Consider the following 115,343-nt stretch of genomic DNA (forward strand, 5'->3'; position numbering starts at 1 on the left):
CGCCACTACCGGCCGACCTCGACCACGCGCTACGCCGATTGAAACTGGCCTCGATCCGCCGCACCGCACCCGAGGTGCTGCTCACCGCGAAAACTCAGCGGTGGACACCCGAAGAAGTACTGCGGACCCTGGTCGAAGCCGAGATCGCCGCTCGTGATGCCTCCAACATCCGCAACCGACTCAAAGCTGCCGGGTTCCCGCTCACCAAAACCCTGGAATCGTTCGACGTGGCCGCATCGTCCATCCCGGCCAACACCTTCGAATACCTGTCCTCGCTGGAATGGGTTCGGGCCCAACACAACCTGGCCTTGATCGGCCCAGCCGGGACTGGCAAGAGTCACACCCTGATCGGGCTGGGGATCGCCGCAGTGCACGCCGGACACAAAGTGCGGTACTTCACCGCCGCCGACCTCGTGGAGACCCTGTATCGCGGGCTGGCCGACAACACCGTCGGCAAAACCATCGACACCCTGCTGCGCCAAGATCTGCTCATCCTCGACGAGATCGGATTCGCCCCGCTCGACGACACCGGCACCCAACTGCTATTCAGGCTCGTCGCCGGCGCCTACGAACGCCGCTCTCTCGCGATCGCCAGTCACTGGCCCTTCGAACAATGGGGACGCTTCCTGCCCGAACACACCACCGCCGCCAGCATCCTCGACCGACTCCTACACCACGCCACCATCGTCATCACCGACGGCGACTCCTACCGCATGACACACCGAACGGAGGTACCACCCACCTAAAACATCCCGCACAGGGTGGGGACTTTTACCTGGCCACCAGCGGGGACATCAAACTGGCCGTTGACAATCGCCCCATGGCATGGGTCTACCTCCTCGAGTGCTCTGACGGCTCGTACTACGTGGGCAGCACCCGCGATCTCGCGAAACGACTTCGCGAGCACAGCACCACTCAGACCGGGTACACGTCGCAACGACGACCTTTTCGCCTGGCCTGGTCCGCGGAACTCGACCTCGCCGACGCCTACCGAATCGAGCGACGGATTATGGCTGGTCCCGCGCGAAGAAAAGGGCGTTGATCGACGGCGAGATCGACCATCTGAAGGTGCTGGCGAAGCGACCGGGTGTGCAGAAACGCCGCGCCTCTGGTGGTGCCACCTGATCCTGGGGTGACGGCGCGGAGTCGAGGTCGCCACCCCTTCGTGGCTCGTCGCTAACTGTAAGACCCGGGCAGGTTGTGAACGTGTAGGCGTTCGATCGGGGTGAGTCCGCCGATGCCGGTGTGGGCTCGGTGGTGATTGTAGTGGTGTAGCCAGTCGTCGTAGGTGGCTGCGCGGGCGGTTTCTGAGCTGTAGAACTCGGCGTAGGCCCATTCCGAGGCCAGGGTGCGGTTGAATCGTTCGACCTTGCCGTTGGTTTGCGGGCGGTAGGGACGGGTCTTCTTGTGCTTGATCTCGGCGCCGAGGGATTCTGCGAAAACCTTTGAGCGGTAACAGGCGCCGTTGTCGGTCATCACTCGTCTCACAGTGATCCCATGTTGGCTGAAGAAGGCGTTGGCGCGGTCCCAGAACTGCGCGGCGGTCTCTTTGCGTTCGTCGGTGAGGATCTCGGAGTATGCCAGCCGGGAATGGTCATCGACGGCGTGGTGCAGATATGCGTACCCCGGGCGGTGTTTCTTGTTGTGCCGGTTGCCGATCGTGCGCCCGAGTTTGCGGTGGCCGCCGCCTTCGGGGATGCGGCCGAGTTTCTTGATGTCGATGTGGATCAGGTCGCCGGGAGCGTCGTGTTCGTAGCGTCGTGGCGGTGTCCGGCGTACCGGAAGCCCGGTGGCCTGGTCGAGGTGACGCAACAGCGGCATCCGATACCGGCGCAACACCGCCTCGACGGTCGATTTTGCTAGCCGCAGGTGCGCAGCGATTCGTGCAGCGCCCCAGCGACGCAGGAACCGCAACTTGATGATTCGACGTTCCCGGCGCACAGGGAGCTGATGGGGTGACCGGTAGGGGCGGCTGGACCGATCTGCCATGCCGGCCTCACCGGTCTGCCGGTAGCGGTCGGCCCACTTCTTGGCCGTGGCCGGTGAGCAGTTGAACCGTTCGGCGGCCCGTCGTAGAGGCCAGTTCTTATCGACGACGCACTGAGCCAGGGCCAGACGGCCACGTTCGGTGAGGAAGGCATTACGGTGGGTCATGAGGGCCTCTTGGTGATCGGCGTGTGTGTGGTAACCACATCGATACCGGAGGCCCTCACCTGTTGACCGGCACCACGCCGTTCACAACCTCCCCAAGAGTTACAGCTAACGCTCCTCACACCTCAGGGAGCAAGGCCGGCTCGTCGCTCACGCTCCTCACACCTCAGGGAGCAAGGTCGGCTCGTCGCTCACGATCCTCACACCTGAAGTACCCGCGGCCGGTGAACCGGCCGTCGTGAGGGTCGAAAGGGTCCGCTCCCTGAGAAGCGCCCGGATCCCGACTGCCGAACCTCAACTCGACCGGCAGACGTCGATCGAAGTCTGCCGGTCGGGTTGAAGTCGACCGGTAGTTAGGTGGGCGACGGTGTCTCACCAGGCCTTCGCGGCTCGTCGACTTCGATACGCTCCTCCGTCGCTACTCAGCCCGGCGGCTTGTGCTCCTCGCACCTCAGGCATCGGACCTGGGTGCGTCACGCTCTTTCGGATCAGGGAGCAAGGTCGGCTCATCGCGCACGCTCCGCCCAAGCCGCCCTCAGAGCCAGACGACGATATCGCCGCCGCGTGCCTCGACGCGGTACACCGTCACCGACCCGATGCCCTCCGACGTGCACGCGCCGTCGGCGAAGTCGAAGGCGTTTTGGTGGAGCGGGCAGACGATCTTGGAGGCGTCGAACTGACCGTCGGCCAACGGCCCTCCCCGATGCGGGCAGACGGCTCCCGTTGCACGCAACGTGCCGTCGGTCATGCGGAACACGGCGATCTGCCTGCCGTCGACGGCGTAGGCGCGGCTCTCGCCCAGCGCGAGGTCGGCGACGGCCCCGATGACAACTCCGGGTTCGGCGATGCTGGTCATCGCACCGGCACCTGCGGCAACGGGAGCAAGGGCAGAGCAGGAGTGAACTGCGCCGGCGACTTCGGTTCAGCGCGGTCGAGCCAGGGGTCGACGTAGGCGGCGACCGCCTCGTCGATGCGCTCCTGCAACCCCGCGACCAGACCGTCACGGTCGTCGACGACGATTGCGCGCAGTTCCTCGATTCCGATGCGCGGTACGAACGCGTACGTCCGCTCGAGCCATTTGCCCTGTTCGCGGTAGTACTGGATGAAGATGCCGCACAGCCGGATCACCTCGTCGGGCGAATCCACGGTCGCGAGCAGGTCGCCCTTGCGGATGTGCGCTCCGGCGGCTCCGCCAACGTAGATCTCCCACTTGCCGTCGCCGATCGCGACCACACCGAAGTCCTTGCACAGCGCCTCGGCACAGTTGCGCGGGCAACCGGTCACGGCGAGTTTGAGTTTCGCCGGCGACTCCAAACCCTGGTAACGGGTCTCGATGTCGATACCGAGCTGCGTCGAGTCGCCGAGACCGAAACGGCAGTAATCGGTTCCGACGCAGGTTTTCACGGTGCGGAAGGACTTGCCGTAGGCGTACCCCGACGGCATGCCGAGGTCCTCCCACACCTTGGGGAGGTCTTCCTTCTTGACGCCGAGGAGGTCGAGTCGCTGGCCGCCGGTCGCCTTGATCATCGGGATCGAGTACTTCTCCGCGACGTCGGCGATCTTGCGCAACTGCTCCGGTGAGGTCACCCCGCCCTTCATCTGCGGCACCACCGAGAACGTGCCGTCGCGCTGGATGTTAGCGTGCACACGGTCGTTGACGAACAACGCACCGGGCTCACGCTTCCAGTCCGATCCCCAGATGATCCGCAGCAGCGAGGCCAGCGGCATCTTCGCGGTCGCGTCCTCCCCTTCTGGGGCCAGCTTTTCGAAGACCTCGCTGACCGACCGCAGGTTCTGCCGCCGGATCGCGTCGATGAGTTCGGGTTTGGTGAGCGGGATCGCCGGAACGTACCAGTCGGCCGAGGCGTCAGAAGTCAGTGCATCGCCGGCGGCGTACTCGACGATGTCGGCGACGAGACCCTTGCACGACCCACATCCCCTTCCCGCCCGGGTCTTCGCGCACACCTCGCCGACGCTCGTGCAGCCCGACGCCACGCAACTCATGATGTCGCCCTTGGTGACTCCGTTGCAGTTGCAGACCTGGACGTCGTCGGCGAGTTCGGCCGCACCGGTCTCCGCGCTCGGCGTCCCCAGGTCGAACAGCATCGAGATGCGCTCGTCCGGCAACGGCACCTTCTCGTCGAAGGCCTGGGTGAGGAAGTTGGCCTTGGAGATGTCGCCGAGCAGCATCGCGCCGATCAGCTTGTTGTCGCGGACCACCACGCTCTTGTAGATGCCGCTACGCGGTTCGTAGAACTGGACGAACTCGTCGTCGTCGCGCTCCGGACCCTTGACGCCCATCGCCGCGACGTCGACCCCGGCGACCTTGAGCTTCGTGGTCAACCGCGAACCGTGGTACTCGGCTCGAGGATTCGCGCCGGTCAGCACGTCGGCGAGGACCACTGCCTGCTCCCACAGCGGCGCAACGAGTCCGTACACCTCGCTGCGATGTTGGGCACACTCCCCCACCGCATAGATGAATGCCTCGTCCTCACAACGCATCTGATCGTCGACGACGATCCCGCGTTCGACGACGAGCCCGGCTCCGCGCGCGATCTCTACGTTCGGCCGGATGCCGGCGGTCACCACGATCATGTCGGCGGGCAGCGAATCACCGTCGGTGAAGCCGACTCCCGCGACAGTCCCGTCGTCGTTGCGCAGCACCGACGTCGTCCGCTTGCCGGTGTGGACACCCACGCCCAGAGACTCGATCTTGTTGCGCAGCACGCGCCCACCGCGCTCGTCGAGCTGCTGGTTCATCAGGTGCCCGGGCGAGTGCACGACGTCGACGGCCACTCCCTGCGTCTGCAGGCCGTAAGCGGCCTCGAGACCGAGCAGGCCGCCGCCGATCACGACGGCGCGCATGTGATCACGCGAGGTCGCCATCTGCAGCATGCCGTTGGTGTCCTCGATGGTCCGGAAGCCGAACACACCGCGGGCGAGCTTGCCGTCGGGTTCGCGCAGGCCATCCATGTTCGGGAAGAACGTGTGGGAGCCGGTCGCGATGACGAGGACGTCGAAGTCGATGGACCGGCCCGACGCGCATGTCACCGTCTTGGCGAACCGGTCGATGGATTCGGCACGGTCGCCGGCGTACAGGGTGACGCCGTGCTCGCGGTACCAGGCCATCGGGTTCAGCATCAGGTCGTCGTCGTCGACCGTGGCCTCACCGGCCAGCACATGGCTGAGCATGATGCGGTTGTAGTTGCCGTACGGCTCGTCGCCGACCATCGTGACGTCGAACTGGTCAGCGCCACCGCGTTCGAGGATCTCCTCGACCGTGCGCGCGCCGGCCATACCGTTTCCGACGACAACCAGGCGTCGTCGTTCCTGCAGGTCCTGAGAGCCCGCCATCAGAAGACGACCATCCCGAAGTCGACCACGACCTCGCCGCTCGCGCCCTCGGGGGCCGCGATCACGAGTTCGAGTGTCGTGTCGGGGTCGACGTCCTCGACCACCCGCAGCGGTACGTTGACCGCCGACCGCGCCCCCATCGGGAACATCCGCATCGGCGTCCCGTCGCGCATCAGCGTCACGCAGACCAACTCGCCGGAACTGTTACCCCCGCGAAAGTACAACGGCTGGGCCGTCATTCCCGACGGCACCACGAACGTCAACGACGGGTCGATGGGCCCGGACTTGGACAGGCCTGCTCCCGCGAACGGAAAGACGCCCTGCAGGAAGTGCGGAGTACTCGACATGCCGCCACTATCCGCGCGGCGCGTGAAATGCGACTTGCCTCGGTGTTACGGCGACGTTGTCTGGTTCTCACGCCGAATCCGGGGCGCGGAGAGCAGCCCCGGAGGGGGATTCAGCGCCGCAGTGCCCGTTCGCGGGCGAGGAAGAAGAACGGGATCGCCGTCGCGATACCGACCCCGAAGGTGAGGACCACCGACGCGAACCACCAGGGCATGATGCGCAATCGCCTGGCCTCGCCGAACGCCCACAGATGGAAGGCGATCACCACGAAGAGCAGGTCGACCATCGCGAAGCGGCCCGGGGTGGTCTTCATGATGTCGCCGACGAAGAAGTCCTTCACCGACTCCGGCCCGTTCCGCTGAACGTACGGGATCGCGATCGCGTTCTGGGTGACCAGCGCGGTCACGAACACGGCGAACAGCGAACGCTCCCGCCACTTCTGGTTCATACCCTCGTACGCCATTGCGCCTCCTCCGAATGTGTGTCGTATGCCCTGATGGTGACACGAAGAGGGAACGGCGCTCAGGCCTTTCGCCAGCCGGCAGCACCGACCATGTCGGCGACCTGGGTGAACTTCACGCGAGGACGACCCTGCTCGACGCCGCGCCGGCGTTCACGGCGGTCGATGGCGCGCATGCCGCGGTAACCGATGACGGTCCGCACGCGCTTGCGCACCAAGGCGGTGAACTCACCCGTGCTGCGCTGGGTGCGCTGCAGACGACCCGACGCGGCGTCGGCGATGAAGTCCTCCACGGTTTCGGTGGCGCACTTCTTGTTTGCGCCGATCCCGCCACTCGGTCCGCGCTTGGCCCAGCCCAGCACGTAACCACCGGGGACGACCTCGCCCGACTCGTCGACGAGTCGTCCGTCGGCGTTGCGGAAGATGCCGCGCTCGTCGTCGAAGGCCAGACCCGGGATCGCGGTCGAGCGGTAACCGATGGAGCGCACGACGAGGTCGGCGGCGACGTGGTGCCGGCCCTCGCCGGTCCGGACGGTCACCGCCTGCACCTGCGGGTTGCCGACGATCTCCTCCGGTGTGCTGTGGAACAGGAAAACGATTCGACGTCGCGACCGGTCGGCGGGTTCACCCAACGACGGAACCTGTCCGTCGGCGCCGTCGAACACCTCGACCTCGACACCCGGGATCTCCGACAGCGCACGGTATTCCGCTGCGGTGTACGCCGCGGCGGCCTGGTCGCGACGACCGAGCAGCACCACCTCGTGGACGTTCTGTTCGCGCAAGATCTCGAGCGCACGATCGGCGATGTCGGTGGTGGCCAGCAACTCCGGCGGCGACACGAGGATGCGTGCGACGTCGAGCGCGACATTACCCGTGCCGACGACGACCGCGCGCCCGGTTGCCGGATCGTCGGCGGTTCCCCGGCGCAACGGCGGCCCCTCGTCGACACCGGGCACGCCGTTGTACCAGGCCACCAGATCAGTGGCCGACGTCGAACCAGGCAGATCCTCGCCCGGAATACCCAGGCGACGAGACTCGCTGGCGCCCACGGCGTAGAACACGGCGTCGAAATGCTCGGCCAGTTCGGCCGGGGTGATCTCGTCCGGGCCGTCACCGACCGACACATTGGTCAGCATGGTGACGCGTGGGTCGCGGTAGAGGAGGTCGAATCCGCGGAGCACACCCTTGGTGCCGGGGTGATCCGGTGCCACACCGGCGCGGACCAGTCCGCCCGGAGTCGGCAGCTTGTCGATGACGGTGACGGTCGCCTCGGTCCGGTCGAGCAGTGTCCGTAGCGCGTAGCCGCCCGACGGCCCGGTCCCGACCAGCGCAACCCGTAGGCCGGCAGGCAGTTTCGGGATGTGCGGGTAGGTGACGCCCGCCGACTCGTCGTCGGTCGGTGGGACCCATCCGGACCGGACGTCGGGGTTGCGCTTGTAGTAGTCGGCGTTGATGTCGATGAACACCTTGTCGCGCGTGCCGAGCTTGTCCGCGGGATAGATCGCGTCGACAGGACACGCATCGGCGCAGGCGCCGCAGTCGACGCAGGCCTCCGGATCGATGTGCAGGATGTCGGAGCTGCCGAAGCCGCGTTCCTCAGGGGTGGGGTGGATGCAGTTCACCGGGCACACGGACACGCATGCCGCGTCGCTGCAACATGATTGGGTGATGACGAACATCAGAGCATGTGCGCTTTCCGGTAGTACCGCATGGCGGGCTTGGTGAGCAGTCCGACCTCGTCGAGGAACTCCATGAGGTGGACGCAGCTCGAGCGGATCATCGAGTGGAAGTGCGAGTTCGAGCGCATCTCGCGGACCGCACGGTCGGCGTCGAGGCCGGCGTCGGCAAAGGCCTTGCGCTGAACCAGACTCGTGACGATGTAGTACGCGCCGATGGAGACCGCCAGAGCGCTGAACTGGCGTCGTGCCCAGCTCACGCCCTCCAGCGAGTCCCTCACCTCTTCACGCGCGAACTTCATGTGGCGCGATTCCTCGAGGACGTGGATCTCGTTGACCGTGCGGATGAAGTCGAGCACGCGGTCGTCGCGCATGCAGCCGCGCTGGAAGACGTCCAGGACTTCTTCGGCGACAAGGATTCCGGCGTAGGAGACCTCGTTCTTCGCGGTCTGCATGAAGATCTTGCCGAGGCGGGCGACCTTCTTCGACGGCCGGTAGGAGGTACCGACCATCTTCTCCGAGGCCTTGGCGAACATCAGCGAGTGCCGGCATTCGTCGGCGACCTCGGTGAGTGCGAACTGGAACTCGGAGCCGTGGTAGTCGCCGAGGTACTGATCGCGGATGACCATTTCCTGCAGGATCATCTCGAACCAGATCCCGATGTTCATGATCGAGGCGAACTCGTGGCGGGTGACCGAGATCCGCTGCTCCTCGGTCAGTTCGTCCCAGTAGTCGGTGCCGTACAGCGACGACCACTCGGGGCTGCACCCGTACTTCGTCGGGTCCATCGGCTGGGACCAGTCGATCTCGGTCATCGCATTCCGGGACAGACGGGCAGCCGACGCCAGGAGACGTGCGGAAACCTCCTCGGTGCCCTGGTCACGCATGCTGATGACGTTCTCGGTTCGTTCCATCGCGGCAGTCATGCGAACTCGCCTTCCGGTCGTCGACCATGACAATGATCGATGTAATGACAATGTGTGTTGTCAAGATAGCACCGCGGCGTGACCCAGTAAACGAATCGATGAATATACTGACGAGTAAGTTCGGCGCCTGAAACGGTTGTCGCAGGTCAGCGCCGTCGATGCCGTCACGATCAACCATGGGGGTTCGCATGTCATCCATCTTCATCACCGGCGGGGCGGCCGGGATCGGCCTCGCCACCGCCGAACGCTTCGACCGCGAGGGCTGGACGGTCGGCGTATACGACGTCGATGTCGACGCCCTCGCGAAGGTGAAGGCCGACCACCCCGACTGGATCACCGGCACCCTCGACGTCCGCGAACCGGAACAGTGGGCCGACGCTCTCGCTGAGTTCACCTCCCACACCGGTGGCAAGCTCGACGTCCTCGACAACAACGCCGGAATCCTGCACGAGGGCAAGATCGACGCCATCACGCCCGAGCAGATCAAGCGCCAGATCGACATCGACGCACTCGGCGTCGCCTCGGCGCGCAGGCCGCCTACCCGTACCTGAAGAAGACCCCGGGTGCACACCTGGTGAACATCGCATCGGCGTCGGCGATCTACGGCCAGCCGGGCATCGCCGTCTACTCGGCCACCAAGTTCTTCGTCGGCGGATTCACCGAGGCCCTGGAACTCGAGTGGGAGCACGACGACATCCGCGCCGTCAGCATCTGGCCTCTGTGGGCCAAGACCGCCCTGGCCACCGGCGGCTCCAAGTCCAACAAACCCTTGGCATCCGTATCACCCCCGAGCAGGTCGCCGACAAGGTCTGGGAGTCCGTGCACCCCACCCGCCAGGACAAGCTCCTGCACCGCACCAGCTACTCCGTCGGCGCGCAGACCCTCTTCCTCGGCAACGCCGCGAAGTTCATCCCGAACTTCCTGAACCGAACCGTCAACAAGTTCATCGCGCAGTAGCCGCCCTGCAAACCCACCCCTTTTCCGTAAACCCACCCGGCGCGGTCTGGGCGCGTTTACGGAAAAGGGGTGGCTTTGTCGGAGGGTGGGTCCGCAGCGTGCGCTCGTGCGTCTGATTGGTATGGACCTGCCCACCGATCGACACGGCCTGATCCTTCGCAGAGAAACCGTCGGCACCCACATCACCGACGAACAGTTGCAGCGCAGGGTCGAAGGCAAAGCCCTCTACCGCCTCTGGCCGGGTGCGATGGCCGACTTCGCAACGGTCGACGATCTCGACGCCGTCGAGAAGCACCGGCTGACCGTCATCGCCGCCGCGAACGCGGGACGCCCGGGCCGTCTGTTCAGCCACGTCTCCGCCGCTGCCATGCACAGGTTGCCGATGCTCTGGCCGGATCTGTCGCAGGTTCATGTGACATCGCCGAAGGTCGGGAAACGAACCAAGAGCATCGTCAAGCATCAGGCCGCCGTCGAGCCGCAGGACGTCGGGGTCGTCGACGGGGCCACCGTGACGAGCATCGAGCGCACAGCGTGCGACGTCGCCAGACTCGGAACCAGCCGCCAGGCGCTCGTCGTCCTCGACGCCGCACTGCGACGTGACGCCGACGTCGAACGGATGCACCGAATCCTCGATTCGTGTCGAGGGTTCAAGGGCGTCGAGATGTTGCGCCGCATGTTGCCGCAGGCGAACGCACTGTCCGAGAGTGTCGGCGAGTCCCTCAGTCGCGCAGTGATGCTCGAGTCACCCGACCTACCTGTGCCGCGGCAGCAGGTCGAACTCTTCGACGACCGCGGCACGTTGATCGCGCGCGTCGACTTCCTGCTGGCCGACAGGGTCGTCGGCGAGTTCGACGGCATGGTCAAGTACAACGGCACGATCGGCGACAAGCCCGCGTGGAAGACGGTCGTCGACGAGAAGATCCGTGAGGACCGTTTGCGTGCAGAGGGTTACACCGTCATTCGGTGGACGTGGCAGGATCTGGCCGACAAATCCCGTTTCCACGCGATGCTCAAGAAGGCACTGCCCTCGCCTGACGCCGACAGCCCCACCCCTATTCCGTAAACCCACCCGTCGCGGATCGGGCGCGTTTACGGAAAAGGGGTGGGTTTGCGGGCGGTGTCAGCGGCGCGCGGTCGGGAGTCGCCAGCCGAACTTCAGGCCGAGCAGACGCAACCCGGTGGCGAGGATCGATCCGACGATCAGCCAGACCCAGTCCGGGACCGGAGTGTGGTACGACCCGACGGCGACCACCGTGGCACCCAACAGTGCGGGAACCGCGTAGAGGTCGGCGGGCTGGAGGAGGAGCGGGATCTCGTTGGAGATCACATCACGCAGGACGCCTCCGCCGACCGCGGTCAGCAGCCCGACTGCGGTGGCGGCGAACGCACTGGCACCCACTTCGACGGCGATCGACGCCCCGGTCGCGGCGAACAGACCCATGCCGAAGGCGTCGAGTACGAGGATCGACCGGCGGAGCTTGGTGAAGGCGGGATGAAAGGCGAAGACGAGCAGGCTGGCGATCGTGCCGGTCAGCGCATTGCCGAAGTTCTCGATCGACGAGGGTGGGGTGATGCCGAGCAGCACGTCCCGCAGAACGCCGCCTCCGGCGCCGGTGAGCACCCCGACGGTCACGATGCCCCACATGTCGAAGTCCTTGCGGACACCGACCATCGCACCCGACGCCGCGAACACCGCGACACCCGCGAAGTTCAAGATGTCGAGAAGCACCTTCCACTCCTGTCACGACGGGGACGACCAGGGCGGCCGGACCACACACGAATGGCCGCCCCCGGTAAACGGGGACGGCCGTCCATGTGAAATTCGCGGTGCCGAGGCGGCAACCGGAAAAGGCTAGCGACGATCCAGATCGATGATGCCCGCGCGAGCGGCCTTCACGAGTCGACGCGGAATCCGCACGGGGACGCCGTTGACCTTTTCTTCCTGCAGTGCCGGGTTTTCCGCCTTCCACTGCGAACGACGGCTACGGGTGTTCGCCCGCGACATCCGGCGCTTCGGTACAGCCATGGTTGAGCCCTTCTCCTACTGTGGTCTGCGTGGCCGCTGGCAACGCAGAGCGTCACCGATCGACCCGAGTCAGTGCGCCAATCGGCCCCCGCGGGCGCGGCACACAACCCGACCAGACTACCTGGCGAGACCGCCCAGCTCCAAAATGGTGGTCGACGCCAACAGCTCGCAGGTCCGCGTCAGAAGTATGACCAGGGACTTTCGACGCCGGTGAGCAGCACCACCAGCCAGTACGCCACCCAGACGACGATGATGAACAGGCCGATGATGATGGCCGTCAGCGCGAGTCCGTCGCCGGTCTGCTTGCCGCCCGACGCCGCGATCTGCTTGCGCGCCACCAGGCCGAGTACGAGTCCGATCAGGCCGCCGATGCCGATGCACACCAGACCGAGCAGTGAGGCGACCAGCGCCGCCACCGCGAGGGTGTTGGTCTTCGGGGTCTCGTCGGCCTGACTCTCACCGTGGAAATTGTCGACGGCGTGCTGGTCGCCCGCCGGCGACTGCCCGTGTGCCTGCTGGGCGTGTGATTGCTGCCCGTACGACTGGTAACCCGGCGGCGGACCGTATCCAGGCCGGCCCTCCGGTCCGGGTGCCGGCTGCCCCGGCTGTCCGAAGCCCGGCTGCCCATACCCCGACGGACCAGGCCCGCCGTACCCGGGCGGCGGGCCGGGTTGTCCGTGACCCTGCTGGGCATATCCCGGCGGTGGGCCGTACCCCGGCTGCGGGGGGCCACCTGGTCCGGCAGGTCCACCACCGGGCCCGACAGGCCCACCCGGCGGCCGCGTCGAGATGACGCGCGTCGAGTCGTACCCCGACGGCGCCGGGCCGGGCGGGGCCTGCGGCGAGTTGGACGCGGGCGGAGCCGGAGGCACGGGCGGAGGCGTCTGGCCCGGTGCCCCCGCGGTACTGATGACGCGGGTGACACCGTCGGCCGGGCTGTGCGACTGCGCGACCTCGGTGCCCTCCGGACCGGCGCCCGGGGTGGAGGTCAACGGCGTGGTCGTGCCCGGGGTCGACTGCACCGGCTCGGTGGTCTCCCCCGAACCGGTGTCGTCGTCGGCCTGACCGAGGAGTTCCGCCCGCGACACCTTCTGCGTCGGCTCGTACGGAGACTGGTTCGGATCGGGTGCCGAACCCGGCGGCACCTGATCCGACTGGGACTGGGGTGTGGAGGACGGATCCTGTGGATCCCCGCCTCCGGTCGGGTTCGACATCAGATGCCTTTCACAAGCCGTGCGTCGTCGCGGCGCGAGGATCGTTCGTGCGCGGCGCCATGCCTGCGCAGGTCACAGAGTAGTGAGAAAGACCCTCGAACTGGGCAGAAGTCGACGATCGCAGGCTCAGATCGGCCCGAAATTCGTTCAGTAGTAGTAGACCGAGTCCATCGAGTTGCCGGCTGCGATCAGGATGATGATCAGCACGGTGGCGATGACCGCACCCAGGATTCCCAACCCGCCGGTGATGATCCCGGCCAGACCCATGCCCGTGCCGGTCTGGTTACCTGCCGACTGCTCGACCTCGCGTCGAGCCATGAACCCGAGGACGACGCCGGCAATGCCGAGCGGCAACGCCAGCGGGAAGCAGGCGGCGAGCATCACCAGAGCGACGATGCCGCAGATCAGCGCGCCGATCGCCTTGCCGTTGGTGGACGTCTGCGGAGCCCCGTAGCCGTACCCGCCGTAAGGCGCAGCGCCATAAGGATTCTGGGTGCCGTAGGCGGCCGACCCGTAAGCGGGTGCCTGGCCGGCCTGGTACGGATCGCCGTACTGGCCGTAGTTCGCGCCCGGCGGCTGACCGTACGGATTCGGGTTGTACGGGTCCTGCCCCTGGGGCTGGCCGTACGGGTTCTGCTCATACGGGTTCTGACCATAGGGGTTCTGTCCGTAAGGATTCTGCCCCTGGGGATCAGATGAGGGTCCCGGCTGGTAGGTCTGCGCGAACTCGGTCGGCGCATAGTCCGGGGAGCTCTGCCCCTGATCACCCTTGCTGAGGTTCGGACCCGATCCCCCGGACTGCGGTCCTCCCGAGGAACCGGAGCTCGGCACCGTCCCCCAGTCGTCCTGGCCCTGGCCCGATCCCTGTCCTGGTGGATATGACATCCGTAACCCCCTCGTTCGATCCGATAAATCCGTTCATCACCCTAATGAATAGACTCGAGCGGTGTCTGGCGTCATCTCCGGCTTCACGGTGATCTTCATAGTAGTCGGGGTCGGTTATCTGCTCGGTCGGACGCACGTGCTCGGCGACCACGCGCATGAGGTCCTGTCCCGCCTGGTGTTCTTCGTCTTCACTCCGGCACTGCTGTTCCATTCGCTGGTCACCTCGGACCTGTCGGTGATCTTCTCCTCGACGCTGGTCATCGCCGGCGGCAGCGCGTTTCTCATGGCGGGCGTCCATCTCGTCATCGCCAAACTGTGGCTACGACGCCCCGTGCCAGAACTCGTCATCGGGTCGCTCGCGGCGTCGTATGTGAACAGCGTCAACCTCGGCCTGCCGATCGCGATCTTCGTCCTCGACGACGCGTCGTTCATCGCGCCGCTGCTGATGTTCCAGATCCTCATCCTGTCGCCGATCGCATTGGTGACACTCGACCTCACCGCCCTCGAGCCCACTGCCGGCCGTTCCCTCGTCCGCAATTCCCTGATCGCTCCGATGACCAACCCGATCGTCGTCGGCGGGATCGCCGGACTGATCGTGTCGGTGCTCGGGCTGATGCCACCGGCGGCCGTGATGTCGCCGCTGAAGATGCTCGGCGACGCGTCGGTGCCGGCGGCGCTGCTGGCCTTCGGTATGTCGCTCACCGGCGTCCAGGTGTTCAAGAAGGGCGAGAGTCCGCGCCGCGACATCGCGCTCGCCGCGGTGTTGAAGATGGTCGCGATGCCGCTGACCGTGTACGTGATCGCGCGCTGGGGGTTCGGTCAGACCGGTCAGGCGCTGTTCGCCCAGGTCGTGATCGCCGCGCTTCCCACGGCCCAGAACGTCCTCGTCTACGCCACCCGCTACCGGCGGGGACAGATCATCGCCCGGGACACCGCTCTGATCACCACGCTCGCCTCGATCCCGACGATCGCCGTCATCGCACTGCTGCTGGCCTGAGCCCGGCGGCGCGCCGGCCGGGCACCGTCACTCGTCCGGGTGCTCGCGCGGAACGACCTTCACCTCGACGCCGCCCATCAGTGCGAACCCGGTCACGCGCACGACAGGTGCGCCCGGGCGCGGCGACTTCTGCGATTTGCCGCCGAAACCGCCCATGATCCCCAGTCCGCCGACCTCGACGGTCACCCCCTCGGGCACCTTGATCTCGACGCCACCCATGATCACGACGCACTCGACGGTGAGAACGGGTGCGGTGAACTCGACCTCGCGCAGGTCGATCTCGACACCGCCCATGATCGCGGTGGCGGTGAGGGCGTCGGCGACCACCGCCGTCCCCGACAGCTCGCTGCCGGACATGATCGCCAGTCGATGTCGCACCGCGGCGTCGGAGCTCCCGCCGGTCACCCGCGGGCCGGGTGACATCGTCGCCGCCGGCATCGCCACGCCGAGCTGCGCGACCGGGAGGTCGTCGGTCAACTCGTCCAGGTCACCGAAGGTCTTGGCCCTCACCGCTTTTCCCGCACGCTCCTCGTACTCGACGAGCGAGAGGCTGCCGTGGGCCATGGCTGCGGACAGGATTTCGTGTACCAGTTCCCGATCGGCGTCGGCGGCACGCAGACGCGCCCGTCGATCGTCGGGTACGGGCAGATCGCCGGAGGAGGTCACATCTGGAAACCCTAGTGGCCACTCCGCAGTCCGACCACCCTGATTTCCACCCTGAGTCGACCCCGACGATCAGCCCACCGACCGACGCGCGGAGGGGCATAATCCATTCACCCCTACCCCCTGGAGGCGACCCATGGGCCAGCCCTACGATCCCGGCCAGTACGGCCCTGGCAACCCCTATCAGTCGGGCCCATACGGCGCGCCCGGCGGCTATCCACCGCCCACACCGCCCAAGGACCGCAGCGGAATGCGGCTCTGGGGCAAGATCCTCACCGCCGTCGGCATCGTCGTCCTCGTGGCCTCGCTGGCGATCGGCATCGCACTCGCCGTCGGCGGGATCAGCCAGGTGGTCGACCAGGCGGAACAGGCCTTCGTCGTCGACCCGACCGGCGAGCAGAACTACGCCGCCGGAGACACCTTCGCGCTCTTCACCCCGGAGTCGTCGGCCGGCGACCCCTCCTGCGAGATCACCGGTCCCGCGGCCCTGGAGCGCGAATCGGGGGTGACCACCGAGTTCACCTACGACGGCACCCAGGTGAGGTCCTTCGAGTCCTTCGGGGTGAAGGAGTCCGGGACATACTCCTTCACCTGCAGCGACCGCGTGGTGGTCGCATCCATCGACCTCGGCGGGATCTTCAGCGGCGTAGGCGGAGTTCTCCTCGCCGTCTTCGGCGGCGGCTTCGGCGCAGTCCTGCTGTTGATCGGAATCGTGTTGTGGGCCATCGCCGGACGGAAGCCGCGCACCGTCTGATCCGGCGCTCGACTCTTCAGCCGCGTCGACGACCCTTCCGCGACTTCAGGTAGTCACCGACCACCGCGGCACCGAGGCCGTCGACATCGGGGGCGACCACGCGACCACCGATCCGGCGGGCGATCTGATCCATGAAGTGGGCCAGGCCGGGGTCCTCACCGAGACGGAAGAAGGTGACCTGTGCGCCGAGCCGGGCCACATGGTCGAGTTCGCGCACCGTCAATGCGATCGTCTGCGGGTGCGGCGGATAGAAGAAGAACGGTTCGCCGCTGGGGTCGAGGTGGGCGGTGGGTTCGCCGTCGGTGACCACCAAGACCACCGGCTGTGCGTTCGGGAAGCGACGCAGGTGTCGCTGTGCGAGCAGCAGCGCGTGGTGCAGGTTGGTGCCCTGCTCCATGCGCGGTTGCAGTCCGGTCAGTTCGGCGATGTCGATGGACCGCGCGTAGCGACCGAAGGCGATGAGATGGAGTTCGTCGCTGCGGAACCGGGTGGAGATCAGGTGGTTCAACGCGATCGCAGTGCGTTTCATCGGCGTCCAGCGACCCTCCATCTCCATGGAGAACGACGTGTCGACGAGGAGTACGACCGCCGCCTGGGTGCGGCTCTCCGTCTCGGCCACCTCGACGTCGCGCACATCGATCCGCACACCTGAGCGCGCCATCTCCGACGTCGCCAGCGACGGTTCGGTGGTCTCGGAGACGGTGCGCAACACCGCATTCGACACCGTGCGGGTGACGTCCCACGGGTCGGTGTCGCCGAACTCCCATTCGCGGCTGGCCCCGGTGGGTTCGCCGAGGAGCCCGGTCTGCCGGGTCTGGCGGTCGCCACGACGCCCGGACAGTTGCTCGGCGATGTCGCGGAAGATCGACTGCCCGAGCTGACGCATCGCTTTGGGACTCAGCCGGAGCTGACCGTCGGCGGTGCGATCGAAGAACCCCTGCTCCGACAACGCCTTCTCGAGCTCGGCGAGCATCCGGGCGTCGACGGCCGCCTCGTCGCCGAGTTGGCGGGCAAGTGCATCGAGGTCGATGTCGTCCATCTGGGCCCCGGCGTACTGCTGGGACAACTGCTCGGACAACGCTTCGAGTTCCGAGATGTCGCGGAGCGCCGCGGCGCCCTCCCCGAGTCCCATCGGCTGGTCACCCGAGAACGACTGCGCGTCGTCCCAGTCGAGCCCCGGTCGCGCCGCACGCAATTGCGAATCCATCTGCGCGAGTTGACTCATCAGGTCCGGCGAACCGAAGGCCTGCTGTGCCAGCTGATCCAGTTCGGCCCGCTGCTCCGGGGTCAGCGAGTTGTAGAACTGCTGGGCGGCCGCGGCGCGTTGCGCCAGTGAGTCGATGAGTTCCTCGGTGTTGCGCGGGTTCTCCGGGAAGAAGTCCCCGTGGGAGTCCATGAACTCGTCGAACTTGTCCGAGGTGTCCTCGCCACGGTTGTGCGCCTCGAGCAACTCGTTGAGGTCTTTGAGCATGTCCGAGACCCGTTGCCGGTCGGCCTCGGTGGCACCTTCGAGGGCCTCCTTCATGCCGGCGAACCGCTGGTCCAACAGCTCGCGGCCGAGGAGGTCTTTGATCTTCTCGTAGTCCTCGCGGGCCTGCGGGCTGCGCCAGTTGTACTCCGACAGCTCTTCGACGGCCTGCGCGGTCGACGGCGGCAGGCTGCCGATCTGCATCTCCGCGAAGCGCGCGTCGTCGTCGAGGTCGCGGGCGAGTTGCTTGCGCTCTTCGAGGACGGCGCGGTCGAGCAGTTCGCGGATCTCGGCGAACGTGCCGTCGAGGTTGCGCTTCTTCAGCAGTTCCTGCCGACGCCGGTTGACCTGTTCCCGGAGCTTGTCGAGGCCGCGCATGTTCGGGGTGCCACGACGCAGCAACTCCCGGAGGGCACGCTGCGGCGACGCACCGGCCATGACGTCGTCGCCGATCGTCTCCAGCGCCTCACGCAGATCCACCGGCGGGGCGAGCGGATCGGGACCGCCGGTGTACCGCTGGTAGCGCGAACGATGGAAGCTCTTGCGCGCCAATGTGTTCTCCCTCAGCCGTAGATGGTCTGGCCGGCCTCGTCGGCTTCCTTGCCGATCCGACGCGCCAGGAACAGACCCTCGAGTGCCAGTTCGACGGCACTCGCCCGCTCGCCCTCGATGTCTGCGTCGAGACGCTCCGCGATCGCGTCGAGCACGGCGCCGGTGGTCTCCGGCGACGGGATCGAGTCCAGGAAGTCGCCGGCCCGGACACGGTCGCCGGTCACGACCGGTTCACCGTTTTCCAGCGCCTCGACGAGCGCTGCCATGTCGATCCCGCCGAGATGTGCCCGCACGGTGTCGGCGACGGACTTGCGCATGAGGTGCTCGAGGATCTCCAGCTCGCGTCCCTCCTCGCCGGACTCGAACTCGATCTTGCCGCGCAACACCTCGACCACCGACTCGAGATCGACGACCCGCGCGACCGCCTGGTCCTCACCGGTGACCGCGGCGCGGTGAAGTGCCGCGGCGGCAACGGTTTCGGCGGCGGCGATCGAGAAGCGTGCGGAGACGCCCGACCGCTGGTCGATGGACGGATGGTCGCGGGCGTAGCGGGTGAAGCGTGCCAGGATCTCGGTGATGAAGGTCGGGACACTCGCGGTGAGGTCGGCCTCCTGCTCGATGACGGCAACCTCGTCGTCGAGTTCGAGCGGGTAGTGCGTGCGGATCTCGGCGCCGAAGCGGTCCTTCAGCGGGGTGATGATGCGACCGCGGTTGGTGTAGTCCTCCGGGTTCGCGCTCGCCATCACGAGCACGTCGAGCGGCAGCCGCAGCGTGTAACCGCGGACCTGGATGTCACGCTCCTCCATGACGTTGAGCATCGACACCTGAATGCGCTCGGCGAGATCCGGGAGCTCGTTGATCGCGACGATGCCGCGATGCGCGCGCGGGATGAGTCCGAAGTGGATGGTTTCCGGATCGCCGAGGCTGCGCCCCTCGGCCACCTTCATCGGATCGATGTCGCCGACGAGGTCGGCCACCGATGTGTCGGGGGTGGCCAGCTTCTCGCTGTACCGCTGCGAACGGTGACGCCACTCGATGGGCAGATCGTCGAGCAGGTTGGCGGCCTTGCGGATCGACGCCGGGATGATCGGCTCGTACGGGTGCTCCCCCAGTTCCGATCCGGCGATCACCGGCGTCCACTCGTCGAGGAGTCCGACGAGGGTGCGCAGGATGCGGGTCTTGCCCTGGCCGCGCTCGCCGAGCATCACGACGTCGTGGCCGGCGATGAGTGCGCGTTCGAGCTGCGGGATGACGGTGGCCTCGAAGCCGACGATCCCCGGCCAGGGGTCGCGGCCCTCGCGGAGGGCGGTCAGCAGGTTGTTGCGGATCTCGTCGCGCACGCTGCGCTGCACGTGGCCGCTGGCACGCAGTTCACCCAGGGTGCGGGGTGACGGGTGGCGGGTTTCGGTCGACTGAGAACCATGGGTGGTGAAATTGTCCTCTGGCACGTGATCCACGCTACTCCGAGTTGTGATGTGCGTGCGTGCCGTAGGGGTTCAGGCAGTACCCGGCGACCAGGCCGGGTCGCGGCCGACAAAGCCCATCAGGCGGCTGACGGCGTCGGCGTCGGCCGGCACCTCGACCGCGGGCCCGTACTGTCCCGAGCTCCGCAGCAGCTCGTCGATGGGGATCATCCCCTCGAGCAACACCCTGGCGTAGTCGGGATCGAGGCCCGGGGTGACGCCCTGCGACCGGGCGAGATCCCAGGAGTGCATGTACACGTCCGCGGTGTAGAACCGGTCGACCGCGTCGGCGAGGCGGTGCTCCCCCGCCATCGGATGGGTGAAGGTCTCCTGCGCCGACGGGCCGTCGAGCAGGTCCTGCACGGCTGCCGCATGCGCCGACCACGCTCTCGCAGGATCGTCCGCAACTCCGGGCCCACCCGGCAACCGCACGCCGCCGGCGTCGAGGAATCCGGTGAACCAGTCGACGAGGTGGGCGACGACATCACGTGCGGCCCACCCGTCGACCGGTGTGGGGGCGTCCCAGTCGGCGACGACGGCGATCGCGTCGGCGAATCCGGCCGCGACCTCCCGATGCCGGGCGGCGGGGTCGAGTTCGGTGAGGCTCATCGGCCTACAGCTCCCCGGATGCGAGCAGCTTGTCGATGCCGGCGTACCCCTCGTTGACGCCGACCTCCATGCCCGACGACAACCAGCCGTCGCGTGCTTCGAAGCTGTTGCATAGGGATTCGGCGTGCAGGCGCGTCGTTCCGTCACCCAGGTCCTCGAACCAGAGTGTCTCCAGCGACACCTGGTCGGGCATTCCCAGCCAGGTGAAGGTCTGCACGATCTTGTCCTCGCCCACGGTGTGGAAGCAGCCGCGGAATCCATGCTCCTGCCCCTCATGCGTGGAGATGTAGTGCCAGCTGCCGCCGTCGCGGACGTCCCATTCGACGATGCGGTTGGCGACAGAGTCCGGACCGTTCCAGCGGACGAACAGTTCGGGATCGGTGTGCGCTTTCATGAGTTGGGCGGGCGTGCCACGGAAGTCTCGGGTGATCCGGATGGCCGGGACTTCCCTGTCGGCCTCGATGGCGGCTTCGGGATAACGGGTTGCGGTGGTGCTCATGATGCCTTTCCTCTCCTTGTGGTGTTGTCGTTCTCGACTCGGGGACGTTCCGCCTCGGGGCCGTCGTTCATCTCCGCGAGCAGTGCGTCGAGGCGCTGGTAACGCTCCTCCGCCCGCTGCCGGTATCGCTCGATCCACTTGGTCATGAGGTCGAACACCTCTGCTTCCAGATGGACCGGACGTGTCTGGGCCTCCCGGGTTCGGGACACCAGACCGGCGTCCTCGAGCACCTTCAGATGCTTGGAGACCGCCTGGATGCTGACGTCGTACGGCTTCGCGAGCTGGGTGACCGTCGCGTCGGACACCGCCAGTCGCGCGACCATGTCGCGTCGGGTGGGGTCCGCGAGTGCGGCGAACACCTTGGTCAGCTCGTCGGCCATTCCGCACCCTCCTAAACCGTTTGGTTGAATACGACGATGCGCCTGGCCGCGCGCTTTGTCAACCCCTTGGTTGAATACACGGCTGAAGAAGATCCGTATGACGTTGCGCCCGGCTACCGGGCACAACGTCATACGGATCTCGGGTCGTGTCGGCTCAGGCAGGCCCGACCGGCGCGTCACCGCGCAGCGTGATGCGGTGCATGACCCGGCGGTTGACGCCATAGTCGCGGTTGGCGTAGTGCAGGGTGTTGCGGTTGTCCCACAGCACCAGGTCGCCGAGGCGCCAGCGGTGGCGCACGATGTGCTCGGGCTTGGTGATGTGCGCGTAGAGCAGGTCGAGGATGCCGCGGCTCTCGGCCTCCGACACTCCCTCGATGTGCGAGGTGAAGCCCGGGTTGACGAACAGCGACTTGCGGCCGGTTTCGGGATGCACCCGCACCACCGGATGGCTGACCGGCACGAGTTCGGTGACTTCCCTGCCGTCCCAGTTGTTTCCGCGTCCGTTGCGACGCTGCTTGAGGTAGTAGCCGAACTCGCGGCTGCCGTCGTGCACGGCGGTCAGCCCGTCGACGAGGCGTCGGATCGGCTCGGACAGCGACTGATACGCGAGTTCGGCGTCGGCCCAGTTGGTGTCACCGCCGTTGCGCGGCAACACGACCGGGCGCAGGATCGAACCCATCGGCGGACGCGGCATGAACGTCACGTCGGTGTGCCACACATCGGCGAATCCGTTGTCGGCACTGTCGAGTTCATAGACCTCGTCCGGCACGTCCCCGCTGTCCCACACCGGATGCCCGAAGGTGAGGTCGCCCAGCCGATTTCCGAACTCGATGTGCGACGCGTCGTCGAGCTGCTGATTCCGCAGCACGATGACCTTGTAGTCGATCAGCGCCTGACGGACGGCCCGCACCTCGTCGTCCGACGCGGTGGCGACGTCGAGACCGCGGATCTCGGCACCGAAGCTGGGCCCGAACTCGTCGACGTCGAGTTCGACGCCCCGGGAGACGATGCCGGCAGCGGGAGCAGTGGTGCGGCGGACGTCAGAAGCGGGATGGGAGATGGTCATGACGGTTCCTTCTCGAAGATGACTGGTGGTCGCGAGGGGCAACAGCCGCCGGCGGGGATCCGTGGTGGGATCCGTCGGACCAGTTCATCGAGTGGACCGTCATCAAACGCATCGACTCCGTTCCGTCCGCCGGCCCGGTACACGACATGCTCGACGAGCAGTCGTGGTGCGGGGCGGACTGTTCGACAACGGACACCCGTACTTTCTAATCCCCCGTCACCCGCTCGGACAGGGTTCGGCCCAGGGTGAGGAAAACACCCCGCGGCACCGACACGATCCTCAGCCGACCGCGAGCCACACCGCGAGGCCGAGACCACACAACCCGACGACGATCCGCAGCGGGCCGGCGGGCAGGCGTTTGACCACCGGCGGGCCGCACCAGCCGCCGAGCAGGCACCCGATCGCCATCGCGAGGGCCGCCCACCAGTCGACCGGGCCGAAGATCATGAAGCCGACCGCGGCGACCGCGTTGGCGACTCCGAGGAACACCGACCGACAGTGCAGCGCGCCAGAGCGGCTCGCTGGTGACCACCAGCATCAGAGCCAGGATCATGATGCCTGCGCCGGCGCCGAAATAGCCGCCGTAGATGCAGATCAGCGTCAGGCCGACGACGAAGATCCAGGGACGCTCGGCATGCGAGGTCGCCCATCGTCGCAGAACCGGTTGTACGAGAAGCGCTATGGCCGCGATGGCCACCAGGAACGGGACCAACGCCTCGAAGGCCTCGGCCGGCGTCAGGAGAAGCAGTACCGCACCGAGGGTCCCGCCGATCAGGGCGGCGATCAGCCCGATGACGAGGCGACGACGGTCGCCGTCGAGCAAGGCCTTTCCCGACTGGGCGGTGCTGCCCACCCCGACCGCGACGAGTGCGACCGTGTTGGTCACGTTCGCCGCGATCGGGGTGAGACCGACCGCGAGAAGTGCGGGATAGCTGACGATGGACGCCAGCCCGGTGATGTATCCGATCAGGCCCGCGCCGAAACCGGCGACGACCAGTAGTGCGAGATCAGTGAGCGAAATGGCGTGCCCCGGTGAGGTAGAGCGTCACGCCCGCCTCGTCGGCCGCCTCGATGACCTCGTTGTCGCGGATCGAACCGCCCGGCTGCACGACCGCCTTGACGCCCGCGGACAGCAGCACCTGCAGACCGTCCGGGAACGGGAAGAAGGCATCCGACGCCCCGACGGACCCGGCCGCGCGATCGCCGGCACGCTGGACGGCGAGGTGAGCGGAGTCGACACGGTTGACCTGGCCCATGCCGACGCCGACCGAGGCGCCGTCGGAGGCGAGCAGGATGGCGTTCGACTTCACCGAACGGCAGGCGCGCCAGGCGAATTCGAGGTCCGCGAGGGTCTGGGCGTCGGCCGGCGGGCCGGCGACGAGATTCCAGTTGTCCGGGTTGTCGCCCTCGGCGTCGATGACGTCGCGCTGCTGGATCAGCAGACCACCCGAGACCGGCTTGGTCTCGACCCCGGTGGCCGACGGCGGTGTCGCGACCAGCACGCGGATGTTCTTCTTGCGGGTGAGGACCGAGAGGGCGCCGTCGGCGAAGCCCGGCGCGACGACGACCTCGGTGAAGATCTCGGCGACCTGCTCGGCCATCTCGACGGTGAGCTCGCGGTTCGCGGCGATCACGCCACCGTAGGCGCTGACCGGGTCGCAGGCGTGGGCCTTGCGGTGCGCCTCGGCGATGTCGGCGCCGACCGCGATGCCACACGGGTTGGCGTGCTTGATGATCGCGACCGCCGGGGCCTCGAAGTCGTAGGCGGCGCGCCAGGCGGCGTCGGCATCGGTGTAGTTGTTGTAGCTCATCTCCTTGCCGTGCAACTGCTCGGCGGTGGCGAGGCCACCTTCCCCGGCGTTGCCGACGTAGAGAGCGGCCGCCTGGTGCGGGTTCTCGCCGTAACGCAGGACGGCCGAACGGTTCCAGGTGGCACCGGCCCAGATCGGGAACTGCGAATCGTCCTCGGGTGCGACGACACTCGACATCCACGAGGCGACGGCCACGTCGTAGTCGGCGGTGTGGCGGAATGCCTTGGCGGCCAGCTTCTTCCGGTCGGCGAGGGTGAACCCGCCGGCCGAGATCGCCTCGGTCACCTGTCCGTAGTCACCGGGGCTCGTCACGACGGCCACCGACGGGTGGTTCTTCGCCGCGCCGCGCACCATCGACGGGCCACCGATGTCGATCTGCTCGATGCACTCGTCGGGGGTCGCGCCCGAGGCGACGGTCGCGGTGAACGGGTAGAGGTTCACGACGACGAGATCGAATGCGGCGACGCCCAATTCGGCGAGCTGCGCGACATGGTCGTCCTTGCGGGTGTCGGCGAGGATGCCGGCGTGCACCTTGGGGTGGAGGGTCTTGACCCGGCCGTCGAGGCACTCGGGGAAGCCGGTCAGCGTCGACACCTCCACGACCGGGACACCGGCGTCGGCGATGGTCTTGGCGGTCGATCCCGTCGAGACGATCTCCACACCGGCGGCCTGGAGTGCGGTCGCGAGATCGGCCAGGCCGCTCTTGTCGTAGACACTCACCAGCGCGCGCCGGATGGGTCGGCGGGCGCTGTCAGCGGGCTGTGCGTTCACGGGATGCGGGCCTTTCGTCCATCGATGACTACTCCACGGGTGACCAGTGCGGTCACCACTTCGGCGAGCAACACGCGCTCGACCGTCTTGATGCGTTCGTGCAAGGTGTCGACGGTGTCGTCGTCGTCGACCGTGACCACCTGCTGCGCCAGGATCGGCCCGGTGTCGACGCCTTCGTCCACGAGGTGGACGGTCGCACCGGTGACCTTGACGCCGTAGTCGAGTGCCTCGGGCACACCGTGCGCGCCGGGGAATGCCGGCAGCAGCGCGGGGTGGCTGTTGACGATCCGTCCACCGAAGCGTTCGAGGAATGCGGGACCCAGGATCTTCATGAAGCCCGCGGTGACCACCCAGCCGGGATCGACGGCGGCGACCGCCTCGGTGAGCGCGGAGTCCCACGCGGCACGATCGGCGTGGTCGGCGACGCGGCAGGTGATCAGCGGGATCTCGTTGCGATGCGCGATCTCCTGGGCCCGGCAGACGCGATCGACCACGATGGCCGCGACCGCGAACGGGGCGTCGTCGGCGGCGGCGCGGGCGAGCAGCGACTCGAGCAGAGAACCGGTACCCGACGCCATCACCACGACGGGTGTTCGTACGGGCGCGGTCTCCGATGTCACGCTTGGGAGCCTAATAGCAGCACGTCGAGCGGGAATCGGCGGGTCTCAGCGCCGACGGCCGGCACCGGGTGTTCCCGGGTAGAGGTCGTAGTCGGCGTCGTCGACGAGATCGCTGTCGTCGACGTCCTCGGCCGGGATCCGGTTGGCCGAGGGCACGGTGTCGTCGCCGGCGGCAGGCACGAACCCGTCGGCCTCGTACCCCGCGTCTTCGTACCCCGCGTCTTCGTAGTCGGCTTCCTCGTAGACGGCCTCTTCGTACTCGCCGTCCTCGTAGACCGCGTCGTCGTACGCGCCCTCGAATTCACCCTCCGCGTCGGTGTACTCGACGTACTCGTCGTCCTCGTCGAGGTCGGCGACGATGACGTATTCGTCTTCGAAGCCGAGGTCACCCGGGTCGTCGAAGTACTCATCCCCCACCGCGGCGCGGGCGGCCCGAGTCGACGGCAGGAAGGCGTAGACGATCGCGAGGAGGATGCCGATGATCGCGATCCAGCCGAGCGTGAACACGCCGGCGGCGGATACGGTGACCGCGACGTCGCCGAACTCGCCCAGCGTGCCGCCGGCGGCCGCGGTCAGGATCGCCATGGCCGAGGCGGCGACGGCGGCGGCAACGCCGATCGAGCGCACGTGCGCGACCGGATTCAGGTCGCGACAGCGCCAGCCCACGAAGGCCGCGACGGCGGCGGGGGCGATCAGGCCGAGGAAGCCCCAGCTGCCCGCACCGGTTCCCTCGGGCAGGACCGCGAGGGCGGGTACGGGCGGGACCGCTCCACCGCGGACGGTGAACAGGTCGACGGTCATCGCACCGATCTGGACATCGGACCCGACGAGGATCGCGGTCGCGCCGATCATCAGGTTCGGCAGATACATCAGGGACAGCAGGCTGAGCCCGAGGAAGCCGTCGAAGTCGTAACCGGTGTCGATCAGCTCACCGATCTCGGTGTGCCGCATCAGCATGCGCAGGCACACCAGGACCGCGCCGGCGACCACCAGGGCCAGCACGGCGACGAGGCCGTAGCGGAAGCCGCGGCGGTCGGCGTAGGACATCCCCCACCGGGCCGCGAAGTCGTGTCGTCGGACCCACGTGACACCGGCCAGCGCGGCACCGCCGTGGATGCCGATCGTGTAGGCGAAGGCGATCAGCGCATTGGGTGTCTGCACCGGCAGCACCGATCCGCCGTCCATCACGATGGCCAGCGACATCGCGGTGATCAGGAGTGGGCCCACGATCGCCGAGCACACCACCGCCCCGACGTCGAACAGATCGTGCGCGGATCGTTGCGTGGGGCCGCTGCCGCCGATCGCGCGGGCCGTGAGGCGGGCGGTGCCGATCGCGACGACCAGGGTCGGCAGCAGCGGCAGGACACCGATCGTGACCCCGCTGATGGTGACCGGCACCTGGTGGATCGCCAGCCAGCTCGAGGCGATCGCACTGGGCAGGCCGGTGAGTCCGCTGCCCGCGAGCAGCAGCACCGTCAGCATCACGACGATGAGCGTGACCAGGGCGAGAGCGGGGACGGTGAACGCGACCACGGCCAGCTGCCGGGCCGACCCCTCGACGTCGTTGCGCTGGGCACGACGGGATCGTCGCAGTGCACGCAGCTGCGACGCCAGGTTCTCCGCGGTCGAGTCGGGCCTGAAGGTGGGCATCGTCATGAGCGTGGCATGGTCGGCCGCCGGGCCGTCGGAGACGCGCCGCGATGAGACGGAAAGCGTCTCACGTCACCGGGGACACGCATTGCCCCAGAGACGACAGGGCCCCGCCGACGCGTGTCGACGGGGCCCTGTCGGTGTCTGGATCAGCTACCGCTGCTGGTGGGCGGTTCGGGCTTCTGGAAGACCGTGGTCGAGTGATCGGCGGCCGGGCCGGCCTCGGACTCACTCGCGGAGGCGCCACCCGACTGCGCAGCACCGGACGACGCACCGGAGGCGCCTGCCGAGTACTGCCCCGGGGTGTAACCGCCGTAGCCGGACTCACCCGGTGCCGATGCCTGGCCGGACTGGGCGCTCGAGTAGCTCTGACCGGTGCCGGACGTCTGCGAGTACGCGGACGGGTCGTAGTTCGCCGAGGACTGCTGGCCGTACTGCGACTGTCCGCTGCCTGCGCCATAGGCGGTGGCCTGGGCGTCGCCGTGGGCCTGGCCCTGTCCGGCGGCCTGCTGGCCCGCCGAGGCCTCGGTGCCCGACGTCGCGGCCGTGATCGGTCCCGTGGCCGATGACGGGGCCGCGAGCGCGGGCGCCACCTTGACGACGTCGGCTTCGACGAGCAGCCACACGATCGCGAGGAGCGCCGACAGCAGCGAGAAGATCAGCAGGACGATGGCGCCGGAGGCGTTGTTGTCCACGCTGAGGAACAGGAACAGCGTGATCAGGAAGGCCGGAATGGTCAGCGCTGCGACGATCGGAGCCGCCGCGACCTTGACGCCCGGGATCAACGAGATGAGCGCCAGGACACCGGCGACGGCGACGAGCGCGTACGGGGCGTTGAACGGCGTCTGGAACAGCTCCACCGAGAAGTCATAGGCCCGTGCGGCGGCGAGGAACCCGGAGAACAGCACGACGAGACCGAACAGACCGATGACACCGGCCAGGATCGTCGGGGTGATCGCGGGCAGACCCTGGCTCGGCGGTTTCACCGGCTGCTGCTGGCCGTAGCCGTACTGTCCGTAGCCCTGCTGCGGATTCTGGCCGTACTGCTGCTGGCCGTAGCCCTGCTGCTGTCCGTACTGCTGGCCGTAACCCTGCTGCGGATTCTGACCGTACTGCTGTCCGTAGCCCTGCTGGGGGCCCTGCCCGTAACTCTGCTGACCGCTCTGCGGGTACTGCTGGCCGTACTGGCCGTGGGACTGTCCGGACTCGGGCTGCTGCCCGTAGCCCCCCGTTGGATACGTCATTGGCGATCTCCTGGTCGGCTCGTCTGGGTTATCTGGCTCAGGTCGCGCGCCGGTGATGACAGCATCGGCCGTCACCGCCCCGACGGGCACAACACCCGGCCCACGGTAGTACATGTGACCGGCGGGTCACATGGACCGTTCGGCGCCTGCCGTCGACGACACCGTCCACGCTAGGTCATGCGCGACGATGCCGTGGTGCGGCCGTGCACAGCCGTCACCAGCGATGAGCTCGGCCCTGTTCGGCGTACCAGTCGACGAGCGAATAATCGTCCACCGACTTCGGATCGATGTTGACCTCCGACCGGCCGGCCAGAATCGCCGTGACCGGAACCTCGAGCTTCTTCCCGGTGCGCGTGTGCGGGATACCCGGGGCCTCGATCACCTCATCGGGCACATGGCGTTTCGACAACCGGTCGCGGACCGCTGCGGCGATCCGCGCGGTGAGGGCGTCGTCGAGGACGGCACCGGGGACGAGGGTGACGAACAGCGGCATCCAGTAGGCGCCGTCGGGTCCGTCCACGCCGAGGACGAAGGCCTCCGCGATCTCGTCGAGCGCCTCCACGACCTCGTAGATGTCGGCTGATCCCATGCGGATTCCGTGACGGTTCAACGTCGCATCGCTGCGGCCGTGGATGACCAGGGAACCGCGTTCGGTCACGGTCACCCAGTCGCCGTGACGCCACACCGGCCCGTCGGGATGCGCTGTCGGCCTTTCCCACTCGTGGTCGAAGTAGGCGGAACGGTAACGCACGCCGTCCCGATCGTCCCAGAAGTGCACCGGCATCGACGGCATCGGCGCGGTGACGACCAGCTCGCCGACCTCGCCGACGAGGGGCGTACCGTCCGGCGCCCAACTCTCCAGCGCGACACCGAGATAGCGCACCGACAGCTCACCGGGTACCACCGGCACCCCGACCGATCCGCCGGCGAAGGCCGACACGATGTCGGTGCCGCCGCTGATCGACGAGATCGGCAGTCCCTGCTTCACGTGGTCGTCGACCCAGGTGAACAGGTCGGCGGCGAGCGAGGAACCCGTACTGCCCAGGGCGCGAAGCGGAGCGAGGTCGTGGTCGCGGCCCGGTTCGAGCCCGGCCTTCCGCGAGGCCTGCAGTTGCCCGGGCGAGGTGCCGAAGTAGGTGACCTTCTCGTCGGCGACGATCTGCCAGAGCTTGTCGGCGTCGGGGTAGAGCGGCGAACCGCTGTAACAGACGATCCGCGCCCCGCAGAGGAGACCGGCGACCTGGTAGTTCCACATCATCCAGCTGAGTGCGGTCTGCCAGAAGAAGACATCGTCCGACGACAGGTCACCGTGCAACGCACCGGCTTTGAGGTGTTCGACGACGACGCCGCCGTGCCCGTGGACGATGCCCTTCGGGCGGCCGGTCGTCCCCGAGCTGAACAACACCCAGAGGGGATGGTCGAAGTCCACGAGCACCGGTTCCGCGTCGCCGGCTTCCGCAGTGAGCGCGTCGGCGTAGTCGATCCGGGTCGGGCCCTGCCCCGACGGGCCGCCCGCGTCGTCGCCGATCGTGATGTGCGCGAGGAGTTCCGGCAGCAGACTCGCGAGTTCGGCGCTGTCCGCACGCTTGTCGATGTCCTTGCCGCCGTACCGGTATCCCGCGGCGCTGAACAGGATCTTCGGCCGGAGCTGACCGAGCCGACTGGCGGCACCCTGCGGCGCATAGTCCTGCCCGCACCCCGACCAGATGGCGCCGAGACTCGCGGTGGCGAGGAAGGCGACGACCGCCTCGGGGATGTCCGGCAGGTAGGCGGCCACGACATCGCCGGTCCCGATCCCCTGTGCCCGCAGTGTCGCGGCCAGGGCGGCAACCATTCCGGGAAGATCCGACCAGGCGATCTCGGAGCGTTCCCCGGCCTCGTCGATTCCGACGACGGCGGCACCCGGCAGGTCGGCGTGGCGCAGGATCTGGCTGACGTAGTTCAGCCGGACGCCCGGGAACCATCGGGCGCCGGGCATCCGCGCGTCGGCGAGAACGGCGGCGTCGCCCTCCGCGAGGGGTTCGGCGGCCAGGGCGTCGAGGTCGAAGAACTCCCACAGCGCGCGCCAGAACTGTGCCGGCTGCTGAACCGACCAGGACCACAACCGGTCGTAATCCGCGGCGTCCGCGCCGAACCGGCTCTCCGCGTGCCGACTGAACCGCTCGATCGCGGCACCGGTCATCGCAGGTCCTCCAGGATGTGGGTGGCCTCTTCGCGCATCGCGACCTTGCGCACCTTTCCGGTGACGGTCATCGGGAATTCCTTGACCACGTGGACGTATCGGGGGATCTTGTGCCGGGCGATCTTGCCGTCGGCGAAGGCCCGGACGTCCTCGGCCGTGAGATCGGTGGCGTGGTCGCGGAGGCGGACCCACGCCATCAGTTCTTCGCCGTACTTCTCGTCGGGGACACCGATGACCTGGGCGTCGAGAATGTCGGGATGAGTGTAGAGGAATTCCTCGATCTCGCGCGGGTAGATGTTCTCGCCGCCCCGGATCACCATGTCCTTGATCCGGCCGGTGATGCGGACGTAGCCGGCCTCGTCCATCTCGGCGAGGTCGCCGGTGTGCATCCACCCGTCGGCGTCGATGGCCTCGGCGGTCTTCTCCGGATCGTTCCAGTAGCCGGTCATCACCGAGTAGCCGCGCGTGCACAGCTCGCCGGTCTCGTTGCGGCCGAGCGTCTCCCCCGTGCCGGGCGCGACGATCTTGATCTCGAGATGCGGACCGACCTGGCCCACGGTGGTGACACGGAGTTCGAGGGGATCGTCGACCCTGGTCTGGGTGGACACCGGCGACGTCTCGGTCATGCCGTAGCAGATGGACACCTCGCTCATGTGCATCCGATCGACCACCTGGCGCATCACCTGCTCCGGACACGGCGAGCCGGCCATGATCCCGGTGCGCAGCGACGACAGGTCGGGTGCATAACCGTCCGGGGCGGCGTCGAGGAGAGCGAGTTCGGCGATGAACATCGTCGGCACGCCGTAGAGGCTGGTGCAGCGATGCTCGGCGACCGCGTCGAGCGTGGCCTTCGGGTCGAAGGCTGGGCCCGGGATCACCATGGCCGCACCGTGACTGGTGGCGGCGAGATTGCCCATCACCATGCCGAAGCAGTGGTAGAACGGCACCGGTAGGCAGATGCGGTCGTCGGCGGTGTAGTCGAGGAGCTCACCGACGAGGTAGCCGTTGTTCCCGATGTTGCGATGTGACAGCGTCGCGCCCTTGGGGAATCCCGTTGTGCCCGAGGTGTACTGGATGTTGATCGGGTCGTCGGCGGACAGCGACGCGGCGATCTCGGCAACCCGTGCCAGCTCCTCGTCGGTGGGGGTGGCGGTCAGTTCGGTCCATGCGGCGGACTCGAACGTCACCACCTCCCGCAGGTCCGGGCAGTGCGGATGCGCCTCCGCCAGCATCGACGCATATCCGGAGTCCTTGAACCGTTCGGCCGCGAGGACGACGCTCGTGCCGGATTGCCTGAGGGCGTACTCGACCTCGTTCTGCCGGTAGGCAGGGTTGAGGTTGACCAGGATCGCGCCGATCTCGGCGGTGGCGTACTGGACGAGCACCCACTCGAACCGGTTGGGCGCCCACAGTCCGACCCGATCCCCCCGCTTCACGCCCAGCCGCAGGAGGCCCGCGGCCAATGCCCGCACGTCACGGTGGAATTCGGTGTAGGTCCACTGCCGACCGGCACCGGCGTCGATGAGCGCGACGTGGCCGGCATACTTCTCGACGGTCCGCGCCAGGGTCACGCCGATGGTGTCCGTCAGCAGAGCCGGGCTCTGCGGCCCGTGGGTGTGTGCGAGGTTCTGGGCGTGAGCGTCATTGCTCATGAGCGGGCTCCGGTCTCTCGGTTGTCTCGGGAAACGAAACGAGGGGTGTCGAAAAACGTGTCAGTGCAGGGCGATCAGGCGTCGGCGGTGTCGGTGGGTCGTCCGGCCACGCGGGACAGCACGACCTCCGCCTGCCGGAGCACCGGACCGTCGATCATCTGCCCGTCGAGGCTGAAGACCCCGCCACCGTGTTCGGCGGAGCCGTCGATGACCTTGCGCGCCCACGCGATCGACTCCTCGGACGGCTGGTAGCCGGCGCGGATGTGCTCGACCTGCGACGGGTGGATGCACGCGGTCGCGGTGTAGCCGAGTGCCACCGCGTCGCGTACCTCGGCGACCAGGCCGTCGACGTCGTCGATGTCGAGATGCACCGAGTCGACGGCGAACTTCCCGTGCGCCGCGGCCGCGATGCGGACCATCGACCGGACCCAGGCGGCCACATCCCGGTACTCGCCGGGCCGCGGTTCGTCGGGCCCGAAGCGGCTCGACGTCCCGCCGAGTCCGGCGACCAGGTCCTCGGCACCCCACATGAGTCCGATGCAGTTCGACGTGGCGGCGATGTCGTTGGCGCGGGTCGCACCGAGCGGCGTCTCGATCAGCGCGATCGTCTGGAACGCGGTGTCCAGGATCGACGCCACGTCCTCCGACTTGGCCTGCATGACGACGCGGTAGTTCGTCTCGGAGACCGCGGCCAGGTCACGGCGGTAGTCGCCGGTCCCGGCCGGGTTGATCCGCACGATGGTCCGGTCCGGATCGATCGGGTTGGCGATCAACGCTTCCCGCGCGGCGGCGCGATTCTCCGGCGAGACCGCGTCCTCGAGGTCGAGGATCACGACGTCGGCACGGTCGAGTGCCTTCTGGTAGCGCTCGGGCCGGTCTGCGGGGCAGAACAGCAGTGCGGGCCCGGCGGGCAGCCAGGCGTTGTTCAGCTGGGAATCGCCCAGATTCGCGCCGCTCACGAGCGAGTTGTCGGCGGGTCCGTCGAAGAACATCGTCGTCACTCCGTAGGTTTCTTGCGCACCAACGTGGCCCGCGCGGCTCGCGCGACGACTTCGCCGTGCTGATTGCGTCCGATGTGGGTCAAGTTCACCACGCCCTCCCCCGGCCTCGACCGGGATTCGCGTTTACCGGTGCACAGGGTCTCGGCGTAGAGGGTGTCACCGGCGAACAGCGGCGCGGGGAACGCGACCTCGGAAAAACCGAGGTTGGCCACCAGTGTGCCCTGTGTCAGCTGGCTGACCGAGAGGCCCACGATCGTCGACAGCGTGAACATGGAGTTGATCAGGCGCTGCCCACCGAAGCCGGGCTGCTGCGCCGACCAGGCGGCGTCGAGGTGCAGGGCCTGGGTGTTCATGGTGAGCGTCGTGAACAGCACGTTGTCGGCCTCGGTGACGGTGCGTCCGGGACGGTGCTCGTAGAGGGTGTCCTCGGTGAACTCCTCGAACCACAGGCCGCGCTGGACGACGCGGTTCACGGGGGGCTGGTCGTTGCCGCTCATGCGAAACCCAGCTCTCGGGCGATGAGCATGAGCTGCACCTCGGTGGTGCCCTCACCGATCTCGAGGATCTTCGAGTCGCGGTAGTGACGGGCGACGGGGTAGTCGTTCATGAAACCGTAGCCGCCGTGGATCTGGGTGGCGATGCGCGCATTGTCCATGGCCGCCTCGCTGGCCACCAGCTTGGCGATCGACGCTTCCTTCTTGAAGGGCTTGCCCGCCAGCATCTTCGCCGCCGCGTCGTAGTAGGCGGTGCGGGCCACATGGGCTCGCGCCTCCATCCGGGCGATGGCGAAGGACACCGACTGGTACTCCCCGATCGGCTTGCCGAACGACTGACGCTCCTTGGCGTACTTGACGCTCTCGTCGACGCAACCCTGCGCGGCACCGGTCGCGAGCGCCGCGATCGCGATGCGGCCCTCGTCGAGGATCGACAGGAAGTTGGCGTAGCCGCGGCCGCGCTCGCCGAGCAGGTTCTCCTTGGGCACGCGCACATCGGTGAACGTGAGCGGGTGGGTGTCCGAGGCGTTCCAGCCGACCTTGTTGTAGGCCGGTTCGGCGGTGAAGCCGGAGGTTCCCGACGGCACGATGATCGTCGAGATCTCCTTCTTGCCGTTCTCCTTCACGCCGGTGACCGCGGTGACGGTGACCAGTGAGGTGATGTCGGTGCCCGAGTTGGTGATGAACTGCTTGCCGCCGTTGATGATCCACGAGTCACCGTCGTCGCGGGCGGTGGTCGCGGTGGCACCGGCGTCGGAGCCGGCCCCGGGCTCGGTGAGGCCGAAGCCGGCGAGCGCGGTACCGGCGGTGAGGTCGGGCAGGTACTGCTGCTTCTGCTCCTCGGTGCCGAAACGGTAGATCGGCATCGCGCCCAGGCTCACCCCGGCTTCGAGCGTGATGGCGACCGACTGGTCGACCTTGCCGAGCTCCTCGAGTGCGAGGGCCAGCGCGAAGTAGTCGCCGCCCATCCCGCCGTACTTCTCGTCGAAGGGCAGACCGAAGAGGCCCATCTTGCCCATCTGGGCGACGACCTCGTACGGGAAGGTGTGGTCGGCATCGTGTTTCGCGGCCACCGGCGCCACCACGGTCTGCGCGAAGTCGCGCACCGTCTCGATGAGGTCGGTGTACTCCTGCGTGAGTTCCATGAGAGTCCTGTTCACTCTTGTCGTTCGGTTCGGTTCATTACGAGCACTTCGAGGCTCAGGGGGCAGTGCCTCAGGGGGCGGGAACGGGCTCCCGGCTCTCCGCCGGCGTGACCACGGCGAGGATCTGTCCGGCATCCACCTTGTCACCCACCTTCACCGTGACGTCGACGGTTCCGTCGACGGGTGCGGTCAACGCGTGTTCCATCTTCATCGCCTCGACGACAACGACGGCCGCGCCGCTGCTCACCTCGTCACCGGAGGTGGCCCCGACGGCGACCACGGTGCCGGGCATCGGGCTGGCGATCTCGCCTGCGCGATCGTCGGCGGCCTCGTCGAGCAGCGGACGGGCGAGATCGAGGACCCAGGCGCCGGACGGTCCGGACACCCACCAGGATTCGCCGATCAGCGTCGACGACCAGGACTGGCTGACCCCGTCGACGATGAGGCGGTCGGAATCACGACCGTCGCCCGACTGTGCGGGGAGGTAGACGACGCCGGCGGTCCACGACTCGCCCTCGGCCCCGTCGACGCCCTCGTCGACCACGGTCGCCGACCCCGAGATCGAGTGCGTATCGGTGTGTTCGACGCGGATCGACACGGTGGAGTGGTGTCCGCCGCTCACGAGCCTGGTGATCACCGGCGCCGGTTCGCCGACGCGCCAGCCGACCGCCGACGACCAGACGTCCCCACGGTCCCGGGTCCCGATGCGGGCGAGGCCGACGAGGACCTGCGCCTCCGGCGATGGTTGCGGCACTGCGTAATCGGCGACGAGTCGGTCGAGCAGTTCGGTGTCGAGCTCGGCGTCGACGACGGCCTGCTGCCGGAGGACGAAGCGGCAGAAGTCGATGTTGGTGACGACACCGAGGACGCGGGTGTGCGCCAGCGCCTGGTCGAGGCGTTCGAGCGCCTCCTCGCGGTCGCTGCCGTGCGCGATGATCTTGGCGAGCATCGGGTCGTAGTCGCTGCCGACGCGCAGCCCTTCGAGCATGGCGGAGTCGACGCGGATGCCGCTGCCCGACGCGGTGTCCGGGTGGACGAGGTGTTCGATGGTGCCGCCGGTGGGGAGGAAACCGCGGGCGGGATCCTCGGCGTACACGCGGGCCTCGATGGCGTGGCCGGTGAGGGTGATGTCGCCCTGGGCGAAGCCGAGGACCTCGCCGCGGGCCACGCGGATCTGCTGCTCCACCAGGTCGATTCCGGTGACCAGTTCGGTGACCGGGTGCTCGACCTGCAGGCGGGTGTTCATCTCCATGAAGAAGAACTCGTCCGGCTTGTGGGCCGAGACGATGAACTCGACGGTGCCGGCGCCGGTGTAGCCGACGCTGCGGGCGGCGTCGCAGGCCGCCTCACCGATCCGGGCACGGGTGTCGGCGTCGAGCAGCGCCGACGGCGCCTCCTCGATGACCTTCTGGTGGCGGCGCTGCAGGGAGCATTCGCGTTCGCCGAGATGGATCACGTTGCCGTGCGTGTCGGCGAGGACCTGTACCTCGATGTGGCGCGGGGTGTCCACGAAGTGTTCGAGGAACAGTGCGTCGTCGCCGAACGCGGCGCCCGCCTCGCGTCGTGCGCGCTGGAGTGCCGCGGGCAGGTCGGCTGGGTCGGCGACGCGGTGCATGCCCTTGCCGCCGCCGCCGGCGCTCGGCTTGATGAGGACCGGGAAGCCGATGTCGGGGGCGGCCGCGATCAGGTCCTCGTCGGTGAGGCCGGGACGCGAGAGACCCGGCACCACCGGCACGTCGCGCGCGGTGACCGCGGCACGCGCGGTGATCTTGTCGCCCATCGTCGCGATGGCCTCGACCGGCGGACCGATGAAGACGATGCCCGCCTCCGCCAGCGCGGCGGCGAATTTCTGGTTCTCCGAGAGGAATCCGTAACCGGGGTGGACGGCATCGGCACCGGTCTTGCGGGCCGCGTCGACCACGGCGTCGATGTCGAGATAGCTCTGGGCCGCCGCGGCCGGTCCGATGCGGACCGCGACGTCGGCCTCGCGGACATGGCGTGCTTGCGCATCGGCGTCGGAGTAGACGGCGATACTGCGGATTCCCAGGCGGCGCAGCGTGTCGATCACCCGGCAGGCGATCTCACCGCGGTTCGCCACCAGGACGCTGCGAATGGGTCTGGTGCTCACGGTCTCGGTCTTCTCCTCGGTCGTGGGTGAACTCGGGGATGGCATGTCGGTCTCCGCTCTCACATCCGGAAGACGCCGTAGCGCGGGTCGGCCAGCGGGGCGTACCGCGCCGTCTCGAGCGCGAGGCCGAGCAGCGTGCGGGTCTGGGCCGGATCGACGATCCCGTCGTCCCACAGTCGGGCCGTCGAGTAGTAGGCGTCGGACTGCCGCTCGAACTGTTCGCGGATGGGCGCCTTGAAGGCCTCTTCGTCCTCGGCGGCCCAGGAGTCCCCGGACCGCTCGATCTGGTTGCGGCGCACCGTGCCCAGGGTGTCCGCGGCCTGCGGGCCACCCATCACGGAGATGCGGGCGTTGGGCCACATCCACAGGAACCGCGGCGAGTAGGCCCGGCCGCACATCGAGTAGTTGCCGGCGCCGAACGAGCCGCCGACCATGACAGTGAACTTCGGGACACGCGCACACGCGACCGCATTGACCATCTTGGCGCCGTTCTTGGCGATGCCACCCTGCTCGTAGGCCTTGCCGACCATGAACCCGGTGATGTTCTGCAGGAAGATCAACGGGATTCGACGCTGGTCGCAGAGCTCGATGAAATGCGCTCCCTTGAGCGCGGATTCGCTGAAGAGCACACCGTTGTTGGCGATGATGCCCACCGGGTGTCCGTGGATGTGCGCGAAGGCGGTGACCAGGGTCGTGCCGTAGTTGGCCTTGAACTCGGTGTATTCACCGGCGTCGCAGATGATCTCGATGACCTCGCGCACGTCGTACGGGGTCCGCGAGTCGGTGGGCACCACGTCGTAGATGTCGGTCTGCGGACGGAGCGGCTCCCGCGACGGGATGGTCTCCCACTGCGGCGCCTCACGCGGACCGAGGGTTGCGACGATCTCACGGACCTTCGCGAGTGCCTGCTGGTCGTTGTCCACGAGGTGGTCGGTGACGCCGGAGACCGACGAGTGCATCGCGCCGCCGCCGAGGTCCTCGGCCGAGACGTCCTCGCCGGTCGCGGCTTTCACCAGCGGCGGACCTGCCAGGAAGATGGTGCCCTGGTTGCGGACGATGACCGTCTCGTCGCTCATCGCCGGGACGTAGGCGCCGCCGGCGGTCGAGGAACCGAGGACGGCGGCGATCTGCGGGATGCCCGCGGCGCTCATCGTGGCCTGGTTGTAGAAGATGCGACCGAAGTGGTCGCGGTCCGGGAAGACCTCGTCCTGCTGCAGCAGCATCGCGCCGCCGGAGTCGACGAGGTAGATGCAGGGCAGCCGGTTGGCGGCCGCGATCTCCTGCGCGCGCAGGTGCTTCTTCACCGTCACCGGGTAGTAGGTGCCACCGGAGACCGTGGCGTCGTTGGCGACGATCATGCACTCCCGGCCGGCCACGCGGCCGACGCCGGCGATGACACCGGCGGCCGGTGCCTTGTCGTCGTACATCCCGAACGCGGCGAGCGGGGCGACCTCGATGAACGGCGAGCCGACGTCCAGGAGTCCGTCGACGCGGTCGCGCGGCAGCAACTTCCCGCGTGAGACGTGGCGCTCACGCGCCTTGGCCCCGCCGCCGGCGGCGACCGTCGTCAGGCGCTGGTGGAGCAGGTCGAGATTCTGCTGGTGCGTGGCCCGGAAGCCGTCGAGCGTGCTGGTCACCGTCGACCCTTCAGTTAGTTGGGATTAACTGAACGGAATAGTACGCCATCGAGTGGCGCGTGTCACGTCCGCGCCTCGCAATCGGACCGCGTGACGCGCGTCACGTCATCTCGTACTGTGGTGGCAGGCCCACCACCCCCGGGCCCCCACAACCGATGCGTCGATCCCCGGCACGACCGGAGAAGGCCACCGCACATAGAAGGCCAGGTAACCCCATGACCCTCGCAGACGACCGCGCACGCTTCCAGCAGGTGCCGTCCACCGAAACACGCACGTCAGAGCCCCGTACGGACGGCTTCTCGCTCGACGACCGGTACGCCCGCGAGTCGGGCACGATCTACCTCTCCGGCATCGCGGCCCTGGTCCGCATGGTTCGCGACCGCGCTCGCGTCGACCGCCGCCAGAACCTGAACACCGCCTCGTTCATCTCCGGCTACGAAGGCTCTCCCCTCGCCGGCTACGACCTCGAACTCGCTCGACGCCGCGCCCTCCTCGCGCCCTACGACATCACCCACCGTCCCGGCCTGAACGAGGAGATCGCCGCCACCTCGGTGATGGGCTCGCAGGTCGCCGCCCAGGTCGCCGACCTCGCTCCCACCGCCGACGGCTCGCCCCGCGACGGCGTCGTCGGCTACTGGTACGGCAAGGCCCCCGGCCTCGACCGCGCCACCGACGCGATCCGGCACGCCAACCTCGTCGGTACGCATCCGTCCGGAGGCGCCGTCGCGCTCGTCGGCGACGACCCCGGTGCGAAGTCCTCGACGGTGCCGTGCGCGTCGGAGATGGCCCTGGCCGACCTCTACATCCCGATCCTCTACCCGGCCGACTCGCAAGACATCCTCGACCTCGGCGTGCACGCGGCGGTCATGAGCCGCGTCAGCGGGCTGTGGACGTCGCTGAAGATCTCGGCCCACGTCGCCGACGGCGCGTCGACCGCCCACGTCGATCCCGACCGGATCATCCCCACCTACGGCGATCTCGGACGGAGCCCGCACGTACCGAGCGGACGGCTTCTGGGCGCCAATCTGATGGAGCTCGAACAGAATCAGCTCACCACGCGCATCCCTCGCGCCCTGGAGTATGCGCGGCTCAACGGGATCAACAAGATCGTGGTGTCGACCCCCGACGATCGAATCGGCATCGTCGCCGCGGGCAAGACCTACCTCGATCTCCGAGAGGCGTTGCGCCTGCTGAACATCAGCGACGACGACCTGCACCGTCTGGGCATCCGCATCCTCAAGCTGGGGATGGTCTACCCGATCGAGCGGGACATCCTCGACCGCTTCATGTTCGGCACTGCGCGCGGTGATCTCGACGAGGTCATCGTCATCGAGGAGAAGCGCGACTTCATCGAGACGATGATGCGCGACATCCTGTTCCGTCATCCGCGTGCACCGCGCATCGTCGGCAAGGTCCACGAGGACGGGTCGACACTGTTCTCCCGCTTCGGCGAGCTCGACGTCGACGCCGTCACCCGCGGCCTCGCGGATCGTCTCGCACTTCATCACGTCGACGCCGCGCAGGCGTGGATCGACAAGAAGTCGCGGCGTCGTACCCGCATCGAACTCCCTCTCGCCGTGCGCACGCCGTACTTCTGCTCCGGATGCCCGCACAACAGCTCGACCAAGGTATCCGAGGACACCCTCGTCGGCGCCGGAATCGGTTGTCACGCGATGGTTCTCCTGATGGACCCGCGCCAGGTCGGCGATGTCGCCGGCGTGACGCAGATGGGTGGCGAGGGTGCGCAGTGGATCGGCATGGCGCCGTTCGTCTCCGCCGGGCACTTCGTGCAGAACGTCGGCGACGGCACGTTCATGCACTCGGGATCGCTGGCGCTGCGGGCCGCGGTCGCGTCGGGCGAGAACATCACCTACAAGTTGCTCTACAACGGCACCGTCGCCATGACCGGCGGCCAGGATCCGGTCGGCGAGATGGGCCTGCCGCGGCTGACCTCCCTTCTGATCGACGAGGGCGTCAGCAAGATCGTCGTGACCTCCGACGATCCGAAACGCACTCGCGCGCTGGGCCTCCCGAAGAGTGTGGAGGTTCGCCATCGCGACGACCTGCTCGACGTGCAGACCGAACTCGCCGGCGTGTCCGGCGTGACCGTCCTCGTCCACGATCAGCACTGCGCCGCGGAGAAGCGCCGGAAGCGCAAGCGCGGCACCATGTCCACCCCCACCACGCGGGTGATGATCAACGAACGCATCTGTGAGGGCTGCGGCGACTGCGGCGAGAAGTCGAACTGCCTGTCCGTGCATCCGGTGCAGACCGAGTTCGGGCGCAAGACGCAGATCGACCAGAGTTCGTGCAACCTCGACTACTCGTGCCTGAAGGGCGACTGCCCGTCGTTCGTCACCGTGACCCCGGGGACTACGCGGACGAGGGCCCGCGCCACCGACATCCCCGAGACACTGCTGCCGCAACCGACGCTGCCCGCCGTGCGGGACACGTTCTCGCTGCGGGTCACCGGTATCGGCGGAACCGGTGTGGTGACGGTGTCGCAGGTGCTGGCGACGGCCGCGGTCCTCGACGGTCACGCCGCGCGCACCGTCGACATGACGGGCCTGGCGCAGAAGGGCGGTGCCGTCGTCAGCGACATCAAGGTCGCGCCGCACGACGTCGAACAGGCCGCCAAGGTCGCCTCCGACGACTGCGACCTCTACCTCGTCTGCGACCCTCTGGTCGGCACCGATCCGGTCAACCTGAAAGTCGCAGCGCCGGAGAAGACCGTCGCCGTGGTGTCCACGACGCAGGTGCCCACCGGTCTCATGGTCATCGACACCTCGGTCGGCTTCCCCGCGGAGACCGCGATCCACTCGGCGATCGACGCGAAGGTCACCCGCGGCCTGTACCTCGACTCGGGGGCGCTGTCGACGGCACTCTTCGGTGACGAGCAGTTCGCCAACATGCTCATGGTCGGCGCCGCGTATCAGGCGGGCGCACTGGCCATCTCGGCCTCGTCGATCGAGCGGGCGATCGAACTGAACGGCGTCGCGGTCGACGCCAACGTGCAGGCCTTCCGGCGAGGACGTCAGGCGGTGGCCGACGCCGATGCCGTGTCCGCGACCATCGCCTCGCTGCACGGCACCGCGACCACGGAACCGGAGCCGTCCGACCACGCGATGCGCGTGGTCCGCACGAGCGGTTTCGGCGACGAGCTGACGCGCACCGTGGCCCTTCGCTACGACGAACTGATCGCCTACGCCGACGAACGCTATGCGCGTGAGTATCTCGACGTCGTCGAGCGGGTGCACGGTGACGCGGACAACGACGCGCTGACCGACGCGGTCGCACGCAACCTGTACAAGCTGATGGCCTACAAGGACGAGTACGAGGTGGCCCGCTTGACGCAGGACGCCGCGTTCGCGGCGAAGGTCGCCGATCAGTTCGGTGCGGACGCCGAGGTCGCGATCCGGCTGCATCCGCCGGCACTGCGCCAGATGGGCATGCGGGAGAAGATGTCCCTCGGGGCTTGGGCGAACCGTCCGATGGGCGCGCTCGCGAAGATGAAGAGACTTCGCGGGACACCACTCGACCCGTTCGGCCGCAACGAGATCCGTCGCACCGAACGGGCGCTGATCGTCGAGTACCGGGAGATCGTCGACCAACTGCTCGCCGCCGTGCAGGGCGGACGCGTCGGTGACGCCGAGATGCCGGCCGTGGTGGAACTCGCCGGCCTCCCCGACATGGTGCGCGGCTACGAGAGCGTGAAGATGCGCAATGTCGAGAAGTATCGGGCGGAGGTCAGCCGGCTGCGGGGCGCTCTCGGAATCTGACACCCCGGCCCGGCAGCCACCGGCGGAAGCGGGCGACCACGGTCTGACCGTCGTCGCCTGCCACGGCGTCGATGTCGAACGCGCGGCGTCCGTCACCGGCCGCGACGGCGTCGAACTGGGCGACGTTCATCTCGATGAGCAGGGTGCCGGTGTCGGAGAGCCACGTCTGCGCGGCGTCGACGAGTGTGTCGACGTGATCGAGTCCGTCCACTCCCCCGGTGAGGGCGCGTCGGGGTTCGTGGTCGCGTGCTTCCGGAGCGAGCAGTCCGAAGGCGTGATCGGGGACGTACGGCGGGACGGCGGCGATCACGTCGACGTGGCCCGCGAGTGACTCGGGCACCGCGTCGAAGCCGGTTCCGTGATGGATCTGCGCGTCGTCGGGCAGGTTTCGCCGGGCGTGCACGAGCGCATCGGCGGCGATGTCGGCGGCATGCACCCGCGCGCCGCTGACGGAAGCGGCCACGACCGACGCGATCGGAGCCACCCCGCAGAACGCCTCGAGGACAACGGGATCGGTACGCTCCCCCGCGGCCCGGACTGCTTCCTGCGCCAGGAGCAGAGACCGCTGTCGCGGTACGAACACACCCGGCCCGACGCGGAGCCGCAGATCCCCGAACTCCACCCAGCCCAGCAGGTGTTCGAGTGGTTCACCCGCGATCCGACGCTCCACCAGCTCGTCGAGTTCGTCTGCAACGGAGGCATGTTGCCGGAGTAGCGCGGCCTCGTCCTCGGCGAACACACAGCCCGCACGACGAAGAGCATCCGCCAGCGGGTCTCCGAGAAGTCCGGCCGGCTGCACATGTACGTCAGGAGATTGCGGCGTCATCCTTCTTGAGACCGTACAAGAACGATGCGGTCATCAGGAGCGCCACCTGCACGAATCCGAAGATCAGCCCGAGAATGGCGCCGGCCCCGAGTTCGACGGACGGCGGCATGATCAACGCCGAGGCGAACAGTGCCAGCCACCCGGCGAGCGCGATCACGGCGAGGAAGGGCAGGGCCTTTCGATACCGGGGAACCAGCATGAACGTCGTCGCGACCCCGACAACACCGAGCACGACGAAGAACTTGCCGGGGTTCAGCACGATGTCGTCGGAGAAGAACCCGGGGATACTGTCCCGCCCTTCTATGAAATCGCGTTCCCACGAATCGATCCCCTGCTGCGCCCCGGGCAACGCGGTGATCCAGCTGACGAAGCCCATGCAGTAGGTGACGATCCCGGCGACCGCCGCACCGAGGGCAAAGATCACCGACCGATCGGGAACCCCGCCGGTGGGCGGGCCGCCCTGGAACTGCGCAGTCTGACCCTGATTGCCAGGGAATCCACCGGTCTGCGGTTGCCCTGGTGGGGTCGGCGACCAGTGGCCGCCCTGCTGCTCGTCGGCATCGCCTGGATTCACGGCACACTCCTCGTCGTCGCGACCTGCGGGTCAGGGTAGGCCGGTCGTGACGATGTCGAGGCAGTTTGCGCCGGTGAGCGGCGCAAACTGCCTCAACCTTTCATCCCGTGGTCACCGCCGCAGCTCCGACTTGGCGATCGTGCGGAGATGCACCTCGTCCGGACCGTCGAAGATGCGCATCGCGCGGTGCCATCCGTACATCGCGGCCAGCGGCACGTCGTCACTGACGCCGGCGCCGCCGTGGACCTGGATCGCCCGGTCGATGACCTCGAGCGCCACGCGCGGTACCGACACCTTGGCGGCCGAGACATACGGCGCGGCGGCCTTGTTGCCGAGCTCGTCGATCGTCTTCGAGGCCAGCTGACACAGCAGGCGGGCCTGGTCGATCGCGATGCGCGACTCGGCGATCTGCTGCTGGACGACGCCCTGCTCGGCCAGCGGCTTGCCGAAGGCGACGCGCCCCTTCGACCGCTGGACCAGGAGGTGCAGAGCCCGTTCGGCAGCGCCGAGCGCACGCATGCAGTGGTGGATGCGGCCGGGGCCGAGGCGCGCCTGCGCCATCGCGAATCCGCCGCCTTCCTCACCGAGCAGGTTCTCGACGGGCACCCGGACGTTGTCGTAGACGATCTCGACGTGGCCGTGCTGGTCGTGACGACCGAACACCGGTACGTCGCGGACCACGGTGACACCCGGGGTGTCGATCGGGACCAGCACCATCGACTGCTGCCGATGGGTCGCCGCCCCGGGATCGGTCTTGCCCATCACGATGAGCAACTTGCAACGCGGGTCGGCTGCGCCGCTCGTCCACCACTTCCGGCCGTTGATCACATAGGAATCGCGGTCGCGTTCGATGCTGGTCTCGATGTTCGTCGCATCCGAACTCGCGACGTCCTTCTCGGTCATCGAGAACGCCGACCGGATTCGGCCGTCGAGCAACGGCTCCAGCCAGGTCTGCTTCTGCTCGTCGGTGCCGAACAGGTGCAGCAGCTCCATGTTCCCGGTGTCGGGCGCCGCACCGTTGACGGCTTCGGGCGCCAGATGCAGGCTCCACCCGGTGATCTCGGCCAGACCGGCGTAGTCCAGCTGGCTGATCCCGGATTCGGACGGCAGGAAGAGATTCCACAGGCCGCGGGCGCGGGCCCGCTTCTTCAGCTCCTCCACGACCGCCGGCACATCGTGATCGTCGGGACCGGCGAAGCCGCGCTCCTCTTCGTAGCGCTGCTCCGCCGGGACGACGTCGTCGTGCATGAACGCGGTGAGCTTCTCGCGCAGCTCGAGTGCCTTCGCCGACGGCCGGAGATCGAGTGTCTCGGCCGGGGTGCGAACGGTCAGATCCGGCTGCATCACTGTGCCACCGTCCGCAGTTCACGACGCAACAGCTTGCCGGTGGCGGTCTTGGGGATGTCGCTCATCACCACGACCTCACGCGGGTACTTGTAAGCCGCCATCCGCGTCTTGCAGTGGTCGATCAGTTCCTCCGGCGTCGCGTCGGTTCCCGGTCGCAGACTCACGAACGCCTTCACGGTCTCGCCGCGGTAGGAGTCGGGCACGCCGACGACAGCCGCCTCCCGGACCGAAGGATGTTCGTACAGAACGTCTTCGACCTCGCGTGGCCACACCTTGAAACCGCTGGTGTTGATCTGATCCTTCTTGCGGTCGACGATGTAGAACCATCCGTCGGCGTCCATGTAGCCGACGTCGCCGGTGTGGAGCACGCCGTTCGGGATGCCCTTCGCGGTCGCCTCCGGCTTGTTCCAGTAGCCGGCGACCACCTGCGGGCCGGCCGTGACCAGCTCGCCGACCTCGCCCGCCGGCAGGTCGTTGCCTTGCTCGTCGACGATCCGGACGACCGTGTCGTACACCGGGATTCCCACCGAGGTGGCCCCGGTCTCCTCGTCGGCCGGGGCCGTCACGCCGAACGGCACCGCATGCGACGGCGAGGTGGTCTCGGTCAGACCGTAGACGTTGTGGATGTAGTGACCGAACCGCTCCTGGAACTCGGCGATCGTGCTCGGCGGGATCGGCGCCCCACCGGAGTAGATCTTCGACAGGCTCGCCAGCGACGCCGGGTCGATGTCCGGCACGTTCATCAGGGCGATGAACACCGTGATCGATCCGACCGTGAACGTCGCCTTCTCCCGAGCGATCGTCGCGACGGTGTCCGCCGGGTCCATCCGGTACATCAGGACCAGTGGCGCACCCGTGAGTTCGGCGAGTGCGATGTGCGCGATGAGACCGGTGATGTGGAACAGCGGTGCCACGCCGAGGATCACGTCGTCACTGTCGACACCGACCCAGTCGCGGTAGGTCTGCGCATTGAACACGACGTTGCGGTGGGTGGTCATCGCACCCTTGGGCGGTCCGGTGGTTCCCGACGTGTAGGTCAGGAAGGCGACGCTGTCCCCGGTGAGATCGACCTTGGGCGGGCGCTGACCGCGGTACTTCGCGAGCATCGTCGCCAGGTCGACGGTGTCGGGGCAGTCGATCTTCTCGACGCCGGCCAGGGTTCCGCTGTTCGCGGTCTGGAACTCCAGCTCCGAGGTGGTGATCACCGTCCGCACCGCGGTCGTGTTGTCGCGCAGCGTCTCCTGCACGACGTCGCGGTACAGCGACTGCATCGCGACCAGTACCGTGGCGCCGGAGTCGACGAGGATCTCGGCGAGTTCACGGCTGCGGTACATCGGGTTGGCCGAGACGGCGATACCGCCGGCCTTCCAGATACCCAACTGTGCGATGACGAACTGGGGGATGTTCTGGGCGTAGACCACCGCGCGGTCGCCCGGGGTGAAGCCCAGGTCCAGGATGCCGACCGCGAACGCGTCGGTCAGTTCGTCGAGCTCACCGGCCGTGACCGATCCGTCGAAGTAACGGATCAGGTCGGCGTCCGGGCTGCGCGCGGCGGTGGCCGCGAACATGTCCAGCGCGGTGTCGAATTCGATGTTCCGCGGCGCGAGATCCTGCTCGCGGTAGTGGCTGCGCCACACCTTGTCGTCGTAGACGCTCATGTCTGACGTACCTCTTTCGGCGAATGACTCAGGGATGAGTCAGCGGATGACGACGGGGTTCACCGGCGCACCGGTGCCGCTGACGACCTTGAGTGGGGCCGCGACGTACAGGAAGCTCCAGCGGTTGTCGGCGGCACACGCCTCGGCCAGCTCCTCGAGCCAGACGATCTCGGTGAACACGACACCCAGGTTGCGCATGAGCGCGTTGTGAAGCGGTAGCGCGACACCGGATTCCGGGTCGGTGGTGACCTCGTTCGCGATGGTGTCGGTGACGAGGTTCGGGATCTCTTTGTCCTGGAACCATTGCACGAGTTCACGTGAGTAGGTCAGGCCGGGCTCGCAGAAGCCGTCGTAGAACTGCTCCGGGTTGTTCAGCTCGTACCAGTAGGTCAGCCAGCCGGTGCGGATGATGAGGATGTCGTGGGGCTCGATGGTGACACCCTGTGCGGCAGCGGCGGCTTCGAGGTCGTTGTGGTCGAAGGTCTCACCCTTCTCCAGGTACTTCTTGCCGCGGTGGCGGGCCATGTCGATCAGCACGCCGCGGCCGACGACGCCCTTCTCGGCGATCGGCAGGACCGACGCCTTGTCGAGCGCGTCGACGGTGCTGCGGGCGTCGTAGCCGTTGTAGAGTTTGCCGTCGTACCAGACGTGGCCGAGTGCGTCGTACTGCGTGGAGCCCTGCAGGAAGATGTTCGCGGTGTCGTCGGCGTAGTGCAGACCACCGGGGAACTGCGGTGCACCTTCGCCGTCCCACGACGACTCGTCGAGGATGTTCTTCCGGTTGATGCCCTCGCGACCCGGCCACAGCGGGTCGCCGGGGCTCTCCTTGCGACCCATCTCGATCTGCAGGGTGAAGGTCTCGCCCGACTTGATGTGACCGACACCGCGCAGGACCTCGCTCGCGTCCAGGTAGTTCAGGGCGCCCACCTCGTCGTCGGGTCCCCACTTGCCCCAGTTCGACGGGGTGTCGGCACCCAACAGGTCACCCATGGACGGCGCAGTGGTCTCGATCTCGGTCATCTCATCTCCTTTGATTCGATCCAGAGCGGAACCGACGGTTCCGGGTCGCACACTGAACGGTGCGAACTGAATTTCTCGACTGAACTTGGTGAGCGCTCGCTCGGTAAGTTCATTGTGACGAGCATCGCACTCGTTCGCAGCGCCGTCAAGAGGCGAAATCGGTGATGTCTCAGCCTTTGTCAGCAAGAGAAGGGAAAGCCCAGTACACACGGCAGGTTCAGCAAAGCTGAACTTCCCCTGTCCAGGGGTAGGCCGCCCGGACGCGCCGAAGGTCGGGGGGGCCTAGCGGTCGGCCCGGAAACCCACCATGCCGAGAGCGAGATTCGCGTACTCGCGAGCGATGCGACGCCCCTGAGCGGCGTCGGAGTCATCGGTCCAGGTCGGGACGGCCAGGCACATCGTGACGATCGCCTTGGTCGCCACGGACAGGTCGCCGGACCGGAAGGCGCCGAGGTCGGCGGCGCGCCGGGCCGTATCGAGCAGGCGACCCTCGATCTGCGCCATCGACGCTTGCAGGTGAGTGCGGTTGGGTTCCTCGAGTCGCCGCAGCTCGGTCGCCAGGACCAGAGCCAGCGCGCGACGCTCGACATGGAAGAGCGTGAGCGCCTCCACCATGTTGGCGAAGGCGGTCACCGCGTCGACGCCGTCGCCGGCTGCGTCGAGACGTCGCGCCAGGTCAGCGTGGGCGATGTTGACCAGCGCGACGAGCAGGTGCTGCTTGCTCGGGTAGTGGTGATAGATGCCTGCGACACTGATGTCGGCGCCGGCGGCGATGAGGCGCATCGTCGCACCGTGATAGCCGAGTTCCTCGAAGACGTCGATCGCCGACTCCAGCACCGGGTCGAGGGTCAGCGGGGCGAACACACGCCAGTCCGTCGGGTCCCCGGCGGCCTCCGCCTTCTCCGGTTGCGGCGACTCGAGGAAACGAGCGACGGGCACGTCCAGGCACTGCGCGATCTGGCGCAACCGGTCGACGGTGAGCCCGACCTTCCCGTTCTCGATGGCGCTCATGGTCCCGACGCTCACCCCGATACCGGCCGCCAGCCCACGCAGCGTCACGCCCGCCTGCTTACGCAACTCACGCACGGCGGCGCCGCTGTCGGTCACCGGTTGTTCGACCACGCTGAACAGCTTATGGGGAGCCGCGCATTTTTCGTAGACTCATCCTCGTGGTCCACAACCTGCCGCCTCGCTCGCGTCACCCCGAACGCTCGTACGCATGAACGCCTACGAGAGCCGTCCCTGGCTGGCCCACTACCCGTCCGGACTCTCCGAGCACCTCGACGTCGAGTTCGGGTCCCCGCTCGAGATGTTCGACGCCGCGCTCGCCGCAGCCCCCGACGCTCCGGCCGTCCACTACTTCGGCGCGACGCTGAGCTGGGCCGACCTCGACGCCGCATCCGACGCCCTCGCCCACGCATTGCAGGAACACGGCTTCGCGGTCGGCGACCTGCTGGGCATCGCCGTCCAGAACGAGCCCGCGATCGTGCTCGGGCTCCTCGCGGCCTGGAAGGTCGGCGGTGTCGCCGCCCTCATCAGCCCCATGTACAAGCGCGGCGAATTCCGCAGGGCCCTGGACGATTTCACTCCGGCCGCCCTCCTCGTGCTCGACGAGGTCCACGCGGAGGTCGCCGACGAGCTCGGGTCGATCGGACTCGTCGTCACGGCCTCGCCGCTCGACTTCGCCGGCAGCGACGATCTGCAGCGCGTGTTCGACGTGTCCCGGGTTTCCACGGCAGGCACCGTCGAACTCCTCGACCTGATCGGCACCGGCTCGCGTGCGGTCACCCGGCACGCACCCGCACCGGATGATGTCGCGGTGCTGGCACCGACGTCGGGAACCACCGGTCCACCCAAGGGCGCCAAGCTGACGCACCGCAATCTGACGTTCAGCGCGCAGGCCTATCGCACCTGGACGGGCCTGCAATCCGGCGAGCCGATCCTGTGCATGTCGCCGATCTTCCACGTCACCGGCCTGGTGGGCTCGGTGATGCTGGCGCTGTCCCTGCGCTCGCCGCTCATCCTCACCCACCGATTCGACGCCGGCCTGGTCCTCGACGCGGTGCGCGCCTGGCGTCCGGCCTTCTCCGTCGCCTCGATCACCGCCTACATCGCGCTCGCCGACCACCCCGAAGCGACGCCCGAGGCGTTCGACTCACTCCGACTCCGCTACTCGGGCGGCGCACCGGTTCTCCCCGACGTCGCCGAACGGATCGAAGAACGCCTCGGCGGGATGATCCACAACGTGTACGGGCAGACCGAGTCCACCTCGCCGACCCACATGGTGCCGCCCGGTGTCCTCGCACCGGTCGATGCCGAAACCGGTGCTCTTTCAGTGGGTTTGCCGATCTTCGACACGATGGCGCGCGTCGTCGACGAGCGCGGCGAACCGGTACCGCCGGGGACGTTCGGCGAGATCGTCACGGCCGGACCGCAGATCGCCGCCGGCTACTGGGGTCAGGACGACGACGGCTCGGCGCTGCGCCACGGTGAGATGCGCACCGGCGACGTCGGTTTCATGGATGCCGACGGTTGGTTCTACGTCATCGACCGCAGCAACGACCTGATCAACGCGTCCGGGTACAAGATCTGGCCGTTCGAGATCGAGCAGGTGTTGCAGTCGCACCCGGCGGTGCTCGAGACGGCCGTGGTCGGCATCCCCGACGACTACCGCGGTGAGTCGACTCGCGCCTACGTCGCCCTGCAACCGGGTGCGGAGGTCACGCCGACCGAACTCATCGAGTACTGCCGCGAACGGATGGCGGCGTACAAGTACCCGCGCGAGGTCGAGATCGTCGGCGCACTCCCGCGCAGCGCGACCGGCAAGCTGTTGCGCCGCGAACTGCGCTGATCAGACCCGGCAGCCGAGCGCGGCCAGGGCCATCGCGGTGAGCAGACGCCGCAGCTGCGCCTCGTCGTAGGCGGGCAGCCGGGGCGAGGAGTTCAGCAGGCCGAACGTCGCGTGTACGCGGACGCGAGCCTCGGCCCGGTCGAGTGTGCGGCCCTCCTGCTCGTAGATGGCGATCACGACGTCGACCCAGCGTTCGACGTAGCGCCGCTGCAACAGCCGGACCCGGTGGTTGGCCTCCGGCGTCATCGACGACAGGTCGCGGTCCTGGACGACGATCAGATCGGGTTTCGTGACGAGCACGTCGATGTGAAAGCCGATGAGCGCCAGCAGGGTCTCCGACGGCGGACCGCCGCGGTCGACCACCTCGGCACCGCCGTCGTACAGCCGCTGGCTGATGTCGACGAGCATCTCGTCGAGCAGTTCGGTCTTCGACGAGAAGTGCCGGTACATGGCCGGCCCGCTCACCCCGACCGCGCGGCCGATGTCCTCGAGACGCACGCCGGCGAAGCCGCGTTCGGCCATCTGCCGCGCGGCCGCGGTCAGCAGCTCGGCGCGCCGGGCGGCCTTCGCCTGGGTGCGACGGGTCGGCGGGCGGGGAACGTCCCCCGTCTCGACCGGTGGGGTGTCACTGGTGGCGGACATGGTGATCCGCACTCTACTCACCAGCCGTCGATGTGGAGCACCGAGTCGAGGGGCTTACGCGGAGCCGGCTTGAAGTCGGTGCCGGTGTAGTAGGCCACCGGCAACAGGACACCTTGGTGGATGCCCGCGGGGATGCCGAGCAGCTCGGCGATCTCCTTCTCGTGGGCCAGGTGCAGCGTGGTCCAAGCGGATCCGAGGCCGCGGGCACGCAGCGCGAGCTGCAGACTCCAGGCGCCCGGCAGCAGCGAGCCCCAGACGCCGGCCTGGTTGCCCTCGGGCAGGTCGCCGCCGGTGTATATCGCGCCGATGACCAGCACCGGGACCTGCCCCATCGTGTCGGCGAGGTACTGGGCGCTCGACGCGACCCGCTTGCCGGTCTCGTCGCGCGGCTGCTGGGCGGCGTAGTACTTCGAGAAGGACTGCGCGTAGTAGTCGGCGACCTTCTGTTTGAGTTCGGGGTCGGTGAGCACGATCCAGTGCCAGGTCTGGCTGTTGCTGCCGGTCGGCGCCTGCAGTGCGACCTCGAGCGCTTCCTTGACCACGTCGAGCGGGACCGGGCGGTCGTAGTCCAGACGTTTGCGCACCGAGCGCGTCGTCGAGAGCAGCTGGTCGGGATCGAGCGGCAGGAGTTCGGTCATGTCCCCCATCTTCCACACGTCGGGCGGTGGACACCACCAGCCGTGGTCAGATCAGGCTCGGACCGGGCGGTTTCGTCGGTTCAGGCGATGGCCGATCCGAGCGCGGCCCCGGCCAGGAGAACAGGTATCGAGATGATCGCTCCGGCACCACCCGCCACAAGTCCCGTTCCGGCCCGCCTTACCGATCGCACGCCCCGAACGGGTGCCGTGCTCAGTGCGAGCAGGACCAGCCCGGTCAACGGTGGCCCGACGACCAGCCACAGCGCATCCCTGGAGGCCAATCCGGTGAACGGCAACGACATCACGAGCATGCCGATCACGACTGCACCAAACGATTCCGGCCCGAACCAGTCCTCACGTCGATACCTCGTCGACAGGGTCGTCATCACAGTGTCACCAACGCGACGTACGCGACCACCACACTCGCGGCCAAGACACCCAGAGCTGCTCCCGCACACCGCGGTGTTCGGCGCCACCACAGGCCGACAGCGATCGCCAGCAGGACCACGCCTGCAATGCCTATCACCACTCCCAGCGACGACGACCACTCCGGATTCAGTCGGTCCGTGATCCCGGCCAGAATCATGAAGACGAAAATGGCGAATGCCACCGATACCGGTACGGCCACGGTGGCTGCCTGCCAGAATCGGGAATCCGCGAGTAGCGCACGGTGCTTCATCGGCCGCGACACTATCGCACCATGACAACGGTGGGGGGATTGTCCGGGTCTCCGAGATTCGTCGGTCTGTTCCGTTCCCAGTTCGGGTCGTCGAAGTCGGCCTTGAAGGGATCCATCATCGCTCGGCCCCCGCCGACCTCGTGGTAATCCGGCAGGTTGAACAACGGCCCCACTGCACTGCCGGAGTCGGCCGCGTCGATCAGCACGGGGCGGCTCTGTCCGGCCGAATTGTCCTGGTAGATCTCGACCGACGGATAATCGGTGATCTCACCACCGGCAATGATCCGAGCAGTGCCGGGGTTTCCGCTGGTCGGTTGCAGGACAAGCGAGCCGTTGACGGTGTGGCCGGTGACCGAAGCGCCGGGCGGCGCGAACGGATTCACCGCGTCGTACTGAACCATGACCGATCCATCGGGTCGCTGCTGTGCCCGGACCTCAGGCTCACCGACCCGTACCTGACCAGTGGAGTCGACCGAGGGATTCTGTCTCGTGACGATCAGGCCGTTCTCGTAGTCCACGTACATGACGACACGGGCATGCTCCGGGTCGAAGTTCGCAACCTCTGCCCGATCGTCCCCCAGGTCGTAATGCGGAGCATTGAACACCTCGGCCGCCGGTATGTACAGTGCCGCGCGTACAACACCTTGCCCGGGCACCGGTTCGATGCGCGCGACCTTGATTCCGGGTCCGACGCCTTGGTATTTCGGGTCGTAACTGTCCGGATTCAGCGCCTCGGCAGTCTTCCAGTCGACCGAGCCAGATGGTTCGCGCCCGAATATCTCCTCGAAGGCAGCCGCAGAGGCACGCATGCGCTCCGGATCTGCGCGCGGACTCTGTCGCTTGGAGTCCGCGATCACCGCGAGCGCAGACGTCAGTGCTTCCTCTGACGCCATGGTCTCGAGAGTTTGGGTCGCCCCGGCGACCTCGGCACCCCAGGTGGCGTCGGCGCCGACGAGAGAGGACACCAATCCGCCGAGTCGGGCCAGCTGCAGTCCTGCTTCGGAACTCCAGTCCTCGACGCCGTCGACGACCCATGAATCAGACAGTGTGACAGGGGGAATCACGTAGTTCTGAATGATCGAACGAATCTCGGAAACAGGATGCGACCTCGCCCCATGAGCGCCGGCCGCCGCCGCCGAGAGCGCGTCGTAGCCGGACGCCACCGCGCCGATCTGCTCTCGTTCTCGTTCGGCCCGGTCTTCAGCAGCTCGTCGCCCACCGCCTGTCCAGGCCAGATCATAGACCGTGTCTCGCATGGTCTTTGACGTCCCGACCATTGCATCGGCGATCGCCGCGGACCGGGTGGACAACTCTCGCAGAGAGTCAATGTTCCAACTCAGAACGTCACTTGGAGTGGTCACACTCACCCACCGCTAGTCGCGGAGTTGATGTCGGGCACACCCGCGATGCGAGCTGCGGCCTCCGCGTCCGAGTCGCTGTATGTGTCCGCAGACAGCGACAGGAGACTTGCGAACTGGTCATACCTCGCCTTGACCACCTGCTTGGCGCGTGTACTCGCCGTATTCGACTCACCGAGCGCAGACCCCACACTGCTCCCCACCAGTTGTGCCGCGACTTCGGCGGCGCCCAGGAAGGGAGCCGAATCGACATCTCCAGAAAGCTGAGCCAGCGTCCCCGACGCCACTCTCAGGCTGTCCGGATTCACTTCAACCGACAAGACAATCCCCTCCCCGCGCCCTGATTCGGAAGAATATACCGCTGGACGTATCGGCACTGTCGCAGCAGTCCACACCCGACCGAGGCTCCCTAGCCCAACACTCCGTGCTTGCGGAGGTGAGCAAGCAACCCGCGGGTCACCGGGAGTTCGGTCAGGTCTTCAGCCGTGAACCAACCGGCGTCCACGGCGTCGTCACCGGCGCACAGGGTGCCGGACACGATCCGCGCGGCGAAGTCATGGACCTCGAACACCACGTCGTCAGGGCCGGGGATGTCGACGGTCCACAGCAACTCCCCCACTTCGACGTGAAAGCCGGTTTCCTCCAGCATCTCCCGCGCGACTGCCGCCTCGATGGACTCGCCGGGTTCGACCTTTCCGCCCGGCACGGTCCACTTCCCGGCCTGCGGCGGGTTTCGCCGTTGGATGAGCAAGACGCGTCCCTCGCCGTCGGTCAGCACAGCACCGACCGCGACGATGCGCGTGGTCATCGGACGTCCGCCGCGGGCACCCGGGTGCGCGCCCGCGGATCCGGCGCCGGCGAACTTGCGAGATACCGGCCGATCGCCTCGCGGATCCGGTCCAGCGCGTCCGCATCGGAGTCCGCGTCGACGATCACGTCGACCATGCCCTGAACCGCGAGCCGGCCGGCGAGAATGCCCTGGCGCGTGGCCATCTCGCCGGCATGTTCGAGGTCGCGGTGGACGATGAGACTCGCCCCCTCCGGCGGTAGCGGCGACAACCACGCGTCCGCGCGGGCTACCCGCAGGTCGGCCGGGAACAGCGCCAACGCCGCACCGCCGGCACCCTGGCCGAGCATCACCGAGACGGTCGGTACCGGCACCGTGATCAATTCGACCGTGCAGCGGGCGATCTGGGCGGCGAGTCCGCCCTCCTCGGCGACCACCGACAGCTCCGCCCCCGGCGTGTCGATGACGGTGACCACGGGCAACCCGAGATCGCCTGCCGCGATGATCGCCCGGCGCGCCTCACGCAGATGCCGGGGACCGGGCAGCTCGCCGTTGTCCTGGGACACCCTGTCGTAGCCGACGACCATCGCCACGCGGCCGCCGAAGTCGCTGAGTGCGAAGCGAAGTGGCCCGGCGTCGGACAGCGCTGCCGAATCCCCTTGCGAGAGGAACTCGATCAACCCCGCCCGACCCGGTTCACGGGTCGCGAGGACGCTGGCCCAGGCGTGGTGCGCCGGCGTGCCCGAATCGTCGGGCGCGGTCTGCGGAGCCTGCGTCGGCGGCGCGCCACCGTGCAGGGTGAGCAGTCGCAACACCGCCGCGAGCCGCCCGGCCAGAGCGTCCGGTTCCACCACATCGTCGACGACCGTTGTGCGGAAGAGATTCTCGGCCGTCTGTACCCCGTCGGGAAACGGTTCGCCGTAGAGTCCTTCATAGACACGGGGCCCGAGGAACCCGACGAGCGCGCCGGGTTGCGCCCACGTGACGTGACCGAGCGACCCCCAGGACGCGAACACCCCGCCGGTCGTGGGGTGCCGCAGATAGACGAGGTACGGCAGCCCGGCCGCCTTGTGCGCGGTGACGGCTCCGGTGATCGCGACCATCTGGAGGAACGCCGCGGTCCCCTCCTGCATGCGGGTGCCACCCGAGGCGGGCAGAGCGATCAGCGGAAGCCGCTCCCGGGTGGCCCGGCCGATCGTCTCGACGATCCGCGCGCCGGCGTCGCGGCCGATCGACCCGCCGAGAAAACCGAACTCGCTGAGTACGATCACCGCCCGATGGCCACCGATCAGACCGGCGCCGGTGATCACCGACTCGTCGGAATCGCTGCGCTCCCGGGCACGGTCGAGATCGTCTGCGTACGTGCGGTCGTCGCCGTCGGAGGTGACCGCGGGTCGGACGATCGCGGTGTCCCACGACTCCCACGACCCGTCGTCGACGATCATCCCCCGCAGCTCCACGGCCGACAGCCGTGCCCGTTCACCCATGCCTCACAACGTATCCCGCTCGTGCACTGCCTCCCGGGAGATCAGCCTCCAGAGGAGAGAGCCGATGAACTCCGTCTGGCCCTGTTGAAGTCGGTCAGCGAGAGTAGATGACGCGGGTGCGCAGGACGACGTCGGCGACCGAGCGTCGTCGGCGATCGACCACCGCCCACGCCAGTCCGATCGCGAAGAGCGTGCAGATCAGCGCCCGCAGAACCGCGACCGCCGGCCGGATGCGCTCGCCCTTGCTGTTCACCACGCGGAGTCCCATCACCACCGAGCCGAGCGTGCGCCCCGACACCTCCCAGCACGTGGCCAGGTAGAGCACCGAGGTGACCACGAAACCCGTTGTGGTGAAAAACAGATTGACCTCGGGAAACCGGTACTCACTGACCGAGACCACGAATTTCATCAGCGCGAGTCCCGCGTAGCAGGCTCCCAGGATCGTCCAGACGACGAGCAGGTCGAGGAATGCCGCGATTCCGCGACTCACGATCCCGGCGTTCTTGTCCCGGTCCTGCACGGCATGCGCCCGATGGACCGCCGGGTGAGCAGGTTTGGGTTCAGCGGTCATTCGGTCGCCCCGTCCTGCCTGGTGGCCTCGACCGCCTCGGCACCACGGCGACGCAGGAAGCGGTTGACCGCGTTGGCGACCGCGTCGTCGGCACGTTCACTGGTGCTGCGCACGTCTGTCATCACGTCGGCGGTGACCGAGGTGCTGGCCTCGCGGATAATGTCGGGGAGGTCGACGCCGTCGATGATCTCCTCGGCCAGCTCGACGAGGTCGACACGGTCGAGGACCGCGTCGATGTCGAGTTTGGCGGCCACCGCGTCGAGGTCGACCTTCCCGATCACCTCGTCGAGGTCGACCAGGTCGATCGCCTTCATCAGATCCACCTGCGCGACAGCACGATCGAGGTCAACGGTCTCGATCACGGCGTTGAGGTCGATGACCGCGAGGACCTCGGCGATGAGCCGCTCGAGATCGACGTGGTTCAGCACGAGGTCGGTGAGATCCACCTCTTCGGTGAGCACCTCGACGACCTCGCGGATGACCGCACCGAGGATCGTTCGGGTCGTCGTGGCGACCCAGGCGCGGGTGTCGACGACGAACTCCTGCACGCCGGTACGCGCCGAGCCGACCACTCCGCCCACGACCGGTAGACGCTCGGCGACGTCGATGACGACACCCGCGAAATGCAGCGACTCCCTCGCCAATTGGGATAGCGCGCTGCGCCGCGCCTCGGGGTTCACCGACGAATTATCGCACGAGGGGATGAGCCCCGACCGTCGCAATCGTGTCACGTCGAGTGCCATGTAACGGCCCCGGTTCAGCATCGATATGGACCTCGAGGCCCGTCGAGACAAGCGCGCGTCATGATGATGATCAGTCCTATGAGAGGTTTGCTCGACGATGCCCGACCCTGTACCCCCACGCGCGCACTCGGTGTCCCGATGGCTGCTCGCGGCCCCCGTCGCTGTGTTCGCACTCGTCGCCGCCGGCTGCGGCATCGGCCAGCAGACCGCTGCGACGCCGTCGACACCGGAGACCACCTCGGCCGTCACGGTGACCACCGAGGCGCCGCTGCCCACCCCGGCGCCCGTGATCACCGTGGCCTCGGCACCGGCTGCGGACAACGCCTTGCAGACCCTGAACACCCTGGCGGTGAAGGGACGCGCACCCAAGACCGGATACGACCGCGACCTGTTCGGGCAGGCCTGGTCCGATGACGTCACCGTCGAGGGCGGACACAACGGGTGCGACACTCGTAACGACATCCTGCGCCGCGACCTGACCGACGTCGCCCTCAAACCGGGTTCGAACGGATGCGCCGTCGTGTCCGGGACGCTCGCCGACCCGTACACCGGCACCACGATCCGCTTCGTCCGCGGCCAGGGGACGTCCTCGGCGGTCCAGATCGATCACGTCGTCGCGCTCGCCGACGCGTGGCAGAAGGGCGCGCAACAGCTCTCGCCGCAGCAGCGCGTCGACTTCGCCAACGATCCGCGCAACCTGCAGGCCGTCGACGGTCCGACGAACCAGAAGAAGGGTGCCGGCGACGCCGCGACCTGGCTGCCGCCGAACAACGGCTACCGGTGCACCTACGTGTCCCGTCAGGTCGAGGTGAAGGCCGCCTACCGGCTCTGGGTGACCCAGGCGGAGAAGGACGCGATCATCCGTGTCCTGTCCTCGTGCGGCGCCACGGCAGCGGCACCGACGACCACCGAGCGCACCGAGACGCGCACCTCAACGGCGACCCCGGTCCCCGAGACGACCTACACGCCCCCACAGCTCTACGCCCCGCCGGCCGAGACGACGCCGCCGGTGGACGCGCCGTCCTCGGCGTACTACGCCAACTGCTCGGCGGCCCGTGCGGCCGGAGCGGCCCCGCTGTACGCGGGTCAGCCCGGTTACCGCGCCAAGCTCGACCGTGACGGCGACGGGGTCGCCTGCGAGTAGTCGCGCTCAGAACGACGAACGCACGAAAAAACCCGAGCGGATGATCCCGCTCGGGTTTTTCGGTGTCGAGACGACTTACAGGGCCTCGAAGAGCTCCCGTGCCAGCGAGGCGGTCTCGGACGGCGTCTTGCCGACCTTGACGCCTGCGGCCTCGAGGGCCTCCTTCTTGGCCTGCGCGGTGCCGGAGCTACCGGACACGATCGCACCGGCGTGACCCATGGTCTTGCCCTCCGGCGCGGTGAAGCCCGCGACGTAGCCGACGACCGGCTTGGAGACGTTGGCCTTGATGTAGTCGGCGGCACGCTCCTCGGCGTCGCCACCGATCTCACCGATCATCACGATCAGCTTGGTCTCGGGGTCCTTCTCGAACGCCTCGATGGCGTCGATGTGGGTGGTGCCGATGACCGGGTCGCCGCCGATGCCGATGGCGGTCGAGAAGCCGAGGTCGCGCAGCTCGTACATCATCTGGTAGGTCAGGGTGCCCGACTTGGAGACCAGACCGATCGGGCCCTTGCCGGTGATGTTGTTCGGCGTGATGCCGACCAGAGCCTCACCCGGGGTGATGATGCCGGGGCAGTTCGGACCGATGATGCGGGTCTTGGCGCCCTTCTCCACGTTGTAGGCCCACGCGTAGGCGCTGTCCTGCACCGGGATGCCCTCGGTGATGACGACCAGCAGCGGGATCTCCGCGTCGATCGCCTCGATGATGGCGTCCTTGGAGAACTTCGGCGGCACGAAGGCGATCGAGGTGTCGGCCCCGGTCTCCTTGATGGCCTCTTCGACGGAGGCGAACACCGGCAGTTCGATGTTGTTGCCGTCGGCGTCGACGTGCGACACCGTGGTGCCGGCCTTGCGGGCGTTGACGCCACCGACGACGTTGGTGCCGGCCTTGAGCATCAGGGCGGTGTGCTTGGTGCCCTCACCACCGGTGATGCCCTGGACGATGACCTTGTTGTCTTTGTTCAGAAAGATCGACATTTTCCGTGGCTCCCTTACTTGCTCGCCAGCTCGGCGGCCTTGTCGGCGCCCGAGTCCATGGTTTCGGCGAGCGTGACCAGCGGGTGGTTCGCATCGGCCAGGATCTTGCGACCTTCGTCGACCTTGTTGCCGTCGAGGCGGACGACGAGCGGCTTGTTGGCCTCCGACCCCAGCTTCTCGAGCGCACCGACGATGCCGTTGGCGACCGCGTCACAGGCGGTGATGCCACCGAAGACGTTGACGAAGACGCTCTTGACCTGCTCGTCGTTGAGGATGACGTCCAGGCCGGCGGCCATGACCTCGGCCGAGGCACCGCCACCGATGTCGAGGAAGTTGGCCGGCTTCACGCCGTTGTGCTTCTCACCGGCGTAGGCGACGACGTCGAGAGTCGACATGACCAGACCCGCGCCGTTGCCGATGATGCCGACCTCACCGTCGAGCTTGACGTAGTTGAGGTCGTTCTCCTTGGCCTTGAGCTCCAGGGGATCGGTGGCGTCACGATCCTCGAACTCCTCGTGGCCGGGCTGACGGAAGTCGGCATTGGCGTCGAGGGTGACCTTGCCGTCGAGGGCCAGGATCTGATCGTCCGGGGTGCGGACGAGGGGGTTCACCTCGACGAGGAGCGCGTCTTCCTTCACGAAGACCTCCCACAGCTTCGCGATGGTGACCGCGGCTGCGTCGAGGACCTCGGCAGGCAGGTGGCCCTGCTCGGCGATCGAGCGGGCGGTCTCGAGGTCGACGCCCTTGACGGCGTCGACGGAGACCTTGGCGAGGCGCTCGGGCTTGGTCGCGGCGACCTCTTCGATCTCCATGCCGCCCTCGACCGAGCACATGGCCAGGTAGGTGCGGTTGGCGCGATCGAGGAGGAAGGAGATGTAGTACTCCTCCGCGATGTCGCTGGCCTCGGCGACCAGCAATTTCTTCACGACGTGGCCCTTGATGTCGAGGCCAAGGATGTTGGAGGCGTGGGACTGCGCGTCGTCCGGGGTCGCGGCGTACTTCACGCCGCCTGCCTTGCCACGCCCGCCGGTCTTGACCTGCGCCTTGATCATCACGGGCTTGCCGATTTCCTCGGCAATCGCCCGCGCATCGGCGGCATCATCGGTCACCCGACCGGGTGTGGTGGGAACCCCGTGCTTGGCGAACAGTTCCTTCGCCTGGTATTCGAAGAGATCCATTCAGCTCACCATCTCGTAGATTTGCCCGCCCAAGGGTGTAACGCGGGCCATATCGGACTCTAAACCCGTGCTGTATCGCCCCTTCGCGCGCACCCTGCCCTTGTGCGACAGATCACTCGCTCGGTACGAACCTACTCGCGAGTACATCTTCATACCTCTCACCTGGCAGATTCGCCGGACCCGAGACCCGGCCGGGCGCGCACACGGGACAGGGTGTTGAATCGATCGCGGCCACGAACCCGGGCAAACCATGCATTCAGGATGGCGAACCCCAGATTCGACGGCGTGACGAAGTTGGCAAATCCTTGTGACTCAGCTCACAAATTTCCGATTAGCGGCTTTCTACGGTTGGACTTGCCGCAATCATTTCGTTACCGTCGGCTCTCAGAGTTGGTCACAGAAGGATTACGGACGATTACTTCGAATCCGCGGTAGCGAAGAGATGAGGTGGACGATTTGGCGGGACCCGGAGTCTCACGCGGATCGAGCCGCGTCCGATCGGGCGGGTTGGTCGACGACCTCACGGCAGAAGAGATGACCACCATCATCCCCTTCGTCGACGACGACACGGAGTACGACCTCAGCGATTACGACTTCGGCCACGAAGCCTCCCGCTCGACTGCTACCACCACCCGGACACCGTCCGAAGAGACCACCTGGACTCCCTCGTCCTGGAAGGGCTACTACCGCCCCACCCACTCGGAGATCACTCAGGACATCCTGATCCCCGAGCACGAATTCGATCAATACGAGCACGACGAGCCGTTCGACGTCGAAGGCGCCGAGCTCGACATGCTCGTCGACCCGGATCACGAACCAGCCGAGAACGACTCCGACTCCGAACTCCGCCCGTTCCGCACGAATCCGGCCGGCCAGCGCGTCCGTCGCGGTGGCAAGCACCGCATCGCCGCACCGCCGAACGCCCTCAAGGGTGGCCGCGCCGCCCTGATCGCCATGGCAGCCGGTGCAGCCGTCGCCGCGGTCTCCCAGGTGGGTGCCGCCGACGACGCGTCGACCAACACCGCCACCATGAACGCCGCAGCCGTCAACGACGCCACGGCCCCCGTCGACCTCGGTCCGGGAGTGGCCACCGCATCGCCGGTCACCGACCAGATGAACGTCTTCACCGATCAGCTCGGCGTCGGCGCCAAAATGGCCGCGGACGAGGCGCAGCGCGAGGCCCTGGCCCGTCGCCCGCTCTTCACCTCGCCGATCCCACTCGGCAAGTACGACTTCACCTCCGCCTTCGCGATGCGCTGGGGCACCATGCACGGCGGCATCGACATGGCCGCGCCGCTCGGTACGCCCATCCACGCCGCGACCGACGGCGTCGTCATCAAGGCCGAGCCGGCCTCCGGCTACGGCCACTGGGTCCAGATCCGCGCCGACGACGGCACGGTGACCATGTACGGCCACATGTCCTCGTCGGGCGTCCTCGTCAGCGCGGGCCAGAAGGTCACCGCCGGCGACGTCATCGCACTCGTCGGCAACGAGGGCTTCTCGTTCGGCCCGCACCTCCACTTCGAGGTGTGGAAAGACGGCAACACCAAGATCGATCCGGTGCCGTGGCTCGCCGCCAAGGGCGTCAAGCTCGCCGGCTACACGGGCTGACTTCTTCTCGGGCGCCCCACAGGACGCCTCCGCAAGCCGGGCTCCTCAGCGAACGGTGTGGAGTGCGCGCGTCAACTGCTCCCTGAGGTGTGACGAGCGCAACTGACGAGCCCCGAAGGGCCCGCCGCTCCACCAGCTCCTAGAGCTTCTCTCCCGGGATGCCACCTGCGGTCAGCAGGGTGACGCGGCCGGCGCTGCCGCCGTAGTCGATGGTGACGCGTTCGGTGGCGCCGCTCCCCTCCTTGGCCACGACCTTGCCCATGCCGTACTTGGGATGGTTGTGCCGGTCACCGATGTCGAGATGCACCTGCTTGTTGCGTCCACGGGCCGGGTCGGAGGAGTACGACGACCGCCCGCGACCGAACGACGAGCCACCGCCACTGCCGGAGAACGAGCCGTCGCGGCCGAAAACACCGCCCGACGATCCGCCGAAGCCACGTGCCGAACGACGTGGCTCGGTGCGTCGCCAGTCGATGAGGTGCTGCGGGATCTCCTGCAGGAAGCGGGATTCCGGATTCGACACCGGCTGCCCCCATGAGGCACGGGTCACCGATCGGGTCAGGTACAGACGCTGCTTGGCTCGGGTGATGCCCACGTAGGCCAGGCGGCGTTCCTCACTCAGTTCGTTCGGGTCACCGAGTGCTCGCATGTGCGGGAAATGCCCGTCCTCCCAACCGGTCACGAACACCACCGGGAACTCCAGGCCCTTCGCGGTGTGCAGCGTCATCATCGTGACGACGCCGTCACCCTCGTCGGGCACCTGGTCGGCATCGGCGACCAGCGAGACCCGTTCGAGAAATGCTGCGAGAGAACCGGGTTCGGGTTCACCCTCGCGGTCCACCTCGACTCCGTCGGGATTCGGCCCGCTCACTCCGCTCCCGGCGCCGGACGGATCATCGTCCGCCTCCAGATCGACCTGGGCCGCGTCGGCGCTGAATTCTCGTGCGACGGCTACGAGTTCGTTGATGTTGTCGAGCCGAGCGCCGTCCTGGGGATCGTTCGACGCCTCCAGTTCGGCACGGTAACCGGTGCGTTCGACGATCGCGTCGACGAGTTCACCGATGTCGGCGGACTCCTCGGTGGCGTCGAGGAAGGCGGTGTCGGCGTCGGCGGTGTCGGATTCGCCGAAGTGCGTGAGGAAATCGGCGCGCAGACCCTCGATGAGTTCGACGAAGCCGCCGATCTGCTTGACCGCGCGCGTGTTCAGCAGCGCGACCTTGCCCTCGGAAGCGTCGATGAGCGACTCGTAGAAGCTACGGCCCGTGTTCTCCGAATGGACCGCGACACAGGCTTCGGCGCGATCCCCGATGCCGCGTCGGGGGGTGTTGAGGATTCGGCGCAGGCTCACCGAGTCATCGGGGTTGGCGACCACCCGCAGGTAGGCCACCACGTCCCGGACCTCTTTGCGCTCATAGAACTTGGTGCCGCCGACCACCTTGTACGGGATGCCGTGGCGGACGAACACCTCCTCGATCGCTCGGGAACCGGTGTTGGTGCGGTAGAAGACCGCGACGTCGGAGTACTTGTAACTCGACGACCCGCCGATCGAGTAGTCGGTGAGTTCCTCGATCTCCTTGGCGATGAACGTCGACTCCTCACGATCGGAGTCGGCGACGTAGCCGACGATGAGTTCGCCGTCGCCGGAGTCGGTCCACAGCCTCTTCTCGCGACGGCCGGTGTTACGCGCGATGACCGCGTTGGCAGCCGACAGGATGGTCTGCGTCGAGCGGTAGTTCTGTTCGAGCAGAACGGTTTCGGCATTCGTGAAGTCGCGCTCGAACTCTTCGATGTTGCGGATGGTGGCGCCGCGGAAAGCGTAGATCGACTGATCGGCGTCACCCACGACGCACAGTTCGGAGGGTTCGAGGCCGCTCGCGGTGGTCTGCTCACCCACCAGTTCGCGGATGAGGACGTACTGGGCGTGGTTGGTGTCCTGGTACTCGTCGACGAGGACGTGACGGAACCGGCGCCGGTAGTACTCGGCGACCTGCGGGTGCCGGTGCAGCAGGGCGACGGTCTCACCGATCAGGTCGTCGAAGTCGAAGGCGTTGGCCGCACGCAACCGGCGCTGGTACTCGGCGAAGATCTTCGCGATGGTCGCCGCGGTGAAATCGTCCTCGTTTGCCGACGCCGACGCCGCGTCGGGCGAGATCAGCTCGTTCTTGTAGTTCGAGATGGCCACCGAGACACCGCGCGGACTGAACTTCTTCGGGTCCAGGTCGAGGTCGCGGATGATCATGCCCAGCAACCGTTTCGAGTCGTCGGCGTCGTAGATGGAGAAGTTGGAGTTCATCGACTCCAGCAGCCCCGACTGTGCCCGCAGGATGCGGACGCACGTCGAGTGGAAGGTCGAGACCCACATGTAGGCGGCCCGCGGCCCCACCAGGTCGATGACACGCTCGCGCATCTCGGCAGCGGCTTTGTTGGTGAAGGTGATGGCCAGGATCTGCCCGGGCGTGACGTCGCGCGCCGCCAGCAGGTAGGCGATGCGGCGAGTCAGCACCGAGGTCTTGCCCGAACCCGCGCCGGCCACGATCAGCAGGGGCGAGCCCGCGTGGAGCACCGCGGCGCGCTGCTGCGGGTTGAGGCCCTCGAGCAGGCGTGCGACACGGTCGTCGGCGGCAGCCGTCCCCGGGGAGGAGGAAGACGTGCGACCGGCGAGGAGAGGGGCAGAAGAAGAGCTGTTCATCGGTAGTCCAGGCTACCCGCCCGCACCGACACCGCCCCGTCGGCCTGGTGCCGGACTGCCCGTCGTCCGATCGCTCGACCGCCCCGTGCGTTGGCACCCGAGACGCAGGGTCCCGCGGCTACGATGACCCGGTATCACTGGTTCGGGGCACCCGTCGATGCGGTTGACAAGCCTCGGCGACCGAAAGAGGCAACCATGAAGAGACCGTCGATTGCCCCCGCCGCCATCGTCCTCGGTGTCGGAGCGCTGGCTCTCGTGGTCGCCCTGATCCTGTCGTTCGTGCCGTTCAGCAGTGCGGGCACGGTCGAGCCCACCGCCGCGTTCCGCGCCCAGAAGAGCCTCGACGAGGTCCTCTTCAAGATGGCGACGAGCCCCGCGGCCAAGTACACCGGCAAGGTCGCCTACAAGTACGACGACGCCCGCGGCGAGGGCACGGTCGAGTTCAGCGATCTCATCGTGACGACGTCGAACACCGCCGAGGGCACGGTGTCGCTGGGTTCCGAGCAGGGCGAGTACCGCCAGATCAGCAACAACCCGTACATCAGCGCGCCCACCTCACTGTGGAACGAGCTTCTCGTCGCCGACGAGAAACTGAACCTCGACATGGCACCGCTGGACAACAAGTGGGCGTCGACGCGGTTCACCAGCCTCCCCCGCTTCGGCACCATCCTCGGCCCGGACAACCTGGCCGGCGACATCGGCAACGTCGAATCCGATTCCGAACCGCAGCTCGGCGTCGAACTGCCCACCCCGAACAAGGGCACCCCCGACGCCCGCCGCTGGCCGACGAGCGATCCGCCCATCGAGTTCATCGGCGACAACAAGGTGAAGATCGGCAGCTGGGAAGTCACCTTCGACCCCGAGTCCAAGAACGTCACCAACGTCAAGGGTCAGTCCAAGCAGGGATCGGCGACCTACGACATCGACACCTCGGTGAGCCTGCAGCCGGCCGACCAGGCGCAGAAGGTGTTCGCCAATCAGCGCGCCCTCGTCGGCGACCTACAGTCGGCACCGGCACCGGGCCTGTGGGCCAAGCAGCCGGTCGTCACCCCGCGACTCGTCGGCGAGTGCACCACCGCGGCCTGCGCCTACGACTTCACCGTCTCCGGCATCCCGTGGGCCGACGACGTCACCGGCCACTTCAACTACGGCATGACCCTCAACTTCGCCGTGGGCGGTCGTCCCGCGGGCGCGCTGGGCGGCGAGTGCAAGCCGGTCGTGCGCGTCGACTTCGGCCGCACCGCCACGACGCGATGCACGGCGACCAACCTGCCGGCGAACTCGTCGATCGGACCGCGTTCGGCCTACACGTACCTGGCCTTCCTGGACACCACCGAGGCCGATCTCAACAAGCTGATCGACGACAACGAGAAGCAGACCAACACCGAGGTCGTGTACGTCCGCACCGGCAACAAGAGCCCCGACCAGGCCCGCTACGGCGCCGGGATCACCGGCCTCCCCAGCTATTATGCGGTGAAGCGCGGCGAGTACCTGTTCGACGGCATCGGCACCGACGGGAATCTGCACGTCACCTTCGGTCCGGGCTACTCCGAGCACATCAGCGGAGGCAGCTTCGACCCGAGCTGGGAGGGCACCGAGGTGCTCAAGAAGCAGATCGGCGAGCAGGTCAAGGCCGCCGGCGACGTGAAGGTCGTCTACTTCGTCAACGAACCGCAGGCCGCTTCGGCACTGCGTGCGCTGATCGCCTCCGAGGGGCAGACCGACAACGTCAGCGCCTACTTCTACGAGTAGGTCAGCCACCGGCGAAGCGCGCCTCGACCACCTCACCGACCCGGCCGGCGCCGGTGTGGAGTCGTAGTCCCGCGGTCACCGGGCGCACCGAGATCGCATCGCCACCGCCGTCGAGGCGGACGTAGATCGAGCCGAGACCCGACCGGACCGGTACGCGCACCGCCTTTCCGCCGTCGAGCTTCATCTCGACCTCGCCGTCGCGGGTGGCGCAGTAGCTGAGCGCAACCGTCCACGGCCACGGAAACAGCGGGCCGTCGAGTGCCAGGCGCGTCGGCCCGGAGATCTCCGGCCGGGCGCAGTTGCCGAGTCCCGCCCCGACGAGCCGCCGCTGGGTCACCCCGCCGGGCACCGCGTTGCCTGCGGTGTCGAGGACGAGGAGCCGGTCGGTGCTGGTGCCGAACTCCGGCCGCGGATCGACGCGACCGAAGATGCGGCTGATCTGGTTGTCCGGGTAGACCACCGGTTGCAGGATCTCCAGCGGAACCGACTGGTCCAACAGCGTTGCGTCGGCGTTGTCGTGCAGGGTCGCGACCGCTGTCCTCAGGTAGTCGCCGGTGGGATTGTCCCGCCACGACGCGGAGAACGACACGAGCGAGACCACCGCCGACACCATCGCGAGCGCGGCGACGACCGGCAGGAGCAGCACGGCGGGCGACTTATCCTCGGCAGCGTGGCGGCGTTCCGGTGCGGGCGCGGTCGTCGACCGGGCACCGACCAACAACGCGATCGCGATGGCGAACACGAGCGCGGTGTCGGGGAGGTACCGCATGTGCTGGGCAAGGGCGACCGCGGTCTCCGGGCTCGATCGGTTCCACATCACCGGGATCTGGGCGGCCACCGCGTACAGCGCGGCGAACGCGATGATCGGCACCGCTCCACGCCTGCGGGTGACCGCCCACCACGTGACCGCCGTCAGCACCAGCCAGCCGGCGACGATCATCCAGGTCGCGGGAAAGCCGGTGGGCGGGCTCGGCGTCCACCGGTCCCACTCCCACGGACCACCCACCAACGAGGGCACGATGGCGTGGTTCACCGACCGCCACACCAGTCGCGCGGTCTGGCCGACCGAGTGGTTGCCCGCGAACGGATCGGCGGTGACGAAGTACACCACGACCCAGAACGCGGTCACCGTCGCGAGCGAGGTCCACAGCTCCCGACCGGCGCGCAGGGTCGATGTCAACGCGGTCCGTCCGGCGCCGCTCGCCAGCACCGCGGCGACGAAGGCGACCGGGAGGATGAACAGCGACTTCTCGAAGAAGGCCAGCGCGACCACGAAGACCACCGTCGACCGAATCCACACCGCGCGGCGTCGTGCCGGGTCGATGTCGTCCCGCGCGAGTCCCACGGCGTCGGCGACGATCCAGGCCAGTGCCGCCTGCATCGGCAACGTGTTGAGGCCCGATGCCCACCATGCGAAGGCGGGCACCGTCATCGGGCTGAACAGATAGAACGCCAGCGCCACCAGAGCACCGCCGCGGGCCGCGGGTGCGACGACGCGGATCATCCGCCACACCGCGACCGACGCGATCGCCTGCAGCGCGATCAGCGTCAGCGCCGGCAGCACCCAGTTGACCGGCGCCAGCCACGTGGCCACTCCGGCCAGCAGGAAGGCCGCCGGCATGAAATGGCCGTCGTGGCTGTGCCCCAAGTACTCCCAGGACAGGATCGGATTCGACGAGGCCCGGGCGATCAGCACCAGATCGTCCCAGTAGAAGTCGCCGGTCGCGACGAGCCACCCCCGGATGATCAGCTGTCCGGCGATCAGGGCCACCGCGATCATCGACATCATGCGCGCGTTGAGCATGCGCTCCAGTGTCCATGTGGCGGACGCGGCACATCGAGGGGAGGTGGGTCCGATCGGGTACCTGCAGGTCGGATCGGTGCACCGTGGCAAAATCAGGCCGTGACCGATCGCAGCCCGAGCTCCGGATCCGACGAACCCCAGCAGTCGACTCCGACTTCCTTCGAGAACACGATCGATCTCGAGAAGTACCAGCTGACCTCCGACGTCGACGACCTGCCGGACGACATCGACGAGCTGCGCCTCGAGATCGACCGGCTCGATGCCGTCATCCTCGGTGCGATCAAACGACGCTCGGCGGTCTCGAAGAAGATCGGCGCCGCGCGCATGGCGTCGGGCGGTCCGCGACTCGTGCACAGCCGCGAAGTGAAGGTCATCGACCGGTTCGCCGAACTCGGCAAGGAGGGTCACACCCTCGCGATGCTCCTCCTCCGACTCGGGCGGGGCCCCCTCGGTCGCTGACGCGATCGCGAAGTTGTGCCGACGGTGTGACGAGCGTCGCGGCGGAGACGCCGACCACATAGGGTTGGGTGTCATGAGCACGCAGGCACCCGGCAGCGACTTCACCGGCACCGACCACGGCGACATCACCGCAACGCAGTCCTGGCAGGCTCTCGCCGCGCACCAGCCGCATGTGTACGCGATGCATCTGCGCGAGGTCTTCGCGATCGATCCCGAACGCGGCCGCGAACTGACCGTCGACGTCGGCGATCTGCACATCGACTACTCCAAGCACCGGGTGACGCGGGAGACGCTCGAACTGCTGATGAGCCTGGCGCGCGAGGTCGGGCTGGAGGAGAGCCGCGACGACATGTTCGCCGGCGCGCACATCAACACCTCCGAGGACCGCGCCGTGCTGCACACCGCTCTTCGTCTTCCCTCCGACGCGACGCTCACCGTCGACGGACAGGACGTCGTCGCCGACGTGCACGAGGTCCTCACCCGGATGGGCGAGTTCACCGACCGTCTCCGTAGCGGAGAATGGAAGGGCCACACCGGAAAACGCATCACCGATGTGGTGAACATCGGCATCGGCGGATCGGATCTCGGACCCGTCATGGTGTACCAGGCGCTGCGCCACTACGTCGACGCCGGCATCCGGTGCCACTTCGTCTCGAACGTCGATCCCGCGGACATGGTCGGCACCCTCGACGGTCTCGACCCCGAGACCACCCTGTTCATCATCGCGTCGAAGACCTTCACCACGCTCGAGACGCTGACCAACGCGGCCGCCGCGCGCAGCTGGCTGCTCGAGGCCCTCGACGCCGGGACCGAGGCGGTGGCAAAGCATTTCGTCGCGGTGAGCACCAACGCCGATGAGGTGGCGAAGTTCGGGATCGACACCACCCACATGTTCGGCTTCTGGGATTGGGTCGGCGGACGCTACTCCGTGGACTCGGCGATCGGCCTGTCGGTGATGGCCGCGATCGGCAAGGAGCGCTTCGCCGAGTTCCTCGACGGCTTCCATCTCGTCGACGAGCATTTCCGCACCCAGCCGCTGGAACAGAACGTGCCGGTCATCCTGGGCCTGATCGGGCTCTGGTACAACAACTTCTGGGACATCGCCACCCGGGCGGTCCTCCCCTACAGCAACGACATGGCCCGCTTCGCCGCCTACCTGCAGCAGCTGACCATGGAGTCGAACGGCAAGTCGGTGACCGCGAGCGGGCACCACGTCACCACCGACACCGGCGAGATCTTCTGGGGCGAGCCAGGAACCAACGGGCAGCACGCCTTCTATCAGTTGCTGCACCAGGGCACGCGGATCGTCCCGGCCGACTTCATCGGGTTCGCCGAGCCCACCGACGACCTACCCGCCGGACCCGACGGGTCGGGGTCGATGCACGACCTGCTGATGAGCAACTACTTCGCGCAGACCAAGGTGCTCGCCTTCGGCAAGACCGCCGACGAGATCGCCGACGAGGGGGTGCCCGCACAAGTGGTGGCTCACAAGGTCATGCCGGGCAACCGTCCCAGCACCTCGATCCTCGCTCCCCGTCTCACGCCGTCGGTGATCGGTCAGCTGATCGCGCTGTACGAACACCAGGTCTTCGTCGAGGGCGCCATCTGGGGGATCAACCCGTTCGACCAGTGGGGTGTCGAACTCGGCAAGACCCAGGCAAAGGCGCTGCTGGGCACCATCACCCAGTCCGACGCACCCCAGGACGACGACGATTCGTCGACGAACGAGCTGGTCGCCTGGTATCGCAGGCACCGGGGTCGCGCGGTCTGATCTCAGGTACGGGAACTACTTCCAGTAGTCCTCGTCGAACACTTCGTCGGGGATCTCGTCGCCCGGTTCGACGCCGAGTTTCTCGAGTCGTCCCATGATCGCGGCGGCGGTGGCCACGAAGGTCACGAGATCTTCTGAGTCGACCGATCTTTCGGCCGGATCACCGCCGAGGAACTCGTACAGCGCCGGCGGTACGCAGGCGCCCATGTCGAGTGCGCGGGGTTCCCGTGGCGGTCCGCCAGGCGTCGAAGCTCGCCACGTCGACGGCTTCGGCGACCTCGGCGAGGGTGAAGTAGACGACCCCACGCCAGTCCGAGGCCAGCGCCTCGATGTCGGTCCGTCCGAAGATGTCGCCCAGCAACTCGCTGACCTGCTCGCGACGGCGACTCCCGAACAGCTCGAATGCGCCCGACGCCACGATCTGTCCCTGCTTGTTCGCCACAGATCGTCACCTTACGCACGTCAGTCGTCGATGCCGAGCACGACCACGCGGCCTGTCGACGGCGACAGATACACGGTCGCCCGCCACTCGTCCGACGAGAACGCGTCGTCGAGGTGCGGGCCGCCGACGAGGTCACCGGTGGGTACGAGGTCGCGCACGTCGGCGGCCACCGAGACGGGCGCCGGCACCGGTTCCGCGTGGTACTCGTCGGCCCAGGCCGTGGCACGGCCGGGTCCGACGTCGACGACGGCGTCGAACCAGTACGTCGTGGGGCCGGGCACCCGCTCCGAGGCGCCCGGCGCGGACCCGAGGGTTCCGGCGGCCCAGCCGTCGACGTTCCCGTCGGCCAGCAACGGGAAGCGGCGCGCAACCGGTTCGATGTCCCGGCCGGGACCCGCGGTCACGACCTTGGCCCCTTCGGACGCGGTCGTACTCGGTCGACGGTCGACGGGCGCGTCGGCCGAACAGCCGGCCATCGTGAAAGTCACCGCGGCGACGGCGAATACAGCCGCCGAACGTCGGATGAGGCGCGGGAGCATTCCGCCACGCTAACCCGCAGCATGGCCCCGGGGCTCAGATCATCCGTCGACTGATCGACCCCGGCAGGTACTTGAGGGCCGCCGCGATCGGCGTCCACGGCCAGGCGGGGACCGGTGCCCAGGCCTTCTCGGCCTCGATCGCGGCGACCATGGCGTCGACGCCCTTGTCGGTGTCGACCATCAGCGAGGTCTTCACGCCCCGGTTGATGTCGGTCTCGATGTAGCCGGGCGCGACGATCGAGACCGAGATCGGTGAGTTCGCGAACTCGGCCTGCAACCCCTGCCCGAGCGCGGTGAGACCGGCCTTCGACGCCGAGTACGCCGCCTGGGCCTTGGGCATGCCGCGAACACCCGAGATGGAGCTGACGAGCACGAGGTGACCGCTGTTCTGTTCGCGGAAGATCTCGAGCGCGGCTTCGGCCTGCGCGAGCGCGCCGACGAGGTTGGTCTGCACGGTCTCGATGTTGGCGGCTGCCTTACCGGTGCCGATCGGTGCGCCCTTGCCGAGGCCGGCGTTGACGACGACGCGATCGAGGCCGCCGAGTTCGTCGGCCAGTGCGCGGAAGACGACCGGTACGGCGTCGAGGTCGGTCACGTCGAGCTGTGCAATCGCGACCTGAGCCGCCGACGGGCGGAGTTCGGTGGCCAGGGCTTCGAGGTTGTCGAGGCGTCGCGCGGCGAGCGCCAGCGAACGCCCCTCGGCGGCGAATCGTCGGGCCATGCCCTCGCCGAGTCCCGAACTCGCACCGGTGATGAGGATCTTCTGCCGTGTCGTCGCGGTCATGGACCCGAACCTACCGGCATCGGCCCCCGGCTACGCGGACCGCGACGTCAGGCGCAGTGCGCCGAGGACCTGATCGGTGCCGGAGCGGTCGCCCACGGTGATGCGGGTTCCGGCCGCGCCGCACTCCTTCACCGCGACCCCGATCCCCCGGAGTATCCGTCCGACGGCCACGCCCTCCGCGCCGGGGAGGAAGACGAAGTTGGCGTGGCTGGGCACGACGCGGACGCCCAGGTGCGCCAGCAAGGCGGTCAATCGCTCCCGCTCACCCCTCATGGAGCGGACTCGTTGTGCCAGCTCGAGTTCCGCGTCGAGCGCGACCGGAACCGCGGCCATCGCGGCGCGACCGACCGCGAACGGCACCTCGTGGCCGCGCAGCTCGGTGATCAGTTCGGTGGAGCCGATGCCGTATCCGACGCGGAGCGCCGCCAGACCGTACGCCTTCGAGAAGGTCCGCAGCACCACGACGCCGGGGTTCCGGATCAGCCGGTGGAGATCGGACGCCGTCTCGCTGAACTCCACATACGCCTCGTCGACGACGGTCATCACGTGAGGTGGCACCGCTCCGAGAAATCGGTTGAGGTCGCCCCCGTTCACCACGGACCCGGTCGGGTTGTGCGGCGAGCAGATCACCACGACCGCAGTCTCTGGTGTGATCGACGCGAGCAGTCGGTCGAGGTCGACCGCGCCGGCGTCGTCGAGGTCGACCGCGTCGAATCGCATCCCGACCATCCGCGCGAGGATCGGATAACCGTCGAAGGTCGGTGTGGAGGTGAGCAGTGCGGGTGTCGCGATGCCGGCGTCCGCGGCCCGACGGACCGCACACTGCAACGCCGACAGTGCAACTCCGGTGGCACCCGGCCCCACCGTGACCCGTTCCGGTACGACCCCGAGATGGCAGGCGATCTGCCCGCGCGTCCGGTCCGGCAGGAAGTCGGGATACCGATGGGACTCGAGGATCTCGTGCTGCAGGGCTGCCGCGACCGACGGCAGCGGCGGGTAGGCCGATTCGTTGAGATCCAGGCGGAGACTCGGCCAGGTCGCCCCGCCGGCGAGCGGCGGGCTCATGGCCGGCCGGCCCATCTCATCGCGGCCGCCCCGGAGAAGTCGCCGGCGTGGGCGAAGGCGGCCATCATCACGACGTCGCCCTCGCCGATGCGTCCGTCGGAGATGGCCGCGTCGAGCGTGACCGGGATGGCGACGGCGAACAGGTTGCCGCATTCGTCGAAGGTGTCCGGGTGATGGCTGTCCGGGAGTTCGAGTGCCTCACGCCAGTTGCGCAGGAAGATCCGGCTGGGCTGATTGGTCACGAACCAGTCGAGGTCCGACGGCGAGATGCCGACCTCGTCGGCGACCTCGATGGCGACCTCGGGCACCATGCGGTTCCCTCGAGCGAGCACCTTCGCGATCTTGGAGTCGGTGAACCCGATGTGCATCTGGCCCGATCCGGCCTCCCAGTACTTGCGCGGCGGGTCGGAGACGCCGGTCATGTCACCGGAGTACTGGCCGAACGAGTGGCAGCGGAGACCCAGGATCGGACTCGCGTCGACGTCGTCGATGGTCAGGACGGCCACCGCCGCACCGTCTCCCGGGATGGCGGCCTGCGCCTTGCCGCGGACCTGCTCCTGGGTGAACACCTGGCCCGCGCTGTTCTGCGCCAGCCCCAGCAACGCCTTGTGACCTCCCCCGGCCCGCAGCAGGGCTTCGGCGATCTGAATCATGAAGATGAACGCGGCACACCCTCCGTTGTGCACGTCCAGCACCGTCGACGGCCGGATGCCGAGCCGGTGGGCCAGCTCCCCGCCGCATCCGCGCACAGGTACTTCGGGCAGCTGGCTGTGGGTCAGGACCACGTCGACGTCGTCGAGGAAATCGTCGCCGTGCCGCTCCAGCAGATCGCGCGTCGCCGAGATCATCATGTCCGCCGACGTCTCCCCGTCCGCCGCGTGATGACGGAATGCCGGTGCGCGGAACATCACGTTGTCCGCGAGGGTGTCGTCTTCCGCGTACTGCGCGTAATACGCTGCGGGAACGACCTTCTCGGGTAGATAGGTGGCGAGGTCGACGAGGCTGACCGGGTTCGGTGTCATGATCGCATCCATTCTGGGGTGAGCGGGAGTCCGTTGCGGTGCCGGTATTCGGCGATGGCGGTGAGGTTGTCGAGTTCGATCTGGTGGCCGGGGGCGAAGGTGTCCCAGAAGTCCCCCACCCACACCGGGCGATCGGGCGGGGCGGTCTCCGGGAAGGGGTTCTCGTCGTAGAACGGGTGATGGCAATTCACCCACAGCACAACCGAACCGGGCTTGTCGAAGACGACCTGCGCGTCGACGACCCGCATCAGGTAGATCATCCACAGGTGACGACCCTGGTCCCATGCGCAGTGGTAGTCGACCGTCATCGCCTCGGGCGAGGCGATCGTGCGGACGTAGATCTCGGTGTCGGCTCCCAACCGGTCCTGCGCGACCCACAGTCCCGGTTCCTCGGTCTCGGTGAATCCGCGGAGGCTGTAACTCCATTCCTCCAGCGACCGGGTGTGGGAGAGCCAGTCGAACACTTCCCGGGGCGGGGCGTCGACGTAACCCTGTATCGGGCAGAAGTCACCGTAGATCTGGTCGTGCGGGTACACGGACCGCAGCTTGTCGAGGACGAGGGGCGTCGCGATCGGCCGCGGATGCGATTCGATGCGGACGAGACCGGCGAGGGTCGAGGCATCCTCGCCGAGGTCGGAGAGGGCGGTTGGTAGCACTGTCATGACTGTCCTTTCGGGATGAGCGGGGCGAACGGTGGGATCTCGTCGGGATCGACGTCGACGACGAGACAGTTGGGGCCCGGCTGCGACAACAGCTCGATGGCCGCCGTGCGCACGGACTCGGGATCGGAGGCACGGGCGACGAGGAGGCCGTCGAACATGGCGGCCAATCCGCCGGCCAGGTCACTGGGTCGAAACCTGTTGACGCTGGGCGTGTTCGGGAAGAAGAGGTGTTCCCGGGTGATGCACATCGCGTGCGCGTTGTTGTTGAGCAGTACGAGGGTGACGGGCGCGTCGTGTTCGACGGCGGTGTGGATCTCCATGCCGTGCATGAAGAAGGCGCCGTCACCGGCGAGCACGACGGTGCGTCTCCGCGCGCCGCCGGCCGTCTTCTCGTCCACTGCCGAGCGGATGGCGTTGCCGACGCCGGCCGCGATCGCGTATCCCATGCCGCCCATGCCCAGCGCCACGACGAACCGGCCGTGACCGAACGGGAGGTGATGGATGGCTGCGGCTCCGGCGTTGCCGGCGTCGGCGAAGACGGGGGTGTCCGGCGGCAACGCGTGCCCGATCGCCTCGATCGCGGTGCGCATGTCCAGTCCCGATCGGCCTGCCGGCACCGTCAGGTGGGTCACCTCGACCGCCTCACACGGACAGTCGTGGCCGAGGCGTCGTCGAATTCCACCGGCGAGCCGTGCGAGCGCGGCCGCGAGGTCGGTGCACCGCACATGGTCGACGTCGCCGGGCATCCGCGGCGGCTCGGACCCGAGGTGGACGATCCGGAGCTGTCCCAACGCCTCGTCGAGGCCGGCGCGATCGGTCATCGTCATCCTGCAGCCGATCACGAGGCAGAGGTCCGCGGCGGCGACCACGCGGTGCGCCGACGGATGCCCCATCACCCCGGTGACGCCCGCGCATCCGCCGCCGTCCCGGAGCAGGTCACGGCCGCCGGGAGCTGCGACGACGACCGCACCGAGCGCGGCGGCGAGAGCATCGACCTGCGGACCGACGCCCGCGCGGGATGCCTCGTCACCCACCCAGATGACCAGCCGCCCATGGGATTTCGCGAGCGCGAACAGTTCGTCGGCCAGGGCGAACAACGCCGGCCCCGGTGCCTCGACGTCGTGTTGTACCCACTCCCCTGGATGCAGCTGCCGCAATTCGGGGGCCGGCGCGGACTGGATGTCCTTGGGCAGCAGGACGGCCGCCGGTAGGCCCCGGTGGAGCGTGGCGAACGCCGTCGCCAGCGCGGCGGGCACCTCGTCGGCGTGACCGACGACCGCACACGAACCCGTGACGGCCGACAGGACACCCGCGATGTCGACCGTGTCGGGCGGCGCGAGCATGTCCTGGAACGCTCCCCGACCGACCAACGACGACGGCGCGGTCCCGATGAGTGCGAGAACCGGCACCCTGCTGTCGTATGCCTCGGCGAGGGCGGGGACGACGTTCATCGCCCCGCCACCCGAGGTGGTCATCACGATTCCGGGCGTACCGGACATCCGGGCCGTCCCGTCGGCCATCGCACCGGCGGCGAACTCGTGTTTGGCGACGACGGCCGTCATCCCCGGAGCCCGCGTCGCGGCGTCGTACAGGTCTTCGATGTTGGCTCCGTGCACCCCGAACGCGACGCTCATCGACGACGAGATGAGCTGTTCCACAATGTATTCGGCCACGGTAGGGGTGGCGGCGCGTCCGGTGCCGGCGGGGGCTCCCCGGTGCCTGCGATCTGCGGTCAAGGTCATGCCGACAACTCTGCGACCCCGAACCTGAAGAACCGCTGAAGTAGTACACCGATCGAACACTTCTCCGACGACCCCGTGACGACCTACGCTGAGTGATCAGCAGGTGCTGTCGCCGGATGGCTGTCGCTGTACGCACCGGCGAGGAGTTGCGATGTCCGGTCTTCCACGCCCCGCTCTTCTACGACGCAACCAGGGCGTCCGCATCCGGTCCACGATCGTCGGGACACTCCTCGTCACCATCGCCCTCCTGATCGGCGGCGCGGTGATGCTGTTCATGCTGAACCTGGATCCACCGATGATGTGAGGGATTGAGCGTGTCGTAGAACGCGAGAGCCCCTGGTGGGCTGGAGAATTGGAGTTACCACAACAACAATTCCGGCCCAAACAGGAGCATCTCGCAGATGAAAGCATCTCACACTCTCACCCCAGTTTTCGATGACCCGAACCTGGTGTCGGCGGCGGGTCTGGTCCCGGTGATGCGCCTGGCCGAGACCGCCGGCCTCCACCAGCTCTGCGAGCGGCACCTGAGCGTGGAGTGCCCCAACCCGGTCCTCAAGTCGACCAGCATCGTGGCCGGCGTGCTCGCCGGCGCCGACAGCATCGACGACCTCGACCTGCTCCGCCACGGCGCGATGAACCGGCTCTTCGCCGGGATACGGGCACCCTCGACCTTGGGCACCTACCTGCGCTCGTTCACTCACGGCCATGTCCAGCAACTCGACGCCGTGGCCACCCGGCTCCTGGCCGGCCTGACCGCAACCGTTCCGGCGCTCCTCGGTGAGGCCGGTGAGCTGGCATTTCTGGATATCGACGACACCATCCGCGAAGTCCACGGCTACGCCAAACAGGCGGCTGCGTTCGGCTACTCCAAGGTCCGTGGCCTCAACGCCCAGCTCGCCGTACTGTCGACCCCGACGACGGCACCGGTGATCGCCCGGGCCCGGCTCCGCCGCGGCAACGTCGCTTCCCACACCGGCTCCGGCCGCCTGCTCACCCTGGCGGCCAACACCGCCCGCGCCGCCGGAGTGACCGGACAGATCCTGGCCCGCGCGGATTCGGCCTACTACTGCCACGCCTTCATCGCCGCCGCCATCCGGGCCGGCATCTGGTTCTCGGTCACCGCCCGCCACAACCCACAGATCACCGCGGCGATCGCCGCCATCGACGAGGCGGCATGGACCCCGATCGAGTACACCAACGCCGTCTACGACGAGGCCGAGCAGCGCTGGATTTCCGATGCCGAAGTCGCCGAAACCCCGGTCACGATCTTCACCTCACGCCGCAAACGCGACCACGTGACCTGCCGGTTGATCGTGCGGCGCGTCAAACGCCTCAACCCGGCCAGCGCCGATGGCCAAGACGAGTTGTTCACCACCTACCGTCACCACGGGTTCATCACCAACTCGACCCTGCCGATGATCGACGCCGACGCCCATCACCGCGATCACGCCATCGTCGAGCAGGTCATCGCCGAACTGAAGAACGGGCCGCTGGCGCATCTGCCCTCAGGGAAATACGCGGCCAACGCCGCCTGGCTCGCCCATGCCGTCATCGCCTTCAACCTCGCCCGCGCTGCCGGCGCCGCGGCCTCACCCCGACATGCCCGTGCCCGCTGGGCCACCATCGGCACCCACCTGATCAACATCCCCGCCCGCATCGCCTCCTCCGCACGACGACTGACCCTGCACCTGCCCACCGACTGGCCCTGGGCCTCGGCCTGGCAAGCCCTGTTCACCTCCGCGACCAGCCCACCAGCGACCGCTAACTGACCACCGGCCCCAGCGGCCCCGACCAAGGACCCCAGTGAAAAAGCCGGGCAGACCGGCGATACCGTCACGCCTACATCCGCCTTCCCGACCCTCACCCCGATGGGAGCGCAGCCGCATATGCGGTCGGTGGATCAAGGCTGAATCGCGCCGACAGCAGGACCATGTACGACGAGACCGGCTACCGGGCGTATGAGATCGCGGCCGAGATCCGGGAGGGCGGGATCGCGGCGATCTCGCCGGAGTCGTTCGGAATGGGCTACGGCGCCGACATCGTGCAGGTGATCGACGGGAATGGTCGGGTGGTGGCGTCCTCCCCCGGCGCGGCCGGCGATCCGGTCACGGCCGAGCGCCCGGCGATGTGGGCGTCGACGCAGGTGCAGGGCCGGTTGGTGCCCGGCAGCGAGGTCGAGTTCTGCGCGACCGTCACCTCCACCTCGCACGACGGGGCCGTGTACACGGTGGTCGTCGCGGTCTCGGCGGACGCGTATCGGCAGAGTCTGATCAACACCGCGCTCGTGCTCGCCGTCGAACTCCCCGTCCTGGTGCTGCTGTCCGCGGTGGCCATCTGGTTCTTCGTGGGTCGCGCGCTGCGACCGGTCGGGCGGATCACCGAGCAGGTCACCGCGATCACCGCGTCCGATCTGTCCCGCCGGGTGCCGGTCCCGTCCACCGACGACGAGGTGACGCGCCTGGCCACGACGATGAACTCGATGCTCGAACGTCTCGAACAGAGCCGGGCCGCGCAGCTGCGGTTCGTCGGCGATGCCTCCCACGAGATGCGCAGTCCGCTGACCACGGTGGTCGGCCTGCTCGACCTTGCCGACGACACCGACTCCCCGATCGATGTGCGAACACTTCGCACGCTGCTGCTCCCTGAGGCCCGCCGACTCCAGAACATGGTCGACGACCTGCTGCTTCTCGCCCGCTCCGACGAACACGGTGTGCCGCTGCACGTCCGGGACATCGACCTCGACGACATCGTCGCCGGCGAGGCGCGTCGCCTGCGGTCGCTGGGTCTGGCCGCGGTCGCCACCACGATCATCCCGATCCGGATGGCCGGCGATCCGGAGAAGCTGTCGCGAGCCATCCGGAATCTGGCCGAGAACGCCGTCCGCTACGCGGCGTCGACGGTCCGGTTCGACATGTCCTTCGATCCGACGACCGGCGTCGCGTCGATCGCGGTGACCGACGACGGCCCGGGGATCCCGCGCGACCTTCGCGACATCATCTTCGACCGCTTCACGAGGCTCGACGGGGATCGCCGCAATCGCGGCGGTTCCGGACTCGGACTGTCCATCGTCCGCGAGATCGTCCGAGCGCACGGAGGTTCGGTGTCCGTGCAGGACCCGCCCGCGCGGTTCGGACACGGCGTCACCTTCGTCGTCTCGCTGCCGACGGCGCGTCGCCTACCCGACGGCGCAGGTGACGGTGCGGTCAGCACGGCGCTCGCGATGCCGCCGCGTCAGCCGATGCGATAGCCGACCCCGCGGACGGTCTTGATACTGCGCACGCCGAAAGGCTGGTCGATCCGCTTGCGCAGGTAGGCGATGTACACCTCGATGATGTTGGGGTCGCCCTCGTAGTTCTCGTCCCAGACCGAGTGCAGGATGTCGGCTTTGGAGACGACGGTGCCGGCGTGACGGATGAGGCACTCGAGCACCGCGTACTCCCGCGGGGTCAGGGTGATGGGTGTTTCACCGCGCCGCACGAGATGTTCCGCCGGGTCGAGGGAGAGGTCGCCGACGCACAGGGTCACCGGACGCTCGGGCGCACCGCGACGCACCAGCGCACGCAGCCGTGCTTTGAGGACGACGACCGAGAACGGTTTGACCAGGTAATCGTCGGCGCCGCAGTCGAGTGCCTCCGCCTGGTCGTACTCGCCGTCCTTCGCGCTCAGCATCATGACCGGTGTCCAGATCTCGCGTTCCCGAAGGCTCTGCAGCACGCGGTACCCGTTCATCCCGGGCATCATGATGTCGAGCACGATCACGTCGTAGCTGCCCTCGGTGGCCCGCCACAGCCCGTCCGGACCGTCGAAGGCCACCGTGACCGCCCACCCGTCACTGACGAGCATCCGGCGGACGGTCTCAGCTGCCCTGATGTCATCGTCGACGACGAGCGCGTGCACCATCGCTCATTTCAGTAGCCGTGACATCCGGCGGTCGGCAAGGACCTTGCCACCGGTCTGGCAGGTCGGGCAGTACTGGAAGGACCGGTCGGCGAAGGAGACCTCGCGGACGGTGTCGCCGCAGACCGGACACGGCAGTCCGGTGCGCGCGTGCACGCGGAGTCCGGTGCGTTTCTCCGACTTCAGCCGGGCGACGGTCTGCCCTTCGAGGCGGCCTGTGGCGTCGGTGAGTACTCCGCGCATCGCGTCGTACAAGGCGCTGACCTGATCCGGTTTGAGGGTTTTCGACGACGCGAACGGCGACAGTCGCGCGGTGTGCAAGATCTCGTCGGAGTAGGCGTTGCCGATCCCGGCGATGGTGTGCTGGTCGGTGAGCACGTTCTTCACGCGTCCGGTGGTGCCGGCGAGGATCTCGGCGAACTGTTCCCCGGTCAGTTCCAGGGCGTCGGGGCCGAGTCCGGCGATGCGGTCGATCTCGCCGGGGTCGCGTACGAGCCACACCGCCAGGCGCTTCTGGGTGCCCGCCTCGGTGACGTCGAATCCCTCGCCGGGCAGGCCGCAGTGCACCCGCAGCGCGATCGGCGACTTGCCGCCCGGGCGCAGCGGCTTGGGTGAGAGATCCTCGCTCCACCGCACCCAGCCGGCGCGCGACAGGTGGATGACCAGGGCCAGCGTCGGCTCGGACGTCGTCGCTTCCGAACCCGGGATCGTGCGGATGACCAGGTACTTGCCCACGCGGCCGACCGATTCGACAATGCGGTCGGTGAGCGCGGTGTACGGCGGATCGGCCGTCTTGAGCACGGACAGGGACGCGACGTCGACTCGCCGGATCGGGAGTCCGGCCGCGCGACCGTCGACATAGTCGGCGATGGCGGCCACCTCAGGGAGCTCGGGCATGCCACCAGTGTGCTCTAGTAAAGGGATGACTTCCCGACTTTCCGACGCCGAGCTGGCCGCCCGGATCGCCCAGGGAGCCGGGGAGATCCTCCTCGGGATTCGTCATGGCGACCTGTTGACCGGCAGCATGCTCGGCGATGCCGGCGATGCTCTCGCCCAGGCGTGGATCTCGACCGTCCTGCGCAAACACCGTCCGCGCGACGCTGTTCTGTCCGAAGAAGCGGCCGATGTCGGCGACCGCGCGACGGCCCGGCGCGTGTGGATCATCGACCCGCTCGACGGCACAAGGGAATTCGCCGCGGGCAGTGCGGACTGGGCTGTGCACGTGGCGTTGACGGAGAACGGGACCGTCACCGAGGCTGCGGTGTCGCTACCCGCGACCGGTGAACTGTTCCGCGCCGACACCGTCGAGAAACCCGGCGGCGAACTGACCCGCCGCATGGTGACCTCGCGATGGGGCGGCTCGTACGAGACGAGCTATGTGTCCAACCGACTCGGCCTGCAGATGGTTCCGGTCGGGTCGGCGGGCGCCAAGGCGATGGCCGTCGTCCGTGGCGACGCCGACGCCTACGTCCACGCCGGAGGCCAGTACGAGTGGGACAACGCGGCACCGGTCGGGGTCGCCCTGGCGGCGGGCCTGCACTGCAGTCGCCTGGACGGTTCGGAGATCGTTTACAACAACCGCCACCCCTACATGCCCGATTTCGTGATCTGCCGCAGCGAGATCCGCGACGACATGCTCGCAGCCCTGCAGCAGATCTGGTGAACTTGCCGGTGTGAACGGAATCGGCGACGCCGTCGTCCGGATCGGCCCGGTCCTGGCGGTCGCCATCGTCGTGCTCGCCGTCGTCGCGGTGCTGGTGAACCGCCGAAGTGGTTTGGCCACTGACACTTTGGTAGCGACGCTCCGCGCGGTCGTCCAATTGGCGGCGTTGGCCGGCGTGCTGGCCGTGGTGGTTCCGCATCTGTGGGCGTCGGCGCTGTTCGTCGTGGTCATGGCGGTGGCCGCGGCGTGGACGTCGGCTCGGCGGATACGGCCTCGGCACGCCGGGTTCCCGGCCATCATGCGATGTCTCGGGCCGGTCGCCGCGCCGACGATCGTCATCGTGGTCGTTCTCGCCCTGATCGGTGTCCTACCCGCGAGGGGGATCGCCATCATCCCCACCGCGGGCATCCTGCTCGGCGGGGCGATGGTCACCACGTCGCTCGCGGGGCGTCGGGCCCACGACGAACTGAACACTCGCCACGGCGAGGTCGAGGCGGCGCTGTCGCTGGGCCTGCTCCCCCGCGATGCCCGCCTCGAGATCTGCGCGGCGGCGTCGGCGAGCGCCCTTATCCCCGGGCTCGATCAGACCCGAGCCGTGGGTCTGGTGACGATCCCCGGCGCCTTCGTCGGCATGGTCCTCGGCGGAGCGTCGGTGTGGGCGGCCGCGGCGATGCAGTTGTTCGTGCTCATCGCACTGCTCGCCGTCAGTTCGATCGCCATGCTCGTCACGGTCGAGTTGGTGGCGCGCGAGGAGTTGTGACCGGTTAGAACGGCGGCTCGGTCTCGTCGGCGAGACGCTGCTTCCTGTTGCGGGCACGTTCGGCCCGCCGGCGCGCGTGTTTCTGCGCGAGCCGGTTGCTGGTGGACGGGGTGTCGTCGCCCGTGATCACCCGTGGTGTGGGTGGCGCTTGGGGTGGTTGTTCGTACCGGATGCGTCGAAGGTTGGGGAAGAAGTCTTCCAGGGTTTCCGCGTCGCCGAGGATGACGAAGCCCTCTGGGGTCCGGTATTCGGTGACGAGGTGGCCTTCGTCGTCGCGGTATTGGGTGTCGATCCAGTCACCGAAGGTCTTGTGCAGGTGCCCGAACCGACATTTCGCGTTCAGGTTCTCACTCGACGTCGCGCCGCTGTGTGCGGGGTTGGTGCGGTCGTACTCGGCGACGTGGTCGAGGTCGGAGGCGAAAGACGAACACGCGCAACCGGGTTCGGTGCAGTAACCGTCCCGCACGCGCACGAAATCGGCGCACGCGGCGGTGGGTCGATAAGGGTCGGCGGATTGCGCACCGGGATAGACGATCACCATGTCTGCCGGCGGGGCATCCGCCGAGCTCGGCTCGACGGGGCTATCCGGATCGTCGGAAGTCTTCGTCGTCGGCCGCTCTGCGACAACGCGCGTCGGTGCGGTGCGGACCGGCGTGACTGGTCTGACGGTCGCGTCGGGCCGCTGGGCGAGGTCGCGGACGTGTTCACCGGAGATGACACCGTGGCCGTCGACCCAGCCGATGCCGGGGCCGCCGTTGAGGGTGTCGGGGTCGGTGACGGCGTGAATGATGACCTCGGTGGTCACCGCGCACACCACCTCGGCGGGGTCGGGGACCTCCGCGTCGCACTCCTCACGCCCGCACTGGCACTCGTAGGCGGTGCCGGTCAACAACGCGAACATGGCATCGGAGTTGCGCTGGTTGCGCTTGCGGCCGTCATGCGCGCAGACGGTGTCGGCGAGGGCTTTCACCGCCTTCTCGGCGATGCGGATGTTCTCGGCGGCCATCACACCGGTGATCTCCCCGGTGCCGTCGACGAAGTTGTCGATCCACACCCCACGCTTGTCGAGGGCCTCCTTGCGCCGTTCCCGCACCGCGTCGGGATCGTGCCGAAAGACCAGGCGGTCGACCATGTCCCGCAGTCTGGGTTTGGACCACGCACCTTTACGGTTGCGCAGGATTCGTTCGATCTCGGTGTCGAGCTCGGCGATGACGGCGTCGTCGGAGATGAGGTCGGTGCGAGAGATGACGGTCTGGATCAACTCCCGCGACAGGATGCCGTCGCGCAGGGTGGTCAGCACCTTCGGTAACCGGTCCCGCAGGGCGAGCGCTTCACCCACCCACTGATCAGCCTGGTAGCGCGTAACGGCGCCCTCACGGCAGACCCGGGTCACCATCTCGGTGTAGCGGTCGATGAAGAACCCGCCCTGAGTGTTGACCACGAGCTGGTCGTAGACGGTCAGGATCGACTCATACCGGCACCACGCCAGATAAGCCTCACCGTGACGAATCGAACCGAACCGTTCCATATGGGTTGCGGTGTCAGACAATTCGGGGTGGGCAGCATCGACCCCGGCGAGAAACCCGCCCGGAAGATCGGTCCACTTGCTCACGCTGCCCCCACAACGTCTACAGCCCAACCTGGATGGCTGAATCTGTTACCAACCAATGTAGATCAACCCACCGACAAGATCGGATCGTCATCCACAGCCGGACGAATGTAAGAATTTGCGCAGCAGACGGTTACACCGAGCTGCGATCATGCGGGGCGGGAAGCCTTGCGCAACAGGTAGATGTCCATGATCCACCCGATGCGTTCGCGGGCGTCGGCTCGGGCTTCGACGATCTGCCCGGTCACGTCGCCCACCCGTCCGCTGATGAGGATCTCGTCGTCGGTGCCGACGTATGCGCCCCACCAGATGTGGTCGTCGGGGTCGGCGGTGTGGCGGAAGGCGAGATCGCCGTCGAGCATGACGATCTGGTTGGCGTCGGCACCGGCGGGGGTGTCGGCGAGGCGACGACCGGTGGTGATGTGGATCGGTTCCCCGACGCGGTTGGCGACGATGCCGTGCGCGGCGGTGAGCGCGCTGGCGCTTGTCACACCGGGGATCACCTCGACCGTGAGTTCGAGGTCGTCGCGTGCGGAGAGATCGTCGACGATGCGCAGCGTGCTGTCGTAGAGGGCGGGATCACCCCACACGAGGAAGGCCGCGACGCCGCCGTCGCCGACCTCGTCGCGCAGTGCGGTTGCGATCAGGTCCGCGCGTGCGGCGTGCCAGCGTCGGACCTCTGCGTCGTAGTCGGCGGGCGCACGGTCGCGCGGCGGGTCGGGGATCTCGACGAGTGAACAGCCCTCGCGCGCATGGGTGTCGAGGATCACCCGGCGTGCGTCGAGCAGTCCGCTCTTCCCCGTTCCCTTCTCGAGAGCGAGGAAGGCGTCGACGTCGGCCATGGCGTCGATGGCCTGCAGGGTGACCTGGCGTGGACCGCCGGGTCCGATCCCGATGACCCGCAGCGTGATTCGCACGGTCAGATCTTCACCTTCGGTAGCCCGTGCTTGCGTGCGGTCATGTCCAGGATCAGCTGGCGCGGCGCGAGCCGGCGCAGGAAGAACACGATGCCCGCCTGATTCCCCCTGGCGTAGAAGGGTTTCGGATGTTCGGCGAGCGCGGCGTCGACGATCTGGGTGGCCATGTCCTCCGCACTTATCCCGGCGTCCTCGTTGCGGCGGGTGGCCGCGGCGAGGGTCTCGTACTCGGCGCGATACGGCGAGTTCTCACCGATGTGGATGGACCGGCGGTCGCCGATACCGGTCGCGATGGTGCCCGGTTCGACCGAGATCATCCGAATCCCGTACGGCGCCACCTCACGACGCGCAGCCAGCGCGAAGGCCTTCAGCGCCGACTTGGTCGCCGCGTAGTTGGACCGGAACGCGACCGGGAAGCTCGACAGCATCGACCCGACCATGACGACCGTGCCCCGTCGCCGCTCACGCATCCCGGGGAGGACCGCCTTGGTGAGGGCGACCGGCCCGAACACGTTGACACGGAACAGCTCTTCGATGGCCTGCATCGAGGTGTCCTCGAGTGCGCCCGCCTGCGATTCGCCGGCGTTGTTGACCAGGATGTCGACCGGACCGACGAGGTCGGCGCAGGCGGTGGCGGAGTCGTAATCGGCGTTGTCGAGGCGGACGTAGGTGACGCCGGGCATCGGGTTGCGCACGGCGTCCGGGTTCCGGGTGGTGCCGTAGACCCGAAGGCCGCGGGCGACGAACTGTCGGGCGACTTCGGCGCCGATGCCGCTGGTCGCACCGGTGACGAGAACGGTCTGGGAGCTCACGCCCGCTACGGTATCGCAGCCCCTCGTCAGACGAGACGGTCGTAGCGGCGCGTGAGGATGCTCAGTTCGGCCGCGACCCGATCGGTGTCGGGCCCGTAGGGACGCCTCGGATCGCGGGTCCACCAGTCGATGAAACGCTGGAGCGGCGTACGACTTCCGGCAGGCGTACGGCGGGTGAAGAACACGAGCGCGGCGACGGCCGGAACGACCACGGCGGCGAGAACGATGAGGGTGATTGCCATGGCAGTAATTCTCTGTCCGACTGATTACCGCCAACAGTGGCACAAACGTCAATGTCCGCAAATCTTCTGCCATACTGGCTTCATGCTGAAAACGGTCGGGGTTCTCCTCCACGGCAACGTCGCGATGTTCGAGTTCGGCGTCGTCCACGAGGTGTTCGGCCTCGACCGCACCGACGACGGCGTCCCCGGCTTCGACTTCCGTGTCGCCTCCCCCGACCCGTCGGTGCCGCTGCCCGTCGGGAACGGCGTGTCGATCCAGGTCTCGCACTCTGTCGACGAGTGCCGCGACGTCGACCTCGTCGCCATCCCCGGCGGAATGGTCGACGGCGACTACCCCGCGGAGATCCTCGACACCGTGCGCGCGGTGGTCGACAACGGCGGCCGCGTGCTGACGGTGTGTTCGGGCGCCTTCGTCGCCGGCGCCGCGGGCCTGCTCGACGGCCGACGCTGCACGACGCACTGGCGCTTCGGCAAGGAGCTGGCACGACAGTTCCCGAAGGCGAAGGTCGACACCGACGTCCTCTTCGTCGACGACGGCCCCATCACCACCAGCGCCGGCACCGCAGCCGGGATCGACGCGTCGCTGCACCTGGTCCGCGAGGCGTGGGGTCCTGGCGTCGCGAACCGGATCGCCCGTCGCATGGTCGTCTCACCGCACCGCGACGGCGGACAGCGACAGTTCGTCGATGCACCGATGCCCGCCTGCTCCGACGAAGGTTTCGGCGCACTGCTCAGTTGGCTACTCGAACACCTCGACCGTGACATCAGCGTCGACGACATGGCGGAACGGATGCACATGTCCGGCCGGACGTTCGCGCGGCGGTTCGTCGACGAGGTCGGGGTGTCACCGCGACGATGGCTCACCGAACAGCGCGTACTGGCCGCGAAAAACCTGCTCGAATCGACGGACGCGCCGGTCGAAGAGGTCGCGCGGCTGGTCGGATTCACCTCGGCAACCCTGCTCCGTCACCACTTCGCGGCATCCGTGGGGGTCTCGCCGCTGGTATATCGGCGTCGCTTCACGAAATCCGCCGCGACCTCATAGCTCGAACCCGCGCAGAGCGCAGGTTCGAGCCAGGAAATGGCAAGTGGTGCCCTCGGTAGGATTCGAACCTACGACCTACCCTTTAGGAGAGGGTTGCTCTATCCCCTGAGCTACGAAGGCGCAGTAACCAGGCCGGCGCGCGACACCGCGTGACGACCACACGGCAGTCTACGTCAGCGCTCGACGCCGACCGCACCATCTCCATCCGGCACCCGCTTCCGATCGTCGCTATAGTCGACAGGAGGCACGAACCGGGCAATTCGGGCTGTGATTGTCGCCACTGGATCCACCCGGCATTGGGGTTCCTGCCAGATTCGGCCCGTACACTTCGGTCGGGTAACAGTTTGGTCAACCGGGGAGGTCTTTGCGTTGGTGCACGCAGCGGGCTCGGCGCGCACCGCCGACAGCGAGACCGGCACGTCTGCGGAGTCGGACACGACCGGCGTCGCGCCGGCGACGACGACCCCGGCTGCCACCCCGTTCGGGAAATCGCGCTCTCGCGCTCACACCGCCGACTTCGTGCGCGTGTTCTTGTTCACCTTCGTGGTGGTCGCGCACAGTGTGAACGCGATCAACGGCGGGCCCGACGAGGTCCGCGGCGCCAATCTGGTCGGCACCCTGTGCCACCTCACCCGTTACGGGTTCGTCGCAGTGACGCTCTACGTCCTCGTGCTGAGCATGCAGGGGCGCGAGATGTCGCCGGCGCAGTTCTGGCGTCGTCGCTTCGGCCTGGTCGTCGGCCCCTATCTCGCCTGGACGCTCATCTACGCGGTCACCGATCACGTGATCATCCGGGACAACCCTTTCCCGCCCGCCGGCGAGTGGCTCTCCGGGCTCGTGCACGACCTGTTCGTCGGCGAGGGCAAGTACCAGCTGTACTTCCTGCTGATCTCGATGCAGATCTATCTGTTCTTCCCGCTCATCTCCTGGATCTTCGACCGCGGCCGCAACCGGCCGTGGCTCCTGCTGTCCGGTGGCGCGCTCATCCAGATCACGATGTTCGTCATCTACCAGTACCTGCCGCGGCCGTCGGGCGCCGCCTGGGACGTCGCCTATCACCACCTCTGGAAGACGCTGCCGATGTACGCGCTGTTCGTCGCCATGGGTGTGCTCGCGGCGCAGCACCAGCAGGCCGTGGACAAGTGGCTGCGTGAACACATGGCCACGGTGGTGCTCGTCGCCGCGGGATGTGCGGCCTTCACCGTCGCCGGTTACCTGCTGGCGACCTCGCCGGGCAATGTCCCGTGGAAGGCGAACACCGCCTGGAATCCGGTGTCGCTGCCGTGGCTCGTGGGCGGGTTCGTGTTGCTGTGGCTGATCGGTCTCGTCTGGGACGACCGCCGCGCAGCGGGCCGTCCGGCCGCGGCGAAGTTCGTCTCGCAGGCGACACTGCGCGCGTTCGGCGTCTTCGCCGTCCACCCGCTCATCCTCGACGTCCTCGGACGCGTCGGATTCCTCAGCGGGCTGTTCGAGTGGTTCCCGCACTCGGCGATCCTGCGGTCGCTGATCCTCATCGCGGTCGTTCTCACCAGCTCGCTGATCGTCGTCGACCTACTGCTGCGCCTCCCGTTCAGCAAATGGCTGACCGCCCGGCCCCGCATCCCCCTGCTGCCGAAGCGCGAGAAGAAGCAGGACCGAAAGGTCGCAGCCGAAACCTCGTAGCCTCGTCGGCAGTCAAACAGAGGTCGATCGCCGCAGTCACCGGTACTTGGGGTTGTTGAACACCGGGATCTCGATGTTGATCGGCATCCGCAGTTCCGACATGTAGAAGAGGACGAACTGGCGGAGGAATTCGTCGATCATCCAGTACGCCTCGCGCGGCATCCCGACGTTCAGCAGGCCTTCACGGACCAGTACGTACGGCGTCCAGGCCGTCTCCAGCAGCGGCGTCCACACGGGTTCGCGCGGGATGTTCAGCCCGTCGGCGGCCTTGTCGCCGAGCATGAATCGGGTCAACGCCCCGAGCACTCCGCGTGAGAGCAGGGTCAGGTCCAGATTCATACCCAGGTCGAGCAGCATGTCCGCGAGCTTGCGACCCTCCGGCGTGGGGTGCTGGATCGGGTCGAGCACCTGCCTCGCCTGGGATTCGGCGGCATTCCACGACGCCGGGATGTACTCATCCTTGACACCCAGCATGTGCGCGGTGATCTGCCACGAATGCAGGAAGCCCGCCGACTCGTCGGCAGCGATCGGCACCTGCCACTTCTCGAAGTTGCGCATCACGGTGGTCGGCAGGCTGTGCCAGGTCACCATGATGTCGGCCTGGCTGATCGGCACATCCTCCGATGCGGAGTGCACCCAGTGCCGTGACTGCGGGAGGAGGTGTCGGACGCCGGCATGTGCCATCCGGGTCTTCAGGCAGGTGACGACCATCTCGCCGTCGGGTTGGTAGGCGTTGAGAGATCCGATGTCGTAGCCGAGTTTGGCGGTCTTGGAGATGCGGTCCTTGAGGTCCCATCCACCCTTGGAGTAGTAGACCGCCCGCGCCTCCTTGGGGATGAGGGTGCTCATCATGCCGCTCGCGAAGCCGTAGATGATGCCGAGGTACGTGCCGCGCTTCTGGTTGAACCTCACCGCGGCGGCCAGCTTGGACCGGTCGGTCCACGACGGCAGCTGCCGCGCGTGCTCCATGAAGTCGCGCAGCTCCGGCGGCAGCCCGGCCGGCAGCGGCTGCGAGTTCTTGTGCCAGGTCCGCAGCAGCTTGTTGACCTTCGGCGCCTGACCACTGTCGATGACCTTCGCGATCACCGGGTCGGCCTCGTCGTCCCAGAGGGTGCGCGGGTCGGCGCCCGCACCGCGGCCCGGCAGCGAGTTCGCCGGCGACCACGTCCACGGGGTCGCCGGGGCCACCGCGGCCACCGCCCCGGCCGCTCCGACGACCCCTCCTGCCTTGAGTAGCTTGCGCCTGTTCAGATCGTGCATGGCCCCGTCCCGTTCAGTCCGATGTATCAATGTGACAATCTTCGTAACCTTGTATCCTTGATAGCATCGAGAGACTCAGGACACTCCGACATTCTCGGATTTGCGATCGTTGATCCGGGCAGATCGATCGCCACACCGAAGGGAATCGCCGATGCCGTCGTCCGCTGCGGACATCCCCGGTCCGGGCTTGATGCCGGTCGGTTCGTCGTCGAGCTCGGTGATCCACCGCGCGTTCCTCGGGTCCGTGAACCCCACCGACACCGAATCCGACCCGACGGCCGAACGTCTTCTCGACGCCGCCTTCGACCTCTTCTGCCGACTCGGCATCCAGCGGACACCCATGGAGAAGGTCGCCAAGAACGCGGGCGTCACTCGGGTGACCCTCTACCGGAAATTCGCCACCAAGGACGCCCTCGTCGACGAGGTGGTCCTCCGCGAGTTCCGGCGCTATTTCGACCAGTTCCGCGCCGACATCCCGGCCGCGCAGACGGTGGCCGAGCGCGTGGTCGTCGGATTTGTCGGATCATTGCGGGCCGTCGCGAGCAACCCCCTGATCAGCGGGATGGCCGACTCCGAGTCGAGCATGCTCATCGAATCGATGATCGGCGACGACGGCCTCCTGCTCTCCGTCGTGCAGCAGTTCGTGGCCGCTCAACTACGACGAGAACAGTTGGCGGGCAACATCTCCGAGGACCTCGACATCGAGATCGTGGCCGAGATGATGGTGCGCATCTCGGCGTCGTTCCTCACCGTGCCGAGTCGCGTCGTCGACATCACCGACGACGCCCAGTTGGCCGACATCGCGAGACGATTCCTCGTCCCGATGCTCGATCCGCCGCGCTGACGGCTCCCGGCTGGGACAATCGTCGGATCACCGTCCAGCTGAGGGGAGTTCCGCGATGCGTTCGTGGTCGGTCATCGTCATCCTCGCGGTCTCCCAGTTCGTGATGGTGCTCGACAGCACCGTCATGAACGTGTCAATCTCGGTCGTGGCCGCCGATCTGGGCACCTCGATCACCGGCATGCAGGCCGCGATCACGTTCTACGCGCTGACGATGGCGGCGTTCATGCTGACCGGCGGCAAACTCGGCGATCTCATGGGCCGGGCCCGAGCCTTCAAGATCGGCGCGGTCATCTACGGGATCGGCTCGCTCACCACCGCATTGAGCCCCAACCTGACCGTTCTCATGCTGGGTTGGTCCCTGGTCGAGGGACTCGGGGCGGTGCTCGTCATCCCGGCGATCGCCTCCCTGGCCGCCATCAACTACACCGGGAAGGCCCGGGTCACCGCCTTCTCGGTCCTCGGCGCGGTGACCGGACTCGCCGCTGCCGTCGGCCCACTGCTCGGCGGCCTGATGACCACCTACGCCTCCTGGCGGTACGTCTTCGTCGCGGAGACCGTCGTCATGGTGATCGTCCTGTTCGCGGCCGGCCTGATCCACGACGTCGAACGTGACCGCGATGTGCGGATCGATCCGCTGAGCGTTCTCGCGTCGGCCGGCGGCCTGGCGCTCATCGTCTACGGTGTGCTGCAGTCGAAGACCTGGGGTTGGCTGAAGCCGCAGCATCCGCCGGAGATCAACGGGAACGAGATCGCGCCGTTGGGCGTGTCCCCCGTCGCCTACCTGTTGCTGATCGGCGTCGTCGTGCTCTGGTTGTTCGTCGATCGTCAACGCGCCCTTGCCCGTACCGGCCGGCAGCCGCTGCTCCGCGTCGAACTGCTGCGGATACCCGCGCTGCGCAGCGGACTCGGCGGGTTCCTCGCGCAGTACTTCGCGATCGCCGCGCTCTTCTTCGTGGTGCCCGTCTACCTGCAGACGATGCTGGGACGCGATGCCCTGCAGACCGGGATCAAGATCCTGCCGCTGTCGGTGGGCCTGGTGTTGTTCTCGGTCCTCGGTTCCTGGCTCACCGCACGACGCTCCGCCCGCTTCATCGCCCGCGGCGGGCAGATCATCATGGCCATCGGCGTCCTCTTCGTGATCGCCGCGGTCGGGGTCGACCTGCGCAACGTGGCCTTCGCCATCGGGATGTTCGTCGTCGGAGCAGGTTTCGGCCTCCTCGCCTCCCAACTCGGCAACGTCAACATGTCCGCGGTCGAGGAGAAGGACACCTCCGAGGTCGGCGGACTACAGGGCACCTTCCAGAACCTCGGCTCGTCGTTCGGTACGGCGGTCGCCGGTTCGGTGTTCATCCTCCTGCTGTCGTCGGGTTTCCTCTCCACCGTCGGCGACACCGAATCACTGTCCGCCACAGAGCAACAGCAGATCGTCTCCACCGTCGACGACGCCGGGGTGCCCATCATCTCGGCGGATCAGGCACGCACCCTGGTCCTGGACTCCGGCGGCTCGGAGTCCGCCGCGCAGGCCGTGTCCGAGGCCTACGCCGACGCGCAGGTCGCCGCGATCCAGCAGGCCCTGTTCATCGTGTTCGTGCTGCTCGTGCTGGCGCTGCTCTTCTCGAGGAACCTGCCGAATCGGGTCGTCGCGCACGGCGACGACACCGCCGACGGGGTCACCGGGACGTGAGACGTGCTCAGCCCCCGGCGACCACGTTCTTCGCGATGGTGGCCTCCGTGTGCTTGATGGCCTGGGCGGCGAACGGCCCGACGATGCCACCGAGCACTCGACCCGCGATGCCGCCGGGCAGGGTGTAGCTGAACTCCACCTGCAGTTCGGTGCCCTTGTTCGCGTCGAGGAACCGCCAGGTGGTGTCGGCCTGGAAACCCTCGATCGCCTTGAGTTCGATCAGCTCGTCGACGCCGTACCGGGTGCATTCCACGACCGACTTGAGCTTTTTCGGACCGACGTCGATCGTCAGCTCGAAGACGGAGCCCAGACCCTGGGTCTGCTCGGTCCGCGGCTCGAAGCGGGTCACACCCATCAGGTACTCGGGGACGTTCTGGTACCCGTCGACGTACTGGAAGACCTTGTCCCGAGGCGCATCGACCACGGCCTGATGACGTACCACTCCCACGCTCTACCCCGTTCTCGCGTGCCCGGCCCGGTGTGGCCGTGCTGTTCCCGATCGACACTATGCGGTCGGTACCGCTTCCGGGCGCGGGACACGGCCCACCGATTTGCCCCCCGTCGCCGGGTCCGATATTCCTTCAGACGGTGTCGACGTCAACGGGCGGATGGTCCGAACTACTCGCCCGTGAACACCGCGCCGCGGTGTCGGTCTTCGCCGGCGGCATCCTCGTCTTCGCCATCAACACCTTCCTCACCTCGGCCTCGCTGCCCAGCACCGTCGCCGACATCGGCGGCGAACAGTTCTACGCCTGGGTCGTCACGGTCTTCCTGATCGCCTCCGTCGTGGCGTCGATGTTAGTGACGCGCGCGCTGGCCCAGTTCGGCGCCCGGGGCGCCTATCTGATCGGGTTCTCCGCGTTCGCCGCGGGCTCACTGGTCTGCGCGCTCACCCCGACCATGCCGATCCTGTTGATCGGCAGGCTGATCCAGGGACTCGGCGGCGGACTTCTCACCGGCCTGGCGTTCGCGGTCGTGCAGATCGCCCTGCCGCAGCGCATCTGGGGCCGGGCCGTGGCGATGATCTCGGCGATGTGGGGTGTCGGCAACATCGTGGGTCCGGCGATCGGCGGCATGTTCGCCGAGGTCGGACTGTGGCGGGGCTCCTTCTGGTTCCTGACCGTCGTCACGCTGGCCATCGCCGCGGTGGCCGCCCGGGTGCTGCCGCGCGGTCGCGGCTCCGGCGACCGGCACCCGTTGCCATGGGCATCGCTGGCAGCGGTGACCGTCGCAGCCGGGGCGGTCTCGGTGGCCGCGATCTCCGGTTCGACGACGGCGGTCGTGGTTCTCGGCGGTGTCGCGTTGCTCGCCCTGCTCGGTTTCGTGGCCGTCGATCGACGCGGTGACACCGGCCTGCTCCCCCGTCTCACCTATTCGGTGGGCAATCCCCTCAAGTGGATCTACCTCTCGATCGCGGTGTTGGCGGCCGGGTCGACCGCCGAGGCCTTCCTCCCGTTGTTCGGCCAGCAGGTCGGCGGGCTGTCACCTTTCACCGCGGGTCTTCTGCCGGCCGCGCTGTCGACCGGGTGGACGGTCGCGCAGATAGCCAGCAGCACGTGGGCCCACGGCCGCTCGGCATCGGCCGCCCGCGTCGCGGGGCCGGCGTTCCTCGCCGCGGGCCTGGCCGGTTACGGCCTCCTCCAGTCCTCGACCGCACCGATCGCGATCGCCGGCTGGTATGTCTGCCTCGTCGTCGCCGGCATGGGCATCGGCATGGCCTTCCCGCACATCGCGACCGCCGCCATGGGCATCACCGACGACCAGGCCGAAGCCGCGCGCGCATCGGCGGGCATAAACTCCGTGCAGATGGTCGCCAACACCGTCGGGTCGGCTGCGGCCGGTCTGCTCGTCAGCTTCGGCGCCGACGCGGTCGGGTCGGCACGACTGCTGACGTTCGGTTTCGCCTGTCTCGCGGTGATCGGGGTGGGCATCGCCGTTCGGTCGGTCCGCCCTGCGCGGTGACCGTACGCTGAGGTCCATGAGACGCCGTCGGGGAAGTCATCATCTCGGATCCCGCGGCCTCCGGCTGACGGTGGTCGCGGTCGCCGCCACGCTGGTCGTCGCCTCGTGCGGGTCCGACGCCGACGAACCGTCCGCCGCGCCGGTCACCTGCGCGGAGATCCCGAACGGCGAGCTCATCGACGCCCAGGAGGCCTCGGCCGCCCCCACCGACATCGCGACCCGACCCGAGATCGCATCAGGTTACCGCAGCGGGATGAAGCCGGTCCGGACCGGGACCTACGCCGCGGCGACGGCCAATCCGCTGGCCACCCGCGCGGCCTGCGAGGTGTTGCGCGACGGTGGCACCGCGGCCGATGCCCTGGTGGCCGCGCAGATGGTGCTCGGGCTCGTCGAACCGCAGTCGTCGGGTATCGGCGGCGGCGCCTTCGCCCTCTACTACGACGCGGCGTCGAACACGGTGCGCGCCTTCGACGGCCGCGAGACGGCACCCGCGGCCGCCACCGAGACCTACCTGACGCAGATCTCCCCGACCGACCCGGCGCCGCCCGTACCGAGTGCCCGCGCGTCGGGACGATCGATCGGCGTCCCCGGCGTGCTGCGGATGCTCGACATGGTCCACGGCGAGTACGGCAAGCAGGCCTGGCGCGACCTGTTCGAACCGGCGATCACCCTGGCGGACAGCGGTTTCGAGATCAGCCCACGACTGGCCGGGGCGATCGCCGCCTCCGCACCGGAGCTGAAGGCCGACGAGGAGGCCCGCACCTACTTCCTGACCGGCGAGGGCACGGCGAAGCCCGCGGGCACCGACCTGGTCAACCCGGCGTACGCCAAAACCCTTGGCGTTCTGGCCGCCGACGGCGCCGACGCGATGTACGACGGCCCGCTCGCCCAGGCGATCGTCGCCGAAGCGGGCAGCACCGCCGGCGGTATGACGCCGAGCCTGATGACCGTCGACGACCTGCGCGACTACCGGGCGATCGCCCGCGAACCCATCGTGACGGAGTACCGCGGCCGCCAGATCGTCGCCATGCCCGGACCGTCGTCGGGCGGCATCGCCGTCGCCTCCACGCTGGGCATCCTGGAGAACTTCGACCTGCCGACGATGGGCCCCACCGAGTCAGACGGCGACGCCGAGGCGAGCCGGGACGGTGGCCGGCCGGATCCCGCAGCGGTGCACCTGATCACCGAGGCCGAGCGACTCGCCTATGCCGACCGTGACAAGTACGTCGCCGACCCGGATTTCGTGCCGCTGCCGGGACGCGGCGTCGAGACCATCCTCGATCCCGCATATCTGCAGGCGCGCGCCGGGTTGATCAAACCCGATTCCTCCCTGGGTGAGGCACCGGCCGGGGACCTCGGTCCGGTCCCGCTCGGTTCGCATCCCGGCAACGAACACGGCACCAGCCACATCACCGTCGCCGACCGCTACGGCAACGTCGCATCGATGACGACGACCATCGAATCGGCGTTCGGCAGCTACCACATGGTCGACGGCTTCCTGCTCAACAACCAGCTCACCGACTTCGCGGCCGAACCGCGCGACGACGACGGCGCCCTGCTCGCCAACCGGGTGTCCCCCGGTAAGCGTCCGCGGTCGTCGATGGCGCCGACCCTGGTGATGCAACCGGGCACCGACGGCGCGCCGGCACAGGTGATCGCCGCGCTGGGTTCGCCGGGCGGATCGGTCATCATCCAGTTCGTCGTGAAAACCCTTGTCGGAATGCTGGACTGGGGCCTGAACCCGCAGCAGGCGGTGTCGATGATCGACTTCGGCTCGGCCAACACCCCGACGTCGAACGTCGGTGGCGAACACCCACTGGTCGACACCGCCGACGACGGCGCGCACGATCCGCTGGTGCGGGGCCTCCGCGAACGGGGCGAAGAGGTGTCCGTCGACGAACAGTCCAGCGGTCTCAGCGCGATCATGCGCCACGACTCCGGGTGGATCGGCGGCGCCGACCCGCGTCGTGAAGGTGCCGTGATGGGCGACGACGCCACGCTGCAGTGAGCTGCTGAGTCGTCCGAACGGACGAATTGTGCCGAGACACCTGCCGGGACACTAGTTTTCCTCAGCGTCACACGGGGGCAACGGGGCGCATACACCCAGCTCATAGCGTCGAGTCGCTCGCAACCAGCGACAACCTAGCGACGTCGTCGTGCCGACCTGCCGGTGGTCGACGATAAACACCAGGAGTAACCATGAGTGGCAGCATGTCCCGCCGTCAGGCCATCGAGGCCGTGACGACCTACGAGGTGTCGGCACCCGGATTCACCGAGCCGTTGGCAGACACCTTCGGACGCAACGTGTTCAGCTTGTCGGTCATGAAGAAGCGCCTGCCGAAGCATGTCTTCAAGGCGGTCGCGGCAACGATCGACACCGGCTGCCCGATGGACCCGACCCTCGCCGACTACGTCGCGGTCGCGATGAAGGACTGGGCCATCGAGAAGGGCGCCACCCACTACGCGCACGTCTTCTACCCACTCACCGGATTCACGGCGGAGAAGCACGACTCGTTCCTCGAACCCGATTCGAGCGGTGCGTCGCTCGCCGAGTTCGCCGGCAAGACGCTGCTGCAGGGTGAGCCCGACGCGTCGAGCTTCCCCAACGGCGGTCTGCGCGGCACCTTCGAGGCCCGCGGTTACACCGGCTGGGACGTCACGAGCCCGGCGTACATCCTGGAGAACCCGAACGGCAACACCCTGTGCATCCCCACGATCTTCATCTCGTGGACCGGTGAGGCACTGGACAAGAAGACCCCGCTCCTGCGCAGCCAGCAGGCCATGAGCAAGCAGGCAATGCGTCTGCTGAAGCTCTTCGGCCACGAGAACGTCGACACCGTCGTCTCCTACGCCGGCGCGGAGCAGGAGTACTTCCTGATCGACGAGCACTTCTTCTACGCGCGCCCCGACCTGATGACCTCCAACCGCACCCTGTTCGGCGCCCCGCCGTCGAAGGGTCAGGAGTTCGACGACCACTACTTCGGCGCCATCCCCGAACGCGTGCTGTCGTTCATGATCGAACTCGACCGCGAGCTGTTCAAGCAGGGCATCCCGGCCAAGACCCGCCACAACGAAGTCGCCCCCGGCCAGTTCGAGATCGCACCGGTCTTCGAGCGCTCGGTGCTGGCCCATGATCACCAGCAGCTGATGATGACCACGATGAAGGCGGTCGCGGAGAAGTACGGCATGAAGTGCCTGCTGCACGAGAAGCCGTTCTCCGGCGTCAACGGCTCGGGCAAGCACGTCAACTTCTCACTCGGAAATGCCAACCAGGGCAACCTGCTCAACCCCGGCGACACCCCGCACGAGAACATGCAGTTCCTCACCTTCTGCGGTGCGATCATCCGCGCCGTCCACTCCTACGGCGGCCTGCTGCGCGCCGCCGTCGCGTCGGCGTCGAACGATCATCGTCTGGGTGCGAACGAGGCTCCGCCGGCGATCATCTCGATCTTCCTCGGCGAGCAGCTGATGGACGTCTTCGAGCAGATCGCCAAGGGTGGCGCCACCGGTTCCAAGACGGCCGGCGTCCTCGAGCTCGGCGTCGACACCCTACCGCCGCTGAAAGCCGACCCGGGCGACCGCAACCGCACCAGCCCGTTCGCGTTCACCGGCAACCGATTCGAGTACCGCGCACCGGGTTCCAACCAATCGATCTCCGACCCGATGGTCGCGATCAACACCATCCTGGCCGACTCCATCGACTACATCTCCTCCGAACTGGAGAAATTGCTCGCCGACGGCGCCGACCTCAACGACGCCGTGCAGAAGGTGCTGCAGGAGATCGTCAACGCCCACGGTGCCGTGATCTTCAACGGCAACGGCTACTCCGACGAGTGGCAGGAAGAGGCCGCCGCGCGCGGTCTCAAGAACCTCCGCACCACCGTCGACGCCGTCACCGAGTACACCGCACCCGAGGTCGTCGAGATCTTCGAGAAGTACGGGGTGCTGTCGGCCCGTGAACTCGAGGCCCGCGAGGACGTCATCTTCGAGTACTACGGGCTCACCATCCTCGTCGAGGCCAAGGAGACCGCGGAGATCGCGAAGACGATGATCATGCCGGCCGCGATCCGCTACCAGGGCGAGCTCGCCGGCACCGCCGCGTCGCTGAAGATGGCCGGGATCGAATCTTCCACACCGCTTCTCACCGAGATCACCGAACTGATCGGCACACTGCACGCCGCCGTGGTCACCCTCGACGAGGGCATCGCGGGTATGCACGGCGAGAGCACCTACGAGGAGTCGAAGTACGCACACGAGACGCTGATCCCGGCGATGGCCGCGGTGCGCGAGGTCGCGGACACGCTCGAGAGCATCGTCGCCGACGACCTCTGGCCGCTGCCCACCTACAACGAGATGCTCACGATCCTCTGACATCTCGGGTACTCACCCGAGCTGGAAACCGCCCCTGAGGTCGACCCTCCACGGCGGCGCCGAAGACATAGTGTCGTCGGTGCCGCTGCACAGGGTGGTTTTCGGGGGCGGTTTTCAGCTCCTACCGCACCCGCAACGACAATGCCACGACAAGCCGGGTCGCCGGGTCCTCGAGGTCCATCCCGGTGAGGGTCTCGATGCGTCGGATGCGGTAGCGCAACGTGTTCGGGTGGACGTGCAGATCGTTGGCGGCCGACCGGACGTCGCCGAAACGGTCGAGGTAGGCGCGCAGGGAGACGGTGAAATCGCTACCGGTGCGGGCGTCGAGGTCGGCGAGGTCAGAGACCCGCGGGTCGACGAGGTCGGGGTTCTCGGCGAGGAGCGCGACGATCTCGCCGAGCAGGACCCCGGTGCGTGAGCCCGCGACGGTGGTGACGTCGTCGATCAGTTGGCCTTCGAGGGAAGCCGCGTCGAGCACGCGGTCGATCTGGCTGCGCAGTTCGGGTACCGCGGCGAGGGTGTGGGGTCCGGCGACCACCGCGCGGATGCGAAAACCGAACTGCCGCTGCGTCACGTCGACAGACACCCGCGCCCATTCGACCGCGGCACCATCCGTCACACCGGGGAGCACCACGTAGGCACGGTCGCCGATGGTCGAGGTCACCGACAGCGGACTGAACGCGCTGGCGTGCAGGGTGAGCGCGGAGATGCGAGTGGCGTTCTCCGACAACGGCACCGAGGCGCCTTCGGCCGAACCGGTCGTCGCGAATCCGACGAGGACCACTGCGACGGACGGGTCGACGCCGAGCTGAGCGGCGAGTGCGTCGACGTCGATGATGTCGCCGCGCGCGCCGAGGAGCCGACGGACCAGTTCGTCGTGTTCGGTGCCCGCGGATCGACGACGGGCGATCACCCGGGCGGCGACCGCGGCCGCTCCGGTGAGCACCTCGTCGGTGTCGTCGGCGAACGGTCCGGCACCGCGCTGCAACCAGACGACCCCCAGAAACTCGGCCGTGCCCGGGGCCCGGATCGCGACCGCGCGGCGTTCCCGCAGGCCGAGGTCGGTTCGCGCGTCGACCGCGACCACCCGCGCCGACGTGCGCAGCGCGTCCATCACACCCCACTGCCGAAGCCAGGCGAGCATCTCCGGCGGGCCCTCGCGGCCGAGGATCGACAACCGTCGCAGATCGTCGGCCTCGTCGCCGGCCGTGCTGTAGGCCAGCACGTGCGATCGCTCGTCCTCGATGCTGATCAGTCCGCCGGTGCGCCGTGCGACCTCGGCCGCGAGTTCGAAGAGATCACCGGTGGCGCCCGACTCCATCGACTCGCCGTCGTCCGGCGAACGCCGCGCGGTGTCGAGGACGCGCGACACGAGGTTGTAGATGCGCTCCCACCGGGCGTGCGGGTCGATGGCGACGACCGCGATACCGAGTCGATCGGCGAGGTCGGTGAGGGTCGCCGACGACGTCTTGCTCATGACGGCGACGGGGCGATGGATGCCGAGGCCGGCCAGCAGTTCGGTGCTCACCTCGTCGGGCAGGCCGACCAGCAGGAACACATCGGCCGACCGTGCCGCGCGACCGAGGCCGAAGTGGACGTCGTCGATGTCGATCATCGCGAGGCTCCGCACCGGCACGTCGAGTCCCTGCGGTGCGGTGACCAGGGTCGCCACCGTCCGGTCCAGGGCCAGGATGAGACACCCGAGCGCGACGCCCGGAGATTTGTCCATACGGACAAGGCTACGGCTGTCCGGTTTGCCGATCGGCCATATCGCGGGAACGCCCTCCGCAGGTGAACTGACGTCATGGACGCCATCACCACTCCCCCTCGCCCGGTCAACGAGCCGGTGCACACCTACGCCCCCGGGTCGCCCGAGCGCACCCGGATCGTCAACGAACTCACCCGCCAGTCCAGCGCCGGCCGACGCGAGCTGCCGCACATCATCGGCGGTCGACTGCATCTCGGGCACGGCGATCAGATCGACGTCGTGCAGCCGCATGCGCACCACGAGGTGCTCGGATTCCTCACCAACGCCACGCACGACGACGCCCGTGCGGCCGTCGACGCCGCGATGGACGCAAAGGACGACTGGGCGCACACCAGCTTCGACGACCGGGCCGCGGTGATCCTGCGCGCGGCCGAACTGCTGTCGGGGCCGTGGCGTGAACGGATCGCCGCCGCGACGATGCTCGGCCAGTCGAAGTCGGTGCAGCAGGCCGAGATCGACGCGCCCTGCGAGCTCGCCGACTTCTGGCGGTTCAACGTCGCTTTCGCACGCGAGATACTCGCCGAACAACCGGTGTCGTCACCGGGTGTCTGGAATCGGCTCGATCAGCGTCCGCTCGACGGATTCGTCTACGCGGTCACCCCGTTCAACTTCACCGCCATCGCCGCGAATCTGCCGACGGCGCCGATGCTGATGGGCAACACCGTGATCTGGAAGCCCTCTCCCACACAGGCGTATTCGGCGCAGTACACGATGGCACTCCTCGAAGCCGCCGGACTGCCTCCCGGAGTCATCAACCTCGTCCACGGCGACGGACGTGCCGTGTCGGATGTGGTTCTCGCCGACGAGAACCTGGCCGGAATCCACTTCACCGGATCGACCACGACCTTCCAGTACCTGTGGCGAGCGGTCGGCAACAACATCGACAAGTACCGCAATTACCCGCGCCTGGTCGGCGAGACGGGCGGCAAGGACTTCATCGTCGCCCATTCCTCCGCCGAACCGCACGCTCTCCGAACGGCATTGATCCGCGGCGCGTTCGAGTACCAGGGCCAGAAGTGCTCGGCCGCCTCACGCGCCTACATCGCCCGGTCGGTGTGGGACAAGATGGGTAACGACTTCCTCGGCGAGACAGCCGAAATCACCTACGGTGACGTCCGCGACCTGTCGAACTTCGGTGGCGCCCTGATCGATCAGCGTGCCTTCGACAAGAACATCGCGGCGCTGCGGCGCGCCAAGTCCTCGCCGCAGGTCACCGTCGCCGTCGGCGGGCAGGTCGACGACACGGTCGGGTACTTCGTGCGCCCCACCGTGTTGCTGTCCGACGACCCGCGGGACGAGTCGTTCTCCACGGAGTACTTCGGCCCGATCCTGGCGGTGTACGTCTACGACGACGCCGACTACGAGACCGTGCTCGACCTGGTCGACACGACGGCGAAGTACGCGCTGACCGGCGCGGTCATGGCGACCGACGTCGCGGCGGTCGCTCTCGCGTCGGACCGGCTCCGCAATGCGGCCGGAAACTTCTACATCAACGACAAGCCGACCGGTGCCGTCGTCGGCCAACAGCCGTTCGGTGGCGGTCGGGCGTCGGGCACGAACGACAAGGCGGGGTCGAAGCAGAACCTGTTGCGCTGGACGTCGAGCCGCACGATCAAGGAGACGTTCACACCGCCGACCACGACCCGGTACCCGCACATGAGCACCGACTTCACGGGGGTCTCCAGTTGAGCACGCTCTTCGACACCCTCCTGCGCCCGACGATCGCCGCCGCGGCGCGCAGCGAACGGATCAAACAGACCTCGCAGCGATGGTCGGTGACCGAGAAGGTCGTGCGCCGGTTCGTGCCCGGCGAAACGCTCGACGACGTCCTCGCCGCCATCCGAGGAGAACTCGACGACGGGCTGGCGGTGACCATCGACTTCCTCGGCGAGGACACCGTCGACGAATCACAGGCCGACGCCACGGTCGCCGCCTATGTGTCTCTGCTGGAAGCGATGCCGGGCCTGGGTCCGGTACGTCCGGGTGCGCTGGAGGTGTCGGTGAAACTCACTGCGCTGGGTCAACGGCTGCCCGAACACGGCGCCAAGATCGCCGAGGAGAACGCCCGGACCATCACCGCGGCAGCGCACCACGCCGGGGCACTGATCACCATCGACGCCGAGGATCACGCGACCGTCGACGAGCGTCTGGCCATCGTGCGGTCACTGCGACAGGATTTCCCCGAGGTCGGGACCGTGCTGCAGGCGTATCTGCGTCGTACCGAGGCCGACTGCGCCGAGTTCGCGGCAACGGGCGCACGAATCCGGTTGTGCAAGGGCGCCTATGCCGAACCGCCGGCGGTCGCCTACCCCGACCGTCACCAGGTCGACGAGGCCTACCTCCGCTGCCTGCGAATCCTGATGAAGGGCAACGGCTATCCAATGGTCGCCAGCCACGACCCGACGATGATCGAGGAGGCCTCGATCCTGGCGGCGGAGTTCGACCGCGCCCCCGGCACGTGGGAGCACCAGATGCTGTACGGCATCCGGGTTGACGAGCAGCGACGGCTCGTCGAGTCGGGCGCCCGAGTGCGCGTGTACATCCCATACGGCACCGAGTGGTACGGCTACTTCGTCCGTCGCCTCGCGGAGAGACCGGCGAATCTCGGCTTCTTCTTGCGGGCGCTGGCCGGGTAGAGCGCCGAACTCCCGCGTCAGGGGTGACGATCTCGCAGGGATATTCGAAGCCCATCAGTAACCGGTGAACGAGTCGGTGTGGATACGCCACGGACGCAACCTGGTCGACGGATCGAGATGCCGGATCGTCGACGAGGTGCGTTCGACGAATCCCGGTGTGCCCGACACGTAGTAGTGCGCACCCGCGATGTCCGGACCGACGAGCTCCGCCAGACGGTCGGGATCGTCGACGCCGTCGGCGAGTTCCGGCGCGATGACCGTGACCACCCGTGCCGAGGCCCCTCTGGCAGAGTCCAACTCGTCGTCGTAGACGGTCCGTTCCGACGAGCGCAAGACATGGACCACGGTCAGTCCCGACAGGTCGGCGCCGTCAAGCGACCGCACCATCGACACGAACGGCGTGATCCCGATACCCGACGCGAGGAGCACGACCCTGCCCTTGGCCGGAAACACCCGCGGGAGGACGAAGTCGCCACCGATCTCGTCGACCCACGCGCGCCGGGCACGGCCGTCGATGAGGGCGGCCTTGAACGACGACGGCACCCCCGCGACCGTGAAACCGAACTCGACCGGCGCCTCCCTCGGCGCGGACACGAACGAGAACACCCGGCGCGAACCGGTCCACACCGGCGCCGACCACCGCGGCACACTCACACTCGACCACTGCCCCGCCCGGAACGACGGTGCGCCACCGGCGGGTTCACCGCGCAACACGTAGGTGCGGTCGGCCAGTGACGCGGTCTCGACGTCGAGGCGCACCCGGCGCGCGGTGCGCGTCGCCAGGCGTACTGCGAAGGCGTACAGGCTGCCGACGAGCAGAGCGATCTCCGGCACGAAAGCCAGTGTGTACGAGTCGGTCACCTCGACCGTGTACTGGCAGTGCATCAGCACCCCGACCAGGGCCGCGTAGATCAGCCGATGCGGCTGTCGCGCCGGAGATGTCAGCGGTTCGGGCAGCATGACGGCCGCGACGAAGAGCATCGGCGACGACACGACCCACGTCGACAGATCCTGGCCGCCGCGAACCAGTTCGACCACGCCGATCGTCACCAGCGACGCGACGAGGAACACGGCCACGAGGAGCCACTCGCGGACCAGGGTGACCACGGCCGCGCCGATGACGATCATCGGGATCAGCAGCGGCTCGGCCGCCACCCACCAGAACGGGTAGCTCAGTCCGTCGACACCGGCGTAGGCCAGCGCATAACAGCCGACGGCGCCGGCGACCGCCGGGTTCAGGATCAGCCGTCGACGCCATGCCAGAACGTATTTCGACGCCGCGGCGATCACCGCCGCCGTTGCGACGGTCGCGACCGCGGTGTCTACCGAACCGCCGGGCACCACGAAGAACAGGATCAGTCCGGTGATGAGCCACGAATCGGAATTCGGCGGCACCCGGAACACGGCCGCTAACAGATAGGTGGCCAGGCCGCTCACCCCGACCGCCACCAGCAGCCACACCGCGAGTTCGTCTGGTCCGTAACCGAAGTCTGCGTCGACCGCAGACACCACGAAGGCCGCGACCGCGAGAAGGACCAGCCCGCACAACACCGCCCGGTACGGGGTCAGGTGTCGCCGCGTGGCATCGAACGGCGCGAGGATCCGCGGGAAGAACGCGGTGGGTCTGGTCGTCGAAACGCCGGTCGTCACAGGAACAACTCCAATCCGGGGATCGCGGTGTGTTCGACACTGCCGTTGCGCCGGACGGTCACGTGATGAAAACCCTCCGCGTGATGGTCGAAGTCGCCGCGCAGGAACGCGGCCGGGGTGAAGAACAGCGCGGTCGCCAGCCCGTCGGCCTCCATCGCCGACGGTGCGATCACCCACGTGGCCAGCACCTCCCTTGCAGGTGAGGCGGTGCGGGGGTCGACGATGTGATGCCAGTCCGCCCACACCCGACGATTGCTCGCCGACGCGCAGATCGCCCCGGCGTCGAGCGTGACCACGCCGATCGCCTTGGTCGGGTCCATCGGGTGCTCCAGCGCCACCCTCAGCCCGCGGGTGCGGGGTGAGACGACCATGTCGCCACCGGCGTCGACGACGAAGTCATCGGTGGCCCGCCCGACGATCTCCGCCACCCGGTCGGCCGCGAAACCCTTTCCCGCCGCACCGACATCGAGCAGCGCGGGTTGGCGCAGTTCCAGCGCGCCGTCATGGCCGGCGATCACCTCGTCCCAACCCGGGATCCCGGCCACCCGGGCGGCGGGCCGCAGGGTGTAGTCCGCGTCGTAACCGGCGTCGGCAAGGGTCTGTCCGACCAGCGGTGTGACCGCACCGCGGGTCAGCCGATAGAGCCTGCGGTACCAGTCGACGAGCGGCTGATCCGACTCCGCGATCGGGTGGCGTCCGGCCGTCCGCGCCATCTCGGCGACCGCCGAGTCGTCGCGGAATCTCGACCAGGCCAGGTCGATTCGGTCGATCTCGGCGCGCACCGCGTCGACGACGTCGTCGGGCAGTGGCGCCGGTGTCGTGACCGTCCACCGGGTACCGATGGCGTCGAACACCCAGTCATGGATGGCTGCAGGAGAATTCATGCCGGGGGTGGTCACGCCGGTCGAACTCAGTTGATGGCTTCCTGTTTGATCTTCTCGATCGCCTCGTTGAAGCCACCCGAGGTCAGCGACGAGCCGGAGACCTTGTCGACATCGATGTCGTTGATGTTCTTGCCCACGACGACATCCGAGATCCCGCCGGCGAACTTGCCCTGGTACTCCACCGACGGGCCCTTGGTCTGGCTCGTGTCGACCGACACCGCGGTGATGACGTCGTTCGACAGGGTGACGGTGACGCCGACCTTCTGCGGTCCGCCGGGTGAGATGTACCCGCCTTCCGCGGTGTACTCGCCGTCTTTGTACTCCTCGCCCGTGGCGCCGTCGGTGACTGTCGCGGTGGAGGTGTCCGCAGCGGTGGTGCTGCCGGAGCCGGAGTCGTCGGAGGAACAGGCCCCGGCGGCGAGACCGACGGCCGCCACCGCCGCGAGGACGCCGCCGGTACGCAGCAGAACCGACGAACGGCTCGAACCGGACAGCTCAGATTCGGACGGGGCAGTGTTCGAAGTGGAGGTCATCGGCCCATTGTCCCTGATCGCCCGGCGCGCCGCCCCGCTGGCTCGCCGAATCGCCGCCGGTCAGCGACCGGCCGCAGCGACACGCGCCTGGATGGCGTCGACGAACACGGTCCGGATGTCGGCGGCGTTCTCGGCGACATAGGTGGTGCCGCCGGTGGCCTCGGCGATCTGCTTGAGCGCGTCGGAGTCGGCGTCGTCGGAGATGCCGATGGTCAGTACCAGCACCGGCCGTGCCGGATCTTCGAGTCGCTTCAGCTCGGCCAGCAGTTCGTCCAGGCTGATGCTGTTCGGATCCTCGTTCTGGCCGTCGGTCATGATGATGACGCTGTTGGAGTAGTTCGGGTCGTAGGTGTCCTGGACCTTCTTGAACGCCGCGAGCGTGGTGTCGTAGAGGCCCGTACCGCCACCCAGGTCGGACAGGCCTTCCTCCATCGCCCGGCTGAGCGCATCACGGTGCGTCCCACTGCCCGAACGCGCGTCGAGCCGCCGGATGGGCGCCATCTCCAGCCAGTCCTGACCGTCGCCGCCCTTGTCGACGCCGAATGCCCAGCCACCGATCATCGTGTTGTTGGGGAACAGCTTCAGGCCCGTCTGGGAGGCGTCGATGAGCAGACCCGCGCGGGTGGTGCCACCGGCAGGTGTCTCCATGGACCCCGAGGTGTCCTGGACGACGAGGCTGCGGATCGGCACGCCGAGGACCTGCCACTGACGCAGCGCCTTGTCGACCGACGACGGGTCGCGCAGCTGCAGCTCCTTGACCGGCTCGCCGACCCCGTTGCCGTCGGCGTCGCGGTAGCCCGCGTCGGTCAGCGCCTTGCGACCGGAATCAGTGCCCAGCGCCGCGACGAGCGCGGCCCCCGCCTCGTCGGCCACCTGCTGGCGAGCCGCAGATGCGGTGTTCACCAGGGGGTAGTCGAGCATGACGGTGCCCGAGGCGGGGATGGTCGACGTCAGCTTCGACCCCTGATGGGTGCGCATGAAGAGCTCGTACTGCTGCTCGGTCGTCACGACCGGCACACCCGAGGTGTTCGCCAGGTTGAGTCGGGTGCCCTCGTTGTCGTTGGTCAGACGCGCGTTGTTCTGCTGGATCGCCAAGATCGTCATGGCCTCGGTGAACTTCTCAGTCGGAAGCTCGCCGGCGTCGACGGCCGCGAGCGCACCGATGATCGGGGCATCGCCGGTGCTGGTGTCGACGGGGCTACCGGTCCTGAGGTCGGGGAGCTTCATGACCTCGACCCACGTGCCCAGTTCGGGGACGTTCTCCCCGGCGACGACGGTCGGGGTCGAGGCGATGGAGGGTGCCACCAGATCGAGGTCGCGGCGGACCTGCGTCGTCACGCGGCGTGCCTGCACCTGAGAGTCGGCGACCCAGAGGTCGGGCGCCGCGGCGCCCTGCGTCAACAGGCCGGGCACGTCGGCGCCGGCGGCGGTCTGGACGTCGTAGTCGTAGCAGGAGTCCGCGGATGCCTGTCGTGCCACCTCGCGGAGGGGGCCGGTCATCGCGGCGTCGGAGGCGACGGCGACCCGGGTGCGATCACCGCAACCCCCGGAGCCGGCCTGCCAGATGATCACCCCGGTGACGAGGGCGACGACCGCGACCAGGGCGACGATCGCCCACAGCCAGCCGCCGCGGCGACCGCTGCCGGCCTCGCGGTGCTCGAAGCCGAAGTCGTCATCGGACCGGCTCGCGCCGCTCGCGGGTCCCCCGCTGCTCGCGGCAGCCCGGGTCCATTCGTTCCCGCCGCGATCGGCATCTGAGCTGTGACGCCCCATAGTTACTCTCGTTCCCCTCGTATGGCGGTGTCCTCACACCGCCTGACGCATCGCCGTCATCCGCCCCCGCGTGACGTCACGCACGGGTCAGCCGAAGATCTCTCGGAATTGCTGCAGCGACTTCCGCAGATCTCCCGACACCGCCAGGGCCGCGGTCTTACCCACGGGCCCGATCAGCGGCAACCCACCCAGATCAACAGTGAAGGTTACTTCCGATCCGATCGAAGTGGGAAGGATGCCCAGATCGAGCTTGGCCTTCACGCCGCCTTTGCCGCTCCCCTTGAGGCGTACGTGCGACACCGGGTCGAACTTCTCGACGACCCAGTCGAAGCGGACCCGGGTGCCCTTCACGACGACGATCGAGGCGATCTGCGTGCCCTTGGCCAGGTCCTCGTAGGCCGGGAGCGGGCTGCGCCAGGAGTCGTGGATCAGCAACCATTCGTCGTACCGGGACAGGTCCGAGGCGGCCGCCCAGGTATCTTCCGGAGACAGTTCAACCTCGATGGAGTCACTCGTCTTCGCCATGGTCCCAGAGCCTAGTGTCCGCACCTCCGACTTTCCCGCGCCGGTGGCCGATCAGGCCCGGGCGCTGCTCGGCGCGCACCTGACGGGTCACGGCGTGACGATCCTGGTCACCGAGGTGGAGGCCTACGCCGGACCCGACGATCCGGCGTCGCACGCGTACACGCGAACGGCCCGATCGGAGATCATGTACGGCCCGCCGGGCCGCCTGTACGTCTACCGCATCCACGGCCATCACTGCGCGAACATCGTGGTGCGGGGGCCGGGACCTGCGGCGGCGGTCCTGCTGAGGGCCGGCGAGGTGGTCGACGGGGTCGAGCTGGCACGTGACCGACGCGGTGCCGCGCGCTCCAGGCCGGTGTCCGACGACCGGCTCGCCAGCGGCCCCGGGAACCTCTGCCGCGCGCTCGGGATCACGATGGCCGATCTCGGCACCGTTCTCGCCGATCCGCACACCCCTGTGACTCTCGACACATCTCCGGGCGGGCCGCTCCCCGACCTGCCGGTGGCCTCCGGACCGCGCGTCGGCGTACGACGCGCGGCCGACGTTTCGTGGCGATTCTTCTTCGACGGTCACCCGACCGTGTCGGGGTACCGCCGTCACCCGCGCGCCGGCGGCTGACCGGCTACTGCTGAGGAGCGTCCGGCTTGTTCTCGGGCGCCTTGTTGTTCTCGGGCGTCTTGTTGTTCTGGGCGGCCGTGTTCTGGGCTCCGACGGCCTTGCGGACCGCGTCCTGCGCCTTGTCGACCTGCCCGGCGTACTTGTTGCCGGTGGCCTTGTCGATGGCGTCGCCGCCCTTCTCGATCAGATTCGGGTTCTTGCGCAGCGTGTCGCGCGCCTTGTTGACGAGTCCCTTGAGATCCATGACGTCTCCTGTGTCCGAGCCGGATGTCTTCCGGCCGCCCGTGGCAGAGTTTAGTCGCCTACACGGCGTCTTTACGCGGCTGCCACCTCGACGTCCGCGGAGTGCCCTTCAGAACTGCTGTGGTTCGCGATCCACCGCGGCACGATCCGCGAAACCGCTTCCACGAGCACGATTCCGACGGCCGCCGAGGTGAGCGCGACCGAGTTCATCGTCCAGTTCGACGAGTCGAGGTGGAAGAGGTCCTGGGTGAACGGCCACCCAAAGATCAGCATGTAGGCACCCGCTGAGACGACGAGCAGGAGAACCTTCCACCAGTTGTAGGGCCGGGCGACCACCGCGAGCACGTAGACCGCGATCGCGATGAGCGTCATCAGCGACGCGGTGGCCGCCTGGGTCTGCGCCGGCGACAAGTCGACGGCGTCGCCCCCGACCTCGACACCCGGCCCGCCCGGGTTGACGATCACATAGGTGACGAAGGTGCACAGGCCGACGATGATGCCGTTGGGGACCGCGGTGAGCAGGACGCGACGCACGAAGCCTCGGCGGGCTCGCTCGTTGTTGGGTGCCAGCGACAGCACGAAGGCGGGGATGCCGATCGTGAACCACGCCGAGATCGTCACGTGGATCGGCTGGAACGGGTAGCTCAGCGGGTCCGAGCCGAACAGCTTGCCCAGCACGCCGCCGACGCCGACGAACAGCGCCAGCAGCACCGCGTAGACCGTCTTGGTGAGAAACAGGTTGGAGACGCGTTCGATGTTGCCGATCACGCGACGACCCTCGCCCACCACATACGGGAGGGTCGCGAACTTGTTGTCCAGCAACACGATCTGCGCCACCGACCGGGCGGCCGAACTGCCCGATCCCATCGCGACACCGATGTCGGCGTCCTTGAGGGCGAGCACGTCGTTGACGCCGTCGCCGGTCATCGCGACGGTGTTGTCCCGCGACTGCAACGCCTTGACCATGGCGCGTTTCTGATCGGGACGGACACGACCGAAGGTCACGCCGTGTTCGACCACGTCGGCCAGTTCGTCGGTCTCCTCTGGCAGTCTGCGCGCGTCGACGGAGGTGTCGGCCGAGCCGAGGCCGAGCGACTCGGCGACCGCACCGACCGAGCGAGCGTTGTCGCCGGAGATCACCTTGACGGCGACGTTCTGCTGTTCGAAGTAGTCGATGGTGCCGCGGGCGTCGGGCCGGATCCGCTGTTCGAGCACGACGAGCCCGACCGGGGTCACGGTGCCCGGGGCGACCGCGCCGGCGGCCGGTTCGGTGTCGACGGGGACGTCGGTGCGCGCGAGCAGCAGCACGCGCAGTCCGGCCGCGCCGATGTCGGAGGCCAGTTGAGCGGTCTCCCCGGCCGGGTCGAGCAGCACGTCGGGTGCGCCGATCAACCAGTTGCCTACGTCGGTGCCGGACGCGTCGTCGAACGACATCCCGCTCCACTTGGTGGCCGAGGTGAACGGCTTGATCGCGGACACGGTCCACGACGGCGGGGTCGGATACGCCTCGGCGACGGCGATCATGCTGGCGTTGGGACGCGGATCGTGGGCGGCGAGTGCCGCGAGCACCTCTCCGGCCAGGTCTGGCGGATCGTCGCCGACGACGCGCAGTTCGGACAGGCGCATCCCGTTCTCGGTGAGGGTGCCGGTCTTGTCGGCGCACACGACGTTGACGCGGGCCAGGCCCTCGATCGCGGGGAGTTCGTTCACGAGGCACTGCCGCTGCCCGAGGCGAACGACGCCGACCGCGAAGGCGATCGAGGTCATCAGCACCAGACCTTCGGGCACCATGGGCACGAGCGCGGCGACCATGCCCAGCAGCGCCTGCTTGAGACTGTTGTCGCTGATGAACAGCTGGTTGACGATCGTCAGGATGCCGGCGGGGATCAACAGCCAGGTGATGACCCGCAGGATCTGGTCGATTCCCGAGCGGAGTTCGGAGGAGACCAGGGTGAACTTCGACGCCTCGGCCGCGAGCTGCGCGGCGTACGCGTCGGCCCCGACCTTGGTCGCCCGGTAGGCGCCGCCGCCGGCGACCACGAAGCTGCCGGACATGACCTGCGCGCCCGGGTCCTTGTCGATCGGATCGGCCTCACCGGTCAGCAGCGACTCGTCGACGTCCAGTGCGGTGGCCTCGATGACCTCGCCGTCGACGACGATCTGGTCGCCGGCACCGATCTCGATGATGTCGTCGAGCACGACCTCGTCGGGCGCGACCTCCACGACCTCACCGTCGCGTCGGACCCGCGGCCGGGTCTGACCGACGATGGCGAGCTTGTCGAGGGTGCGCTTGGCGCGGACCTCCTGGACGATGCCGATCGTCGAGTTGGCGATGATCAGCAGACCGAACAGGCCGTTGATGAGCGAACCGGTGAACGCGACGATGGCGAACAGAACACCGAGGATCGCGTTGATGCGAGTGAAGACGTTGGCGCGCACGATGTCCGCGACGCTGCGGCCCGAGCGGTCGGGCATGGAGTTGACCTTGCCCTCGGCGACCCGCTGGGCCACCTCTGCCGCGGTAAGACCGGGCTCGATCGTCTCCGTCGTGGTGCTCACGCCGAAACCTCCCACCAACTCGAATGCGCCACACCGGTTCCGGTGCGGTGTTCGAGGTCGATCGAACCACCGGGCTGCGGGACGAGCACAGTCGGGTCGCCGTGGTGTGCGGCGGCTTGCAGCCGCGCGATCGGCTCACCCCATGGGTGACGGGCGAGATTGAAGGTGCCCCAGTGGATCGGGACCAGAACCGAATCGGCCCCGGAACCCGGCGAGACCATCCGATGCACCGACAGCGCCTCCTCCGGGTTGACGTGGATGTCGGGCCACATCACGTCGTAGGCGCCGACGGCGATGAGCGTCAGGTCGAAGGGGCCGAGCCGGGCGCCGACGTCGGAGAATCGCTCGGTGTGGCCGGTGTCGCCGGAGAAGAAGACGCGGTGGGTGTGGCCGGCGATCGCCCAGCTCCCCCACTGGGTGAGGTTGCGTGCCAGCCACCGTCCGGAGAAGTGGCGTGCCGGTCCGCAGGTGAACCGCAGCTCTCCGCCGCGTGTGGCGACGACGACCTCGTCCCACCAATCCGCCTGCCGGATGCGGTCTTCGGCGATCCCCCAGGACATCAGATGTGCGGCGACGCCGAGGGTCGTGACGAACACGGCGTCCGGCTGTGTCGCCGCGATGGTGGTGACCGTGTCCATGTCGAGATGGTCGTAGTGGTCGTGGCTGATGACCACGACGTCGATCGGGGGCAGCTCGCGCGCGGCCAGCGGGGCGGCGTGCATGCGTCCCGGACCGACGAGTTGGCTCGGCGAACACCGGCGGCTCAGGACGGGGTCGGTGATGATGCGCGCGCCGTCGATGTCGACGATCGCGGTGGCATGTCCCAGCCAGGTGACCGCGAGGGGCGACGGGGCGTCGAAGGTCGGGACGGTGACCATCACCGGACGTCGGGGCCGGCCCGGGCGGCGCGCCATGTCGGCGAGCACCTGGCGGTCCGGGGCGACGGAACCCTCCGGCGGCTCGGGGTTGTCGAAGACCCCGTCTCGCAGGTGGGGGGACGTGCGCACGTGCGGCACGATCTCCTCGCGGGTGGCGCCGAGTGCGCGAGCCGGGCCGAGACCACCGGCGGCGAGCCGTTCGGCCACCGCGTCGGCCATCATCGCCCCAGCCGATGTCACCCGCCCCAGCACCCGCGAGGTCGCGTCGGGGCCGCTTCTTTCGGGATCCGTGGTCACATCCACACAGTAATCCGATCGGGTGAGGTTCGACGCGAAGCGCAACGGCGTCGGACCAGAAGGCTCTCACGGCGACCATCGAGATGTGAGCATCAACAAACATCGGCACGTTTCGGGCGGTCAACCGTGCAAACGCGGACAACGGCACTGATAGGCTGCGGCGAACATTGTCCATTGCACATGCGCAAGCGCATGTTGGCCAAGGGGTTGACCGTCTTGCCACGGATGTCCGTCGAACAGCGTCGAAGCGCGCTCATCGAGTCGGCGTACCGAGTGATCGCCGATCACGGAGTCGAGGGTGCCACCACCCGCCGGATCTGCGCTCACGCCGGAATGCCCCTCGCGAGTTTCCATTACGCATTCGAGAGCCGCACGGCGCTGTTGTGCGCGGTGATGGATCATGCGGTGCCCGTCGACATCGAGCGCATGCTGCATTCGGTCATGCCTGCCGCCGACTTCGGCCCGGAGCCAGACATCGACGCGCTCAAACAGAACATGGTGCGGCAGTTCCATGCCTTCGTCGACCTGCTCAAGGCCGATCCCGGCCGGATGCAGGCGACCATCGCGCTCGGCATCTACGCGCACAACCATCCGGAACTGCAGCAAGTCGGCAAGGTCATGTACGAGCAGCTCTATCGGGTTGCGGCGTCCGGCATGCGGGAGATAGCCGAACTCGCGGGTCTGACCTGGACCCGGCCGACGGAGGAACTCGGCCCGCTCATCATCGCCGCGACCAACTCGATCACCCTGATCTACCTGAGCACCGGCGACGACAAGGTGGTCGACTCCCTCATCGCGGCAGTCGCAGAGCAGCTCGCCACCTATGTCACGTTCGAGTGACCCTCGTTCCCACGCCTCGTCCGGAACA

99 protein-coding genes, 1 tRNA gene and 3 pseudogenes (1 of these 103 running past the window's edge) are annotated in these 115,343 nt (G+C 67.8%); 29 read left to right on the forward strand and 74 right to left on the reverse strand.

Annotation, left to right across the window (positions count from 1 at the left end):
- Positions 1-746, forward strand: the 3' portion of a protein-coding gene (gene istB / locus C5O27_RS20620) for an IS21-like element helper ATPase IstB (RefSeq protein WP_006902471.1). Its footprint begins 43 nt before the window's first position; only the last 746 of its 789 coding nucleotides appear in the window; its start codon lies off the left edge, out of view; it ends in the stop codon at positions 744-746.
- Between the two features lie 74 nt (positions 747-820).
- Positions 821-1,042, forward strand: coding sequence for a GIY-YIG nuclease family protein (locus C5O27_RS20625; protein ID WP_341867524.1), 222 nt, complete (start codon positions 821-823; stop codon positions 1,040-1,042).
- A 134-nt stretch (positions 1,043-1,176) separates the two neighbouring features.
- On the opposite strand, the gene C5O27_RS20630 is transcribed toward C5O27_RS20625, so the two are convergent.
- The 7 genes from C5O27_RS20630 to C5O27_RS20660 form a co-directional block, all read right to left on the reverse strand.
- On the reverse strand, positions 1,177-2,154 hold the full coding sequence (locus C5O27_RS20630) for an IS481 family transposase (RefSeq protein ID WP_127961867.1): 978 nt from the start codon (positions 2,152-2,154) through the stop codon (positions 1,177-1,179).
- A gap of 532 nt (positions 2,155-2,686) precedes the next feature.
- Positions 2,687-3,007 carry a Rieske (2Fe-2S) protein gene (locus tag C5O27_RS20635; protein ID WP_127963529.1) on the reverse strand — a complete coding sequence of 107 codons (321 nt, stop codon included), beginning with the start codon at positions 3,005-3,007 and terminating at the stop codon, positions 2,687-2,689.
- Positions 3,004-5,505 (reverse strand): nitrite reductase large subunit NirB, encoded by a 2,502-nt coding sequence (gene nirB / locus C5O27_RS20640; protein ID WP_127963530.1) that lies wholly within the window; start codon positions 5,503-5,505, stop codon positions 3,004-3,006. The genes C5O27_RS20635 and nirB overlap by 4 nt, the downstream gene beginning before the upstream one ends.
- Positions 5,505-5,852, reverse strand: coding sequence for a molybdopterin oxidoreductase (locus tag C5O27_RS20645; RefSeq protein ID WP_127963531.1), 348 nt, complete (start codon positions 5,850-5,852; stop codon positions 5,505-5,507). The genes nirB and C5O27_RS20645 overlap by 1 nt, the downstream gene beginning before the upstream one ends.
- Before the next feature lie 110 nt (positions 5,853-5,962).
- On the reverse strand, positions 5,963-6,313 hold the full coding sequence (locus tag C5O27_RS20650; protein ID WP_035755631.1) for a DUF2834 domain-containing protein: 351 nt from the start codon (positions 6,311-6,313) through the stop codon (positions 5,963-5,965).
- Positions 6,314-6,372: 59 nt separating this feature from the next.
- Positions 6,373-7,989: an FAD-dependent oxidoreductase gene (locus C5O27_RS20655; protein ID WP_035755629.1), complete on the reverse strand. Its 1,617-nt coding sequence runs from the start codon at positions 7,987-7,989 to the stop codon at positions 6,373-6,375.
- Positions 7,989-8,912, reverse strand: a complete 924-nt coding sequence (locus tag C5O27_RS20660) for an AurF N-oxygenase family protein (RefSeq protein ID WP_005193878.1) — start codon at positions 8,910-8,912, stop codon at positions 7,989-7,991. Before C5O27_RS20660 ends, C5O27_RS20655 begins: the two co-directional genes overlap by 1 nt.
- Positions 8,913-9,100: 188 nt before the next feature.
- Between C5O27_RS20660 and C5O27_RS20665 the strand changes: the two are divergent.
- Positions 9,101-9,869, forward strand: a pseudogene (locus C5O27_RS20665) (SDR family oxidoreductase).
- A gap of 121 nt (positions 9,870-9,990) precedes the next feature.
- A complete protein-coding gene (locus C5O27_RS20670) occupies positions 9,991-10,932 on the forward strand; it encodes a hypothetical protein (protein WP_164905366.1) in 942 nt (313 codons plus the stop codon).
- Between the two features lie 57 nt (positions 10,933-10,989).
- Here the strand turns inward: C5O27_RS20670 and C5O27_RS20675 are convergent, their stop codons facing one another.
- The 4 genes from C5O27_RS20675 to C5O27_RS20690 form a co-directional block, all read right to left on the reverse strand.
- Positions 10,990-11,598, reverse strand: a complete 609-nt coding sequence (locus tag C5O27_RS20675; RefSeq protein WP_127963533.1) for a trimeric intracellular cation channel family protein — start codon at positions 11,596-11,598, stop codon at positions 10,990-10,992.
- A gap of 123 nt (positions 11,599-11,721) precedes the next feature.
- Positions 11,722-11,895, reverse strand: a complete 174-nt coding sequence (rpmF, locus tag C5O27_RS20680; protein WP_005193867.1) for a 50S ribosomal protein L32 — start codon at positions 11,893-11,895, stop codon at positions 11,722-11,724.
- A gap of 179 nt (positions 11,896-12,074) precedes the next feature.
- On the reverse strand, positions 12,075-13,109 hold the full coding sequence (locus C5O27_RS20685) for a DUF4190 domain-containing protein (protein ID WP_127963534.1): 1,035 nt from the start codon (positions 13,107-13,109) through the stop codon (positions 12,075-12,077).
- Positions 13,110-13,256: 147 nt separating this feature from the next.
- Positions 13,257-13,994, reverse strand: a complete 738-nt coding sequence (locus C5O27_RS20690; RefSeq protein ID WP_035755621.1) for a DUF4190 domain-containing protein — start codon at positions 13,992-13,994, stop codon at positions 13,257-13,259.
- Positions 13,995-14,055: 61 nt separating this feature from the next.
- On the opposite strand from C5O27_RS20690, the gene C5O27_RS20695 reads away from it, so the two are divergent.
- Positions 14,056-14,991: an AEC family transporter gene (locus tag C5O27_RS20695; RefSeq protein ID WP_127963535.1), complete on the forward strand. Its 936-nt coding sequence runs from the start codon at positions 14,056-14,058 to the stop codon at positions 14,989-14,991.
- A 27-nt stretch (positions 14,992-15,018) separates the two neighbouring features.
- On the opposite strand, the gene C5O27_RS20700 is transcribed toward C5O27_RS20695, so the two are convergent.
- Entirely contained in the window at positions 15,019-15,657 is a 639-nt protein-coding gene (locus C5O27_RS20700; protein WP_006359675.1) for a DUF1707 SHOCT-like domain-containing protein, read from the reverse strand.
- Positions 15,658-15,790: 133 nt separating this feature from the next.
- Between C5O27_RS20700 and C5O27_RS20705 the strand changes: the two genes are divergently transcribed.
- Positions 15,791-16,408, forward strand: coding sequence for a hypothetical protein (locus C5O27_RS20705; RefSeq protein WP_006359676.1), 618 nt, complete (start codon positions 15,791-15,793; stop codon positions 16,406-16,408).
- Between the two features lie 16 nt (positions 16,409-16,424).
- Here C5O27_RS20705 and C5O27_RS20710 read toward each other — a convergent pair whose 3' ends face one another.
- From C5O27_RS20710 to C5O27_RS20795, 18 genes and pseudogenes are all read right to left on the reverse strand, one after another.
- Complete coding sequence (locus C5O27_RS20710; RefSeq protein ID WP_006359677.1) at positions 16,425-18,428, reverse strand: vWA domain-containing protein; 2,004 nt, start codon at positions 18,426-18,428, stop codon at positions 16,425-16,427.
- 11 nt (positions 18,429-18,439) lie between these two features.
- Complete coding sequence (locus tag C5O27_RS20715) at positions 18,440-19,885, reverse strand: sigma 54-interacting transcriptional regulator (protein ID WP_127963536.1); 1,446 nt, start codon at positions 19,883-19,885, stop codon at positions 18,440-18,442.
- A gap of 39 nt (positions 19,886-19,924) precedes the next feature.
- Positions 19,925-20,500: a maleylpyruvate isomerase N-terminal domain-containing protein gene (locus C5O27_RS20720; RefSeq protein ID WP_006359679.1), complete on the reverse strand. Its 576-nt coding sequence runs from the start codon at positions 20,498-20,500 to the stop codon at positions 19,925-19,927.
- Positions 20,501-20,504: 4 nt separating this feature from the next.
- The gene (locus C5O27_RS20725) at positions 20,505-20,999 is read right to left on the reverse strand and encodes an SRPBCC domain-containing protein (RefSeq protein WP_006359680.1); all 495 of its coding nucleotides are present in this window, start codon (positions 20,997-20,999) and stop codon (positions 20,505-20,507) included.
- Positions 20,996-21,379: an ArsR/SmtB family transcription factor gene (locus C5O27_RS20730; RefSeq protein WP_127963537.1), complete on the reverse strand. Its 384-nt coding sequence runs from the start codon at positions 21,377-21,379 to the stop codon at positions 20,996-20,998. Before C5O27_RS20730 ends, C5O27_RS20725 begins: the two co-directional genes overlap by 4 nt.
- Positions 21,380-21,533: 154 nt before the next feature.
- The gene (locus C5O27_RS20735; protein ID WP_127963538.1) at positions 21,534-22,445 is read right to left on the reverse strand and encodes a TauD/TfdA dioxygenase family protein; all 912 of its coding nucleotides are present in this window, start codon (positions 22,443-22,445) and stop codon (positions 21,534-21,536) included.
- Positions 22,446-22,724: 279 nt separating this feature from the next.
- Positions 22,725-23,466, reverse strand: a pseudogene (locus C5O27_RS20740) (sulfite exporter TauE/SafE family protein).
- A complete protein-coding gene (gene purH, locus C5O27_RS20745; RefSeq protein WP_035755609.1) occupies positions 23,453-25,027 on the reverse strand; it encodes a bifunctional phosphoribosylaminoimidazolecarboxamide formyltransferase/IMP cyclohydrolase in 1,575 nt (524 codons plus the stop codon). Before purH ends, C5O27_RS20740 begins: the two are co-directional and overlap by 14 nt.
- Entirely contained in the window at positions 25,024-25,647 is a 624-nt protein-coding gene (gene purN / locus C5O27_RS20750; RefSeq protein WP_040004242.1) for a phosphoribosylglycinamide formyltransferase, read from the reverse strand. Before purN ends, purH begins: the two co-directional genes overlap by 4 nt.
- A 45-nt stretch (positions 25,648-25,692) precedes the next feature.
- On the reverse strand, positions 25,693-27,297 hold the full coding sequence (locus tag C5O27_RS20755) for a cell division protein PerM (RefSeq protein ID WP_425269582.1): 1,605 nt from the start codon (positions 27,295-27,297) through the stop codon (positions 25,693-25,695).
- 149 nt (positions 27,298-27,446) lie between these two features.
- Positions 27,447-28,541 (reverse strand): DUF5336 domain-containing protein, encoded by a 1,095-nt coding sequence (locus C5O27_RS20760; RefSeq protein WP_006359687.1) that lies wholly within the window; start codon positions 28,539-28,541, stop codon positions 27,447-27,449.
- Positions 28,542-28,755: 214 nt separating this feature from the next.
- The gene (locus C5O27_RS20765) at positions 28,756-30,723 is read right to left on the reverse strand and encodes an acetoacetate--CoA ligase (RefSeq protein ID WP_127963540.1); all 1,968 of its coding nucleotides are present in this window, start codon (positions 30,721-30,723) and stop codon (positions 28,756-28,758) included.
- Positions 30,720-32,375 carry an AMP-binding protein gene (locus tag C5O27_RS20770; protein WP_006359689.1) on the reverse strand — a complete coding sequence of 552 codons (1,656 nt, stop codon included), beginning with the start codon at positions 32,373-32,375 and terminating at the stop codon, positions 30,720-30,722. The genes C5O27_RS20765 and C5O27_RS20770 overlap by 4 nt, the downstream gene beginning before the upstream one ends.
- A gap of 74 nt (positions 32,376-32,449) precedes the next feature.
- Positions 32,450-33,367, reverse strand: coding sequence for an HpcH/HpaI aldolase/citrate lyase family protein (locus C5O27_RS20775; protein ID WP_006359690.1), 918 nt, complete (start codon positions 33,365-33,367; stop codon positions 32,450-32,452).
- A gap of 5 nt (positions 33,368-33,372) precedes the next feature.
- The gene (locus C5O27_RS20780; protein WP_006359691.1) at positions 33,373-33,873 is read right to left on the reverse strand and encodes a MaoC family dehydratase; all 501 of its coding nucleotides are present in this window, start codon (positions 33,871-33,873) and stop codon (positions 33,373-33,375) included.
- On the reverse strand, positions 33,870-35,015 hold the full coding sequence (locus C5O27_RS20785; RefSeq protein WP_127963541.1) for an acyl-CoA dehydrogenase family protein: 1,146 nt from the start codon (positions 35,013-35,015) through the stop codon (positions 33,870-33,872). The genes C5O27_RS20780 and C5O27_RS20785 overlap by 4 nt, the downstream gene beginning before the upstream one ends.
- A gap of 70 nt (positions 35,016-35,085) precedes the next feature.
- Positions 35,086-37,143, reverse strand: a complete 2,058-nt coding sequence (locus C5O27_RS20790; RefSeq protein WP_040004244.1) for an acetyl/propionyl/methylcrotonyl-CoA carboxylase subunit alpha — start codon at positions 37,141-37,143, stop codon at positions 35,086-35,088.
- Positions 37,144-37,202: 59 nt separating this feature from the next.
- Complete coding sequence (locus C5O27_RS20795) at positions 37,203-38,780, reverse strand: carboxyl transferase domain-containing protein (RefSeq protein ID WP_127963542.1); 1,578 nt, start codon at positions 38,778-38,780, stop codon at positions 37,203-37,205.
- Between the two features lie 215 nt (positions 38,781-38,995).
- Between C5O27_RS20795 and C5O27_RS20800 the strand changes: the two genes are divergently transcribed.
- Positions 38,996-42,559: an indolepyruvate ferredoxin oxidoreductase family protein gene (locus C5O27_RS20800; RefSeq protein WP_127963543.1), complete on the forward strand. Its 3,564-nt coding sequence runs from the start codon at positions 38,996-38,998 to the stop codon at positions 42,557-42,559.
- Here the strand turns inward: C5O27_RS20800 and C5O27_RS20805 are convergent.
- The 6 genes from C5O27_RS20805 to C5O27_RS20830 form a co-directional block, all read right to left on the reverse strand.
- A complete protein-coding gene (locus C5O27_RS20805) occupies positions 42,528-43,385 on the reverse strand; it encodes a N5-glutamine methyltransferase family protein (protein WP_127963544.1) in 858 nt (285 codons plus the stop codon). The two genes, C5O27_RS20800 and C5O27_RS20805, sit on opposite strands and share 32 nt — an antisense overlap.
- Positions 43,366-43,959 (reverse strand): DUF5336 domain-containing protein, encoded by a 594-nt coding sequence (locus C5O27_RS20810; RefSeq protein ID WP_127963545.1) that lies wholly within the window; start codon positions 43,957-43,959, stop codon positions 43,366-43,368. The genes C5O27_RS20805 and C5O27_RS20810 overlap by 20 nt, the downstream gene beginning before the upstream one ends.
- Positions 43,960-44,070: 111 nt before the next feature.
- The gene (locus C5O27_RS20815) at positions 44,071-45,303 is read right to left on the reverse strand and encodes an acyl-CoA dehydrogenase family protein (protein ID WP_244216546.1); all 1,233 of its coding nucleotides are present in this window, start codon (positions 45,301-45,303) and stop codon (positions 44,071-44,073) included.
- Positions 45,303-46,964 carry a class I adenylate-forming enzyme family protein gene (locus tag C5O27_RS20820; RefSeq protein WP_127963547.1) on the reverse strand — a complete coding sequence of 554 codons (1,662 nt, stop codon included), beginning with the start codon at positions 46,962-46,964 and terminating at the stop codon, positions 45,303-45,305. Before C5O27_RS20820 ends, C5O27_RS20815 begins: the two co-directional genes overlap by 1 nt.
- A gap of 39 nt (positions 46,965-47,003) precedes the next feature.
- Positions 47,004-47,984: a cyclase family protein gene (locus C5O27_RS20825; RefSeq protein WP_035754788.1), complete on the reverse strand. Its 981-nt coding sequence runs from the start codon at positions 47,982-47,984 to the stop codon at positions 47,004-47,006.
- 282 nt (positions 47,985-48,266) lie between these two features.
- Positions 48,267-49,106 carry a TetR family transcriptional regulator gene (locus C5O27_RS20830; protein ID WP_006359774.1) on the reverse strand — a complete coding sequence of 280 codons (840 nt, stop codon included), beginning with the start codon at positions 49,104-49,106 and terminating at the stop codon, positions 48,267-48,269.
- A gap of 97 nt (positions 49,107-49,203) precedes the next feature.
- Between C5O27_RS20830 and C5O27_RS20835 the strand changes: the two genes are divergently transcribed.
- Complete coding sequence (locus C5O27_RS20835) at positions 49,204-50,835, forward strand: class I adenylate-forming enzyme family protein (RefSeq protein ID WP_127963548.1); 1,632 nt, start codon at positions 49,204-49,206, stop codon at positions 50,833-50,835.
- Here the strand turns inward: C5O27_RS20835 and C5O27_RS20840 are convergent, their stop codons facing one another.
- From C5O27_RS20840 to C5O27_RS20885, 9 genes are all read right to left on the reverse strand, one after another.
- On the reverse strand, positions 50,836-51,477 hold the full coding sequence (locus tag C5O27_RS20840; protein WP_127963549.1) for a TetR/AcrR family transcriptional regulator: 642 nt from the start codon (positions 51,475-51,477) through the stop codon (positions 50,836-50,838).
- Positions 51,478-51,494: 17 nt separating this feature from the next.
- A complete protein-coding gene (locus C5O27_RS20845; RefSeq protein ID WP_040004254.1) occupies positions 51,495-52,115 on the reverse strand; it encodes a nitroreductase family protein in 621 nt (206 codons plus the stop codon).
- A gap of 80 nt (positions 52,116-52,195) precedes the next feature.
- On the reverse strand, positions 52,196-52,501 hold the full coding sequence (locus tag C5O27_RS20850; RefSeq protein ID WP_006359770.1) for a hypothetical protein: 306 nt from the start codon (positions 52,499-52,501) through the stop codon (positions 52,196-52,198).
- Entirely contained in the window at positions 52,501-52,794 is a 294-nt protein-coding gene (locus C5O27_RS20855) for a hypothetical protein (RefSeq protein ID WP_127963551.1), read from the reverse strand. Before C5O27_RS20855 ends, C5O27_RS20850 begins: the two co-directional genes overlap by 1 nt.
- An 11-nt stretch (positions 52,795-52,805) precedes the next feature.
- Positions 52,806-53,603: a hypothetical protein gene (locus C5O27_RS23060; RefSeq protein WP_244216547.1), complete on the reverse strand. Its 798-nt coding sequence runs from the start codon at positions 53,601-53,603 to the stop codon at positions 52,806-52,808.
- A gap of 958 nt (positions 53,604-54,561) precedes the next feature.
- The gene (locus C5O27_RS20870; RefSeq protein ID WP_127963553.1) at positions 54,562-54,960 is read right to left on the reverse strand and encodes an NUDIX hydrolase; all 399 of its coding nucleotides are present in this window, start codon (positions 54,958-54,960) and stop codon (positions 54,562-54,564) included.
- Positions 54,957-56,426 carry a carboxyl transferase domain-containing protein gene (locus tag C5O27_RS20875; protein WP_127963554.1) on the reverse strand — a complete coding sequence of 490 codons (1,470 nt, stop codon included), beginning with the start codon at positions 56,424-56,426 and terminating at the stop codon, positions 54,957-54,959. Before C5O27_RS20875 ends, C5O27_RS20870 begins: the two co-directional genes overlap by 4 nt.
- 94 nt (positions 56,427-56,520) lie before the next feature.
- A complete protein-coding gene (locus C5O27_RS20880) occupies positions 56,521-56,997 on the reverse strand; it encodes an RDD family protein (RefSeq protein ID WP_006359764.1) in 477 nt (158 codons plus the stop codon).
- Positions 56,994-57,677 (reverse strand): hypothetical protein, encoded by a 684-nt coding sequence (locus tag C5O27_RS20885; RefSeq protein WP_232283180.1) that lies wholly within the window; start codon positions 57,675-57,677, stop codon positions 56,994-56,996. The genes C5O27_RS20880 and C5O27_RS20885 overlap by 4 nt, the downstream gene beginning before the upstream one ends.
- Positions 57,678-57,837: 160 nt before the next feature.
- On the opposite strand from C5O27_RS20885, the gene C5O27_RS20890 reads away from it, so the two are divergent.
- On the forward strand, positions 57,838-58,884 hold the full coding sequence (locus tag C5O27_RS20890; protein WP_127963555.1) for a GmrSD restriction endonuclease domain-containing protein: 1,047 nt from the start codon (positions 57,838-57,840) through the stop codon (positions 58,882-58,884).
- Between the two features lie 75 nt (positions 58,885-58,959).
- On the opposite strand, the gene sucD is transcribed toward C5O27_RS20890, so the two are convergent.
- Positions 58,960-59,862 (reverse strand): succinate--CoA ligase subunit alpha, encoded by a 903-nt coding sequence (gene sucD / locus C5O27_RS20895; RefSeq protein WP_127963556.1) that lies wholly within the window; start codon positions 59,860-59,862, stop codon positions 58,960-58,962.
- A gap of 14 nt (positions 59,863-59,876) precedes the next feature.
- Positions 59,877-61,040, reverse strand: a complete 1,164-nt coding sequence (gene sucC / locus C5O27_RS20900) for an ADP-forming succinate--CoA ligase subunit beta (RefSeq protein WP_127963557.1) — start codon at positions 61,038-61,040, stop codon at positions 59,877-59,879.
- A 447-nt stretch (positions 61,041-61,487) separates the two neighbouring features.
- Here sucC and C5O27_RS20905 point away from each other — a divergent pair, with 447 nt between their 5' ends.
- Positions 61,488-62,651, forward strand: coding sequence for a M23 family metallopeptidase (locus C5O27_RS20905; protein WP_164905334.1), 1,164 nt, complete (start codon positions 61,488-61,490; stop codon positions 62,649-62,651).
- Positions 62,652-62,790: 139 nt separating this feature from the next.
- Here the strand turns inward: C5O27_RS20905 and C5O27_RS20910 are convergent, their stop codons facing one another.
- Complete coding sequence (locus C5O27_RS20910) at positions 62,791-65,340, reverse strand: UvrD-helicase domain-containing protein (RefSeq protein WP_127963559.1); 2,550 nt, start codon at positions 65,338-65,340, stop codon at positions 62,791-62,793.
- 195 nt (positions 65,341-65,535) lie between these two features.
- Between C5O27_RS20910 and C5O27_RS20915 the strand changes: the two genes are divergently transcribed.
- On the forward strand, positions 65,536-67,092 hold the full coding sequence (locus C5O27_RS20915) for a hypothetical protein (RefSeq protein WP_127963560.1): 1,557 nt from the start codon (positions 65,536-65,538) through the stop codon (positions 67,090-67,092).
- A gap of 1 nt (position 67,093) precedes the next feature.
- Here the strand turns inward: C5O27_RS20915 and C5O27_RS20920 are convergent, their stop codons facing one another.
- Entirely contained in the window at positions 67,094-68,896 is a 1,803-nt protein-coding gene (locus C5O27_RS20920) for a hypothetical protein (protein ID WP_127963561.1), read from the reverse strand.
- A 99-nt stretch (positions 68,897-68,995) separates the two neighbouring features.
- Here C5O27_RS20920 and C5O27_RS20925 point away from each other — a divergent pair, with 99 nt between their 5' ends.
- Both C5O27_RS20925 and pgi read left to right on the forward strand, forming a co-directional pair.
- Positions 68,996-69,355: a chorismate mutase gene (locus C5O27_RS20925; RefSeq protein WP_006867808.1), complete on the forward strand. Its 360-nt coding sequence runs from the start codon at positions 68,996-68,998 to the stop codon at positions 69,353-69,355.
- A gap of 73 nt (positions 69,356-69,428) precedes the next feature.
- Entirely contained in the window at positions 69,429-71,126 is a 1,698-nt protein-coding gene (gene pgi, locus C5O27_RS20930; RefSeq protein ID WP_127963562.1) for a glucose-6-phosphate isomerase, read from the forward strand.
- 15 nt (positions 71,127-71,141) lie between these two features.
- Here pgi and C5O27_RS20935 read toward each other — a convergent pair.
- The 7 genes and pseudogenes from C5O27_RS20935 to C5O27_RS20965 form a co-directional block, all read right to left on the reverse strand.
- Positions 71,142-71,568: pseudogene (locus C5O27_RS20935) on the reverse strand (hypothetical protein).
- Between the two features lie 20 nt (positions 71,569-71,588).
- On the reverse strand, positions 71,589-72,107 hold the full coding sequence (locus C5O27_RS20940; protein ID WP_127963563.1) for a hypothetical protein: 519 nt from the start codon (positions 72,105-72,107) through the stop codon (positions 71,589-71,591).
- 34 nt (positions 72,108-72,141) lie between these two features.
- Positions 72,142-72,891, reverse strand: coding sequence for an SDR family oxidoreductase (locus C5O27_RS20945; protein WP_127963564.1), 750 nt, complete (start codon positions 72,889-72,891; stop codon positions 72,142-72,144).
- A gap of 30 nt (positions 72,892-72,921) precedes the next feature.
- Entirely contained in the window at positions 72,922-73,956 is a 1,035-nt protein-coding gene (locus tag C5O27_RS20950) for a pyridoxal phosphate-dependent aminotransferase (protein ID WP_127963565.1), read from the reverse strand.
- A complete protein-coding gene (locus tag C5O27_RS20955) occupies positions 73,953-74,978 on the reverse strand; it encodes a 3-oxoacyl-ACP synthase III family protein (protein WP_127963566.1) in 1,026 nt (341 codons plus the stop codon). The genes C5O27_RS20950 and C5O27_RS20955 overlap by 4 nt, the downstream gene beginning before the upstream one ends.
- Positions 74,975-75,640, reverse strand: coding sequence for an SRPBCC family protein (locus C5O27_RS20960; RefSeq protein ID WP_127963567.1), 666 nt, complete (start codon positions 75,638-75,640; stop codon positions 74,975-74,977). Before C5O27_RS20960 ends, C5O27_RS20955 begins: the two co-directional genes overlap by 4 nt.
- Complete coding sequence (locus tag C5O27_RS20965; protein WP_127963568.1) at positions 75,637-77,382, reverse strand: thiamine pyrophosphate-binding protein; 1,746 nt, start codon at positions 77,380-77,382, stop codon at positions 75,637-75,639. The genes C5O27_RS20960 and C5O27_RS20965 overlap by 4 nt, the downstream gene beginning before the upstream one ends.
- 151 nt (positions 77,383-77,533) lie before the next feature.
- Here C5O27_RS20965 and C5O27_RS22795 point away from each other — a divergent pair, with 151 nt between their 5' ends.
- From C5O27_RS22795 to C5O27_RS20975, 3 genes are all read left to right on the forward strand, one after another.
- The gene (locus C5O27_RS22795; RefSeq protein ID WP_164905335.1) at positions 77,534-77,686 is read left to right on the forward strand and encodes a hypothetical protein; all 153 of its coding nucleotides are present in this window, start codon (positions 77,534-77,536) and stop codon (positions 77,684-77,686) included.
- Positions 77,687-77,783: 97 nt separating this feature from the next.
- Complete coding sequence (locus tag C5O27_RS20970) at positions 77,784-79,151, forward strand: IS1380 family transposase (RefSeq protein WP_042378977.1); 1,368 nt, start codon at positions 77,784-77,786, stop codon at positions 79,149-79,151.
- A 161-nt stretch (positions 79,152-79,312) separates the two neighbouring features.
- Positions 79,313-80,629, forward strand: a complete 1,317-nt coding sequence (locus C5O27_RS20975; protein WP_127963569.1) for a sensor histidine kinase — start codon at positions 79,313-79,315, stop codon at positions 80,627-80,629.
- Here the strand turns inward: C5O27_RS20975 and C5O27_RS20980 are convergent.
- Together C5O27_RS20980 and C5O27_RS20985 are read right to left on the reverse strand one after the other, a co-directional pair.
- Positions 80,614-81,282: a response regulator transcription factor gene (locus C5O27_RS20980; RefSeq protein ID WP_127963570.1), complete on the reverse strand. Its 669-nt coding sequence runs from the start codon at positions 81,280-81,282 to the stop codon at positions 80,614-80,616. The two genes, C5O27_RS20975 and C5O27_RS20980, sit on opposite strands and share 16 nt — an antisense overlap.
- Positions 81,283-81,285: 3 nt before the next feature.
- On the reverse strand, positions 81,286-82,176 hold the full coding sequence (locus C5O27_RS20985; protein ID WP_127963571.1) for a DNA-formamidopyrimidine glycosylase family protein: 891 nt from the start codon (positions 82,174-82,176) through the stop codon (positions 81,286-81,288).
- Positions 82,177-82,201: 25 nt separating this feature from the next.
- On the opposite strand from C5O27_RS20985, the gene C5O27_RS20990 reads away from it, so the two are divergent.
- Both C5O27_RS20990 and C5O27_RS20995 read left to right on the forward strand, forming a co-directional pair.
- A complete protein-coding gene (locus C5O27_RS20990) occupies positions 82,202-82,942 on the forward strand; it encodes a 3'(2'),5'-bisphosphate nucleotidase CysQ (RefSeq protein ID WP_127963572.1) in 741 nt (246 codons plus the stop codon).
- A gap of 10 nt (positions 82,943-82,952) precedes the next feature.
- Positions 82,953-83,702 (forward strand): ABC transporter permease, encoded by a 750-nt coding sequence (locus C5O27_RS20995; protein ID WP_127963573.1) that lies wholly within the window; start codon positions 82,953-82,955, stop codon positions 83,700-83,702.
- A 4-nt stretch (positions 83,703-83,706) separates the two neighbouring features.
- Here C5O27_RS20995 and C5O27_RS21000 read toward each other — a convergent pair whose 3' ends face one another.
- The 4 genes from C5O27_RS21000 to C5O27_RS21015 all read right to left on the reverse strand — a co-directional run bounded on the left by C5O27_RS21000 (position 83,707) and on the right by C5O27_RS21015 (position 87,282).
- The gene (locus C5O27_RS21000; protein WP_127963574.1) at positions 83,707-85,314 is read right to left on the reverse strand and encodes a DUF222 domain-containing protein; all 1,608 of its coding nucleotides are present in this window, start codon (positions 85,312-85,314) and stop codon (positions 83,707-83,709) included.
- A gap of 146 nt (positions 85,315-85,460) precedes the next feature.
- Positions 85,461-86,228, reverse strand: coding sequence for a precorrin-6A synthase (deacetylating) (gene cobF / locus C5O27_RS21005; protein WP_127963575.1), 768 nt, complete (start codon positions 86,226-86,228; stop codon positions 85,461-85,463).
- A 2-nt stretch (positions 86,229-86,230) separates the two neighbouring features.
- Entirely contained in the window at positions 86,231-87,040 is an 810-nt protein-coding gene (locus C5O27_RS21010) for an SDR family oxidoreductase (protein WP_127963576.1), read from the reverse strand.
- Positions 87,041-87,066: 26 nt separating this feature from the next.
- Positions 87,067-87,282, reverse strand: coding sequence for a hypothetical protein (locus tag C5O27_RS21015; protein WP_127963577.1), 216 nt, complete (start codon positions 87,280-87,282; stop codon positions 87,067-87,069).
- An 82-nt stretch (positions 87,283-87,364) separates the two neighbouring features.
- Here C5O27_RS21015 and C5O27_RS21020 point away from each other — a divergent pair, with 82 nt between their 5' ends.
- On the forward strand, positions 87,365-88,327 hold the full coding sequence (locus C5O27_RS21020) for a GlxA family transcriptional regulator (protein ID WP_127963578.1): 963 nt from the start codon (positions 87,365-87,367) through the stop codon (positions 88,325-88,327).
- A 44-nt stretch (positions 88,328-88,371) separates the two neighbouring features.
- Here C5O27_RS21020 and C5O27_RS21025 read toward each other — a convergent pair.
- A tRNA-Arg gene (locus C5O27_RS21025) sits at positions 88,372-88,447 on the reverse strand.
- A 252-nt stretch (positions 88,448-88,699) separates the two neighbouring features.
- Here C5O27_RS21025 and C5O27_RS21030 point away from each other — a divergent pair.
- Positions 88,700-89,989, forward strand: a complete 1,290-nt coding sequence (locus C5O27_RS21030; protein ID WP_127963905.1) for an acyltransferase — start codon at positions 88,700-88,702, stop codon at positions 89,987-89,989.
- Between the two features lie 36 nt (positions 89,990-90,025).
- On the opposite strand, the gene C5O27_RS21035 is transcribed toward C5O27_RS21030, so the two are convergent.
- On the reverse strand, positions 90,026-91,249 hold the full coding sequence (locus C5O27_RS21035) for an oxygenase MpaB family protein (protein ID WP_127963579.1): 1,224 nt from the start codon (positions 91,247-91,249) through the stop codon (positions 90,026-90,028).
- 151 nt (positions 91,250-91,400) lie between these two features.
- Here C5O27_RS21035 and C5O27_RS21040 point away from each other — a divergent pair, with 151 nt between their 5' ends.
- Together C5O27_RS21040 and C5O27_RS21045 are read left to right on the forward strand one after the other, a co-directional pair.
- Entirely contained in the window at positions 91,401-92,093 is a 693-nt protein-coding gene (locus C5O27_RS21040) for a TetR/AcrR family transcriptional regulator (RefSeq protein WP_127963580.1), read from the forward strand.
- Between the two features lie 55 nt (positions 92,094-92,148).
- Positions 92,149-93,777 (forward strand): MFS transporter, encoded by a 1,629-nt coding sequence (locus C5O27_RS21045; protein WP_127963581.1) that lies wholly within the window; start codon positions 92,149-92,151, stop codon positions 93,775-93,777.
- Between the two features lie 7 nt (positions 93,778-93,784).
- Here the strand turns inward: C5O27_RS21045 and C5O27_RS21050 are convergent, their stop codons facing one another.
- Entirely contained in the window at positions 93,785-94,225 is a 441-nt protein-coding gene (locus C5O27_RS21050) for an SRPBCC family protein (protein WP_127963582.1), read from the reverse strand.
- 140 nt (positions 94,226-94,365) lie between these two features.
- Between C5O27_RS21050 and C5O27_RS21055 the strand changes: the two genes are divergently transcribed.
- From C5O27_RS21055 to C5O27_RS21065, 3 genes are all read left to right on the forward strand, one after another.
- Entirely contained in the window at positions 94,366-95,739 is a 1,374-nt protein-coding gene (locus C5O27_RS21055) for an MFS transporter (RefSeq protein WP_127963583.1), read from the forward strand.
- Between the two features lie 16 nt (positions 95,740-95,755).
- On the forward strand, positions 95,756-97,747 hold the full coding sequence (locus C5O27_RS21060; RefSeq protein ID WP_127963584.1) for a gamma-glutamyltransferase family protein: 1,992 nt from the start codon (positions 95,756-95,758) through the stop codon (positions 97,745-97,747).
- 191 nt (positions 97,748-97,938) lie between these two features.
- On the forward strand, positions 97,939-100,110 hold the full coding sequence (locus C5O27_RS21065; protein WP_127963585.1) for a glutamine synthetase III family protein: 2,172 nt from the start codon (positions 97,939-97,941) through the stop codon (positions 100,108-100,110).
- A 121-nt stretch (positions 100,111-100,231) separates the two neighbouring features.
- Here C5O27_RS21065 and C5O27_RS21070 read toward each other — a convergent pair whose 3' ends face one another.
- Positions 100,232-101,839 (reverse strand): PucR family transcriptional regulator, encoded by a 1,608-nt coding sequence (locus tag C5O27_RS21070; RefSeq protein WP_127963586.1) that lies wholly within the window; start codon positions 101,837-101,839, stop codon positions 100,232-100,234.
- Positions 101,840-101,914: 75 nt separating this feature from the next.
- Between C5O27_RS21070 and pruA the strand changes: the two genes are divergently transcribed.
- Both pruA and C5O27_RS21080 read left to right on the forward strand, forming a co-directional pair.
- Positions 101,915-103,567, forward strand: coding sequence for an L-glutamate gamma-semialdehyde dehydrogenase (gene pruA, locus C5O27_RS21075; protein WP_006359723.1), 1,653 nt, complete (start codon positions 101,915-101,917; stop codon positions 103,565-103,567).
- A complete protein-coding gene (locus C5O27_RS21080; RefSeq protein WP_127963587.1) occupies positions 103,564-104,514 on the forward strand; it encodes a proline dehydrogenase family protein in 951 nt (316 codons plus the stop codon). The genes pruA and C5O27_RS21080 overlap by 4 nt, the downstream gene beginning before the upstream one ends.
- Positions 104,515-104,568: 54 nt before the next feature.
- Here the strand turns inward: C5O27_RS21080 and C5O27_RS21085 are convergent, their stop codons facing one another.
- The 5 genes from C5O27_RS21085 to C5O27_RS21105 form a co-directional block, all read right to left on the reverse strand.
- Positions 104,569-106,164, reverse strand: a complete 1,596-nt coding sequence (locus C5O27_RS21085) for an oxidoreductase (protein WP_006359721.1) — start codon at positions 106,162-106,164, stop codon at positions 104,569-104,571.
- Positions 106,161-107,048, reverse strand: coding sequence for an FAD:protein FMN transferase (locus tag C5O27_RS21090; protein WP_081474354.1), 888 nt, complete (start codon positions 107,046-107,048; stop codon positions 106,161-106,163). Before C5O27_RS21090 ends, C5O27_RS21085 begins: the two co-directional genes overlap by 4 nt.
- 26 nt (positions 107,049-107,074) lie before the next feature.
- Positions 107,075-107,581, reverse strand: a complete 507-nt coding sequence (locus C5O27_RS21095; protein ID WP_035754844.1) for an FMN-binding protein — start codon at positions 107,579-107,581, stop codon at positions 107,075-107,077.
- A 60-nt stretch (positions 107,582-107,641) separates the two neighbouring features.
- Positions 107,642-109,354: a substrate-binding domain-containing protein gene (locus C5O27_RS21100; protein ID WP_127963588.1), complete on the reverse strand. Its 1,713-nt coding sequence runs from the start codon at positions 109,352-109,354 to the stop codon at positions 107,642-107,644.
- Positions 109,355-109,441: 87 nt separating this feature from the next.
- Positions 109,442-109,879 carry a type II toxin-antitoxin system Rv0910 family toxin gene (locus C5O27_RS21105; RefSeq protein WP_006359717.1) on the reverse strand — a complete coding sequence of 146 codons (438 nt, stop codon included), beginning with the start codon at positions 109,877-109,879 and terminating at the stop codon, positions 109,442-109,444.
- Here C5O27_RS21105 and C5O27_RS21110 point away from each other — a divergent pair.
- Positions 109,857-110,498, forward strand: coding sequence for a DNA-3-methyladenine glycosylase (locus C5O27_RS21110; RefSeq protein ID WP_127963589.1), 642 nt, complete (start codon positions 109,857-109,859; stop codon positions 110,496-110,498). The two genes, C5O27_RS21105 and C5O27_RS21110, sit on opposite strands and share 23 nt — an antisense overlap.
- Before the next feature lie 4 nt (positions 110,499-110,502).
- Here C5O27_RS21110 and C5O27_RS21115 read toward each other — a convergent pair whose 3' ends face one another.
- The 3 genes from C5O27_RS21115 to C5O27_RS21125 form a co-directional block, all read right to left on the reverse strand.
- Positions 110,503-110,742, reverse strand: coding sequence for an antitoxin (locus C5O27_RS21115; protein WP_006359715.1), 240 nt, complete (start codon positions 110,740-110,742; stop codon positions 110,503-110,505).
- 71 nt (positions 110,743-110,813) lie between these two features.
- The gene (locus C5O27_RS21120; protein WP_006359714.1) at positions 110,814-113,300 is read right to left on the reverse strand and encodes an HAD-IC family P-type ATPase; all 2,487 of its coding nucleotides are present in this window, start codon (positions 113,298-113,300) and stop codon (positions 110,814-110,816) included.
- Positions 113,297-114,481 carry an MBL fold metallo-hydrolase gene (locus tag C5O27_RS21125; protein WP_127963590.1) on the reverse strand — a complete coding sequence of 395 codons (1,185 nt, stop codon included), beginning with the start codon at positions 114,479-114,481 and terminating at the stop codon, positions 113,297-113,299. Before C5O27_RS21125 ends, C5O27_RS21120 begins: the two co-directional genes overlap by 4 nt.
- 174 nt (positions 114,482-114,655) lie before the next feature.
- Here C5O27_RS21125 and C5O27_RS21130 point away from each other — a divergent pair, with 174 nt between their 5' ends.
- Positions 114,656-115,315, forward strand: coding sequence for a TetR/AcrR family transcriptional regulator (locus tag C5O27_RS21130; RefSeq protein ID WP_230461911.1), 660 nt, complete (start codon positions 114,656-114,658; stop codon positions 115,313-115,315).
- The last annotated feature ends 28 nt before the right edge of the window (positions 115,316-115,343 follow it).

This window comes from Gordonia alkanivorans (assembly GCF_004011905.1).
Taxonomy (GTDB): Bacteria; Actinomycetota; Actinomycetes; order Mycobacteriales; family Mycobacteriaceae; genus Gordonia; species Gordonia alkanivorans.

What these genes read in the sequence shown, in the direction of transcription:
- C5O27_RS20850 (WP_006359770.1), bottom strand. Translation starts at nt 52,501, where the DNA reads ATGACGACCCTGTCGACGAGGTATCGACGTGAGGACTGGTTCGGGCCG.
- C5O27_RS20955 (WP_127963566.1), bottom strand. Translation starts at nt 74,978, where the DNA reads ATGACACCGAACCCGGTCAGCCTCGTCGACCTCGCCACCTATCTACCC.
- C5O27_RS20970 (WP_042378977.1), top strand. Translation starts at nt 77,784, where the DNA reads ATGAAAGCATCTCACACTCTCACCCCAGTTTTCGATGACCCGAACCTG.
- C5O27_RS20735 (WP_127963538.1), bottom strand. Translation starts at nt 22,445, where the DNA reads ATGACCATCTCCCATCCCGCTTCTGACGTCCGCCGCACCACTGCTCCC.
- C5O27_RS20775 (WP_006359690.1), bottom strand. Translation starts at nt 33,367, where the DNA reads ATGTTCTTCGACGGACCCGCCGACAACTCGCTCGTGAGCGGCGCGAAT.
- C5O27_RS20815 (WP_244216546.1), bottom strand. Translation starts at nt 45,303, where the DNA reads ATGCAGCCGGATCTGACCGTTCGCACCCCGGCCGAGACACTCGATCTC.
- C5O27_RS20635 (WP_127963529.1), bottom strand. Translation starts at nt 3,007, where the DNA reads ATGACCAGCATCGCCGAACCCGGAGTTGTCATCGGGGCCGTCGCCGAC.
- C5O27_RS20670 (WP_164905366.1), top strand. Translation starts at nt 9,991, where the DNA reads ATGGACCTGCCCACCGATCGACACGGCCTGATCCTTCGCAGAGAAACC.
- C5O27_RS21130 (WP_230461911.1), top strand. Translation starts at nt 114,656, where the DNA reads ATGCGCAAGCGCATGTTGGCCAAGGGGTTGACCGTCTTGCCACGGATG.
- C5O27_RS20760 (WP_006359687.1), bottom strand. Translation starts at nt 28,541, where the DNA reads ATGACGTATCCAACGGGGGGCTACGGGCAGCAGCCCGAGTCCGGACAG.
- C5O27_RS20730 (WP_127963537.1), bottom strand. Translation starts at nt 21,379, where the DNA reads ATGGCCGACGAGCTGACCAAGGTGTTCGCCGCACTCGCGGACCCCACC.
- C5O27_RS20835 (WP_127963548.1), top strand. Translation starts at nt 49,204, where the DNA reads ATGAACGCCTACGAGAGCCGTCCCTGGCTGGCCCACTACCCGTCCGGA.
- C5O27_RS20720 (WP_006359679.1), bottom strand. Translation starts at nt 20,500, where the DNA reads ATGAGCCTCACCGAACTCGACCCCGCCGCCCGGCATCGGGAGGTCGCG.
- C5O27_RS20960 (WP_127963567.1), bottom strand. Translation starts at nt 75,640, where the DNA reads ATGACAGTGCTACCAACCGCCCTCTCCGACCTCGGCGAGGATGCCTCG.
- C5O27_RS20975 (WP_127963569.1), top strand. Translation starts at nt 79,313, where the DNA reads ATGTACGACGAGACCGGCTACCGGGCGTATGAGATCGCGGCCGAGATC.
- C5O27_RS20780 (WP_006359691.1), bottom strand. Translation starts at nt 33,873, where the DNA reads ATGAGCGGCAACGACCAGCCCCCCGTGAACCGCGTCGTCCAGCGCGGC.
- C5O27_RS21020 (WP_127963578.1), top strand. Translation starts at nt 87,365, where the DNA reads ATGCTGAAAACGGTCGGGGTTCTCCTCCACGGCAACGTCGCGATGTTC.
- C5O27_RS23060 (WP_244216547.1), bottom strand. Translation starts at nt 53,603, where the DNA reads ATGCGTGCCTCTGCGGCTGCCTTCGAGGAGATATTCGGGCGCGAACCA.
- C5O27_RS20845 (WP_040004254.1), bottom strand. Translation starts at nt 52,115, where the DNA reads ATGACCGAACTCCTGCCGCTCGATCCCGACCAGCTGCTCTCGACGACG.
- C5O27_RS20875 (WP_127963554.1), bottom strand. Translation starts at nt 56,426, where the DNA reads ATGGGTGAACGGGCACGGCTGTCGGCCGTGGAGCTGCGGGGGATGATC.
- C5O27_RS21100 (WP_127963588.1), bottom strand. Translation starts at nt 109,354, where the DNA reads ATGGGGCGTCACAGCTCAGATGCCGATCGCGGCGGGAACGAATGGACC.
- C5O27_RS20785 (WP_127963541.1), bottom strand. Translation starts at nt 35,015, where the DNA reads ATGGAACTCACGCAGGAGTACACCGACCTCATCGAGACGGTGCGCGAC.
- sucC (WP_127963557.1), bottom strand. Translation starts at nt 61,040, where the DNA reads ATGGATCTCTTCGAATACCAGGCGAAGGAACTGTTCGCCAAGCACGGG.
- C5O27_RS21065 (WP_127963585.1), top strand. Translation starts at nt 97,939, where the DNA reads ATGAGTGGCAGCATGTCCCGCCGTCAGGCCATCGAGGCCGTGACGACC.
- C5O27_RS20765 (WP_127963540.1), bottom strand. Translation starts at nt 30,723, where the DNA reads ATGACCGGTGCCGCGATCGAGCGGTTCAGTCGGCACGCGGAGAGCCGG.
- C5O27_RS20690 (WP_035755621.1), bottom strand. Translation starts at nt 13,994, where the DNA reads ATGTCATATCCACCAGGACAGGGATCGGGCCAGGGCCAGGACGACTGG.
- C5O27_RS21060 (WP_127963584.1), top strand. Translation starts at nt 95,756, where the DNA reads ATGAGACGCCGTCGGGGAAGTCATCATCTCGGATCCCGCGGCCTCCGG.
- C5O27_RS20805 (WP_127963544.1), bottom strand. Translation starts at nt 43,385, where the DNA reads ATGACGCCGCAATCTCCTGACGTACATGTGCAGCCGGCCGGACTTCTC.
- C5O27_RS20705 (WP_006359676.1), top strand. Translation starts at nt 15,791, where the DNA reads ATGGGCCAGCCCTACGATCCCGGCCAGTACGGCCCTGGCAACCCCTAT.
- pgi (WP_127963562.1), top strand. Translation starts at nt 69,429, where the DNA reads ATGAGCACGCAGGCACCCGGCAGCGACTTCACCGGCACCGACCACGGC.
- C5O27_RS20685 (WP_127963534.1), bottom strand. Translation starts at nt 13,109, where the DNA reads ATGTCGAACCCGACCGGAGGCGGGGATCCACAGGATCCGTCCTCCACA.
- C5O27_RS20650 (WP_035755631.1), bottom strand. Translation starts at nt 6,313, where the DNA reads ATGGCGTACGAGGGTATGAACCAGAAGTGGCGGGAGCGTTCGCTGTTC.
- C5O27_RS20840 (WP_127963549.1), bottom strand. Translation starts at nt 51,477, where the DNA reads ATGTCCGCCACCAGTGACACCCCACCGGTCGAGACGGGGGACGTTCCC.
- C5O27_RS22795 (WP_164905335.1), top strand. Translation starts at nt 77,534, where the DNA reads ATGTCCGGTCTTCCACGCCCCGCTCTTCTACGACGCAACCAGGGCGTC.
- pruA (WP_006359723.1), top strand. Translation starts at nt 101,915, where the DNA reads ATGGACGCCATCACCACTCCCCCTCGCCCGGTCAACGAGCCGGTGCAC.
- C5O27_RS20800 (WP_127963543.1), top strand. Translation starts at nt 38,996, where the DNA reads ATGACCCTCGCAGACGACCGCGCACGCTTCCAGCAGGTGCCGTCCACC.
- nirB (WP_127963530.1), bottom strand. Translation starts at nt 5,505, where the DNA reads ATGGCGGGCTCTCAGGACCTGCAGGAACGACGACGCCTGGTTGTCGTC.
- C5O27_RS21110 (WP_127963589.1), top strand. Translation starts at nt 109,857, where the DNA reads ATGGAGTCACTCGTCTTCGCCATGGTCCCAGAGCCTAGTGTCCGCACC.
- C5O27_RS20950 (WP_127963565.1), bottom strand. Translation starts at nt 73,956, where the DNA reads ATGAGCCCGCCGCTCGCCGGCGGGGCGACCTGGCCGAGTCTCCGCCTG.
- C5O27_RS21070 (WP_127963586.1), bottom strand. Translation starts at nt 101,839, where the DNA reads ATGGACAAATCTCCGGGCGTCGCGCTCGGGTGTCTCATCCTGGCCCTG.
- C5O27_RS21045 (WP_127963581.1), top strand. Translation starts at nt 92,149, where the DNA reads ATGCGTTCGTGGTCGGTCATCGTCATCCTCGCGGTCTCCCAGTTCGTG.
- C5O27_RS20940 (WP_127963563.1), bottom strand. Translation starts at nt 72,107, where the DNA reads ATGCTCCCGCGCCTCATCCGACGTTCGGCGGCTGTATTCGCCGTCGCC.
- C5O27_RS20825 (WP_035754788.1), bottom strand. Translation starts at nt 47,984, where the DNA reads ATGACCGAGATCGAGACCACTGCGCCGTCCATGGGTGACCTGTTGGGT.
- C5O27_RS21115 (WP_006359715.1), bottom strand. Translation starts at nt 110,742, where the DNA reads ATGGATCTCAAGGGACTCGTCAACAAGGCGCGCGACACGCTGCGCAAG.
- sucD (WP_127963556.1), bottom strand. Translation starts at nt 59,862, where the DNA reads ATGTCGATCTTTCTGAACAAAGACAACAAGGTCATCGTCCAGGGCATC.
- C5O27_RS20755 (WP_425269582.1), bottom strand. Translation starts at nt 27,297, where the DNA reads ATGCCCACCTTCAGGCCCGACTCGACCGCGGAGAACCTGGCGTCGCAG.
- C5O27_RS20725 (WP_006359680.1), bottom strand. Translation starts at nt 20,999, where the DNA reads ATGAGCACCACCGCAACCCGTTATCCCGAAGCCGCCATCGAGGCCGAC.
- C5O27_RS20945 (WP_127963564.1), bottom strand. Translation starts at nt 72,891, where the DNA reads ATGACCGCGACGACACGGCAGAAGATCCTCATCACCGGTGCGAGTTCG.
- C5O27_RS20920 (WP_127963561.1), bottom strand. Translation starts at nt 68,896, where the DNA reads ATGCTCAACGCGCGCATGATGTCGATGATCGCGGTGGCCCTGATCGCC.
- C5O27_RS20855 (WP_127963551.1), bottom strand. Translation starts at nt 52,794, where the DNA reads ATGAAGCACCGTGCGCTACTCGCGGATTCCCGATTCTGGCAGGCAGCC.
- C5O27_RS21095 (WP_035754844.1), bottom strand. Translation starts at nt 107,581, where the DNA reads ATGACCTCCACTTCGAACACTGCCCCGTCCGAATCTGAGCTGTCCGGT.
- C5O27_RS20965 (WP_127963568.1), bottom strand. Translation starts at nt 77,382, where the DNA reads ATGACCTTGACCGCAGATCGCAGGCACCGGGGAGCCCCCGCCGGCACC.
- C5O27_RS20655 (WP_035755629.1), bottom strand. Translation starts at nt 7,989, where the DNA reads ATGTTCGTCATCACCCAATCATGTTGCAGCGACGCGGCATGCGTGTCC.
- C5O27_RS21015 (WP_127963577.1), bottom strand. Translation starts at nt 87,282, where the DNA reads ATGGCAATCACCCTCATCGTTCTCGCCGCCGTGGTCGTTCCGGCCGTC.
- C5O27_RS20890 (WP_127963555.1), top strand. Translation starts at nt 57,838, where the DNA reads ATGCCCGACCCTGTACCCCCACGCGCGCACTCGGTGTCCCGATGGCTG.
- C5O27_RS21040 (WP_127963580.1), top strand. Translation starts at nt 91,401, where the DNA reads ATGCCGTCGTCCGCTGCGGACATCCCCGGTCCGGGCTTGATGCCGGTC.
- C5O27_RS21090 (WP_081474354.1), bottom strand. Translation starts at nt 107,048, where the DNA reads ATGAATTCTCCTGCAGCCATCCATGACTGGGTGTTCGACGCCATCGGT.
- C5O27_RS20630 (WP_127961867.1), bottom strand. Translation starts at nt 2,154, where the DNA reads ATGACCCACCGTAATGCCTTCCTCACCGAACGTGGCCGTCTGGCCCTG.
- C5O27_RS20625 (WP_341867524.1), top strand. Translation starts at nt 821, where the DNA reads ATGGCATGGGTCTACCTCCTCGAGTGCTCTGACGGCTCGTACTACGTG.
- C5O27_RS20990 (WP_127963572.1), top strand. Translation starts at nt 82,202, where the DNA reads ATGACTTCCCGACTTTCCGACGCCGAGCTGGCCGCCCGGATCGCCCAG.
- C5O27_RS21105 (WP_006359717.1), bottom strand. Translation starts at nt 109,879, where the DNA reads ATGGCGAAGACGAGTGACTCCATCGAGGTTGAACTGTCTCCGGAAGAT.
- C5O27_RS20645 (WP_127963531.1), bottom strand. Translation starts at nt 5,852, where the DNA reads ATGTCGAGTACTCCGCACTTCCTGCAGGGCGTCTTTCCGTTCGCGGGA.
- C5O27_RS20820 (WP_127963547.1), bottom strand. Translation starts at nt 46,964, where the DNA reads ATGAGCGTCTACGACGACAAGGTGTGGCGCAGCCACTACCGCGAGCAG.
- C5O27_RS20770 (WP_006359689.1), bottom strand. Translation starts at nt 32,375, where the DNA reads ATGAGCAATGACGCTCACGCCCAGAACCTCGCACACACCCACGGGCCG.
- C5O27_RS20870 (WP_127963553.1), bottom strand. Translation starts at nt 54,960, where the DNA reads ATGACCACGCGCATCGTCGCGGTCGGTGCTGTGCTGACCGACGGCGAG.
- C5O27_RS20910 (WP_127963559.1), bottom strand. Translation starts at nt 65,340, where the DNA reads ATGAACAGCTCTTCTTCTGCCCCTCTCCTCGCCGGTCGCACGTCTTCC.
- C5O27_RS20915 (WP_127963560.1), top strand. Translation starts at nt 65,536, where the DNA reads ATGAAGAGACCGTCGATTGCCCCCGCCGCCATCGTCCTCGGTGTCGGA.
- C5O27_RS20880 (WP_006359764.1), bottom strand. Translation starts at nt 56,997, where the DNA reads ATGACCGCTGAACCCAAACCTGCTCACCCGGCGGTCCATCGGGCGCAT.
- C5O27_RS20985 (WP_127963571.1), bottom strand. Translation starts at nt 82,176, where the DNA reads ATGCCCGAGCTCCCTGAGGTGGCCGCCATCGCCGACTATGTCGACGGT.
- C5O27_RS21035 (WP_127963579.1), bottom strand. Translation starts at nt 91,249, where the DNA reads ATGCACGATCTGAACAGGCGCAAGCTACTCAAGGCAGGAGGGGTCGTC.
- C5O27_RS20660 (WP_005193878.1), bottom strand. Translation starts at nt 8,912, where the DNA reads ATGACTGCCGCGATGGAACGAACCGAGAACGTCATCAGCATGCGTGAC.
- rpmF (WP_005193867.1), bottom strand. Translation starts at nt 11,895, where the DNA reads ATGGCTGTACCGAAGCGCCGGATGTCGCGGGCGAACACCCGTAGCCGT.
- C5O27_RS20980 (WP_127963570.1), bottom strand. Translation starts at nt 81,282, where the DNA reads ATGGTGCACGCGCTCGTCGTCGACGATGACATCAGGGCAGCTGAGACC.